This is a genomic window from Corynebacterium hesseae (genome assembly GCF_037850265.1).
Classification (GTDB): Bacteria; Actinomycetota; Actinomycetes; order Mycobacteriales; family Mycobacteriaceae; genus Corynebacterium; species Corynebacterium hesseae.
This window is the reverse complement of sequence record NZ_CP137211.1, coordinates 1,486,443-1,601,785: the sequence shown is the minus strand read 5'-3', so window position 1 is coordinate 1,601,785 and position 115,343 is coordinate 1,486,443. Positions and strand designations below refer to the sequence as shown.

The window sequence follows — 115,343 nt, the reverse complement described above, 5'->3', positions numbered from 1 at the left end:
TTGTCGCGCGGATGTAGCGCAGTTGGTAGCGCATCACCTTGCCAAGGTGAGGGTCGCGAGTTCGAGTCTCGTCATCCGCTCCACGTCGAGTGCCCCTCCACTATGGAGGGGCACTTTTCGTTTTCTTGTTTGCCGGGGTGTATGGCTAGGGGCGGACCAGGGAACTTTTCCACTGCATGCAACGACTACTTGGTAACCTCGCACAATCCGTGCGGGGTAAGGATTGGCTCGAGGATCCCTCCCGGCGATAGGATGAGGGAACCTTCAACCAAAAGTTTCATCAGACCATCAAGGAGTTGTTCTGGACATGCAGCTGCGTCAGGTCACCACAGGGATTGCTGCCGGGGCAGCCTGCCTCGCGGTCGGGCTGTCCGCGCCACTAGCGGCGGCACATGACTCAGTCATAGGCGGCAACGTTGTGAGTGATACGCCGCTGGAGGAATTCCCCCGCGAAATCACGTTGGAATTCTCTGGTATTCCAAAGGACAACTTCAACACCTTTGCCGTGAGCGATAAGACAAGCGGCGACGTTCTCTTTGACGCAACCCCGACCATTGACGGCCGAAACCTCACCGTCGAAGTCCCCCAGGACGTCGAGCCCGGTGATGGTGACTACCAAGTAGGTTTCCGCATTACGTCCTCCGATGGGCACTCCACACTCGGTTCCGTGCCATTTAGCGTGGCCTCCGGGGCTGGGGGAGATAAGACTGCAGATGCTTCTGCCGATGGTGCCAAGGAAAGCGACGATGCAGAAGAGTCTCAGGATCCCCTGAGTTCTTTGCCTACCGCGGCCAAATGGATCATTGGTGTAGGAGCAGTTCTCGTCGTCGGCGCAGCCCTTTTCGCCTTCGGAGCAAAGACCCGCCGTTCTGGCGGAGAAGACCCAGAAGGCTAAGCACCACACGGTTCTGATGATGCGAGAGTCAAACCGCATTTTATTTCACTACTGTTACTGCAGAAAGGCATGTCACATGCTGAATTCCCGTATTTTCCTCCGTGCTTCCGTGGTTGCCGTTGCGGCTGCCGGCCTTACACTGGCAAGCTGCTCGACGAGCGAGGAAGATTCCACCGCAGCCCCATCGAGCGCAGCAGCCAGCGCTGAGAAGGACAAGGAAGCAGCGACCAGTGGTTCGGCTTCTTCCTCCGCTGAGTCCGGTGTGACCTTCGAGGATGCTGTCGTGCGTGCCATGGAGAAGGACTCGGATATGACCGCGATCTTCGGCACACTCCACAACCACACGGACAAGGACATCAACGTGGTTGGCTTTACCTCTTCGGTGAAGGCGGAGCACTACGAGATCCATGAGGTCGTCGATGGCGTCATGCAGGAAAAAGAAGGTGGATTTGATCTGCCCGCTGGCGAATCCGTTGAGCTCGCACCGGGTAGCTTCCACTTCATGCTGATGGGAGTTACAGAGCCCGTTATGGCTGGCGAGACCGCCACACTGACGCTGGAGCTTAGCGATGGCTCAACGGTCGACCTGGGCGACATCCCCGTGCGTTCCATCGGCGCAGGCGACGAGAACTATGGCGATATGGGCGGCATGGATCACGGCGACGATATGGACCATGGCGACATGAAGCATGGTGATCACATGGACCACTCAGAGTCCGCAGACATGTCGGGCATGAAGACGGAAGAGCACGCTCACTAGAAAAGCGTTCTCTGGGCCAAGGTAGGCAAGTTATCGGTTCTCACGAGATAAGGAGACATCAACGATGAGCGGGTTCGAGGAACCTGTCAGCCGGCGTGGATTGCTCGCCGGAAGTGCTGTGGCTGCAAGCGCGGTAGCGCTCGCCGGTTGCGCGAAGGGGGAGGAGTCAGGGCAGTCTTCGGCGGAGTCTGCAGACGCTTCCCAAGCAGCGCAGGCCGGTGATGCCGGAAGCACCGGGCCGGAGCGCCGCGAGGAAACCATGGGTGGCGATATCGTCGCCTTCGATGGCAAGCATCAAGCAGGCATCCAAACCCCGGTCCAGGCGCACGTGGAATTGGTCGGTTTCAACCTGAAGAAGGAGACCACCGCACGCGGCGCGGCCGCACTCATGCGTCTGTGGACGGAGGACGCTCGCCGCCTGTGCACCGGCGAGAACCCGCTGGGTAGCCTCGAGCCTGAATTGTCTACCACCCCGGCAAACCTCACCGTCACGTGCGGTTGGGGAGAAGGATTCTTTGACACGGTGGGCGTCGCCAAGCCCAGCTGGCTGCGAGATATCCAGGACTTTGAACACGATGATTTGCGCCCTGAATGGGGACAGACCGATATCGTCCTACAGATCTGCAGTGATGATGCCTTCACCGCGGCCTATGTACTGCGGCATATGACTCGTGCCGGTAAAGACTACGCCGACGTCGCGTGGATTCAACAGGGGTTTAGCCACGCTTATGGTTCCGCACCGAAGGGAACAACCGCGCGCAACCTTTTTGGGCAAAAAGACGGCACGGTCAACCCGCGAAGCGATGAAGATTTCAATGAGCAAGTGTGGATCGAGGACGGCCCCTTTGCCGGCGGCAGCGCCATGGTGGTTCGCCGCATCCACATGAACCTCGATACGTGGGAGCAACTTGATCGTGCTGCACGTGAAAACGCTACAGGTCGAGCGCTCGATACCGGCGCACCTCTAGGTGGCAAGGACGAGTTCGACGAGGTTGACCTGGACGCGCGAAACGAGTTTGGCCTCAAGGCTATTGATGAAAACTCGCATGTCGCCCGGGCACATCCTCCGGTCGACTCACCTCATCAGAAGCTGCTGCGCCGTCCGTATAACTACAACCTTCCGCCTTCCCCGGAGACCACCAAGCGCGGTGAACTCAGCAACGCTGGATTGATCTTCATTTGCTACCAGAAGGATCCTACGGCCCAGTTCGAGCCCATCCAGGCGCGCCTCGACAAAGCGGATCGCCTCAACGAGTGGATTACCCACATCGGCTCGGCCGTGTACTACATGCCTGCCGGAACTGAGGGCGAAACCTTTTGGGGCGAATCGCTCATCCGCAGTTAAGAGGGGTAGACTAAGCCGCTGTAACTTTCTCGTTGAGCGCTGCTCGGCCAGGTATGTCGAGCGGCGCGTGAGCGCAAAGGAGCGCAACAAGTCATGGCGGAAATGATTCCAGCAGTCCCGGTGAACTACGAGCCGATCACGGTCCCGGCCGGTACTGCCGTGGGAGCAGCGATGCGCGAGCATGAGCTGCCCAACAAGGGCCCCGAAGCAGTAGTCGTCGTCCGCGGCGCCGACGGTACTCTCTACGACCTTTCCCACACGCCGGACACTGACGCCGAGTTCACTCCGGTTGCTGCCTGCGAGGAAGACGGCCGCGCCGTTATTCGCCACTCCTGTGGGCACGTCATGGCCCAGGCCGTGCAGGCGGAGTTCCCCGGCACCAAGCTGGGCATTGGCCCGGCCATCGAGAACGGCTTCTACTTCGACTTCCAGACCGCAGAGCCCTTCACTCCGGAGGACCTCAAGGCCATTGAGAAGCGCATGAAGAAGATCATCAAGGGTGGCCAGCGCTTCGAGCGCCACGTCTACTCCTCCCCGGAGGAAGCGGAGCAGGCGCTTGCTGCCGAGCCGTTTAAGCTCGAGCTGGTCCAGGACAAGGGCAACGTGGACCCTGATTCCGATGAGGCTGCCGAGGTTGGTGCCGGCGATCTGACCCACTATGACAACGTCAACCCGCGCACCGGCGAGGTGGAGTGGTTTGATCTGTGCCGTGGCCCGCACGTTCCGACCACCAAGTACATTCCAGCTTTTGCCCTGACGCGTTCCTCTGCTGCTTACTGGCGCGGTGACCAGTCCAAGGCTGGCCTGCAGCGCATTTATGGCACTGCCTTCGAATCCAAGGAAGCACTTGAGTCCTACAAGACCATGGTGGAAGAGGCAGAAAAGCGCGACCACCGCCGCTTGGGTGCCGAGCTGGACCTGTTCTCCTTCCCGGATGAGATCGGTTCCGGTTTCCCGGTATTCCACCCCAATGGCGCTACCGTGCGCATGGAGATGGAAGAGCACTCCCGCCGCCGCCACATCGCTGATGGCTACTCTTTCGTGTCCACCCCGCACCTGACCAAGGGTGACCTGTTCAAGAAGTCTGGACACTTGGACTTCTACGCGGATGGCATGTTCCCGCCGATGCAGCTCGATGGCGAGTGGGATGAGGACGGCAATTGCACCAAGCAGCCGCAGGACTACTACGCCAAGCCGATGAACTGCCCGATGCACAACCTCATCTTCGCTTCTCGTGGCCGCTCTTACCGCGAGCTGCCGCTGCGCCTCTTCGAGTTCGGTACGGTGTACCGCTATGAAAAGTCCGGCGTTGTTCATGGTCTGACTCGCGCCCGTGGCTTCACCCAGGATGACTCCCACATCTACTGCACCCCTGAGCAGCTCGAAGATGAACTGACCAAGGTTCTGGAGTTCATCATTTCTCTGCTCAAGGACTACGGCTTGGACGACTTCTACCTGGAGCTGTCCACCAAGGATCCGAATAAGTACGTTGGCTCTGATGAGATTTGGGAGCGTTCGACGGCTATTCTGCAGTCCGTGGCGGAGAAGTCCGGTCTTGAGCTGGTTCCGGACCCGGCGGGCGCGGCATTCTACGGCCCGAAGATTTCTGTCCAGGCTCGCGATGCCATTGGCCGTACCTGGCAGATGTCTACCGTGCAGCTGGACTTCAACCTGCCGGAGCGCTTCGAACTGGAGTACACGGCGTCGGATGGCAGCAAGCAGCGCCCGATCATGATTCACCGTGCGCTCTTCGGGTCCATCGAGCGCTTCTTCGGCGTGCTGCTGGAGCACTACGCCGGCGCCTTCCCGGCGTGGCTGGCCCCGCACCAGGTGGTGGGTATCCCGGTGGCGGATACCTTCGCACCGCACCTCGAGAAGGTGTGCGCCGAGCTGCGCTCCCGCGGCCTGCGCGCTGACGTCGATACTTCCGACGACCGCATGCAGAAGAAGATCCGCAACCACACCACCGGCAAGGTGCCATTCATGCTCCTGGCCGGCGAGCGCGACGTCGAGGCAGACGCCGTGTCCTTCCGCTTCCTTGACGGCACGCAAGTTAATGGTGTGCCCGTGGAAGCCGCCATCAACGTCATCGAGGCTTGGGTGCGTGAGCGCAACAACGATCAACCGACCAAGGAAACCATCGCCGAGCGTGTCTAGGTGCAGATGCATCTAGACAGAGCTGAGAAAGGGAGCACACACAGAGTGGGAGAGTACGTCGATACCGGCCTGGGAACCCCCGACCGCTTAGAGCGCCTGTGGGCGCCGTACCGTATGAGCTACATCAAGCGTGAGGGCGGCGCCGGCGACGTTCCAAAGGAAGCCCGTAACCCGTTCGTGGAGATCCCACAGATGTCGGACGAGGACGGGCTCATCGTTGCCCGCGGTGCGCTTGTTTATTGCGTGCTCAACCTTTATCCCTATAACGCCGGCCACATGATGGTCATCCCGTACCGCCAGGAATCTGAGCTGGAAAACCTCACCGAGGAGGAGTCCCGCGAGCTCTTCCAGTTCGCGCAGGCCGCCATCCGGGTCCTGAAGAAGGTGTCCGGCCCCGATGCCGTCAACGCTGGATTCAATCTGGGGCGGGCCTCGGGCGGATCGGTGGGGCAGCACCTGCACATGCACATCGTTCCGCGGTGGAGCGGAGATTCAAACTTCATGACTATTGTGGATGGCGTTAAAGTGCTGCCGCAGCTCCTCAAAGACACCCGTTCCCTTCTTGCTCAGGGATGGGCGGAGCTCGCCGCCGAAGGAATCATCTCAGGAGAAGCGCATGCTTAGTGTTCACGGGCGCAAACCCGCCGCCGTGGTTGTGGTCCCGGTGGCCAAGCTCTTCCTCAAGATGGGCCTGACCCCGAATATCGTCACCATTGTGGGAACGATCGTCACCATTGCCATATCAGTCATCCTCATCCCACTTGATCACCTCTTTGCCGCCGCGCTGTTGTCGGGTCTCTTCGCGGCCTTCGACATGCTCGACGGCACGATGGCGCGCCTGACCACGGGTGGATCCAACTTCGGTGCTACTCTCGACGCCTCCTGCGACCGCATTACCGACGGTGCCTTGTTCGCGGCGATCGCTTACTGGATGGTGTACGTCGATAACGCTCACCCCATCAACTTCGCCGCCTGCATGGTGGTGCTGGTTAGTTCCCAGGTCATCTCTTATGTCAAGGCGCGCGGCGAGGCTTCTGGTTTCAAGATGGTTGGCGGACTCGTCGAGCGCCCAGAGCGCCTCATCCTAGGACTCGGCGGCGTGGGGTTGGAAGGTTTGGGCGTGCCTTATGCGCTGGAAGTCGCCCTGTGGCTGCTGGCGGTGGGGTCTATCTTCACCATTTACCAACGCATGCGCCAAGCGGGGCGTCAGGACACCAAGGCGCGTTTCAAGAAGGAACTGAAGCACCTATAGCTCAACACCCGCTCCCACCGGAAGGTACCGTGCCCCCGGCCCGCACAGAAAGGCTCCTGAACCGTGGCTCTACTGGATCGTGACCGGCTGACCGCCGCCGCCTACATCGCGTGCTGGAAGGTCGTGCGCTTCCTCCCGCAGCCGCTCGCTGCTTGGCTCTTCGAGCGGGGCGCGGACTGGGCTAGCGACAACGGCAAGGGCATGGAGCAGCTGCGCCAGAACTTGAGCCGGGTTGTTGGGCCCGAAAACGTCACGCGGGAGCTGGTGCGGAACTCGATGCGCTCCTACATGCGCTACTGGCTCGAGGCCTTCCGCTTGCCGGCCATCCACTCGGACCCTGAACTGCAGAAGCGGTTGCTGGCTGGCCTGCGTGGCAAGGAGTACTCGGATGAGTCGGTGGCATCTGGGCGCGGGGTGATTTTTGCGCTGCCGCACTCAGGAAACTGGGACATGGCGGGCGTCTTCTGTGTGGGCCACTATGGCGGCTTTACTACGGTGGCTGAGCGCTTAAAGCCGGAGGCGCTTTTCGATGCCTTCGTGGACTACCGCGAGAGCCTCGGATTCACTGTTCTGCCGCTGACAGGAGGCAGCTCTTCGCCTTATCCGCGCCTCAAGGATGCCTTGGAACGGGGCGGGGTTGTGTGTTTGCTGTCCGAGCGTGATCTCACGCGCACCGGCGTGCCCGTAGACTTCATGGGCGAAGAAGCCAACGTTGCCGCCGGCCCCGCCCAACTCGCCATTGAAACAGGGGCGGCTCTCCACGTCGTGCACTCGTGGTTCGACGGCAAGGGCTGGGGGCTTTCCGTCAGCCCCGAGGTTGAGGTCACGACTCTTCAGGAGACGTGCCAGTGCCTCGCGGACGGCTTCGCAGAAAACATCCGGGCGCACCCCGAAGATTGGCACATGTTGCAACCGCACTGGAATGCGGACGTCGAGCGCCGGCGCGCTGCTCGCCACAAGAAGTAGAAAGGCAGAACACACTCCATGCGCATAGGTATTATCTGCCCCTATTCCTTCGACGAACCCGGCGGGGTTCAGGCCCACATCCTTGACCTAGCCACTGTCTTCATTGAGCAGGGGCACCACGTGGAGGTGCTGGGGCCGGCGTCGACAAGCACGCAGGTGCCCAGCTTTGTGCGCAAGGGTGGCTGGGCCGTGCCAATTACCTATAACGGCTCGGTGGCTCGCTTGTCTATCGGACCGCACGTGCGCCGAAACATCAAGCGCTTCATTCGCGAGGGAAACTTCGACATCCTACACATCCACGAGCCGAATTCCCCGAGCTATTCCATGGCTGCGCTGGCAGCGGCACGTGGCCCTATTGTGGCGACGTACCATGCTTCGGCATCAAGCTCCGTGGCGCTGACCCTGGCCAAACCTTTCCTGCGCCCGTACCTGGAAAAGATCCGGGGAGGCATTGCGGTCTCAGAGATGGCTCGCCGCTGGCAGGTAGAGCAGTTGGGTGGTGACCCCGTGCTCATTCCCAATGGGGTAGATACCTCTGTATATGCGCGCGAGCGTGCTTGTGCCGAGCATAAAGAGAATGATTCAGAGATTGAGATCGTGTTCTTGGGGCGTCTCGATGAGCCGCGAAAGGGCCTGGACATTCTTCTTGAGGCCCTCACCCTGCTCCCAGAGAAGGTGCGCGTGACAGTCATGGGCGGCGGTCATCCGCGGAGCGTTCCGGGAGTCGACTTTGTGGGGCGCGTCAGCGATGCCGAGAAAGCGGCCATCTTAGGGCGCGCCGATATCTACGTGGCTCCCAACACCGGCGGCGAGAGCTTCGGCATCGTTCTGGTTGAGGCAATGGCAGCTGGCTGTGCAGTGGTGGCTTCGGATTTAGAGGCCTTCGCTGCAGTGTGCAATGCCGACTCGGAAGAACCTGCTGGTGCCTTGTTCAGAACCGGCGACGCCACGGACTTGGCGCGCGTGCTGCAGGATGTAGTGAACGATACGGACAAGCGACAGGCCTTGATCAAGGCAGGGGTGGAGCGCGCCCGCGACTACGATTGGGATCATGTGGCCGCTGCCGTCATGCGCGTGTACGAGACGGTGGCGGATGGCACGAAAGTGCGGGTGTCTTAAATGCCCATTGAAGTTGTCATTGCTCTTGCCGTCCTCCTCATCCTGGGGATGTGGGCGCTCTATACGGCGCAGCGGCTGAACTCCCTCCATATCCGCACAGACGCGGCCCTGGCTCAGCTTGAGGCCACGCTGGATCGCCGCGCGGCGGTGGTTAGCGCGCTAGCTCCCGAGCTTGAGGGCATTGCGGCGCGCGCAGAGGCGACGGAGCTTGCGCAGGGGAGTTTCGATGAACGGGCCACCCGGGAGCGTGAGCTGTCGGCGGCCATCGCACAGCGCTTTGAAGCGCGTCCGGCCGTGCTTGCCGACGTCGAAGGGCGCATCCACTTAGCTCACCGCTTCTACAACGAGGCGGTCAGCGATACCCGCGCGCTGCGCCTGCGCCCGGCCGTAAAGCTGCTGCGCTTGGGAGGCACGGCGAAGCTGCCGGAGTATTTCGAGCTGAGTCAAATTGAGGTGTGATCCACCTGGGACTGTTGAGCCCGCGCCACGCGGGACTCGAGGGAGTACCAGTACAGAGCAAAAGCGGTCATCGCCAAGATAAGGAGGTTGCGCAACACGAGTGCGTACACCGGGTTGAGGTTTTCGCCCACAAAGAACCAGATGTAGTCATAGCCATAGGGATAGATGACGGTTCCCAGGGCAGCTGTTCCCACGGCGAGTACCGCCATGATGGCGCGCACCCCAGCGATATTAGCGGCCTTGTGCCGCTGAGCAGCAGACTCCACGGGGACGGGGGAGCGGAGAGCCACCGCCAGAATCGGCCCAAGCCACACGATATATTGCGGAGAAAAGACCTTATTCGTCGCCATGAGCAGCAGGATTGCCGCGATGAAGAAAACAAGTGTGGAGCGTGAGCTCCAGCCGCCGCGCAGAAAGCGAACGAGCGCTACTGCAATGATCCAGAGGAGTGCGGCGCCCATCGCGATGGTGCTCACAGTAATCGCCGTATCGACACCAGGCCCGGAGATCTCAAAGCTTTTCGACGCCGCGTATTCCATCCTCCACACTCCAGGCTGGTGATGGGCTTGGTAGACGAACCAGGTGGCGGCCAGAGATTCAATCTGGAGGCCGCGCTGACCTTGATACGTCAGAGGAGAGAGCAACCTATCCACACCGGCTATCGCAGCTACGCCGAGGCAGAGGGCGGCGAGGCTTCCGAAAAAAGCGGCCAGCCGCTGCCAAGTACCACGAGAGGTTGCGCGTCCGACGAGCCCGGCAGCGAGGACCCCGGGCCACAGCTTGGCTGCGGTGGCCCAGGCCAACAAAGCCGAGGCAAGACGCGGGCGGGTGGCCAGAAGTGCGCCCGCACCGGCGACGAGCAAGGCGGGATAGAGGTCTAGCCGCCACGTGAAAACGTGGCCTGCCGCGGTGCCGAAAAACACCCAAAACCATCCGGCGCTATACGCTGCGGGGTTGTCGCGGTGATGGCGCAGGAGGAGGGTGAGGAAGGTGGCGTCGGCAAGCAACACCATGGCTGTAAAGCCGATAGCATAGCGTTCAAAGTCGTAGCCAGTAAGCCACGCGAGCAGGACGCTGGGCCAGGTTCCGACCTGCGGATACTCCGTCATGTCTTGAGGATTATCGCCAAAGACGCCCTCGAGGTAATACCGAACGTCTCCGAGCGGGTCCGTGTCGTTGACGAGCATGTAAACGAGGAGAAGGCGCGCCAGGACCCAGCCTGCCCAAATGCTTGGAGTTTTAGCGATTATTTTCAATGGCGGACTCTACGTCAACGGGTGGTCCCAACATGAGCAGGATACTAAACACTACGGCGACGACGAGTAGCGCGATGAGCGCGCTGCGCACCGGGTGGCGGATGGCCTGTGCCAAAACCGAATCGAAGAAGCCGTGTGGCTGTGCGTCGTCGGCAAAGCGCCACGGCCCATCAACGAGTCCGCGCCGAGATACCCAGACCGCAAAGGGCAGCGCCGCGAAGGGGATGACGGTCACTACCAGGCCCAGGATTCCAACCCCCACAGGCCAGCGGTTGTTGATCCACACCAGGGCCGTCATGAGCAGGAAGCAGAGGAAGCCGAAGCCGTGGATGCCACCTGCAATCGGTGTGAGCGCCTCGGTGGTGCCGGAGTATTTGAGGATCATGGAGAGGATCAGCAGACCCCACGTGATCATTTCTAGGTAGGCGGCCACGCGGTGCACGCTGTGCGGGGTGGTTGAAGTCATGCGGAACATAGTACGCAACTCCCAGGAGCAGATCAGCTCGTGAGTAGGATGGTCGGAGTGAGTGTGGCGGGCGCCATAACGGCGATGGAATTGGAGTAAAGATGGCATCGGTGGCTCAGGCAGTCGATATCGAGAGGATAGGCGAGGACGAATTTCGCGCACCCGCGGTTCCCTCGCTCATCGCTCGCACCTTTGGGGGACAAACCATGGCGCAAGCGCTTCGGGCGGCGCAGCTCACCGTCGACGATAAGTTGGCGCATTCTATGCATTGCTACTTCGTGGGGCCTGGTGACTCCAGTGTGCCCACAACCATCCGCGTGGAGCGGATACGGGATGGCCGCTCTTTTGCACATCGCCACGTGCGCGTCTACCAAAGGGACCGCATGATTTTCATGCTCAGCGCCGGTTTCCACGCGTCAGGCGATGTTGGCCCGGAGCATCAGGCAGACATGCCGCAGGTGCCGCCGCCGGAGAGCATTACAGAATCCCCGTACTCCACCCGGATCATCTTGAAGGAGTGGGAAGACTGGGACGTGAGGCTGGTCCCCGACGCATCCCGCGATGCCGTCGCCGCGGAAACCACGGGCGCTGGGTTTCGAAATATCTGGTTCCGTAATACGGGTGCCCTGCTTGCCGACGCCCCCGATCCGTCCCTCCATCAAGCGGCGCTGCTCTACATGTCCGACATGACGTTGATTCGCTCAGCGCTGCTCCCGCACCAAGGGGAGAGGATCCAACTAGCCAGCTTGGATCATTCATTGTGGTTCTTGCGTCCGGCCCGGGTCGATGAATGGATGTTGTACTCGCAGTCGAGTCCCTCAGCGCAGACCGGGACTGGTCTTGCACAGGGCAAGATCTTCAACCAACGCGGGGAGCTACTCGCGGTGGCCATGCAGGAGGGGCTGACACGGACCATGCATCCTGAAAGTGAAGGCACCAGCGCCAACGGCAATTGGCAAAATGTGTGATGCTACAGCGAACCGACAGTTAGGAATGAGGCTTCCACGCGTACCCCTGTGCGGAGGTACGTGGCGTGAGGCCGTATAATTGCACCAGTTTCTAGCAATTTATTGCACAGCCATATCGAAAGGGATGACATGTCAGGCCACTCCAAATGGGCAACGACTAAGCACAAGAAGGCTGCCAACGATGCCAAGCGCGGCAAGGAATTTGCCAAGCTGATTAAGAATATCGAGGTAGCGGCCCGCACCGGCGGCGGCGACCCGGCGGCGAATCCCACCCTCGATGACATGATTAAGAAGGCCAAGAAGGCCTCCGTTCCGAACGACAACATTGAGCGTGCCCGCAAGCGCGGCTCCGGCGAAGAGGCCGGCGGCGCAGATTGGGAGACCATCATGTACGAGGGCTACGGCCCCAACGGCGTGGCCATGCTCATCGAGTGCCTGACGGATAACCGCAACCGCGCAGCCACCGACGTTCGTACTGCGATGTCCAAGAACGGCGGCAACCTCGGCGAGTCCGGTTCCGTTGCGTACATGTTCTCCCGCACCGGCTTGGTCATGGTGGAGAAGGGTGAGCTTAGCGAAGATGACATCCTGCTCGCTGTGCTGGAAGCTGGTGCCGACGAAGTCAACGACAACGGCGAGAAGTTCGAGATCACCTGTGCACCGGGTGATGTTCCGGCCGTGCGCGAGGCCCTTGTTGCTGCTGACATCGAAGTTGATGACACCGACACCGATTTCCGCGCGTCCGTTGAGGTTCCGCTGCAGGCAAATGATGCCCGCAAGATCTTCCGCCTCATCGATGCGCTTGAGGATTCGGACGATGTCCAGAACGTCTACACCAACATGGACCTCAGCGATGAGGTCCTCGCTGAGCTCGACGAGGACTAAAGGCTTCTAGCTGAGCTTAAGGCCTTCCAGGCCATGTACCGTCACCGTCTCTGATAACGGCGCGCGCCCAGGGGCAGTCTTGAACACAGGGCTGGATTCATCGGCCACGCCGAAGGTGAGGGCGGTGACGAGCTTGTACTCCTCGTCCACCCCGAGGAATTCACGGACCGTGGGCGCGAGGAGTGAAATCATGCCCTGTGGAACATCGTGGTAGCCGTGTGCCTGCAGCGAGAGCAAAAAGTTCTCAGCATAGGTGCCTTGATCGAAGGCAGCGCGAATGCGATCACCCAGCGGTGGAATGAAAAGCAGCGCCGCGTGCGGGGCGCCGAAGAAGCGAAGGTTTTCGCGGATAAACTCCGTGCGCGCCTCTTTATCCTCGCGCGCAATGCCGAGCAGCCCGTACATCTTGGCGGCGAGCTGCTGCGAGCGCTGCGGGTGGACTCCCTGACCATAGTCAATAGTGAAGTCTGGATTAATTCCGTTCCTATCGAACTCCGCGATCAGCGCGGCGCTTAATTCTTTCAAAGCAGCGCCGCCCACGAGGTGTACGTTCCACGGTTGAGTGTTGGAATTGGAAGGTGCGGATTGGGCGTCGATAAGCACCTGCTTGATGACCTCAGTGGGGATGGGATCCGGCAGGAACGCCCGCGGGGAATGACGGGATCGGATAAAGCCTGAATAGTCATTTGGTTGTTGAGACATGCGCGCCACTCTACCCGCGGTGATGAAGAGGAAGCAGATGGGATGGGCCTGACTGGTTTGGCAGGCATCGTTCGCAGGGCGCTGATTGCGCTAGAACACATGTGTGTACACTATGCCCCAGGCAAGTGAGTTCATCAGTAGGGCGAGGAGGCGGCCGTGAATTTGGAAGGGCTGCGCGTCATGGGGATTGATCCTGGATTGACGCGCTGCGGCCTGTCCGTTGTCCAAGCAGGACGTGGGCGCGCGGTTATTCCCATCGCAGTAGGTGTCGTGCGCACCCCCAGTGACAAAGAGTTGGGGGAACGCCTGAAGCGGCTATCTGTGGCGGTGAGGGAATGGATGGATGACTACCAGCCGCATGTCGTGGCGCTCGAGCGCGTATTCGAACGCGGCCAAGTGTCAACCGTCATGCAGACCGCACACGCTGTCGGGGTCTTAGTCCTCGTGGCGGCGGAGCGCGATATTCCTGTGCACATGTACACGCCCTCCGAGGTCAAGAAGGCGATTTCAGGAAATGGGCGCGCTGACAAGAAACAGATGACGGCCATGATTACCCGTATCTTGGGGCTGAGTGAGGCCCCCAAGCCGGCTGATGCGGCGGATGCTTTGGCCCTTGCGGTCTGTCACTGCTGGCGTGCTCCAGCGCTGGCATGGATGAGTGGCGGTGACACGAGCGCCGGCATAGGGGCGGGCGCACGAACAAGCGGGGTACGGGGTTCTTCACCGCGTACCGCGTCTGTCTCTCGCGCGGCAAAGTCAACCTCTTAAGCTAACTGGCATAACCCTTCGAACCAAGGAATTTTTATTTAATGATTGCATCTCTGCGCGGAACAGTACTCGACATCCAGCTTGATTACGCCGTGCTCGAATGTGCCGGCGTGGGCTATAAGGTCCTTGCCACCCCGGCCACGTTGGGGACGCTCCAGCGCGGTGAAGAGGCCAGGGTTATGACTACGCTCGTGGTGAAGGAAGACTCGATGACGCTGTATGGCTTCACGAGCCACGATGACCGCGACATGTTCCACGTGCTCCAGACGGTCTCTGGGCTGGGGCCAAAACTGGCCTTGGCCGCCCTGTCGGTGATGAGCGCCGGCGATTTAGCTCAGGCGATTGCGGGGGAGGAGACAGCACGCCTGCAAAAGATTCCGGGTGTGGGCAAACGAGTTGCACAACGATTGATTCTTGAGCTCAAGGACAAGGTTCAAGCTTTTGCTTCTGTGGATGGCGGAGATTCTTCGGTTGCTGCGCAGACCGCGTCCGGACCGGTTGTTGAGGATGTTGTTGAGGCGCTCGTCGGGTTGGGCTTTACGGACAAGATGGCTCGCCCGGTGGTGGAATCAGTTGTGGCTGAAAAACCTGAGGCGGCGACACCAGTGGTGCTGCGCGCAGCACTCAGCAAGCTGGGGTCCAAGAAATAGGGGAGAGTGGGTGACATGTCAGACGTAGAACGCACAGAATTCTCACTGCCGGACGGGGTGGAGCTTAACTCTCCACTCCAGCGCAACCAGGATATGGATGCCACCGAGCAACAGGGCGAGCACGATATTGAGCGCTCGTTGCGTCCGAAGTCGCTCGGCGAGTTCATTGGCCAGCCTAAGGTGCGCGAGCAGCTATCCCTTGTGCTTAATGGAGCGAAAAATCGCGGCGTAACGCCAGATCACGTGTTGCTATCCGGCCCTCCCGGACTGGGCAAGACGACGATGGCGATGATCATCGCCCAAGAGCTGGGAAGCTCGCTTCGTATGACCTCGGGGCCTGCTCTGGAGCGAGCAGGTGACCTAGCAGCCATGTTGTCGAATTTGATGGAGGGCGATGTGCTCTTCATCGACGAGATTCACCGCATCGCCCGCCCGGCTGAGGAAATGCTCTACATGGCGATGGAGGATTTCCGCATTGATGTCATCGTGGGCAAGGGCCCGGGGGCTACCTCTATCCCGTTGGAAATTCCGCCTTTTACCCTGGTGGGGGCGACTACTCGCGCCGGAATGCTGACCGGGCCGTTGCGTGATCGCTTCGGGTTCACCGCGCAAATGGAGTACTACGATACCGAGGACCTCACCCAGGTCATCACCCGCGCAGCGCGAATCTTGGAGGTTGACATTGACCAAGATGCTGCGGTGGAGATTGGATCTCGGTCGCGCGGAACTCCGCGAATTGCCAACCGCCTCCTGCGCCGCGTCCGTGACTACGCCGAGGTCAATGGGGATGGTCACATCAATGTTGGCGCAGCACAAGCAGCGCTGCGGGTTTTTGATGTGGACGAACGTGGGCTGGACCGCCTTGACCGTGCGGTACTCGAGGCTCTCATTAAAGGGCACGGCGGTGGCCCCGTGGGTGTCAATACTCTGGCCATCGCGGTGGGCGAGGAGCCGTCGACAGTGGAGGAGGTGTGCGAGCCCTACCTCGTGCGCGCGGGGATGATCTCGCGAACGGGCAGAGGCCGTGTTGCGACTGCAGCGGCATGGCACCACCTAGGGCTTGAGGCGCCCGAGGGAACTGTGGGCGGGACGCTCTTCTAATTGGCCCGGAGACGGGGAGGTCTGGCACACTGACCACTTATGAACGGAACCCAGATTCTTCTACTCCTCGTACTCGCAATTCTCGTAATCTTGCCGAGCTTTATGTCAATGCGCGCGCAGCGCAAGCGCCAAGCGCAGATGCAAGAATTGCAGTCCTCCTTGAAGCCTGGCCAAGAGGTGATTACCGCCGGCGGCCTGCACGGCACCGTGGTGGAAGCCGGTAAGCAGCAGGTTGATTTGCGCGTTAAAGACGGCACCGTGATTACCTTCGACACGATGGCTATCGTGCGATCTGCTGAGCAGGCTGGCACGGTCAACGATGCGCCGGCTGAGGCGGAGGGCGACAACGACGAACGCTTCCCGAAGCTCTAATTCGAGTTGCGCTCGTCACACTGCGGGTGCCTCACCTTAAGCCTGTTAAGGAAAACCGCGGTCCATGACGTACCATGTTGGACTGTGCTTTAGTCATGGTGGCGTCATGGCGCTCAATCGCGTCGTGGAGATGGCTACCATGACCTATGATTTTTAGCCCTGTTCCACACAACACAGGAGAACTTTGTGTCCGCTTCGAAACGTGGTGGCGTTAGCAGCCGTCAACGGCAATGGCCTAAGCGCGCGATAGCGCTGTTTGCGCTCATTGTCATCGTGATTTACGCACTGATATTTCTGACCGGTGATAAGTCACCAACCCCAAAGCTCGGCATTGATCTGCAGGGTGGTACTCGCGTAACCCTGGTTCCGCAGGGTGAGGACCCAACCCAGGAGCAGCTGCAGCAGGCGCGCACCATCCTCGAGCAGCGTGTGAACGGCATGGGTGTTTCGGGCTCTGAGGTCGTCATCAGTGGATCCAGCTTGGTGATTACTGTTCCGGGCGAAGATGCGTCCCAGGCGCAGGCAGTGGGTCAAACCTCTCAGCTGCTGTTCCGCCCGGTGGGCGAGCAGCCCATGCCGGATATGGACAAGCTTGAGAAGTCCATGACTGATACGGCTAACCGCTGGGTCAAGTACGGAGTCGTGACGCCAGAGCAGGCCAATAAGGCGCTGGCCTCCATTCACGATGCGCTCAACCAGAACGCAGATGCAGCCGCCCAAGGCGGGGAGAAGAAGGACGAAAAGAAGACCCCGGCTCCTACTGTAAGTGAGAAGCCGCTTCCGGCCCCGGCGAACTCTCTCGAGGAATCTGAGCGCCGCGATAAGGTTACTGAGGTTCTGCTTAAGGACCGTCAGTCTGAGGATCCCACCCAACAAACGGCAGCACTGGGCTTGATGACGTGTGACGCGGAATCCGACCCATTGGCCGGAACCGATGACCCGGCAAAGCCGTTGGTGGCTTGCGATTACTCTAATCAGCAGCCCTACTTGCTCAAGCCAGCTCCGCTTCTGGACGGTATTGAGGATCCGAACGGAACCCGCCTGACTGGTAACGAGATTGATAGCAACGCTCCGATTCAGGGCGGCCTGAATTCCCAGACCGGCCAGATGGAGATCAGCTTCGCCTTCAAGACCGGCGATGGTCCCAATGGCTCGCAGACGTGGTCCACCTTGACCCAGGAGTACCTGCAAAAGCAGGTGGCCATCACCCTGGACTCCGGCGTGATTTCTGCTCCGGTAATCCAGGGCGCGACCCCGGTTGGTGCCGCTACCTCCATCACGGGTGATTTCTCTCAGGAGGAAGCACAGAACCTGGCAAATAACCTGCGTTATGGTGCACTGCCGCTGTCCTTTACCGGCTCCAATGGCGAGCCGGGCGGAACGGTGGAGACCGTGCCGCCGTCACTGGGCAAGGCCGCCCTTGAGGCAGCACTCATCGCCGGCATCGTCGGCCTGATTCTGGTTTCGCTGTACTCCATCTACTATTTCCGCGCTCTGTCTTCGGTGGCGCTGCTGGTTCTCGTCACCACCTGCGTCATGCTGTATGGTGCCCTGGTCCTGCTGGGTCGGTGGATCGGCTACTCGCTTGATCTTTCTGGCATGGCAGGCTTGATCATTGGTATTGGTGCCACGGCCGACTCCTTCGTTGTCTACTACGAACGTATGAAGGATGAGATCCTGGGCGGGCGCACATTCCGGTCTGCCACCCGCACGGGTTGGGAGCGCTCGCGGGCAACGATTGTCACGGGTAAGGCCGTGACGCTTATCGGCTCCGTCGTGGTGTACTTCCTCTCTATTGGCGCCGTCAAGGGCTTTGCCTTCACCATGGGCTTGACCACCATCTTCGACCTCATCGTTTCCTTCCTGATCATGGCGCCGCTGATGCAGCTCCTTGGCAGCCGCCCAGCTTTTGCCAAACCGTCGATGAACGGCCTCGGCGGCATCTACAACCTCGTGGAGGAGCGCCGCGAACGCGGCTTTTATGCCAAACCGGCCAAGAAACCCGTCGCTACTGCTACGGATGAGGAGAAGTAATCATGGCTGTCGAAAATACTAACCGCAAGATTTCCCGCTTTGACCGTCTTTACGTAGACGGCAGTGGATTTGACTTCGTTGGTCGGGCCAAGACCTGGTACACCATCGCCGGTGTGCTGCTCATCGCCTCCATCTTGGCTATTGCACTTCGTGGCTTCAATCTGTCACTGGACTTTGAGGGAGGCACGAAGCTCAACATGCCAGCTGGGGATCTGTCCACCGAACAGGTAGAGGAAACCTTTACAGAGGCCACCGGTGTTACCCCAGAGCTGGTGCAGATCGTGGGCGCGGGTTCCTCGGAGACGCTGGAAATCACGTCCGAGCGTCTGACCCAGGATGAGGTTAATCAGGCCCGCCAAGCCATCTTTGAGAAGTATCAGGTCAAGGATGACAACGGTAAGCCGAGCCCGGATGCGATCGGTTCTTCGACGGTGTCGGAATCGTGGGGCTCGTCGATTACCAAGCGCATGGTCATCGCGATGGCCGTATTCCTCGTCCTGGCCACCATTTACGTGGCGGTCCGCCTGCAGCGGGACATGGCCTTTGCGGCAATTCTTGCCCTCATTTTTGATGGTGTGTTCATTGCCGGAATCTATGCGCTCTTTGGCATCGAGGTGTCCCCGGCAGTCATCATTGGTCTGCTGACGGTGCTGACCTTCTCCCTCTACGACTCCGTCATTGTCTTTGACAAGGTGGACGAGAATACGACGGGATTGGAAGGCCAGCGCAAGAAGACTTATGGGGAGCTTACCAACTTGGCCATTAACCAAACGGTGATGCGTTCGATCTCCACGTCTATTATCTCAGCCCTGCCGATCATCGCTCTGTTCGTTGTCGCCGTATGGCTGATGGGTATCGGCACGCTGCGAGATCTTGCTCTTGTTCAGTTCATTGGCGTTATCGAGGGCGTATTCTCCTCAATTTTCCTCGCTACGACGCTTCTGGTGACTTTGTCGAACCAGCGAAAGAGCGTGAAGAAGCACAACGCCGTGGTTGCCGCCTACCGTGCGGAGGGCGCGCCTACGGAGGCAGGCGAAGGCGATGAGGAACCGAAGGCTACGCGCACCGTCGTTTCCCCATCCGCGGCTTCGCATTCTGAGCCTGAGCCACCTACTGGCGAGTCGGGTGGGGCGTCCTGGCGCCCCGGGCGTTAAGCCGTGCGTACATCTCCAGTCGCGGCACTGCTGGCCCTGGCCCTCACCGTGACAGCGTGCGGCTCTAATGAGGAGGGTGCGGGGGAGGACTCTTCGGCATCACGTTTCGCGGTGCTGAGCGATTCCCCCCTTGCTACTAGTAACGCAGCCTCCGCGTGGGGCGATGCCGTCGGGGCTGCCCAGCTAGCAAGCCGCGTCTATCCTGCGCTGTACGTACCGGGCCCAGCCGGGCAGATGGTGCCCAACTCAGATCTTGCTCACGCGGAGTATTTCGCTCCCGACGGCGATGAGACCGGGGCACACGTGGACTTCACGCTGACGGAGCAGGCTCGCTTCGCCGACGGCGAAGCAGTGACCTGTGATGATTACCTCTTGGCCTACACCGCTGGCCAGCTGAGTGAGACCTTTGGCTCCCACCTTCCGCTGATGGAAGAGGTCAGCGGAGTGGAATGCGCGCCTCACAGCAAGAAATTCACCGTGTGGTTTACGCCCGATGCGGGGTCGCGGTGGCGCTACTTGTTTGGCCCCGGCACGGTTCTCCCAGCGCACGTGATGGCTAAGCGGGCGGGGATGAGCGTCGAAGAGCTTAACGCGGCGCTTCACGCTCAGGACATGGCAACCCTGCAACCAGTGGCGGAGGCTTGGCGCGATGGCTTTTCGACGGAACCGGGGCGTTTTGACCCGGACATGCAGGTTTCCTTCGGGCCATATCAGATTGACCGCGTCGAGGATGATGGCTCAATCGTTCTGACGGCGAATGACAACTACTACGGCGACAAGCCTGTCGTGCGTGAAGTAGTCATGTTGCCCAACAGCGCGGATGCGGCAGCGTTTGTAGCCTCAGACGAGCTTCGCGTTGCAGAGTCGCCCACGGCTTCACCCTCGTGGTTGGACCGCAATGCTGAGGGGAAGCCGGTGGACGTGAAATCCATACCGGGTGGCCTGACCGACACTCTGGTCTTCTCGGAGGCTGGGATTTTTGCTCAGCCGTGGGCACGCGCCGCCTTCGCCGCGTGCGTGGATACGCAGCGCTTGGCACAGGCCTCCTCGAAGGAATCAGGCGTGGATGTTCCTGCCGTCACCGTGCGCACGGTGCGCAACGATGATCCAGTTGCGGCCCAGATGGCCTCGCTAACAACAGTCCCCGTCGACAACGCAGCTGCGTCGGGTCTGTCCGGTTACACCATCGGCGTAGGCTACCTCGCTCCCAACCCTCGCTATAAGGCAATGGTTGAGCAGTTGCGCGCGGCCTGCGAGCCCGCGGGAATCACCGTGGAAGACCGCTCCGGAGACCGTGTTTCCCGCGAGCAATTGTCCGCGGATCCCGCGACTGGCCTGCCGGAGATCGACGTCTACCTTGGGGCAGTAGATCCGATGCGTGAGCATTCCGCTCCCGCCTCCAGCGTGAAGAATGCGTCGGCATTGCGCACGTTGGAGCAGGATTTGTGGGAGGAATTGCCGTCTATTCCCATCTCCGCGCAGCCTCGGACCTTTATCACTGACCGCGCTGTGACAGGCGTGGTGCCCTACACTGGCCCTGCGGGTATCGGGTGGAACCTCGACCGTTGGAGCTATACCCCACAAACAGCAACCGAAACTAAGGAAGAGTCGTGAGCGAGATTTACGTCGCAGCAGCACAAGCCTTGAAGGATAAGGTCCGCCTTGTCCAAGACTTCCCGGAGGAGGGAATCCTGTTTGAGGACCTGACCCCGGTATTGGCAGATGCGGAGTCTTTCGCCGCCGTGGTCGATGGCTTGGCGGAGGCCTGCAAAGAGCTCGGTGCCGATTTGGTCGGTGGCCTCGATGCGCGCGGGTTCCTTCTTGGTTCTGCCGTTGCGTACAAGTTAGGGGTGGGAATCCTCGCCATCCGGAAGAAGGGCAAGCTTCCGCCGCCCGTCTTGACCCAGGAATACGAGCTGGAGTACGGCACGGCAGCGCTGGAGATCCCAAACAGTGGTATTGACATTAAGGGCAAGCGCATCGTGCTTGTCGACGACGTCCTCGCCACCGGCGGTACCCTCCACGGAGCCGCATTGCTGCTGGAATCAGCGGGCGCGGAAGTAGCGGGCAACGTCGTGGTTCTGGAGGTCAATGGACTCCAAGGACGTGAGCGACTACAAGGTTCCCCACTGATTGTGCTCAATCAGATGGGAGCAAAGGACTAAGGTTGTATGCCTAAGCTACTTCGCGGAGGCAGACATGACGACTGAAAAGCAGGACAAGACTGCGTGGCGGCCGGGCGGTGTGCGCGGCATGTCCGCCCGCTTGGCGCGCTCGCTGACGGGCGGTCGCGTAAAGATCAATCCGGCGCTGGACCCGTTGATGTCTATCCACCGGGAGTTTCACCCGAAGGCAGACGCAGAGCTCCTCAACAAGGCCTATGCGACGGCGGAGCGGCTGCACGAGGGCGTGTTCCGCAAGTCCGGCGAGCCTTACATTACGCATCCGCTTGCGGTGGCAACCATCGCGGCGGAAATCGGCATGGACACCACGACCGTTGCGGCGGCCTTGCTGCACGACACAGTGGAAGACACCGATTATTCTCTCGAGGATCTCACCCGTGATTTTGGGCCGGAGGTGGCCCGGCTTGTCGACGGAGTTACGAAACTCGACAAGGTCGCCCTCGGCGCCGCCGCCGAAGCTGAGACGATTCGTAAGATGATCGTGGCTATGGCTACGGACCCGCGCGTGCTCGTCATCAAGGTGTGCGATCGCCTGCACAACATGCGAACCATGCGCTTCCTCCCGCCGGAGAAGCAGGCGAAGAAGGCACGGCAAACCCTTGACGTCATTGCGCCGCTTGCTCACCGATTGGGCATGGCAAGCGTTAAGTGGGAACTCGAGGATCTCGCCTTTGCCATTCTGTATCCGAAGAAGTACGACGAAATCGTGCGTATGGTGGCGGACCGCGCTCCCTCACGCGATAAAGCGCTCAAGGAAATCAAGGCCCAGGTAAGCCAAGCCCTCAAGGCAAACGGCATTCAAGCCGAGGTGATGGGGCGCCCGAAGCACTACTGGTCGATTTATCAGAAGATGATCGTTCGTGGGCGTGACTTTGCGGAGATCTTCGATCTCGTCGGAATCCGCATCCTCGTCGACGACATCAACTCCTGTTACGCCGCCATCGGCGTGGTGCACTCGTTGTACCAGGCTCTTCCGGGGCGATTCAAGGATTACATCTCCTCGCCACGCTTCGGCGTCTATCAGTCGCTGCATACCACCGTTATCGCGGACGGCGGCTCCACCCTTGAGGTGCAGGTGCGCACGCACGAGATGCATTACAACGCCGAGTTTGGCGTTGCGGCGCACTGGCGCTACAAGGAGACCAAGGGCAGGAATTCCGGCCACCAAGAAGAAGTGGATCAGATGGCGTGGATGCGCCAGCTGTTGGATTGGCAGAAGGAAGCCGCTGATCCCAATGAGTTCCTGGACTCTCTGCGTTATGACCTGACCGCCAAGCAAATCTTTGCGTTTACCCCGAAGGGTGACGTGATCAATTTGCCCGCTGGTTCCACCCCCGTGGATTTCGCCTATGCGGTGCATACGGAGGTAGGCCATAGGTGCATTGGTGCCAAGGTCAACGGCAAGCTCGTGGCATTGGAATCGGAGCTGAAATCCGGCGATAAAGTTGAGATTTTCACCTCCAAGGATCCGAATGCGGGTCCCTCGCGGGATTGGCAGGAGTTCTTGGTCTCGCCACGGGCTAAGACGAAGGTGCGGCAGTGGTTTGCCAAGGAGCGCCGTGAAGAGCACCTCGAAGCTGGGCGGGATGCCTTGGCCGCCGAGGTCCAGCGTGGCGGCTTGCCCATGCACCGGCTGTTTACCGCTAGTTCGATGAAGCAGGTAGCCGAGCAGTTGCACTACCCGGATGTGGATGCGCTCTATACCGCCATCGGCGCGGGCCATGTCTCAGCTCAGCATGTTGCCAACCAACTCATGGCGCTCTTCGGAGATAAGGACGATGCAGTCGATGCCTTGGCTTCTCGTACTCCGCTCAGCGAGCTGGAGAATTCCCGCGCTCAGCACACGAAGGATTCCGCATCCGGCACCGGAATTTTGGTGGAGGGCAGCCCGGACGTCATGGCCAAGCTGGCGAAGTGCTGCCAGCCTGTGCCTGGTGACGCCATCTTTGGCTTCGTGACCCGCGGCGGCGGCGTGTCCGTGCACCGAGCTGACTGCACCAATGCTGAAAAGCTCAAGTCGGAACCCGAGCGCATGATGCAGGTGGAGTGGGCTGGCGGGCCGAAGTCTTCCGGTGCCTTCTCCGCAACGCTGCAACTGGAGGCCATTGACCGTCAAGGTCTGCTCTTTGAGCTCACCCGGATTTTTAGCGATCAGAGCCTCAACGTATTGTCGATGACCTCCAATCGCGGCGATGACCACATTGCGACTGTGCGCTTCACCTTCTCGGTTTCTGACACCAAGCAGCTGGGGCAGTTGATGACAACCCTGCGTAACACCGAGGGCGTCTTCGACGTCTATCGCGTCACGGCTTAAGGCATCACCCCTCAACTGGGGGTGTGTGGCTGAACGGGAGGTTGCGCCTGGGTGAAACTAGGGGAGATGTTTGGTGAACGCGCTGGTCGTGACGTCAGCAAGCGCTGCGCAATCGTGATGGATGCGTTATAAACACGTGGACAAGATTTCTCTCATACCCAGGAGATCCACGTGAACTTCCGTCGCTTTGGCCAGCTTCTGGCCGCCACCACCGTCACCGCCGTTGCCGTCTCCGGCGCGCCTGCCTTCGCCGCTGAGGCCGACCAGGTGACCATTTCCGTCACCAACTTCACCGACTTCCACGGCCACCTTGAGCTGGCCGAAAACTTTGACAAGGAATCCGAGGAACTGGTTGGCTACTCCGAGATGGGCGCTGCTCGCATGGCTGCGCTCATCAAGGCCGTCAACAAGGACCAGGAGTACGCCTTGACCTCCTCCGGTGATAACGTTGGTGGTTCCGCTTTTGTGTCTGCGATTTCTGAGGACAAGTACACCAACGAGGCCCTCAATGCTATGAATCTCGATGTCACGGCCGTGGGCAACCACGAGTTCGACAAGGGCACCGATGACCTGATGGGCCGTATCAAGGACCAGTCCAACTTCCCGATCCTGGGCGCCAACGTCACCAAAGATGGCAAGCCCCTGCTCGATGCTTCCTTCGTCAAGGAGGTAGACGGCGTGAAGGTGGGCTTCGTTGGTACCGTCACCGAGAACACCAAGTACAAGGTGTCCGCTGCGTCCATCCCGGGCGTCGAGTTCTCCGACCCGGTCGAGGCCACCAATAAGGAAGCCAGCCGACTGAAGGAATCCGGCAAGGCTGACGTCGTTGTGGCGCTCATGCACGAGGACGCTCAGCAGTACGCGGAGGGCTTCAGCAAGGATGTGGATATCCTCTTTGGCGGTGATACTCACGTTAAGACCCAGGGCGAGGTTGCTCGTGAGGGGGCAATGCCGCTGTACTGGGCACAGGGCTACGAGTACGGCAAGGTGCTTAACGACGCCGACATCACCTTCGACAAAGCCGAGAAGAAAATCACCAAGATTGATCTCAAGCAGTACGACGTGGCCAACGCAGAGGTCTTCGCCCAGCTGCAGGGCCTCGAAGACGACCCCGAGGTGGCTAAGATCGTCGAGGAAGCAAAGAAGGTAGCGGAGATTGAGGGTGCCAAGACTGCTGGTACCACCGAGAAGGCCATGTACCGCGGTTCTGATGAGGGCAAGGACACCGGTACCAACCGCGGTGTGGAGTCGACCCTCAACAACTTTATTGCCGATGGCCAGCGCTTTGCTCTATCTAAGCAGACGGACAAGGACATCGAAATCGGTGTTATGAACGCAGGCGGTGTGCGCGCCGACCTCAAGCAAGGTGATGTTTCCTACCAGGACATCTTTGCCGTTCAGCCATTCGGTAATTACGTGATCACCGCGGAGGTTAGCGGCGCAGACTTCATTACCGCGTTGGAGAACCAGTGGAAGCCTGGCCAGTCCCGCCCGCGCCTGGCTCTGGGCCTGTCCAACAACGTCACCGTTGTCTACGACCAGAAGGCTGAGCAGGGCAAGCGCGTTAAGTCTGTCACCATTAACGGTGAACCGATTGACCCGGAGAAGAACTACAGCATTGCTCTGTCCTCCTTCCTTGCCTCCAGCGAGACGGAGGCCGGCGGCGATGGCTTCTTTGAGCCCGGTTCCATCAAGAACCGCAATGACGTTGGCTACATGGACACCCAGGCGATGATTGACTACATCGCTTCCGGCGAGTCCAAGGTCCGCACCGGCCAGGGCCAGATTGGTGCCCACGTGTCTGGTGACCTGAAGCCGGGGGAGGAGATCACAGTCGAGCTTTCCTCTCTGAACTACTCCAACGCAGAAGAGCCACAGGCTAAGAAGGTCACCGTTGCTCTGGGTGACGCTAAGGCCGAGGCAGACATTGACAACGCAGCACAGCCCGGTGACGAGCAGTTCGGCGAGCGTGGCCGCGCAACCGTCAAGCTCACCATCCCGGAGGGCCTAAAGGGCGAGCAGAAGCTGCTCATTACTACCGATGCTGGCACTGAAGCCGCCCTTCCGATTTCCCTCGACGGTGACGACGACGCGAAGGACCCGAAGGATACTGGTTCCGCCAAGGATGCAGCTTCCTCCATCGGCTTGGGTGTGGGTATCACCGCCGCTATCGCTGCCGCCATTGCCGCTGTGATTGGTGCCATCAACATGCCGGTTGCTGCGCTCCCAGCACCGGTGCAGCAGCTGATTGAGCAGCTGCGCAAGCAGTTCAACATCTAGTCTGTACTGATGCACAAGCCCGCACTATCGTGCGGGCTTTTCTCATGTGGAAGGTATGGTGGAAAGCTGTGGATACACTGAGGCTGTTTGGACGCGAGGCAATGTACCAGCTAGGTATCGAGCCTCACCGAATCCCACTGGTGATGCTCGCGACGCTGGGTATTTATTTGGCCTTTATGGTCTTGGTCAAGCTCTTTGGCAGCCGCGTTTTGACGTCCATCACCGCTTCCGATGCCGTCATCATCATTATGTTCGGCGCGGTTTCAGGCCGCGTGATTGTAGGCAACCCGCCGACCCTCGCCGCCGGCATCATTGGCCTGTTTACCCTCATGCTTTTGGAGGCCGCCTTCGGCACATTCCGCCAATTGGTGACGTGGTCACGGTTTATTGACCGCAAGCCGGTATTGCTGGTCTATAAGGGGCAGCTGCAGGAAGACAATATGAGCTTTGCGCACATCACCGAAAGGGATATCAATTCCGCTGTGCGCAAGGCGGGCCTTGGTCGGCGCACCGACGTGCAGCTAATGATCTTGGAACCAACTGGTCAGATTTCTGTCATTCGCCGTGGCCAGCTTGTTGACGCCTCCGTGTTTAAGGATGTGCTCGGTGCCGAGCGAATTCAGGAAGTGGAGGAAGATTCACAAAGGGATGGCAATTAAGTCTTAGCCCTTTGAAGAGGCGCCACCTAGAAGAGGTGCTGCGAACCGGAAAACGAAAAATCTCCCCTCGTGCATAATACACAAGGGGAGAGTGGCGAGTTTGTGGCTTACTTGCCAGCGAACTGGTCAGCGAGACGCATAGCGTCATCCATCGCATCGATGATGGAGGTGAAGACCTTGATCCACTCGCGGATCTCCTTCGGGCTGATGTTGCCCTCATCGTCAGAAGAGAGAGCGAAGAAAGCCTTGGAGGAGCCGTCATCCTCAACCGGAGCTGCAGAAGCAACTGCGGTGCCGGAGAAGGCGATAGTTGCAGCAGTAGCAGCAGCAACGATGGACTTACGGGAGAAGAACTTCATAGTTGTGTGTCCTAAACTGAATCGAAGGTGATCGGAGATCGTCCGACTTACTTAGCGTTAGGTGCGAAGTACTTGTTGTAGAAAGCGAAAGCGGTGCCCAGAGCGCCAATGACGGCGGTGAAGACGGCGATCCAGTCGCGGATTTCCTTCGGGTCCATGTCGGAGATGGAGGAACCCTCGGAGTCGTCGGAGGAGGAAGAAGAGTCCTCGTCGGTCTTGCTCGGGGTCGTGGTGGTCTCGGCGGCCGGCTTGGTGGTGGACGGAGCTGCCGGGGTGGTGGTAGCCGTAGCGGTGGCGGTGGCCTCCGGAGTGGTGGTCTCAGCGTTAGCAACGGTCACGCCGGACAGGGAAACGGCAGCGGTGGTAGCGGCAGCGACAAGGGCCTTACGGGAGAAGAGCTTCATTCTCGTTCCTTATACATCTCGGGAATTTCAAAGACCTCACAGATGCTACTGAGGCATTGCGGGTTTTGCAAGGGATCTGACAATCAATTGATGAATCTGTGTGGCGGCTGTCCGCGGCATGTGAGCTGGGGTTTGGTCCGGTGCAGGTTGTGGACGTGGGTAATAGTTTGCCAAATGAACAGCTCAAGGCTAAGAAATTCTTAATCCAGGTGGGGAGGGGCGGTTGGAATGGGAAAGGCCCCGCTCGCTGAATGCGAGCGGGGCCGGCCACCGTAAAGGGGGTAAAACTTAGCTCTCGACGGTTGCCTTGGTGATGCGAACTTCCTCAGCGGGAGCGCCGTCGGACTGCCTATCCTTGACGCCCTTGGCAGCGATGGCGTCGATGGTCTTCTGTCCCTTCTCCGTCAGGTCGCCAAAATAGGTGTAGGAGGGCGGAAGCTGCGAGTCCTTATAGTTAATGAAGAACTGGGAACCATTGGTGTCTTCGCCGGCATTAGCCATGGCGATGGAACCCTTCGGGTACAGAGCAGGCTGTGCCTTAGCGGCGTCGTCAGCCTCATCGGTGGGGTACTCATTGGCAAACTGGAAGCCCGGTCCACCAGAACCCTTGCCGGTCGGATCACCGCACTGCAGGACGGAGAGGGTGCCCTCCGTCATGCGGTGGCACACGGTGTCGTCGTAGTACTTCGCGGAAATCATGTCCGTGATTGCGTTGACGGTACACGGAGCAAGTGAGCGATCGAGAGTCATCTCAATATCGCCTTGCTTGGTGGCGAAATTGACGGTCACCTCACCCTTGGCAGGAATGTTCTTTCCTTGCGGAGTAGGGACATCGCGGGAAGCGTCGCCAGTCTCGTTGTACTCGCAGGTGACGGTCTCACCGAGCGGCTTAGCACGCTTGCCGCTCAATGCTTCGGCGGTAGGGGCTTCAGTGGGGGTATCGGCGGCGGAGGTTTCCGAGGCCTGAATCTCTTCTTCCTCCGGCGAGCGCGTGGCCAAGAACCAGATACCGCCGACGAGGGCAACAATAACGACGGCGGCCATCAAAACGACGCCGAGCGGGCGGCTCTTCTGTTTACGGTCGCGGGATTTCAGCTCGCGATCGAGCTGGTTGAGCGCATCATCCAAGCGCTGGCTGTTAGTAGACACCTATGTTTCCTCCACAGTGGTGGTTTAAAAACTTTGACCCACCTATCCTAACCGCACGCTAGTTCACCGTGGCGCGCCGCCCCGCACGTCAGTACGCTTGGGTGCCATGGCTACTACGAATTTTCAGAATGAACCCGTCGAAACCAATGCTGAGCTGCCGAAGGTTGGTGACGCCCTGCCGGACTTCACCCTCGTCGGCACCGACTTGTCTGAGCTAACCAATGCGGACTTCGCTGGTAAGCGCTTGGTGGTGTCCTGCTTCCCGTCCGTGGATACCGGCGTGTGTGCAGCGCAGCTGCGCAAGTTCAATCAAGAGGCGGCTGGTCTGGAGAACACCGTTGTCCTGTCCGTCTCCCGTGACCTGCCTTTCGCACAGGAGCGTTTCTGCGCTGCTGAAGGTATCGACAACGTCGTCAGCGCTTCTGATTTCCGCTCCGATTTCGCCGACAAGCTGGGCCTCGTCCTGGAAGGCTCCCCGCTCAAGGGCCTGTGTGCCCGCGCGGTCATCGTCACCGACGAGAACCACAAGGTGACCTACACCGAGCTGGTTCCTGAGGTTACGACGGAGCCGGACTACGACGCAGCGTTGGCCGCCCTCAAGTAATGAACACACCGGATATCTACGGTTTCGCCGCAGGGCCTTATAAAACCAACACCTATGTTGTGGCTAACGGCTCGCGGGCGTTCATCGTGGACCCAGGGATGCACACACGCGAGCGCCTTGAGCAGCTCGCGCGTGAGAAATCCCTGGAATTTGAGGCCGTCGTGCTGACCCACGGTCACATTGACCACACGCGTGATGCCGCTGAGTTTAACCTGCCGGTCTACATCCACCCGGATGACGCGTTCATGTTGGTGGATGGCTCCGGAGTATCTCCCGAATCGCAGATGCTTTTCGCCGCCGCTTCCATGAAGCAGGTGGCGGACCGGCGTGATCTGCTGGGTGGTGAGACGCTGAGCCTCGTCGGCCTGGAGTTTGAATTACTCCATGCGCCGGGGCATTCACCGGGTTGCGTCATGCTCGTGGCCGAGGATTTTGCGCTGACCGGTGACGTGTTATTCAAGGGCTCGATCGGCCGTACAGACCTTCCGCATTCCGATCCCGCGGCGATGCAGCGCTCGTTGCGCGGTCCGGTGTGGGGCCTTGATGATTCCCTTGCCATCTTGCCGGGCCACGGCCCAACATCGACGATGCGCCGCGAACGCGCGACTAATCCGTTTCTCCGTGCGGCGGGGGATGTACTCTAAAGGGCGTGAGTGATAAGAAGCAGTTCAAAGCCCTGTCCGCGCCCAAGGGTGTGCCGGACTACGTTCCGCCGCAATCGGCCATCTTTGCCAAGGTTCGTGAGACCTTCGTACATCAGGCACATCTGTCCGGCTTCCAACACATCGAACTCCCCGTCTTTGAGGACACGTCGCTGTTCGCCCGCGGCGTGGGGGAGTCCACGGACGTCGTGTCGAAGGAGATGTACACCTTCGCCGATCGCGGCGACCGCTCCGTGACTCTGCGCCCCGAAGGCACCGCGGGTGTTATGCGCTCAGTTATCGAGCACAACCTCGACCGCGGTCAGTTGCCTGTCAAGCTCAATTACTTTGGCCCCTTCTTCCGCTACGAACGCCCGCAGGCTGGCCGCTACCGCCAGCTGCAGCAGGTCGGCGTCGAGGCCATTGGTGTCGATGATCCGGCGCTGGACGCGGAAATCATCGCGCTAGCGGACCGCTCCTACCGCAGCCTGGGGCTTAGCCAGTTCCGTCTGGAGCTGACCAGCCTGGGTGACCACGACTGTCGCCCGGCCTACCGTGAGAAGCTGCAGGAATTCCTGTTCAAGCTGGACCTCGACGAGGAAACCAGGGCCCGCGCGGAGCTGAACCCGTTGCGCGTGCTCGATGACAAGCGCCCGGAGGTCCAGGAGCAGCTTGTCGACGCCCCCCTCATGCTCGACCACCTCAATGCCGAGTGCCGCGAGCACTTTGAGACGGTCACAGGCTTGCTCGATGACATGGGCGTGCCCTACACCATCAACCCGCGCATGGTCCGCGGTCTTGATTACTACACGAAGACCTGTTTCGAATTCGTCCACGATGGACTCGGCGCGCAGTCCGGCATTGGCGGCGGCGGCCGCTACGACGGCCTCATGGCTCAGCTCGGCGGACAGGAATTGTCCGGTATCGGCTACGGCCTCGGCGTGGACCGCACGGTTTTGGCCCTGGAGGCCGAGGGCGTGGAGCTCGAGGGCGTCGAAGAACGCGTGGCCGTTTATGGCGTTGCTTTGGGCGCGGCGGCAAAGAAGAAGATGGTCAGCATCATTAATGATCTCCGCAAAGCCGGTATTTCCGCGGATATGTCCTTCGGTGACCGCGGCCTCAAGGGAGCGATGAAGGGTGCTGATCGCGCCAACGCCCGCTTCGCACTCGTCCTCGGTGACCAAGAGCTAGAGTCTGGCACCGTGGCGCTGAAGGATCTGCGCGCGCACGAGCAGCACGACGTCCCGGTGGGGGACGTCGTCAAGCAGCTTCGCCAGCTCGTTTAGCACTCCACCTGCGAGACGGTGAAGCCCATCGTCTTCGCCAGGCCGCCGAGCGAGGTCTCCTTGTACTTGGAGAGCATGTCGCGTCCGGTTTCGGCCATGGTGCGCACCGCGTTATCGAGGGTAACGTGGTGCGTTCCCTCACCCATGAGAGCAAGGCGCGCGGCGTTGATGGACTTGACTGCGCCGATGGCGTTGCGCTCGATGCAGGGAATCTGCACGAGGCCTCCGACGGGGTCACAGGTCAGGCCGAGGTTGTGCTCAAGGGCAATCTCGGCGGCATTTTCAACCTGTTCCGGTGTTGCTCCGAGTAGTTCTGCCATGCCAGCAGCTGCCATGGAGGACGCTGAGCCAACCTCGCCCTGGCAGCCCACCTCGGCGCCGGAAATCGAGGCATTGGACTTGATGATGATGCCAATGGCACCTGCGGTCAGCAGGTAGCGGCGGGCATCGGAGCGGGTGAAATCAGCCTGGAAGTCACGCGCGTAGTGCAGCACCGCGGGGATGATGCCACACGCGCCGTTAGTGGGGGCGGTGATGACGCGGCCGCCGGCGGCATTCTGTTCGTTGACGGCAAGCGCGTAGAGGTTGACCCATTCCATCGCGGACAAGCCACAGGACTCGTCGTTTTGCTTGGCCAGAAGCTGCTGGTACATGCGTGGCGCGCGGCGGTTCACACGCAGGCCGCCGGGAAGGATTCCCTTGGAGGAAATGCCCTCGGTCACGCACTCGCGCATGATATCCCAGACCAAGTCGAGGTGCTGGTAGACGTAGTCGAGACCGCCTTCTTCGCGGTGCAACACGGCCTCGTTGGCGGCGACGATTTCCCAGATAGCTTTGTCATTGGCCGCACACAGGTGAAGCAGGTGTTCGCCGGACTGGAACTCATAAGGAACGGTGTCCTCAGCGGTGGCCGCGGCGACACCGGCTGGCACACCGGTGTCTGTTTGGAGCTGGGCATCGTATTCCTCGCGGGACAGGATAAAGCCGCCGCCGACGGAGAAATACTCCGATCTATCGGCAAGGACGTTCCCGTCCTTGCCCCAGGCCGTAAAGATGAGGCAGTTCGGGTGTTCCGGCACCGGTTCGTTGTTGAATTCGATGCTGTACTGCACTTCACCTGCGGGGCCAGAAATGGTGCCCTCGGTGGGGATAAAGGCATCGGCGCGTGGCTCTGCGTCGAGTGGCACGGACAGCGGATCCCATCCGGCGAGGCCCAGAATCACGGCGCGATCCGTGGCGTGGCCGCGGCCGGTAGCGGATAGGGAACCGCGCAGTACGGTGTGGACCTTGGCCGGGTGTTGATCAAGCGCCTCGAGGAAGGCCTTAGCCGCGCGCATGGGGCCGACTGTATGGGAGGAGGAGGGGCCGATTCCGATGGAGAAGATATCGGTCACGCTAATTGTCATGTGGGGGTGAAACCTCCTTGGGAGCGTTAGATAAGTGTCGCCTTACGATAGTACCGAGAGCCCTCCGCAACCGCTTAGCTCGGCTGCCCGTCGTGGCGGGAAAGAAGCGCGCGGAATCCTGAAGGGTCTGGATCGACGTCCTGCGATTGCACCCCCTGGGGCGCTTCTTCCGCCTCGCCGAGCGTCCCGGCAAGTCCAGAGACCCGGTCGAGCGGGCGCACCATGAGGTCCGCTAGCTCCTCGGCGGCGCGTTCTATGCGTTTGTTATTGCGCGCGCCTTCTGCAGTGCCAAAGTCTTCCGTGGCCTGGAAGATCCCGGTGGGGACCACTGTGGCATGCAGGTAGTTAAGCAGCGGGCGCAGAGCATAGTCGAGCACAAGCGCGTGCCGGCTTGAACCGCCAGTGGCAGCGATGAGCGTGGGCAGTCCCTCTAGAGAATGCGGCTCCAAAGTGTCGAAGAACATCTTGAACAAACCCGAATAACTGCCCTGGAATACCGGGCTGACGGCGATGAGACCGTCCGCCTTGGTCACGGCAGTCTGCGCGGCATGGAGGTGGGGTGTGGGTGAAACCCAGTTGGTCATGGCTTCTGCCAATTCGCCGGCAAGCTCGCGCAGCTCAACGACGGTCACGTCGACGCCTTCACCTCGGGCACTAACGCGGGCGGTGGTGGCGGCGGAGAGGGCGTCGCCAAGCGCACGCGTCGAGGACGGTGATGAAAGTCCAGCCGTAACGAGTACGAGCGAGCGCAACTATTTCTCCTCTTCAGGGTTGACCTGCGCGTGCGGGGCATAAGCGTCGAGCGTGGCATGGGTGGGCGGGTCAGAAGGTACATGATCTGGGCGGCGTTCCTCAAAGCGGCGGCGCAGCTCGGGCACCACCTGGGTACCAAGGATTTCGATCTGCTCGAGCACCACCTCCTGAGGCAGGCCCGCGTGGTCGATGAGGAAGAGCTGGCGCTGGTAATCACCCACCCAATCTGCGAACTGTAGTGTGCGCTCCACCACCTGCTTTACGGTGCCTACGGTGAGCGGGGTCTGTGCCGTGAACTCCTCCAAGGAGGGGCCATGACCGTACACCGGGGCATTGTCGAAGTAGGGGCGGAAGAAGTCCTTTGCCTGCTGCTCCGTGGGCGCGATGAAGACATGCCCGCCGAGGCCCACGATGGCCTGGTCGGCGCGGCCGTGGCCATAGGACTCGTAGCGATTGCGGTATAGGTTCACCATCTTCGCGGTGTGCTCCTTGTTCCAGAAGATGTTGTTGTGGAAGAAGCCATCGCCGTAAAAAGCCGCCTGTTCCGCAATCTGTGGGGAGCGAATGGAGCCGTGCCAGACAAAGGGTGGGATGCCATCGAGAGGTGCGGGCGTGGAAGTAAAACCCTGCAGCGGGGTGCGGAACTTTCCTTGCCAGGACACGACGGGTTCGCGCCAGAGGCGGCGCAGTAGGTGGTAGTTCTCAACGGCGAGGGGAATGCCTTCACGGATGTCCTTGCCAAACCACGGGTAAACCGGGCCGGTGTTGCCGCGGCCTAGCATGAGGTCGACGCGCCCATCTGCCAGGTGCTGAAGGAATGCGTAGTCCTCCGCGAGGCGAACAGGGTCGTTGGTAGTGATCAGCGTGGTGGCAGTGGAGAGTTGAAGGTTCTTCGTCTGTGCCGCAATGTATGCCAGGTGGGTGGTGGGTGCTGATGGCACAAAGGGCGGGTTGTGGTGCTCGCCGGTGGCGAAGACGTCGAGGCCCACCTCTTCTGCTTTGAGGGCAATCTCCGTGATAGCGCGGATGCGCTCGGCCTCAGTGGGGGTGCGGCCGGTGGTCGGGTCCTGGGTGACATCGCCGATGCTAAAGACTCCAAATTGCATGACATCCTCCTTTCTATGTCATGTCAACAAGGTTAGGGAGGGGAGTTATTCCCATTCGACTGCAGCAACCAATGTTGCGAGGTCGGCAGGTGTTGCAATGGATACAGGAAGTTGGGAAGGCTTGCCGTGCTCGGTGAGAAGGACCGCGCCGGGGTGGGTGCCGTCTGCCGCAGGGTCGGTGAGGGCGTCGATGACCTCTTGCGCGCTGGCGGTGCGGGGCAGGAACTCTGCGCGGTCATTCCGTTCTGCGAATTCCAGGACCGTGTTAATCGACGCCGCGTTAATCACACCGTCGTCACCGAGATCTGCCGCAACCCATCGGGCAATGACGTTGGTGGTGAGAAGCGCCTGGTAAGTCCCGGACTCATAGATTGGGATCTGGGAATAGCCGGTCGTGTCAATAAGCTTCAAGGCCTCCATGATCGGGGTGTCAGGGGCAAGAGTGGTCACGTCACGGCTAGCGAGCAGAGCCTGCGCTGTGGGTGGATCCGTGAGCAGGCGTTGCAGGTTTTCGAGCTGCTTGATGACGTGAGGATGTGGGGTAGCGATGGGCTCACCGCTGAAGTAGCGGCCATGGGCGATGGCGTTGCGAAGGTTGCTAAAGTCCTTCAGCTGTTCTGCTTGGCGCTTGCTTAAAAGGTGTTTGTCGTGGGCGCGATCAACAATCCACCAGAAAGAATCAGAGTTCTTTGCCCCGATAGCTTGGCGGAGGAACTGCTCAATGTCATTAAAAGCGGAAAAGAATTTGGCCAGGGAGTTGTCGCTCATGCCGCCTAAGTGTACGGGTTCTTGGATTTGTGCTTAAGGCTCAAGCGATAAGAAAAATCTCGCCGTGAGCAACCCCGGTGGTTGGGGAAACTCACGGCGAGAATGCGGTATGCGCGATGCGTTGATCTTTAGAAGACGACGCGCAGGATGGACACCGTCGCCGCAGCGATGGCGGCGGCCGCCGGAAGAGTGATGACCCATGCCAAAGCGATGGGCTTCATCAGCTTCCAGTTGGCGGCGTGGTTCACAATGCCGACACCAAGGACGGCACCGATGAGGATGTGGGTAGAGGACACCGGCAGGCCCAAGAGGGAAGCAGCCATGACGACGGCAGCAGCGGCCAGCTCGGCAGCGAAACCGGAGGAGGGGTGCATTTGAGTGAGGCCAGAACCCACGGTCTGGATGACGAAGCGGCCGATGAACCAAAGGCCGGAAACCAAGGCGATGCCCATGGCTACCATGACCGGCAGCGGCACGGAAACTTCATCGGAGATCTGGTTGGTCTGCAAGACATCGAAGACTGCAGCGAAGGGGCCGATGGCGTTGGCGATGTCATTGGAACCGTGCGAGAACGCAAAGGCGGAGGCGGTGAAGACCTGCATCCACGAGAAGAGGAGGAAGGTAGAGCGCTTCAGGGACTTCTTCTTCAGGGAGCGGGCAAAGATGAAGACGGCCATCCAGACTATGGCTCCAACCATGCCCATGACTAGGAAAGTTTCTAGGGCGGTGACATCGATGCCGGTGTGCTTCAGGCCCTTGAAGAGCAACATCGCGGAGATAATCACGGCACCCAGCGCTGCGAGCAGCGGAACCCAGTTCTCGAGCGCGCGGTGTGCATTGACATCCTCGAGATCCTTGTTGAGGTTGTGCAGATCGCGGTAGTAGTCGGACTCGAGTGCCTCTGGGTCGTAGTCCTCTTCGGCGGTAAGGGCGGCGTCGCGAGCCATCGCATTTGTGTAGGAGATCTGCTGTAGCTCGTTCATACGCTCGAAGCGGGTCTTGTGCTCCTTGCGCAGCTCGGCGCGGCGAAGTTTGATGTCACGCAGGCGTTCGTCCGCGGCGTCGTTGTACACCAAGATGGAAGACTTGATCCACTTGAAAAGGAGGTATGCGGCAATACCGCCGAGAACCGGAGAAAGCACCCAGGAGAAAGCGATGGTGCCGATTCCGCCCCATTGCACCATGTCCATGCCGCCCTTGCCGGTGATGAAGCCGACGGTCAGAGCGGCGCCGACGATGCCGCCGACGATGGAGTGGGTGGTAGAAACCGGCCAACCCATGCGGGTGGCTACCAAAAGCCAGATGGCAGCGCCGAGGAGTGACGCCATCATGATGTAGACAAATTCCATCGGGTCGAGGCCATCGATGGCATCGAGGTCCACGATTCCGGAGCGGACCGTATCAGTCACCTCGCCGCCGGCGAGGATGGCTCCGGATACCTCAAAGACCGCCGCGACAGCGAGGGCCTGCTTCATGGAGAGGGTTCCCGCGCCCACGGAGGTACCGAAGGAGTTGGCGACGTCATTGCCGCCAATGTTGAAGGCCATAAAGACAGCGAAGATAATTGCTGTAACAAGGACTACCTTGTTGGTTCCCTCAGCAACTTCTCCGTTGCCCCAAATGATGAAAAAGATCAGGGTGACAGCCGTGATGGCGCCGAAGAACAGGTGCCAAATCCAGTCCTTGTTCTTGCCATTCATCGACTCAAGATCAGGCATCGTCGGCGTGGCGGTGCTCAAAACGTCGTTCCTTTCATGAAGAGAACGCTGCGTGATGAGACAGTGTGAGCAGGCCGCGGGCGGGGTGCATTCGGCGTTGGCGCGGGAAGCGCCATACCTACCGCGGTGCAGGTGATAATGACATCACGCGCAGTTCTTTTATGCTTTTAAAGACAGAGCGGAACCCACCACGAACCGGCGGGAACTTGACTACCTTAAAGCATTAAGGTGTACGGCAGGTAAACACCTGGTGTATGTGAATCTAATCTGGGCTAATGTGGCACATTTGGGGGTGGTGCGACCTTGGGGTGGGCGCTTCTTAAGACCCTAAGACTTGTAAACCCCACGGCCTAAGGTGTCGCACTGCTCCATTTTGCCGGAATTATAACCGGCGAGGAACGACTGCGCACGGTCTTCGGAAGAGCCGTGCGTCCACGTATCGGGGCGTACTTCGCCCCCTGAGCGGCGCTGGATGTTGTCATCGCCCACGGCGCGTGCAGTGTTGACAGCATCAGTCACCTGCTGCTCGGTAATGGTTTCGAGCAGGGCATCGTCACCCTTGTCGGCGTAGTGCGCCCACAGGCCGGCATAGCAATCGGCTTGCAGCTCAATCTTCACCGCGTTGGAATCCTCGCCGGGCTCGTTGTAGTTCGAGAGGCTGAGTGTTCCTTCCAGCTTTTGGATGTGGTGGCCGAATTCGTGGGCCACGATATACATCTGTGCCAATGGGGCATTATCGCCGCCGAAGTTGCGGAGCTGGTCGAAGAAAGCAGTGTCAAAGTATGCAGACTCATCCGCAGGACAGTAGAACGGACCCGTAGCGCCGGAGGCCTGGCCACAGCCCGACATAGTGGTGTTTTTAAAAATGACGCGGCCCGGTTCGACGTAGTCGATGCCAGCCTGGTCTGGTAGCTGCTGCGCCCACACCTTGTCCACGGACTGGGCCGCAAACATGACGCGGCAATCGTCATACTTGTTGCCGTCTTCAGCGGTTTGGCAGTGCGCAAACGCGTCCTCCCCGCTTTCTTCGGGGCCGACCTGGGTCTGGTCGGCCTGGGGATCGCTTCCGGTGATGGCGCCGGGATCGCCGCCGAGAAGGAGATAGAGGCCGATGAGGAGGAGTGAACCAATGCCGCCGCCGGTAGCGATCATGCCGCCGCGGCCTCCACCGCCGGAGCTTGCTCGCTTACCATCAAAATTGGCGCCAGATTTAAAAGTCATGCTCCAGATTTTGCCACAAGCTGGAGGTGGTGTCTGCTCGATAAGTGGACTGCTGTCAAGCGCACGGTGCTCACCCTAGCGCTGAGCAAGTCCGGTGCGGGCGGTAGACTTGGGCCGTTCAAGTACTTGCATCCCTCGGCGCGTGCTGTCTACGCGTGGCGTGAGTGGGTGTGAGCGTCAACGATGAGAAGGGATTGAACGAGAGTGCTGCGTACACATTTGGCAGGCGAACTGCGCAAGGAGTTGGCGGGGGAGACCGTCACCCTGACGGGGTGGGTCGCACGCCGTCGCGACCACGGTGGTGTTATCTTCATTGACCTGCGTGACCGCTCCGGCGTTGCCCAGGTTGTTTTCCGCGAGACCGAGGTAGCTGAGCGCGCCCACGATCTGCGTTCCGAGTACTGCGTCAAGGTCACTGGTGTCGTGGAGCCCCGCCCGGAGGGCTCGGCCAACCCGAACCTGGCCTCCGGCGAGATTGAGGTCAACGTCACGGACCTGGAGGTACTCAACAAGTCCGCAGCGCTGCCGTTCCAGATTGATGATCCATCCTCCTCCGGTGAGGTCGGTGAGGAGACCCGCTTGAAGTACCGCTACCTGGATCTGCGCCGTGAGCGCCAGCATGAGGCACTGCGCCTGCGCTCGGCCGCGAACCGCGCTGCCCGCCAGGTCCTGGACAGCCACGATTTCACTGAGATCGAAACCCCGACCCTGACTCGCTCCACCCCGGAGGGCGCCCGTGACTTCCTCGTGCCGGCACGCCTGAAGCCGGGCAGCTGGTATGCGCTCCCGCAGTCCCCGCAGCTGTTCAAGCAGCTGCTCATGGTCGCCGGAATGGAGCGCTACTACCAGATCGCTCGCTGCTACCGCGATGAGGACTTCCGCGCTGACCGCCAGCCGGAGTTTACGCAGCTCGACGTCGAGATGTCCTTCGTGGACCAGGATGATGTCATTGCTCTGGCGGAAGAGATCGTCTCCGCCCTGTGGAAGCTCATCGGCTACGAAATCAAGACCCCCATCCCGCGCATGACCTATGCCGATGCCATGAAGTACTACGGTTCCGACAAGCCGGACCTGCGCTTCGACATCAAGATCGTGGAGTGCACGGACTTCTTCAAGGACACCACCTTCCGCGTCTTCCAGAACGAATACGTCGGTGCCGTCGTCATGGAAGGCGGAGCCTCCCAGCCGCGCCGCCAGTTCGATGCATGGCAGGAGTGGGCAAAGCAGCGCGGTGCGAAGGGCTTGGCCTACATCACCGTTGCCGAGGATGGCACATTGGGTGGCCCGGTAGCCAAGAACATCACGGATGCCGAGCGCGAGGGTATTGCCGCCCACGTCGGCGCCAAGCCGGGCGATGCCATCTTCTTCGCTGCCGGCGAGACCAAGGCTTCCCGTGCGCTGCTGGGCGCAGCTCGCGGTGAGATTGCGAAGAAGCTCGACCTCATCAAGGACGGCGACTGGGCCTTCACCTGGGTCGTCGACGCACCGCTCTTCGAGCCCTCCGCCGATGCCACCGCCTCGGGTGACGTGGCTTTGGGCCACTCCAAGTGGACTGCAGTCCACCACGCCTTCACTTCGCCGAAGCCGGAGTACCTGGATAACTTTGACCAGAACCCGGGAGAGGCCCTGGCTTATGCCTACGACATTGTCTGCAATGGCAATGAGATTGGCGGCGGTTCCATCCGTATCCACGACCAGGATGTGCAGAAGCGCGTCTTCGACGTCATGGGCATCGGCGAAGAAGAAGCGCAGGAGAAGTTCGGCTTCCTGCTCGACGCCTTCCAGTTCGGTGCTCCGCCACACGGCGGCATCGCTTTCGGCTGGGATCGCATCGTCTCCCTGCTCGGTGGATTCGAGTCCATCCGCGATGTCATCGCCTTCCCGAAGTCCGGTGGCGGCGTCGACCCGCTGACCGACGCCCCCGGCACCATCCCCGCCGCGCAGCGCAAGGAGACCGGTGTGGACTTCAAGCCGGAGAAGGCTGCGAAGGCAGCCCAGGGTGAAAAGGCTGGGAAGGAGTCCTAAAGGCCCCACACCATGGGTGTACCTCATTGGGCCGACAACAAGTGGAAGCAGGCAAGCAAGTGAATCCGACGGGACACGAGTCCATGAATAATTCTGTGGCTGATGCCGTGGTAGCAGAAGCCTCACAGATGATTTCGCGCCGCTATGGCGGGGAGCCTGAGCTGAGTGACGTTGAGCAACTCACCGGCTCGGGCAATGCCGTGGTACTTCGTGCTCGGACGACTCCCAGCGCCTTCTTCCCGCATCGTTCGGTCGTCATCAAGTACAACCCGGTCACCGGGCACACTATTGATGACGCCGCGCTTCTCCGTGAAGTGGTGGCCTATCAGTTCACCACGGCGCTGTCTGAGGAGGTCCGCCCAGGACCTGTGTTGCTCGCACACGACGTGGACAAGCGCATTCTTGTGCTGTCCGACGCCGGCGAAGGCGACACCCTGGCGGACACCCTTGCGCGCAGCGGTGATGAAGACCGCGGCGAGCTGCTCAGGGCTCTGGGCAGCGCGTTGGGCAAAATGCATGCTGGGACTGCCGGGCGCGAAGAAGACTATGACGCCCTGCTCAAGCGCCAGTTACGTCGGCATCCCGAATACGCCGAGCACCAGGCATTGCGCGATGATTCCTTGCAGAGCTCCATTCTGATTGGTGCGGATATCCTCAGCGAGGCAGGACTGGAACCGCCGGAACACGTCCGCACATTGGCCCGTGCCGCCATGCAGAGTCTGAGTTCTGGCCGCAACCGCGCTTTTACTCCCTTCGACCTGTCCCCAGACAACATCATCGTCGGCTCAACGCTGACCTTCTTGGACTATGAGTGGGCCGGTTTCCGCAACGTCGGCTTTGACGTGGCCTGCGTGGTGGCCGGCTTCCCGCAGTTTCTTTTTTCTCGGCCGATCACTGATGCCGAGGCGGGGCTTTTCATCCATGCCTGGCAGCGCCGCATTGTCGATGTCTGGCCGCAGCTCGCCGATGAGAAGACGCTGCACGAGTTGCTCGTCTCCTGCCTCATCGGTTGGGCTCTGTCGAGCGTGACCACGATGTATGCCGGCGGGATCGAAGGGGTCGTCGCGTTGGCGGAAGGCAACGCTGAGATCTACCGTGACCCGCACCGTTCTCTGCTTCGTCGATCCGACCATGGTCCGTTCAGCGAGGATGAAATACTGATTCGGCGCGATCTTTATGAGACCTTCGAAGCGCTGTCGCGGTTTGCCGCGCAATGTAGCAATGACGGGTGCTCCGCGGTCGCCGAGTTTGGGCGAGCCGTGGCCTCTCGACTCCGGGAGCCCTGATGGGGCAGGAGTCACTCTTCGGCGATGACCAGTCAGCGCCAAGCCTGCCGGGTGGCCCCGATATGTTTGCAACCCACCCCGGTTCGCCGCTGGCCGCGCGCATGCGGCCGCAAAACCTCGATGAAGTAGTGGGGCAGAAGCACCTCCTGGAGCCGGGAACCCCGCTGCGTAGGCTGGTGGAAGGCTCAGGCGAGGCCTCCGTCATCCTGTACGGACCGCCGGGAACCGGAAAGACGACGCTGGCCTCACTCATCGCATCTTCCTTGGGAGATAACTTCATTGGGCTTTCCGCCCTAGACTCCGGCGTGAAGCAGGTTCGAGAGGTGATCTCCCATGCCCGCCGTGAGCTGATTCAAGGGCGCCGCACCGTGCTGTTCATCGATGAGGTGCACCGCTTCTCCAAGACTCAGCAGGACGCGCTGCTCGCGGCCGTCGAAAATCGCACCGTGCTGCTCGTGGCCGCCACTACCGAAAACCCTTCCTTTTCCGTCGTGGCGCCGTTGCTTTCGCGTTCCTTGTTGCTGCACTTGGAGCCGCTGGACGACGCCTCCCTGCGCACCCTCGCCGAGCGCGCATTGACCAGCGAGCGGGGATTGGCGGGAAGGATCACCGCAACGGACGATGCTCTAGACCAGCTGGTGCTGCTCGCCGGGGGCGATGCTCGGCGCACACTGACCTATCTTGAGGCGGCGGCCGAGGCAGTGCCCGATGGCGGTGAACTCACCGTTGAGGTTCTCAAAGAAAACGTCAATCACGCGGTGGTGCGCTATGACCGCGACGGCGACCAGCATTATGACGTGGTCTCCGCGTTTATTAAGTCCATCCGCGGTTCCGACGTGGATGCCGCGCTGCATTACCTGGCCCGCATGATTGAGGCAGGCGAAGACCCGCGTTTCATCGCCCGCCGGCTTATCGTGCATGCCTCCGAAGACATCGGAATGGCTGATCCCACCGCGCTGCCCACTGCCGTGGCCGCAGCGGAGGCCGCGGCCCTTATCGGATTACCCGAGGCGCGTATTCCGCTGGCTCAGGCGACAATCCATCTCGCTACGGCACCGAAATCCAATTCCGTTATCAACGCCATCAACGCGGCCCAGGCCGACGTTCGCGCCGGCAAGAGCGGGCATGTGCCCGCGCACCTGCGCGACGGCCATTATGAGGGAGCGAAACGCTTGGGCAATGCAGTGGGCTATCAGTACCCGCATGATGATCCGCGCGGTGTACTGTCCCAGCAGTATTTGCCGGAGACGCTGGCGGATGCCGAGTATTATCACCCCACCGACCATGGCGCGGAGAAGCGTGTGCGCGAGTACCTGGGAAGGCTGCGGGACATCATCCGGGGGCGGCGTCGCTAAGCACAGCACCGGACGGGTAAAGTTGAGCGCTGACTAGAAACCATTCAACAGTGAAGGAATTTTGCTCGTGAAGACTCATGAGATCCGGGAACGCTTTACCCAGCACTTCGTCAAGGCCGGCCACGAGGCCGTCCCCAGCGCGTCGCTGATCCTGGATGACCCGAACCTGCTCTTCGTTAACGCCGGCATGGTTCCCTTCAAGCCCTACTTCCTGGGCCAGCAGAACCCGCCTTTTGCTAATGGCACGGCGACCTCTATCCAGAAGTGCGTGCGCACCTTGGACATCGAGGAAGTGGGCATTACCACCCGTCACAATACCTTCTTCCAGATGGCGGGTAATTTTTCCTTTGGCCAGTACTTTAAGGAAGGCGCAATTACCCACGCCTGGAACCTGCTGACCACCTCCGTCGATGAAGGCGGTTTGGGCCTCGACCCGGAGCGTTTGTGGGTCACGGTCTACCTTGACGATGATGAGGCGGCCGATATTTGGCACAACAAGATCGGCGTGCCTACCGAGCGTATCCAGCGCCTGGGCATGGAAGATAATTACTGGTCCATGGGTATTCCCGGACCGTGTGGTCCGTGCTCCGAGATCTACTATGACCGCGGGCCGGAATATGGCCAGGATGGCGGTCCGATTGCGGACGATAACCGCTACATGGAGATCTGGAACTTGGTCTTCATGCAGAACGAGCGCGGCGAAGGCATCGGCAAGGGCAACTTCGAGATCGTGGGCGAGCTGCCCAAGAAGAACATCGATACCGGCATGGGCATCGAGCGCGTGGCCTGCATCCTGCAGGGCGTGGACAACGTCTACGAGACGGACCTGCTGCGCCCGGTCATCGACGTAGCCGAGGAGCTTACCGGTGCGAAGTACGTTCCGGATGCGCCGAAGGAAGACCTGATCCGTTTCCGCGTGGTGGCGGACCACTCGCGTACCGGCATGATGCTCATTTTGGACGGCGTTACCCCCGGTAACGAGGGCCGTGGCTACATTCTGCGTCGCTTGCTGCGCCGCATTATCCGCTCCGCCAAGCTGCTTGGCGCGAAGGGTGAGACCATGGAGCGATTCATGAACACCATCATGGACACCATGACCCCGTCCTACCCGGAGATCGCCGATAACCGCGAGCGTATCCTGCGCGTTGCCGTGGCGGAGGAGAAGGCCTTCCTGAAGACGCTGGAGTCAGGCACCAAGCTTTTCGACGAAGCCGTGGAGGAACTGAAGAGCACCTCTCGTGCGGCCACCCCGAAGGTCCTCTCCGGCGAGAAGGCTTTTGAGCTGCACGATACCTATGGTTTCCCCATCGACCTGACCTTGGAAATGGCTCAGGAAGCCGGTTTGACCGTAGACATGGAAGGCTTCGACGCCGCCATGGGCGAGCAGCGCCGCCGCGCCAAGGCCGATAATCAGGCTAAGAAGCATGGTCATGCTGACCTGTCGCTCTACCGCGAGTGGGTGGATAACCACCCGACGTTGTTCACGGGCTATGAGACCCTGGAGTCCGAGGCCAAGGTCATCGGTCTTGTGCGCGATGGCGAGAAGGTTACTGAGGTCGAGGCAGGAGACACCGTCGAGGTAATTCTGGACCAGTCGCCGCTCTACGCCGAAGCCGGCGGCCAGACCGCCGACCGGGGCCGCATTATCGCGGGCGAGACCCTCCTTGAGGTCAACGATGTGCAGAAGATTGGCAAGAAGCTGTGGGTGCACAAGGCTACGGTGACCGCCGGTGGGCTTGAGTTGGGCAACGGCGTAACGGCTGCCGTTGATGAACAATGGCGCCACGGTGCCGTGCAGGCGCACTCTGCCACGCACCTCATTCACGCCGCGTTGCGCCAGGTACTGGGTCCCACCGCAGTCCAGGCTGGTTCCTTGAACCGTCCCGGCTACCTGCGCTTTGACTTCAACTACACCGACCAGCTCACCCAGGAGCAGCTCGATGAGATCGCTTTGGTGACGAACCAGGCGGTGGACCAGCACTTCCCGGTCAATACCATCGAGACGTCTTTGGAGAAGGCCAAGGAGATGGGCGCGATGGCCCTCTTTGGTGAGAACTACGGTTCCGAGGTCCGTGTCGTGGAGATGGGCGGCCCGTTCTCCATCGAGCTCTGCGGTGGTACGCACGTGAAGAACACTGCAGAAATCGGCCCGGTCTCTGTCCTCGGTGAATCCTCCGTGGGCTCGGGCGCGCGCCGTATCGAGGCTTATTCGGGCCTGGATGCATTCCGCTACTACTCCAAGGAGACCGCTCTTGTGGAGGGTGTCTCCCGCGAGCTCAAGGTCCAAACTGAGGATCTTCCGGAGCGCATCGCGCAGCTGACGGAGAAGCTCAAGGCCGCTGAGAAGCAGATTGCGGAGCTGCACAAGGCCCAGCTCATGTCGCAGACCGCGGAGATGATTTCTGGTGCGACCACCGTTAATGACTTCACCCTCGTATCGGTCAAACTTCCTAACGGAGTAAACGGCGGTGATCTGCGCACGTTGGCCTCGGATATCAAGAACCGTCTCGGTGATGTCGCCGGTGTGGTTGTCCTGGCATCGGAGAACGAGGGCGGCAAGCTCCCGTTCATCGTTGGCGCCACTAAGCCTGCCGTCGAGCGCGGCGTCAAGGCTGGTGACTTCGTCAAGGTTATTTCTGGCTATGTTGACGGCAAGGGCGGCGGAAAGCCCGATATGGCTCAAGGTTCCGGCGCCAACGCTGAAGGTCTCCAGCAGGCCTTCGACGCCGTCCGTGATGAGCTCGAAGCCCACTAACGAACGCGCCCTAGTTGGCGTGCAGTTGTAGCTGACTCGCAGAACCAGGAGGAGCACGATGGCCGTAGAGCCCGACAAACCAGGCGTGGACGATCCCGGCCCGGGGCGCCGTTTGGGCCTCGACGTCGGTACCGTCCGCATCGGCGTGGCGGTCTCTGACCGGGACGCGCGCTTGGCCATGCCGGTCGAAACCGTCCGGCGTGAGACCGGGTTTAAAGACCGCGACAAGGGTGATATCGACCGCCTGCTTGAGCTGATTTACGAGTATGACGTGGTTGAGGTAGCCGTTGGTTTGCCGCGTGATCTCAAGGGCAATGGTTCATCAAGTGTTAAACATGCCAAGGAAATCGCGTTTCGTATCCGCCGCCGCTTGGCAAAAGATGACAGGATGAAAGAACCTCCGCCCGTGCGTATGGTGGATGAACGCCTTACTACCGTGGTCGCCTCCTCCGCATTGCGGGCCTCTGGCGTATCAGAGAAGCGAGGTCGCTCGGTGATTGACCAAGCAGCCGCGGTGGAAATTTTGCAATCCTGGCTGGATGCGCGCCATTTCGCGTTGAACGGCCACAGCCCTTCAAACGTAGGAGACGAAGTACGTGAGCCGTAAACCTTCACGCATCGGACGCTCGATGGAACCCCAATATGTCAAGCGCCGTCAGCGCGGCATGGCCGTGCTCATTGCGAGCTTGGTCCTGATCATCGGTGGACTTGGCTACATTGGTTTCCGCCTGTTGGGAGGGGGCAGCACCTTGGACTATGAGGGGCAGGGCAATGGAGTAACCCAGCTTGTTCAGGTTCCGGAGGGCTCGTCGATGAGCGAACTGGCACCTGAATTGGCGGAGAAGAACGTGGTGAAGACGCCCGAGGCTTTCTCTTCTGCAGCCAACTCGAATCCGCGCGCGAGCCAAATCAAGCCTGGTTTCTACCGCCTTCAGGAGGAGATGAGCGCGAAGTCAGCCGTCGAAGCGCTGCTTGATGAGGGCAACATGGTTGACCTCCTCGACGTGCAGGGCGGAGCTACGCTTCTCGACGTCAACGTGGTCGGCGGTGATGTCCGCTACGGTATTTACTCGCTGATTTCTCAGGTCTCCTGCAAGGAGGGCGAATGCGTATCCGCCGAGGAGCTGGAGAAGATCGCGGCCACGGTGGATCCTGCTGAACTGGGTGCGCCGGAGTGGGCATTGGAGGAAATTCGTGCCCGCGGAGAGGACCCCAAGCGTATTGAGGGCCTTATCGCTCCGGGCCAGTACGTCCTCGATCCGAACATGGACGCCCAGGAGATCCTAACGGATCTCATCACACGTTCGACGAAGAAGTACAACGACACCAATATCGTTGACCGCGCCCAGGCAATTGGCCTCAAGCCCTACGAGCTTCTTACTGCAGCTTCGCTGGTGGAGCGCGAGTCCCCGGCCGGTGAGTTCGACAAGGTCGCCCGTGTAATCCTCAACCGCCTTGATGAGCCGATGCGCCTCGAGCTGGACTCCACGGTCAACTATGGCCTTGAGGATGTTGAGCTGGCCACTACCGATGAGGATCGCCACCGCGAGACTCCTTGGAATACCTACGCGAAGGATGGTCTCCCAGATTCACCGATTGCTTCTCCTTCGGAGGAAGCCATCGGGGCCATGGAGAACCCCGCGGAGGGCAACTGGCTCTTCTTCGTCACCGTCGACGACAAGGGCACCACGGTGTTTACCGATAATTACGACGAGCACCTCGCCAACGTCGATGACGCTGTTCGCTCCGGCATCCTTGACAGCCAGCGCGAAGGCGCTGGCGAGCCACCGGCCGACGAGCCACCGGCCGAGGAGCAGTAACCTGATGCCCCGCGCCGCAGTTCTGGGCAGCCCTGTCGCTCATTCCTTGTCCCCGGTCCTCCATAACGCAGGCTATGAAGCTGTGAATTTGGAGGATTGGGACTACACCAAGATTGAGGTGACGGACCTAGCTGCCTTCCTCGCCAATGCGGGGGAGGAGTACCGCGGCTTTTCGGTCACCATGCCGCTCAAGTTCGACGCACTCGCCTGCGCGAACATCGTCAGCGAACGCGCCGAGCTCATCGGCTCCGCGAATACCCTGGTGCGCACCGAAGAAGGGTGGCGTGCGGATAACACGGATACCGAGGGAGTTCTGGGCGCGCTCGACGAGCTGCTTGGAAGGTCCCAACCGTCGACGGCACTGCTCATCGGAGCAGGTGGAACCGCACGGCCTGTCCTGTGGGGCCTAGCCCAGCGCGGTGTGCAGGACGTTACGGTGCTCAATCGCTCCGACCGCATCGCCGAGCTGCGCCCGCTGGCTGATGACCTTGGCCTCACCCTCCACGTGGCAACGTTCAGCGATGATCTCGCGGGGCTTGCGCGTTCGGTAGATCTCGTGGTCTCCACCGTTCCCTCCGCCGCCGTGGAAGAGCACCTAACGCAGCTGGCCAAAGCTCCGGTATTTGACGTTATCTATGATCCGTGGCCAACTCCGTTGACCGTTTATGCCGCTGCCGACGGCTACCCGACAGTCGGCGGGCACGTCATGCTGGCCAACCAGGCCTTTTCGCAGTTCGAGCAGTTTACAGGGCACACCGCTCCACGGGCAGAGATGCTGGCTGCATTAAACAAGGCGCTCAAGCTATCCTGATCGGTTCCCCAAACCACCGCGTGCGCCTTGTCTTTCCGCGCGGTAGGCTGCGGGCTATGGGGGATGTGCTTTTCTTGGCGTGGGGGTGCGCCTTAATTGTTTATGACCTGCGTTTTAAGCGCTTGCCTAATTATCTGACGCTGCCGGCCGCGGCTTTATCGTTGTGCTGGTTCAGTTTGGCGGGCCTGCTCTGGCTAGGCCTGTACGTGTTAGTGGCGCGTTTTAGCCGTGCAGGAAGCGTGGGCGGGGGCGACCTCAAGCTGGCTCTGCCTCTGGGAATGGTGACCGCCCACGCAGCGGGCCTACCAGGGGTTGCGTTGGCGATGATCGGGGCGGCTCTCAGCACGGTGTTGTGGGGTATCATCACGCGGGATAAGGTGCCTGCGCATGGTCCTGGGATGCTGTTTGCTGCGGCTCTCGTCGTGTTCTTTAGCCCCAACACGGTGTGATAGTTGGCCTAGTGACCACGAAAGAAGCCCTGGCATGCGATAATAGTCCGCATGCTTCGTTGGACTACCGCAGGTGAATCTCACGGTCAAGCGCTCATTGCACTCATTGAGCACATGCCGGCCGGGGTTCCCGTTTCCCAAGACGACATCGCTCTCCAGCTCTCTCGCCGCCGCCTTGGCTATGGGCGTGGCGCGCGCATGAAGTTTGAGGCTGATGACCTCACCCTGCTCAGCGGCATCCGCCACGGCTTGACCCTGGGCAGTCCTATCGCCATCATGATCGGCAACACTGAGTGGCCAAAGTGGACCACCATCATGTCGCCCGATGCCTTGGATCCGGAGGATCCGGAGTCCGCTAAAGCTATGGCTTCCGGTCGCGGCGCCCCGCTGACCCGCCCGCGCCCCGGCCACGCTGATTTTGCTGGCATGGTGAAGTTTGATCACTCGGAGGCGCGCCCCATCCTGGAGCGCTCTTCCGCGCGTGAGACCGCCGCCCGCGTGGCTGCAGCCACCGTCGCACGCAACTTCCTCCGTGAAACATTGGGCGTCGAAGTGCTCTCCCACGTGATCTCGATTGGCGCCTCCGAGCCCTATGAAGGCCCGTCGCCCAGCTTTGCGGAAATTGAGGCCATCGATGCTTCTCCGGTACGGGCCTGCGATAAGGCCGCAGAGGAATCTATGATCTCAGAGATTGAAATCGCTAAGAAGCAAGGCGATACCCTTGGCGGCATCGTTGAGGTCATCGTGGAGGGCCTGCCAATTGGCTTGGGATCGCACACGTCAGGGGAGGACCGTCTCGACGCACAGCTCGCCGCCGCCTTGATGGGCATTCAGGCCATCAAGGGCGTTGAAGTCGGTGATGGTTTTGCTGAGGCCCGCCGTCGCGGAAGCGAGGCTCATGATGAGATGGTCCGAACCGATCGCGGCGTGGATCGAGAAACTAACCGGGCGGGCGGTCTAGAAGGTGGAATGACCAACGGCCAGACGCTGCGCTTGCGCGCGGCGATGAAGCCGATTTCCACAGTTCCGCGCGCCTTGAAGACGGTGGATATGGCCACAGGTGGAGCGGCGACTGCCATCCATCAGCGCTCCGATGTGTGTGCGGTTCCTGCTGCTGGTGTTGTTGCAGAAGCAATGGTGGCGTTGGTCCTCGCGCGCGCCGTGTTGGAAAAGTTTGGTGGAGATAGCCTCGCTGAGACTAAGCGGAACATCGCCTCCTACCAGGACTATGTGGCAAGCCGCTTGGATTGGGGTGAAGCATGAGCTCCCCACGCGTTGTCTTAGTTGGGCCTCCCGGTTCCGGAAAGACTACGATTGGCCGCCGTTTGTCGCGGGCGCTGAATTGTGACGTTGTTGATTCTGATGATCTGATCGAGGCCCGCTACGGCAAGGCCTGCGGTGAAGTGTTTTCTGAACTGGGTGAGCCGGCATTCCGTGAGGTAGAAGCAGAAGCGGTGCGCGAGGCACTGGCCACCACTGGGGTCGTGAGCCTCGGCGGCGGAGCAGTGCTGACCGAATCCACACGTGCCTTGCTCGATAACCTGACCGTCGTATTCCTCGATGTCACGCCGGAAGAAGGCGTAAGCCGCACGTTGGGTGATGCGAACCGCCCCGTGTTGGAATCTGCAGATCCATTGGCGCACTATACCCAGCTTTTGGAGGCGCGCCGCCCCCTTTACTCGGAGGTAGCTGATTTGAAGGTGCGCACTGGTGTGCGCTCCCCGCAACAGGTAGTGGGCGATATTCTGAGTTTCCTTGAAACCCTCTAAATCGCCGGCTGTTTTGCTTTAACCTCATGATGAAGCCGCACAATCACCGCTAGCCCAGCCAAAGGAGCACTACTCATGCACACTATTCCGGTTAAAGGACCTTCACCTTATGAGGTCACAATTGACACTGGTCTGAGCACAGAAGTGATTGGGCGCGTGGCGGACATTGGAGCGGCTAAGGTGGCGGTCATTCACCAGCCGCCGCTCGCGCAGGCTGCCGGTGACCTCGCCGAGCAAGCCCGTGCACAGGGAATAGAGGCAACTCTGGTCGAGGTACCTGATGCAGAGGCAGCTAAGCAGCTCGATGTACTTGCCCGGCTTTGGGATACCTTCGGGGAGGCTGGTTTCAGCCGCCGTGACGCCGTTATTGGTCTCGGTGGCGGGGCCGTGACCGACTTGGCAGGCTTTGCCGCAGCGACGTGGATGCGTGGTATCCCAGTAATTCAGGCCCCGACCACACTGCTCGCGATGGTGGACGCGGCCGTTGGTGGAAAGACAGGTATTAACACTGCCGCAGGCAAGAACCTTGTTGGGGCTTTCCACGAGCCGGACTCAGTCTTTGTCGATCTGGACCACCTGCGCACCCTACCTGCCGACGAAATCGTCGCCGGTTCTGCGGAGATCATCAAAACTGGCTTCATCCATGATCCGCGCATCATCGAGCATTACCTTGCGGATCCTGCCGCTTGCTTGGACCCCGACGGCCTGCTGCCCGAGCTCATCCAGCGTTCCATTGCGGTCAAGGCACACGTGGTTGGCCAGGACTTAAAAGAATCGGGGCTGCGCGAAACCCTCAATTACGGCCACACCTTCGGCCATGCGGTGGAGCGCCGCGAAAACTACACTTGGCGCCACGGCCGCGCGGTAGCAGTGGGCATGATGTTCATCGCCTACTTGTCCCACGCACGCGGGCTTATCGGCGCCAACCTTGTAGCCACCCACCGCGACATTCTCACCCGAATTGGGTTGCCCACAACCTATGAGCAGGGCCATTTCGAACAGCTGCTGGATGGCATGCGCCATGACAAGAAGAACCGAGGTGGCCACATCCGTTTTGTGGCCCTCACGGGAATCGGGGAAACCACGCGCTTGGAAGATGCTACCGTCGACGAGCTGCGCGCAGCCTATGCGCAGCTCGCGTCATAAAAGCTTAAGGAGTTTGCCATGACCATTCTCGTTCTCAACGGCCCGAACCTCAACCGTCTGGGCAAGCGTCAACCAGAAATCTATGGCAGCGAAACCCTAGAGGATATCGAGCGTCGCGTCCGCGCAGCGGCGGGGGAAGAAGAGATCGTCTTCTTCCAGTCCAACCACGAGGGCGAGCTCATCGAGCATGTGCATCGCGCTGCCGACGAAGGCTGGCCCGTCATCATCAATCCGGGTGGGTTTACGCATACGTCGGTGGCACTGCGCGATGCCCTAGCGGAAGTAGCCGATGGCGCAGGTTTCGTTGAGGTACACCTATCCAACGTGCACGCGCGGGAAGCATTCCGCCAGCACTCCTACCTGAGCCCGATCGCACGCGGTGTCATTGCTGGGCTTGGCTCTTATGGATATGTCGCGGCACTGGGGTACTTCCTCGCAAATTAGCTATCATGGAGTATCGCTTGAAATGAATGGAGTGGTTCTCACATGGCATTAGCCGATACTCGTTATAGCAACCGCCGCCGCAAGCTCATGACCGAGCTATCTGGTCAGCGCGTCGACGCGATCATCGTCACCCATTTGACGCACGTGCGCTACCTCACCGGCTTCTCCGGTTCGAATGGTGGTCTACTGTTGCGCAAGGACCTCTCCGCGCTCATGGCCACGGACGGCCGCTACACCACACAAATTGCGGAAGAGGTCCCGGATATCGAAGCCAGCCTCGGCCGCGATGTGGGCCCGCACCTGCTGGGGCAGGTTTCTGAGGACCTTCGCGTTGGCTATGAAGCCGACTATGTCACCGTTTCACAACTTGAGCGGCTGGAGAAAGCAAAACCGGAGGGCGTTACTCTGGTGCCTGTCACCGGCGTGGTAGAGAAGATTCGCCTCGTCAAGGACAATGTCGAGCTTCAAAAACTCGAAGAAATCGCAGCTTTGGCAAACCAGGCGCTGACCGAACTCGTCGAGGCCGGGGAAGTAGCCGCCGGACGCACGGAGCGCCAGGTAGCTGCCGACCTTGAATACCGGATGCGCATGCTTGGCTCGGAACGCGTGAGCTTCGACACCATCGTGGCCTCCGGCGAGAATTCTGCAAAGCCCCACCATGGTGCGGATGACCGCGAACTGTGCAAGGGCGATTTGGTAACGATTGACTTCGGCGCTCACCTCCGCGGCTTTAACTCAGACTGCACCCGTACCTTCGTCATCGGTGAGGTTTCTGATTTCGCCCGCGAAATCTATGACGTTGTCCTGCGCGCCCAGGAAGCGGGTGTCAAGGCAGCGGTGCCAGGTGCCAAGCTTGTCGACGTCGACGCGGCCTGCCGCGACATTATTGCCGATGCTGGCTATGGTGACTACTTCGTTCACTCTACTGGCCACGGCATTGGTCTCGACGTGCATGAAGGGCCTTATGCGGCCACAACCGGAAAGGGTACGTTGGCTGAGGGCATGACCCTGACCATTGAGCCCGGCATCTACGTCCCAGGCAAGGGAGGAGTGCGCATCGAGGACAGCCTCATTATCACTTCAGGTGCCCCGAAGATCATCACGGCTTACCCGAAGGACCTTCAGGTGCTTTAGCTAGCACCCCTTGGCGCCGTACTTGATGCGCGTACGGTATGCTTAGACACTGTTTTCATAGTTTCGACTACAAGTTATTTGGGAGAGTCATTTCATGGCAGATACCACTGATTTCAAGAACGGCCTCGTTCTGAAGATCGACAACAAGCTGCAGCAGATTGTTGAGTTCCAGCACGTCAAGCCCGGCAAGGGCCCGGCATTCGTGCGCACCAAGCTCAAGGACGTGGTCTCTGGCAAGGTGACCGACAAGACCTTTAACGCTGGTGTCAAGGTGGAGACCGCAAACGTCGACCGCCGCGACATGACCTACCTGTACAACGATGGCCAGAACTACGTGGTCATGGATGATAAGACTTTTGAGCAGTTCGAGCTTCCGTTTGATAAGTTCGGCGACGCTGGCAAGTTCCTGCTGGAGAACATGCGCGTTCAGGTGTCCTTCCATGACGGTGAGGCTTTGTTCGGCGAGCTGCCGATCTCCGTTGACCTGAAGGTGGAGCACACCGAACCGGGCCTGCAGGGTGACCGCTCCAATGGTGGCACCAAGCCGGCAACGCTCGAGACTGGTGCCGAGATTCAGGTTCCGCTGTTCATTGAGATCGGAAACGTTCTCAAGATTGATACCCGTACCGGCGAGTACCTCTCTCGCGTCAACAACTAAGATGACCCAACCAGAGCCAAACTATAAGCGCCACACGGCGCGCTACCGAGCACGTCGCCGCGCCGCGGACATTCTTTTCGAAGCTGAATCGCGCGACGTTGACCCGGTAGCCATCGTTGAGGACCGCGTAGAGCTGGCCCGCGACCCTGAAAACGGCGTGGCGCCGGTCGCGGACTACACCCGCGAAATCGTCAGCGGAGCTGCCGAAGAACTGGATGCCATCGATGATGCGATCGCCCGCTACCTCTCCAGCGAGTGGTCGCTCGAGCGCATCCCGGCTGTCGATCGTGCGATCATGCGCGTAGCGGTATGGGAAATCCTCTTTAACGCGGACGTTCCTAACGCTACCGCGCTCGTCGAAGGTGTGGAGCTTGCCTCGGAATACTCCAATGACAAGGCAGCACCTTATATCCACGCTGTGTTGGATGACGTCATCCAGGCCCAGTCTGCGGATAGCCCAATGGACTCGGCATCTGCCGAGGAATCTGAAGAACCCGCTGAGACTGCGGAAGATGAAGGCGACTCCGAGTAGAGCCCACGTCTTTCCCTGAATCCCGAAACTCCGGCCAGCTATCCTTTGTGAACTGGCCGGAGTTTTGTCTTGGTCGAGTTCAAATAGGAAACTGCCCTAGCTGCCAATGATCCTGAACCTGCCTGCGGCAGGAGCAAAGGAGTTGGCAACTAGGGCAGTTGCGGTAGTGATGCTGCGTGCTAGAGCAGCGAAGAGAGGAAATCCTTAGTGCGCTGGTGCTGCGGATTGTCCAAGACTTGCTCGGGGGTGCCGGTTTCAATGACGCTGCCGCCGTCCATAAAGACGATGTTGTCGGCGACTTCACGTGCAAAGCCCATCTCGTGAGTAACGACGAGCATGGTCATGCCATCGGCGGCAAGCTCCTTCATAACGCGGAGGACCTCGCCGACCAGCTCGGGGTCGAGGGCGGAGGTGGGTTCGTCGAAAAGCATCAGCTTTGGATCCATGGCCACAGAGCGGGCAATGGCGACGCGCTGCTGCTGACCACCGGAAAGCTGCACCGGGTACGCATCTGCCTTGTGTGCGAGGCCCACCTTTTCCAGCAGCTCCATCGCTTTCTTCTTTGCCTGTTCTGGATTCTGCTTTTTCACCTGGACGGGGGCCTCGATGATGTTCTCCAGGACTGTGCGGTGGCTGAACAGATTGAACTGTTGGAACACCATGCCGATGTCTTGGCGCTGAGCGGCGGCTTCCTTTTCGGAGATTTCATAGAGCACGCCGTTGCGTTCACGGAATCCAATGAGCTCGCCGTCGACGTAGAGGCGGCCGGCTGTGACCTTCTCTAGGTGATTGCAGCAGCGAAGGAAGGTTGATTTTCCGGAACCGGAGGGGCCCAGTAGGCAAGTGACCTCGCCGGGCATGACGGTGAGATCGATGCCCTTGAGAACCTCGAGCTGACCGAAGGATTTATACACATTCTGTGCAGAGATCATTGGGGTGGTCATTAGTTCTTTACCTCCGGGATAACAGACACGTTGCGGGGAATGGTTCCTTCGGCATCCGCCAGCGCAGCCAGCTGGCGGCCGGTGAGCTCGCGGGTGGCGCCACGTTCGAAGCGGCGCTCCAAGAAGTACTGGCCCACCATAAGAAGCGAGGTGATGGCCAGGTACCACGTCGCCGCCACCATGAGTAGCGGGATGGGCTCGAAAAGCGCAGCGGAGATATCCGTGGCGCGGCCGAAAATCTCTGCGGTGTAGGGAATTGCCACCACAAGGGAAGACGTCTTCAGCAAGGAAATGAACTCATTACCGGTCGGCGGGATGATGATGCGCATGGCCTGCGGGAGAACCGTGCGGCGCATGGTCATCCACCAGCCCATACCCAGGGCCTTGCTGGCTTCCTTCTGGCCCTCGGGAACCGAAGAGATGCCGGAGCGGACGATTTCCGCCATGTAGGCGGCTTCGTTCAGGCCCAAACCGAGCACGGAGAGCAGGAATGCATTGGTGAGTACCTCCGTGAGAGAAATCTCCGTAAACCCGAGGTTGATGGATTGGTAGAGCGCGGAGAGCAGACCCCAGAAGACGAGCTGCACGTAGATCGGGGTTCCTCGGAATAGCCACAGGAAGAGCCAGGACACACCGCCGAGCACGGGGTTGGGGGACATACGCATCACGGCGAGAGCGGCGCCGCCCACGACGCCGATGATCATCGCCAGAATCGTAATCGCGATGGTATGCAGCGCGGCGGTGGCGATGCGAGTGTCGAAGAGGTACTGGAAGTAAGTGCCCCATCCGAAGGCCTCGTTGCGTGCCGAAGAGAGGACGAACCACACAGCAAGGAGCACGAGGAGGGCGGCGAAGACCCATCGCCACGGGTGGCGAAGTGGCCGGGCTTCGATCTTCGGTGGGGTAGCCGAAGCCGCAGAATCCGATGCTGCCGGGAGAGAGGAATTAGTCATTGATCGGCCTTTCATTAATCATTGCGTGTTCGACGAGCCCCTCGGTAACGCCCCATTTTTCGAGGATTTCTGCGTAGGCCCCGGTGTCAATAAGGTGCTGGAGCGCGGCTGCCACGGCAGGTCCGAGCTCGGAGTCCTTAGGTACGGCAAACCCATAGGGAGCGGCGTCAAACATTTCGCCGACCATGGACATACGCCCGCCCGAGCGGTTGACCGCCCACGCAGAGACTGGTGAGTCCGCCGAAAGCGCGTCCGCGCGGCCCATGAGTACCGCGAGGGCGGCGTTGTCACTCGTGTCATAGGGGAGGATGGTCAGGTCCCCATCGCAGGCTTCTTGCTTCGGACGTAAGTCGTCCGTCTCGGACACGGTGGTGCGTTGCACCGCGACGGTGAGGCCACAGGGATTCGATGGATCAACCTTGTTGGGGCCGTCGGTGAGCTCGGCCCACTGAATGCCGGCGTAGAGGATATCGACGAAATCGAAGTTCTCACGACGCTCATCAGTATCGGTAAACCCAGACCCGCCGAGATCAATCTGCCCGGACTGGACTGCCGGCAGGATCATGGAAAAGTCCTGCTCCACCGGCTGGAATTTGAGGCCCATCACTTGAGCGACTGCATTGGCCAAGTCCATTTCAAGACCGATGAGTGAACCATCGGAATCCTTGAACTCGAAAGGCGCAAACGGTGGGTTTGTGCCTACGGTGAGGACCCCATCTGCGTCCTGGTACATCGCGGCGATCTCGGGTACTTCGTCCACGTTAGGCTCTGACCAGCCTTCTGGCAGCGCCGGCTCCTCGTTGGTGACGCAGCCGGAGAGGGCAACAGAGGCCAGCGCTCCGACGGCGCCCACGACGGCCTTCTTCTTATTCATGCTTTAACTCTCTTGATAACTTGCGGCTTTGCGCCTATCCACGACGATGAAAATGGCGACGATGATGCCGCCGAGCGCGAACATGAGCAGGATAAGCGGTGTGGAAGCATCCTGGTCCACGCCCCACGGCCATAATGCGCGAAGTGAGCCCAGCATAAAGCCGGCCATGGCGGCGAGGGTCGGATCGCGGTGGGTATCGAGTAGGTAATTCAAAATCTTGACGAACGCGGCAAGGCCGCACACCGCGCCGAGGGCGAAGACGCCCACGACGGTCATGTTCCGGTCAGAGACCGCGCCGATGACCGGCTGGTAGAGGCCCATTGTCAGCAAGATGAGTGAGCCCGAAACGCCTGGGAGAACGAGCGCGCAGACGGCCACCATGGCCGCCAAGAACACCACAATCAGGCTGGGGTCTTCGACGGGAGTTGAAGTAAAGCCGGTAACGAAGAAGATCGCGACGGTGGCGATGATGAATGCAGCGATGGACGCGGGCGTAAACCGCGACATCATGCTAATTGGAACGATGATGGACACGGCGACCATGCCGAGGAACAATGCGCGGGACAAGGACACTTGCCCTTCCACAAAGTTGTGGAGCAGCGTGGAAAAACCGAAGACGGCAAGGAACATGCCGGCGGCGACTGAGACGAGGAAGCCCCATTCAACCTTTTTGAAACGGCCGGAAATGAGATCATTGGCGTTGTGCAAAGCGCGTTCATAGATGCCTACGATGAGCGCGACGGTGCCTCCGGAAATTCCGGGGACCAGCTCGGCCATGCCAATGAGGGCGCCGCGAATGGCGTTAAGAATATAGTGCATAAACCGAAAGTAACGTTGACAGTCTCCTCGGTGGGGATGCCGTGCCGAGGGAGAGGAATGAGCAGATGACTCCTTATTCTCTCATTGTGCGACGCGCTTATGCAAACTATTCAGCCCATAGAAGGTTATACGTTGACTACATCGGCAAGCGCTTGGCCACTTCGCCATAGATTGAGCCCAAGATGGCGAAGGCAGCGAGTCCTACGAGACCGTCGAGAAGCACGGTGTAGAAGGTATTCAACTGCGGGTCATCGGAGGAGGCTGCGGACTTGCGCAGCTCCTGGTAATAAGAGGAGCCTTCCACCTTGGAAGAAACTTCCTTGTCGGTGCTGGATTCAGCAGCGGTAGCAACAGTAGTACCGCCCAGGGTAAGGGCGGCTGCGGTGCTCAAAGCGATGATCGTGCGACGCATGATGACGGGTTCCTTTCGGTTGAAAACACTAATACCCCACAACATTCTCTGTCGCGGGGTGGAATTGTGCCCCTGGTGAGACTCGAACTCACACTACACGGGTTTTGAATCCGTTGCCTCTGCCAATTGGGCTACAGGGGCGCACAAGCAACGATACTAGCGCAGCTAACCAATGGGAACCTAATTGCCTGCCTAAGGGCAGCGTCGGTGCTGATTGGCGCAACACGTTAGGATGGGCCGGGTGACTACTTCTCAGCCCCGACTCTTGCTCATCGACGGCCACTCCATGGCCTTCCGCGCATTTTATGCACTGCCCGCGGAGAACTTTTCTACCTCGGGCGGGCAGCATACGAATGCGGTCTACGGATTCCTTTCCATGCTGGCGAATATCTTGGCGGAGGAGAGGCCGGACTTCGTCGCGGTAGCCTTCGACGTGGGCCGCAAGACCTTCCGCACGGAGATGTTCCCCGACTACAAGGCACAGCGCGAAGCCGCGCCGGAAGAGTTCCGGGGGCAGGTTGAGCTCATCCGTGAGGTTTTGGAGACGTTGGGAATCACCACGCTGTCGCGCGAGAACTTCGAGGCCGATGACATCGTGGCTACGTTGTCCACGCAGGCGGGCGCGGACTATGAGACCTTCCTGGTCACCGGTGACCGCGACTATTTGCAGCTTGTCGACGACTCCACGACCGTCCTCTATCCCATGCGCGGGGTATCCAAGCTGCATCGCTTTACCCCGGAGGCCGTGGAGGAGAAGTACGGCCTGAGCCCGCAGCAATATCCGGACTTTGCTGCCCTGCGCGGAGATCCTTCCGATAACTTGCCCTCCGTTCCAAAGGTGGGGGAGAAGACCGCCACGAAATGGATTACCCAGTATGGCTCCCTCGACGGGCTCATCGAGCATGCCGAGGAGATCAAGGGAGTGGCGGGCCAGAACTTCCGCGACCGCATCGAACAGGTCAAGCTCAACCGACAGCTCACCCAAATGGTGACGGATATGGACCTGGAGGTGGGCCCTGCGGATCTGGAGTTTAAGGGAGCGATCGCTAGCGAGGTCGCGGCTCGCTTCGACGAGTTGGAATTCGGCACCAACCTGCGCGAGCGGGTTCTCAACGCCGTCCCACACGACGCCGCCGCCGAAGCCGCTGCGGCAGAGGAAACGCCGGAGGTATCGGTGACTGTGGTGGACACGCCGCTGGCTGAGTGGCTCGAGGGTAAGGAAGACATAGCAGTCTTCGTACAAGGTGATGGGACCCCGGGCGCGGGTGATGCTGCAGCACTGGCACTGGTCGATTCCTCCTTTGAGGGCCGCCAGATTGAGTTAGCAGATCTCGATGCTGAGGACGACGCCGCGCTGGCCGCGTGGTTGTCATCAGACTCGCCGAAATACCTACACGAGGCGAAGGCCGCCTGGCACATGCTTGCCGGCCGGGGGATTGAGTTGCGCGGAATTGCCCACGACACCGCCCTTGCCGCCTACCTCTTGCGTCCGGGGCAGCGCACGTATGCGTTGACGGACGTGTACCAGCGCCACCTACAGAAGTCCCTCGGCGCGGCCACGGAGCAGCTCTCCATCCTTGATGAGAACCCTCTGGTGGATCAGGCTGCTGCCATTATGGAGTTAGCGGCAGAACTAACGCGTCAACTCCAGGAGATTGACTCCTTCGAGCTCTATACCGACCTGGAGTTGCCGCTGGTCAACATCCTTGCCCGCATGGAGGCCGCCGGTATTGCAGTCGACAGGGATGTCTTAGAAACTCAGCGCGATGCCTTCATTGAGCAGGTCAATGAACAGGAACGCGCCGCCCGCGAGCTGGCCGGTGATGATTCTCTCAACCTGAATTCCCCGAAGCAGCTGCAGTCGGTGCTCTTCGATACTTTTGACATGCCGAAGACGAAGAAGACCAAGACCGGCTATTCCACCGCGGCTAAGGAAATTGAGCAGCTTGCTGCTACCCATCCGCACCCCTTCCTCGATCACCTGCTGGCCCACCGCGAGTATCAGAAGATGAAGACAACGCTGGAAGGTCTCATTAAGACCATTCAGCCGGATGGCCGCATCCACACCACGTTTAACCAAACGGTGACTTCGACGGGCCGTCTGTCTTCGACGGAACCGAACCTGCAGAATATTCCGGTGCGCACTGAGGCAGGACGCCAGATCCGTTCGGCTTTTGTGGTCGGCGAAGGCTTTGAGTCCTTGATTACGGCCGACTACTCCCAGATTGAGATGCGTGTCATGGCGCATCTCTCCGCAGACCCCGGGCTCATCGAGGCCTACCGCGAAGGCGAGGACCTGCATAACTACGTCGGATCCAAGGTTTTCGATGTACCGGTGGATGAGGTCACCTCGGAGCTGCGCCGCCGAGTCAAGGCTATGTCCTATGGCTTGGTCTATGGACTTTCCGCTTTTGGCCTATCGCAGCAGCTGGGTATCCCAGCGCGCGAGGCTAAGGAGATTATGGAGAGCTACTTTGAGCGTTTCGGCGGCGTGAAGCGCTACCTCGACGAGGTAGTGGTGCAGGCCCGAAAGGACGGTTATACCTCCACGGTCTTTGGGCGCCGCCGCTACCTGCCGGAGCTAAACTCCGATAACCGCGTGGCCCGTGAGAACGCTGAGCGCGCTGCCTTGAACGCGCCCATCCAGGGAACTGCTGCGGATATCATCAAGGTTGCCATGATCCGTGTGGATAAGGCCCTTGAAGGCATGGCCTCGCGCGTGCTGCTCCAGGTTCACGATGAGCTTGTCGTGGAGGTGGCTCCCGGAGAGGCAGAAGACGTACAGCGCATCCTAGAACGCGAAATGGACAAGGCTATCGAGTTGACTGTTCCGCTCGAGGTGTCCGTTGGCGTGGGCAAGAACTGGGATGCCGCAGCGCACTAGAGGTTAGGTCAAGCCCACCGCGCGCTCGTCCTCGGTGGGCGTGCGGCGCTCGACCAAACACCCGGCGAGGAGATCGAAGGGGGTTTGGCCCAGCACAAGGACGCTGAGGCCAAGGATGGCCAAGATGGTTGCTTCAACATAGGGGAGTCCTGTCAGCGCAACAAGAGTAAGGAGTAGCCAGCTGTTGCGAATTGCTGCGCTGGCGATTCCGGGATGCTCAGCGATGACTTCTAGCTTCAACGACCACTTGCCCAGAGAAGTCTGCTTCGTTGCCTCCGCCCACACCCGGTAGACGTAGAAGACGAGGGCGAGCGCGATGATGTCGTAGATAGCTCCTGCTCTGCCGCTCAATACTCCGTCGGTGCTGAGGTTGATTGCCCATTTGATTACCACGATGACAGCGGCGGCGAGGAAGGCGTCAATCCACCAGGCCACCGTGCGGCGCAGAAAAATCCCGAGGCGTTCTAAAAGCATGGCTGCCAGCTTAGTTCGCTGCGGGCGGCACACTCCGCACCAGGGTGGGCAGGGGTCCGGGCTATCGTGCTTCGCACACGAAGATGGCAGTGCCAGGGAAAATTTCACCTCGTTCTGGAGACCACTGGCCCCACGTGATGTCGAGGCCCTCTGGCCACTCGGGTTCGATGAGGTTGCGAATTTCGAAGGAGCCACGAACCTGTAGTGCTCGCACCCAATCACCCATCGTGCGGTGAAACTCGGCATAGCTAAGCTCACCGTTGGCATCCTGCTCGAGGTAGGCGCGCTCAAAATAGGACAGCTCTGCTGTGAGGTTCTGGGGATCGTCGGGGAAGACCCAGCGCATTGGGTGCGGCACAGAAAAGACAAAGCGTCCACGTGGGCGGAGGACACGGTGGACCTCGCGCAGCGCCGCGTCCAGGTCTCCTACGAAGGGCAAGGCTCCGAAGGCGGAGAAGACGACGTCAAAGGATTCGTCGCGATAGGGAAGCGCTAGGGCATCAGCTTGGACTAGTGGTAGCTCGGGTGCGGCATGGGAGAGCATTCCTGACGAGAGGTCAAAACCCGTCGCAAAGCGCGTGCGTCCTTGCAGCCATTGCGTGCACGGCGCAGAGCCGCAGCCGAGCTCGAGAACGGTGGCGGAGGAGACGTCACCAAGCAGCTGCGCCTCAGCCTCATGCAGCATTTCCGGGCACCAGTAGAAAGAGGATAGGTATTCGGGGTGTTCCGCGTGGTAGGAATCGGCGTCACTATCCCAAAAGTTGCGGTTGGCAGAGGATGCCGAAAACGCTGCTGCAGACATTCTTCCTTTCCCAATTCTTTTTCCATGGTGCATTTGCCGTTTTAGCTGCGAGGATGTAGGGTTGTACGGGCGTGTCTATGACTCGGGACGCGCTGGGCTACTGTAGGAGAGCTCGGCACGGCTGCGAGTCGGGATTGAAATCCATCTTAAGCCTTGCGCATTCGCGCTGCTTAATGACGCTTTTCAAGAGACGCGTAACTGTCCAATTACGATCTCCTACGTTTATTCGGAGCATAACTACATGCCAACTTCTAACACCCCTCAGGTTGCGATCAACGACATCGGAACCGCAGAGGACTTCCTCGCAGCTGTCGACGCCACCATCAAGTACTTCAACGATGGTGACATCGTCGAGGGCACCGTGGTCAAGGTTGACCACGACGAGGTCCTGCTCGACATCGGTTACAAGACCGAGGGCGTCATCCCGTCCCGCGAGCTCTCCATCAAGCACGACGTCAACCCGGATGAGGTTGTCGAGGTCGGCGACGAGATCGACGCACTTGTTCTCACCAAGGAGGACAAGGAAGGCCGTCTGATCCTGTCCAAGAAGCGCGCACAGTACGAGCGTGCTTGGGGCGCCGTCGAAGAGCTGCACGCCAAGGAAGAGCCGGTCACCGGTACCGTCATCGAGGTTGTCAAGGGTGGTCTCATCCTGGACATCGGCCTCCGTGGCTTCCTTCCGGCATCCCTCGTTGAGATGCGCCGCGTCCGCGACCTGGAGCCGTACATCGGCCAGGAGCTCGAGGCCAAGATCATCGAGCTGGACAAGCAGCGCAACAACGTTGTCCTGTCCCGCCGTGCATACCTCGAGCAGACCCAGTCCGAGGTCCGCTCCGAGTTCCTACACCAGCTGCAGAAGGGCCAGGTCCGCAAGGGCGTTGTCTCCTCCATCGTCAACTTCGGTGCCTTCGTCGATCTCGGCGGTGTCGACGGCCTGGTTCACGTTTCCGAGCTGTCCTGGAAGCACATCGACCACCCGTCTGAGGTTGTCACCGTGGGCGACGAGGTCACCGTCGAGGTTCTCGACGTCGACCTGGACCGCGAGCGCGTGTCCCTGTCCCTGAAGGCAACCCAGGAAGATCCGTGGCGCGTCTTCGCCCGCACCCACGCTGTGGGCCAGATCGTTCCGGGCAAGGTCACCAAGCTCGTTCCGTTCGGCGCCTTCGTTCGCGTCGAGGAGGGCATCGAGGGCCTCGTCCACATCTCCGAGCTGGCTCAGCGCCACGTGGAGGTTCCGGACCAGGTTGTCAACGTTGGCCAGGAAGTCATGGTCAAGGTCATCGACATCGACCTCGAGCGTCGCCGCATCTCCCTGTCCGTTAAGCAGGCAGACGAGGACTACACCGACGAGTTCGATCCGTCCAAGTACGGCATGGCTGACTCCTACGACGAGCAGGGCAACTACGTGTTCCCGGAGGGCTTCGACCCGGAGACCAACGAGTGGCTCGAGGGCTACGACGAGCAGCGCCAGGCTTGGGAGGCTCGCTACGCCGAGTCCGAGCGTCGCTTCAACCTGCACACCGCTCAGATCGAGCGCAACCGTGCTGCAGCCGCTGAGGCCGCCGAGTCCGCTGCCAACTCCAACTACTCTTCCGAGTCTCAGGATGCAGCTCCGGCATCCGATTCTCAGGCAGAGGTTGGCGGCTCCCTCGCTTCCGACGAGCAGCTTGCTGCTCTGCGCGACAAGCTCGCTGGCAACTAAAAACTAAGTCCTCTCGGATAGGCTCCGCCGTTTAGTCCGAGACGATCTAGTTCTTGCAGAAAGGCCGCTTCTCCCCGCTGTGGGAGGGGCGGCCTTTCGCGTATCCTAAGCCGGTATGAAACTCATTGGACTCACTGGCGGAATCGGCAGCGGAAAATCGACTGTAGCGCAGCTTCTCGTGCGCCACGGCTGGGAATTAGTGGATGCCGATCAGATAGCCCGGGACATTGTTGAACCGGGTCAACCAGCGCTCACAGAACTGGCGCAGGCTTTCGGGGAAGACATTCTCCAAGAAGACGGGAGCCTGGACCGGGGGTTGCTAGCTTCCCGTGCCTTCTCTAGTCGCGAGAAGACCGCTGTGCTCAACTCGATTACGCACCCGCGCATTAACGAGGAAACCCAAGCCCGCTTCGACGAAGCGCGGCAAGCTGGTGCGGATTTCGTGGTCTATGACATGCCACTCCTCGTGGACAAAGGACTCCACAAGGATATGGACGCCACCATTGTTGTTGACGTTGACGCAGAGGAGCGTGTGCACCGCCTGGTGGCATACCGCGGGCTGGATGAGGAGGACGCACGCCGCAGGATCGCGGCGCAGATTCCGGACGATGTGCGGCGTGCTGCCGCTGATTTCATCATTGACAACAACGGCCCCCGCGAAGCACTGGATGAGCAGGTCGAGGGGGTCGTCGCCAAGCTCCGCGCCCGCCTAGGTTAGGCACGCAACTTCCTAGCAACAGTTTTCTGGCAGAAGCTCCTAGCGCGTTGCTACGACGTCAGAGACTGCGATGTGGTCGTTGTTTTCCATGTCCTCGCCCACGAAATCAAGGTCAGTGCGCATCAGCATGGTGTTGTAATCGTGCCACGATGTCAGCGTGTAATACAGGTGCTGGTCATCCTGGTCTGGCAGCACGAAGGGCGCGTACGTGTCGTTGAGTGGCTCGCCGCTGACAACCTCGGTGGTCTTCGCGCCCACAAGCATGCGGCGCGGCGACCACGGTCCTTCGGGGCTATCTGCGGTGCGCATGACGATGCCCTCTCCCTCCACTCCATACATGGTGACGTACTTGCCCAAGTAGTGGTTGTAGGCCACGGAAAGCTCGGAGACCTTGCCATCGAGCACCTCGGTGGCCCGCGCGGGATCCTTCACCCATGAGCCATCTGAGTAGTAGCTGAAGGCATCTTCGTTGGGGAATTCAGATTTCAACGCGCGGGATAAATATGCCGGGCCACGGCGGCCGTTTCCGGTGGAGTAACGGTAGATATAGTCGTCGTGCTCGATGAAGGCCGATTGCTGCAGCTTTTCGAACCCTGGGCGGTAGTTTGCGCCGCCGGGAATGGGAGCGTTCGTCCCGTGGCTAGCGTTAGTGCGTGTGGCCTCCGGTACCGCGCGCCACGTGACTCCGCCGTCGGTCGACTTCACGGTCCCACCAAAGTTGGTTGACCAGCCGGTTTTCGGGTCGTGCCAAGAGCGCACGGACATGTAGTCGATGTAGTGCACGCCGTCGACCACGATGCCCGCCGTGGGGATGGTGGTGCGCTCGCCGTTGGTATCTTGATCTCCCACCTTTTGGGAGGGGATGAACTCCTTTGCGCGGCCATTGGCGGACCATCCGGAGTTAGTCAGCGCCTCCTCCAGACGTAGGCCATCACCGTAGTCGTGGTCGCTCGTGCGCAAGAGGAGGTTGGAACGCCACCCATCACCGTCGCTCGAACAATCCATGGAATCGCCGAAGACGTAGTAGGAGCGGCCCGCGTTGTCAGAGTAGGCAATGCCGAGGTCGGTTCCGGAAATGTCGAATTTTTGGTCGGTGCGGTTCGGGGAACCGGAACCGGTGATGAGCTGCATGATTTGGGTCGGTCCGCCGGTGATTTGGCGCTGGTTATAGTTGCTGCGCTGTGGTGCTGCGGAGTCACCTGAACTGCTCGAACGGGAGGAGCTCCCCAGCAGCGCGTCGAGCCCTCCTAGCGAAGAGCCGCCTCCCGGCCCGGAGGCCTCGGGCTTCGACGTGAAGCTACCGGACTTCGAATAGGCCGTACACGGAGAAGCTTGGGCGGTGGGCGTGTGGGACACGATAGCGACGGGCACGAGACCGGCGATGGTCACTGCGCTGGCGAGGGAACGAAACTTCATGCCAGCCGATTCTAAAGGAGAGCGGCAACTTTTAAAGCATATGGTGGCTAAAATTTACCTTGTGCTCGCGCCCCGTTCATCTTGAGTGCTTAATCTGCCCCTCCATGGGAACCTGGGACGTTGGGCCTTTTGATAATCACGCCGCGTGCGAAGTGCTCGCGGAAATTCGTGATGGCTCTTTCGACCTCGACACGTTTAAGAAGAGCTGCGTGGATTCTCCCATCGATGTCGACGACGCCGAGGCCGTCATCGCCTTAGGCGCACTGGCGACGTCCCCGGCGGACAAACTTCCCGCTGGAGTCAGTGTCGACTCCGTTAAAGCGCTGCGCACACCGCAGACTCGGGCCTGGCTGCGCAAGAAAATTAACACAGCGATGGAGCCCAATAATTCCCCGATCTATGCACTGTGGGAAACCACGGGTGAGTTAGATCTGTGGCTGCGCACGACGCGTGCTGTATTGCCCTAAACTGTTCTCTCTTGCCTCACACAGTGGCTGGGTTGTTGAGCTGCCGGAACCTAGCAGGTTTAGGCTTCGGCGCGTTAGACTGGTCGGCATGGCTTTTGCTGCTGAACACCCTATCCTGCCGGTCTCGGAACACCGCCCCGTCGGTGAAATCGAACGGCGCTCGGCCGATTTTCGTGTTGAATCAGAGTACCAGCCCGCAGGCGACCAACCCGCCGCCATCGCGGAACTGGATGAGCGGCTGAGCCGCGGCGAGCGCGACGTCGTCCTCATGGGTGCCACGGGTACCGGTAAGTCCGCTACTGCCGCGTGGCTCATCGAAAAGCAGCAGCGCCCGACACTCGTGATGGCGCCGAATAAGACGCTGGCGGCCCAGTTGGCAAATGAGCTGCGTCAGCTCCTCCCGCACAACGCCGTTGAGTACTTCGTTTCTTACTACGACTACTACCAGCCGGAAGCCTATATCGCGCAGACGGATACCTATATTGAGAAGGACTCCTCCATTAATGAGGACGTGGAACGCCTGCGCCACTCCGCCACCTCGGCGCTTCTTTCTCGCCGCGACGTTGTCGTGGTGTCCTCTGTGTCCTGCATCTATGGCTTGGGCACGCCGCAGTCCTACCTCGACCGCTCGGTCGTGCTGGAGGAAGGGGAGGAGATCGACCGCGATCGCTTCCTGCGCCTGCTCGTCGATATTCAATATGAGCGCAATGACGTAGGTTTTACGCGCGGAACCTTCCGCGTCAAGGGCGATACCGTGGATATCATCCCCGCCTATGAGGAGCGTGCGGTGCGCATCGAATTCTTCGGCGATGACGTGGATGAGCTCTACTACATCCACCCGTTGACGGGCGATGTTCTCGAGCGAGTCGACGAGGTGCGAATCTTCCCCGCGACGCATTACGTGGCGGGTCCAGAGCGCATGGCGCGGGCCATCGAGGACATCAAGGAAGAACTTGCGGAACGCCTCGCCGAGCTGGAGAACCGCGGCAAGTTGCTCGAAGCGCAGCGCCTGCGAATGCGCACCGAATACGACCTCGAGATGATCGAGCAGGTGGGCTTTTGCTCCGGCATTGAGAACTATTCGCGCCACGTCGACGGGCGCCCTGCCGGTTCGGCGCCGGCGACGCTCTTGGATTATTTCCCGGAGGACTTCCTTACCATCATCGATGAGTCCCACGTGACCGTCCCGCAGATCGGTGGCATGTTTGAGGGTGATATGGCCCGTAAGCGCAACCTCGTGGAGTTTGGCTTCCGTTTGCCGTCTGCCGTAGACAACCGGCCACTCACCTTTGATGAGTTTGAGGAGCGCGTGGGGCAAACCGTCTACATGTCGGCCACGCCTGGTGATTTTGAAATGACGGCCTCCGGCGGCGAGTTCGTCGAACAGGTCATTCGCCCCACCGGCCTGGTGGATCCCAAGGTGACGGTCAAACCCACCAAGGGCCAGATCGATGACCTTATCGATGAGGTCCGCGCCCGCACCGCTAAGCAGGAGCGTGTATTGGTCACCACCTTGACTAAGCGCATGGCAGAAGACCTCACTGATTACCTTCTGGAGCATGGCATCAAGGTGCGCTACCTCCACTCGGATATCGATACGCTGCAGCGCGTGGAGCTACTGCGGCAGCTGCGCTTGGGTGAATTCGATGTGCTCGTAGGTATTAACCTGCTGCGCGAGGGCCTCGACCTTCCCGAAGTCTCACTCGTCGCCATTTTGGACGCAGACAAGGAAGGCTTCCTGCGTTCCACCACCTCGCTCATCCAGACAATCGGCCGCGCCGCCCGAAATGTGTCCGGTGAGGTCATCATGTACGCGGACAAGATTACGGACTCGATGCAGGAAGCCATCGAGGAGACCGAGCGCCGCCGTGAAAAGCAGATTGCCTATAACAAGGAACACGGTATCGACCCGCAGCCATTGCGCAAGAAGATCGCTGACATTTTGGACCAGGTTTACGACAACGCCGATGAGCAGGAGCAGGGGGCGGATCCCACGGCAATCGTCGACAAGCCCGATGTGTCCTCCATGGCTGCCGATGAGGTGCAGGCGCTTATCGACGACCTGACGACCCAAATGCGCGAAGCCGCCCGAGAGCTTAAATTCGAGCTGGCGGGGCGCTTGCGCGATGAGATCGCGGACCTGAAGAAGGAGCAACGTGGACTCAAAGAGGCCGGGATTTAACAGTCTGGGCCGGCGTACTGAAACCTCGTTAGTGCACTGGGCGGGTAACACCACACTCAGTGCGGGTAGCCGTGCCATACTGTTAGGGATTAACCACTAGTTATAAGGAGAATCATGCTGAGCTACAACGTCATCGCCGTGGGAACCGATGGATCACCGACATCCCTGCGTGCCGTCCGTTCTGCCGCATCTATGGCGCGTGCTTATGATGCGACGTTGATCATCGTCTCTGCTTTCTACAACCACTCCGGTTCGATGCTCGGCGCACCGAACGCAGAGGACGCCCGCGTGCCCGTCGTCAGCGAGGAAATGTCGGAGAATTTCCTCAACAATGCCGCGGAGATCGCGCACGGCGAGGGTGCGAAGAGCATCGAGATCATCGCTAAGTCTGGCGATCCCGTGAATTCCCTCATCGAGGTGGGCAAGGACTATGACGTCGACTTGTTCGTGGTGGGTAACAAGGGAATCCATTCAGTCCGCGGCCGGGTATTCGGTTCCGTTGCGACGGAGCTGACCCGTAAGGCCCACGCGGATGTTGTGGTGGTCAACACCACTGAGTAAGCGCCGGGACCCAGTCGGGCGCACAGCACACGCGCTGATCGACGCGAACACGCCAGCGTTGTTAGACTAGCGGGTGCGCAAAAGCTTTTAGAATTTTGTTTAGCGGTGGCCTCAAGGTTGGGGCCCAGCGAAGAAAGGTCATCATGAGCGATTACAACAAGATCGTGGTCGGTACCGACGGTTCCAAGTCCTCCCTGCTCGCAGTGGAGCGCGCCGCCAAGATCGCCGCAGCCTTCGATGCCACCCTCATCATCGGTTGCGCCTACTACGAGAACCAGGAGCAAGCCTCCAAGACACTGCGCCAGGATTCAGTGACGATTCTCGGTGATGAGAAGGCTCAGGCCAACCTCGCCTCCGGCAAGGAACACGCAGAGAAGTTCGGCGTGACGAAGGTGGAGACCGCTGTGCGTCCGGGCACCCCGGTTCAGGCTCTGATGTCCATCGTCAACGACAACAAGGCTGACCTGCTCATCGTTGGTAACCGCGGAATTAATTCCTTGACCGGCCGTCTGCTCGGTTCGGTTCCGGCGGATGTCGCGCGTCAGTCTGATTGTGACGTCATGATCGTCCACACCGTCAACTAAGCCTTCTCGGGCTACGGTACGCACACGCCCCAGAAACTTCTTCGTCGGAAGTCTCTGGGGCGTGTTTGTGCGTTGTGGTGCTTTTCTAAGAGCCGAACCGAAGCTTGCGATAGGCGCGGGCGAGGGCGTTACCGTCGGCGCCTTGAATAAGCGGGATATCGAAAGAAGACTCTTTGTTGACCTTGACCAAGGGAGCAAGCGAGCCATGGGAGAGCAGCTGCTCTTGTGGCGTGAGGTTGCGTATTGCTAGCGCTGCCACACGGTTGGGATGCTCCGCCGCGGCGTCGGCATAAGTCAGAGGATCGTGCTGCCCATCATCACCGATGAGAAGCCAGCGCAATTTGGGGAAAGCAATGAACAAGTTGCGCAGTTGGACGCGCTTGTGTTCTTGGCCATTGCGGAAAAGACCGGTGGGCGTTGGGCCCCAGTCGGTGAGCAACAGTGGGCCACGTGGGAAGCCGTTCTCCGCCATGAAATTGACCAAGGTGTCATAGGTATTCCACGCACCGGTGGAGAGGTAGACGAAGGGAACCTCTGGGTGCTGTTGAGAGATCTCCCGGTAGAAACTGGCCATGCCTTCGACGGGGGTTCGCGTATTGGTGCGCTTTACCCAGGAATTCCACGCTGCAATCATGGCTCGCGGCAGCCAGGTCACCATGATGGTGTCATCGATATCGCTGACCACACCGAATGTCGTGTCTTTGTCCACGATGAGGACTTCCGCGCGCACCTCGTCCGCGCCTTTGGCGCGGATGGTGACGTCGTGCCAGCCAGGTTCTAGCCCGTGATCATGGACGAGGACATCGATATAGCCGTTGTCGTTCGTGGTGCCCGACACCGTCTTACCGCCAACAGTTACTTCGACCTCGTGATGCGTGACCTGGATGGTGAAGAATTGGCGGTATCCGCGTTGGGTCCACGTATCGCGTTCCTCAGCCTTGGGATCGTGCATGAGCACGCGGCCAAGCACGTGGACAAAGTCCTCGTTGCCGTAGCCGGCATAGCCAGTAATGCTGGGCTGCCAGCCTTTGCGTGCGGAGTGCTTGAGTGAGAATGCATTCGCGGTGGATTCGACTTTGCGGGCGATATCGGAAAGTGCCATGCGCACCAGACTAACCGAAAACCTCCGCGTAACGGCCGGCGATGGTCAAGGACTGCGTCGCGCGCGTGAGGGCCACGTAGAGGTTGTGCAAACCTTGCGGTGATGCTGCCACGATGTCATCCGGGTTGACTACGGTGACGTGGTCAAACTCCAGCCCCTTGGTGTGCTCAACGTTGGCCGCAGTGATCACAGCGCGCAGGCGCCCTTCATCATCCTGGAAGGTAGCTGGCTCAAGGTCGTCCGAATCCTCGCGCCAGATGACGTCCACGCCGTCGCGGACAGCGATACCTGGCGTCGCTTCGGGGTTGATGGATTCCAAGAGTTGATTGGCCAATTCGGTAATTGGGCGCGGGGTGCGGTAGTTGACACTTAACCCGTGAAGCCGAAAGCGCTGGCCGACGAACGGCTCGAGCGTGTCCGCCCAATCATCGACGCCGGCAGGGGCACCGGTCTGGGACGTGTCGCCCACGAGAGTCATCCACCGCGAGGGGCTACGGCGAAAAATCATGCGCCATTCCATCGGGGAGAGTTCTTGGGCCTCGTCGACGATGACGTGCCCGTAGGCCCATGTGTAGTCCTCACGCGCGCGCTGGGCGGTGGTGCGGGAGTCCCGAACCTCGTGGCGTCGAGCGAGGTGCTCGGCATCGATGACGTCGTGGGCAGAGAGAATCTCCGCTTCGAACATGTCGTCATCATTGTCGGTGGAATCGGAAGAGCTCAGGATATCGAGTGCGTCTTCTGCCTCTGCGACCTGCTCACGCCATTCTTTTTTTTCGGCGACACGTTCTGCTTCGGGGTCGGGCATGCCGATGAGAACTGCAAGTTCGTCGAGAAGCGCGGCGTCGGAAGACGCCCAAGCTCGGCCGTCCTCACGGTAGAGCGCACTGCGGGTTTCATCATCATATTCGCCGGCCGCCGAATCGATGCGTTCAGTGCTGCTGAGGAGATCGGCGAGGACATCGGTGGGTGTCAGGTGGGGCCAGAACTCGTCGATGAGCTCCAGCACCTGGGGTTCTTCCGCGAGGTCGTCGTGGAGCTGATCCACATCCGCGCGGGAGAGCAGGTTGTTGCCGCCGAGAGGGTCAGCGCCAATGCGTTCAGCCATCTGCTGGGCCAGTGACTCGGTGAGGTGTTCCGCAAACGCTGCCTGGGCATCGTTGTGTGGTTTGCGCGAGCGCCGTGCACGCGTCCGTGCTGCCTTGACCATCTGTGGGTCCACGGTGAGCTCGAGCCGATCGATCTCGAGCGTGCGCGATTGTTCCGGCAGGCGCTGATAATCCTTCACCGCGTTGCCGAGGATCTCCACCATGGCCTCCGAACCCTTGATTTCGCGCGCAAGCAGCGACTCAGGGTGAGTAGCCTCAATGCCGGGGAAGAGGGATGAGATGGTGGAAAGCACAACGCCGGTTTCGCCGAGCTCCGGAAGCACCCGGGAGATGTACTCCAGGAAGGTGGAGTTGGGACCCACGATGAGCACACCCGTGGCGGCCAGTTGTTCGCGGTAGGTGTAGAGCAAATAGGCCACACGGTGCAGTGCCACCGCCGTCTTGCCGGTTCCTGGCCCGCCTTCGACTACCATGACGCCGCGCGTGCTGTCTCGGATGATTTCGTCCTGCTCCCTTTGAATGGTTTCCACAATGGAAGGCATGTGCCCAGTGCGGGCCTGTTGCATGACGTGGTGGAGGGCGGACTCACTGGCAACGTCGCTGCTGTCGGTGTGTGACTCGCCTTCGAGGACTTCGTCGCTGATTCCGGTTACCGTGCGCCCAGTAGTCCTGATGTGCCGGCGGACGTGGACTCCCTCGGGGTGCGCGGTGGTGGCAAGGTAGAAAGGCCGAGCCATCGGGGCGCGCCAATCCAGAAGGAGCGTGCGGTAATCCTCCTCGCGGGCATCGAGCCCCATGCGGCCGATATAGCGGCGGTCTAGTCCCTCCGGGGTGGGGTTATCACCGGGTGCATCAATGTCGATGCGCCCAAAAACTAGGCCGAGTTGGGCGATGTTTAGACGGTCCAGCTTGGCCTGCAACCCGTGGTACTCGGTTTCGCGGCGCACCAGAGCATCGGCATCCGGGGTATGCGGATCGACGGCAGCCTGTACCTCATTGAGGCGCTCATTTGCGGCGTGGACCTCATTATCGAGACGCGCAAAAAGGCCATCGACATAGGCTTGTTCACTGGCAATCTCGGTGTGCGGATCGTTTGCTTGAGCACCAGGGTTTGCGGTGCGAGGCACGGATGAAGATTCAGACACAAGGCTCCTTGGGCGCGTTTGAAGGCTTCTCCTGGGTAGAAAAGAACAACGGCCCAGCATACTAGCTGAGCCGTTGTTGTCTCCACCGCTTCCATGTATCACGGTGCGTTGCGGGGCTATCCGCAACTTTAGGCGACGTGCTTAGAGGCGGTCACCGAACTTCTTGAATGCCTTATCGAGCTTCTTGGATGCTTCCTTCTGCAGCTTTTCCGCGCGCTTGCGAGCCTTCTTCTGGGCGCGCTTGCTATCAAGCGAATCGGCCTTGGCCAGGGCCGCGTCAGCGCGGTCCTGCGCCTTGCCGGCCGCCTTGACGAGGCCCTTGCGAGCGGTAGCGGAGTTATCACGGGCTGCGTCGAGCCAGTCATCCTTGTTGTCCTCAATGAACTCGCGCGCGGTCTCGGCGGTGTCTTCCACGAAGGTGCGTGCGGACTCGAGGAAATCGCGTCCGGTGGACTCCCAGTCATCGCGGTTGTCCTCGACGTAGTCCTTGGCGGTCTCGAGCCAGTCATTGGCCTTGGCCGTGACATCAGAAGAAATCTCATTGGCGCGGGTGGAGAAGTCCTCCGCAAACTTCTGCTGCTCGGACTTGCCCGGCAGCGCCTGCTGGATCTTCTTGTTCGCGCGCTCGGAAGCCTTGGCAGCGCGCCAACGCACAGATGGCTTACCTTCGGTGTCCTGGGTGACGATGGCCAGGGCGCCGAGCAGAGCGGTGTTGGTAATGAAGCCGTTGCGCTGTGCTTCCTTTTCTTCCTTGGAATCTGCGGTCCAGAAAGCATTTCCAACCAAGTTGGGGACGTGAGTCAGCGCCAGCACAGCAGCGGAGGTGCGCGGTGCCTTGCCCAGCGCCAAGCTGGTGCCCGCGGCGGTCTTTGCGCCGCCGAGCGCGCGGGTAACCAGCTCGGGGTCGTTAGGGATGTAGCCTGCGTACTCGCGCGGCAGCACCTTGCGCAGGCGCTTGAGCACGGACTCGGTGTCCGCGACGTGCTCCGAGGTGTTGCGGAGCGTATCCACACCATCCCAGATGAACACGGAGGCCAGCATAGGACGGGCAAACTTACGAATCATGACGTGCTCCATTCGATAGATCTGTAAAGACGTTCGTCACACCATAGTACGCGGGTTAAACAACTGCTGCTGTGAGGGCAGCAGTTAACACGTCGTTACCAACGGCGCTCCCACCACTCGTCCAGATGCGGGCGCTCTGTGCCAAGCGTTGTGGGCGCTCCGTGTCCAGGGCGGACGATCGCTTCGTCGGGGTAAACATCAAAGAGCCGCTGCGTGACATCCTTGTACAGGCGCACGAAGTCACCTTCCGAGGTGGTTTTCCCCACGCCGCCGGGGAAGAGGGAATCGCCGACGAAGAGGTTGGTGACACCGTCAATCTCCGCTGCAACCGCTGCACCGCCTGGAGTGTGTCCGCGCAAAATGATGACGGGTAGATCGACGCCGGCAAAAGGCAGGGTATCGCCCTGCTCGAGCTCCACGTCGACGGGCGCGGGCAGGGCAGGGGAGTCGAGGAAAGAGGCATAGTGCACGGCGCCGGTTGCGTCCAAGACTTCTTTCAGTGCACGCACGTGGTCCCAGTGGCGGTGGGTGGTAAGCACGGAGGTGATCTTTACTCCGTGATCGGCGGCGAGAGAAAGAAGCGCGGGGGCGTCAGCGGAGGCGTCGACAAGCAGCGCTTCTTCGCCCGCACACAGTAGGTAGCAATTGTTGTCCATGTCAGACACGGAAATTTTATGAAGCTCAAGCGCGTTGTTCATAAGTCCAACCATACGGGTACATTCTGATTGAGAACTCTCTGAACACACATACATTTGTGTAGGAAGGCAGCAACTAGTGGCTGATCGTTTGGTCGTACGAGGTGCGCGTGAGCACAACCTCAAGGGCGTGGATATCGATATTCCGCGCGACAAATTGGTGGTGTTTACCGGCCTATCTGGCTCGGGCAAGTCCTCGCTTGCTTTCGACACCATCTTTGCCGAGGGCCAGCGGCGCTACGTTGAGTCCTTGAGCTCCTATGCGCGCATGTTCCTTGGCCAGATGGATAAGCCGGACGTTGAGTTCATTGATGGGCTTTCTCCGGCGGTGTCCATTGACCAAAAGTCCACCAACCACAACCCGCGCTCAACAGTGGGAACCATCACCGAGATCTATGATTACCTGCGTCTGCTCTTCTCCCGCGCGGGCACGGCGCACTGCCCTCAGTGCGATGCCGTCATTGAGCGTCAAACCCCACAGCAAATCGTGGATGAGGTTTTAAGCCACGAGGAGAAGCTTAAGTTTCAGGTCCTCGCACCGGTTGTGCGCCGCCGTAAAGGCGAGTTCGTTGACCTCTTCGCGGACCTCGCGGCGCAGGGATATTCCCGCGTCCGGGTGGATGGTGAGCTCTACCAACTCAGTGATCCGCCCAAGCTGAAGAAGCAGATTAAGCATGACATCGACGTCGTCGTGGATCGCTTGCAGGTCAAGGCTTCCCAAAAGCAGAGGCTGACGGATTCCGTGGAGACTGCTCTGCGCTTGGCTGATGGCCTGGTAACCCTGGATTTCGTCGACCGGGAAGAGCTCACTCACACCTACTCGGAGAAGGCCGCCTGCCCCAACGGCCACACGCTGACCATTGAGGAATATGAGCCGCGCGCCTTCTCCTTCAACGCACCTTTCGGTTCCTGCCCGGTGTGTGACGGTTTGGGCACCCGCCTTGAGGTCGACGTTGATCTGCTGATCCCAGACCCGGATGCTCCGGCTGTGGAGGCCATCCAACCGTGGACGTCGAGTCCCAATGCGAGGTACTTCGTCAAGCTTGTCGAAGGCCTAGCCAAGACCCTCGACTTCGATCCCCGCACACCGGTTTCTGAGTTGACCGAGGAGCAGCGCCACGCCTTGATTTATGGCACTGACGTGGAAGTCAGCGTGCGCTACAAGAACCGCTATGGCCGCCAACGCAATTGGTCCGCACCTTTTGAAGGTGCCATCGGATTCCTGGAGCGCAAGCTTGATCAGGCTGATTCCGAATCGCAGAAGGACCGCCTGCTTCAGTACACCCGTCGCGTTCCTTGTAATGCCTGCGACGGCACGCGCCTCAAGCCCGAAATCCTGGCGGTGCGCTTAGCCTCGACCGCTCACGGTGAGCAGTCCATCGCGGGCCTGACGGCACTGTCCATCGAGGAGGCAGCAGAATTCCTCGACTCGCTTGTTCTGGGCCACCGCGAGGAGATCATCGCTGGTGCTGTACTGAAGGAAATCCAGGCGCGCTTGCGCTTTCTTCTCGACGTCGGCCTGAACTACCTCACCCTCGACCGCGGCGCCTCCACGCTGTCCGGTGGTGAAGCGCAGCGCATCCGCCTCGCCACCCAGATTGGTTCCGGCCTGGCGGGAGTTCTCTACGTGCTCGATGAGCCCTCCATCGGCCTACACCAGCGCGATAACCAGCGCCTCATCGCCACGTTGAAGCGCCTGCGCGATATCGGAAACACCTTGATCGTGGTGGAGCACGATGAAGACACCATTCGGGAGGCGGACTGGCTTGTCGACGTAGGACCGCGCGCCGGCGAGTACGGCGGAACGGTGGTCTATCAGGGTGAACCCGCCGGTATCGAAGCCGTGGAGGAATCGCTCACTGGGCAATACCTCTCGGGCAAGAAGAAGCTCGCTGTCCCCGATACGCGCCGCGCGATCGAACCTGAGCGCATGCTCAAGGTGGTCGGCGCCCGCGAGAATAACCTCAAGGGCATTGACGTGGAGATCCCCCTGGGCGTCCTCGTCTGCGTTACAGGCGTGTCCGGTTCCGGAAAGTCCACCGTGGTCAACCAAATTCTGGCCAAGACCCTGGCCAATAAGCTCAACCGCGCCCGCCAGGTGCCGGGGCGAGCCAAACGCGTCGAGGGCGTGGAGCACCTTGACAAACTCGTGCAGGTGGACCAGAGCCCCATCGGGCGCACCCCGCGCTCGAATCCGGCGACGTACACAGGGGTCTTCGACAAAATCCGCAACCTCTTCGCGGAAACCCAGGAAGCCAAGGTTCGCGGCTACAAGCCGGGCCGGTTCTCCTTCAATGTCAAGGGCGGACGCTGCGAAGCGTGCCAAGGTGACGGCACCATCAAGATTGAGATGAACTTCCTGCCCGATGTCTACGTGCCCTGTGAAGTATGCGAGGGCGCACGCTATAACCGCGAGACCCTGGAGGTTCTCTATAAGGGTAAGAACATTGCTGAGGTTCTCAACATGCCGATTTCAGAGGCCGCAGAGTTCTTTGAGCCCATCACCTCCATTCACCGCTACCTCAATACCTTGGTGGAGGTGGGCCTTGGATACGTCCGCCTGGGTCAAGCTGCTACAACACTTTCCGGCGGTGAAGCACAGCGCGTGAAGCTGGCATCTGAGCTACAAAAGCGCACGAATGGGCGCACGGTCTACATCTTGGATGAGCCGACGACGGGCCTGCACTTTGAGGACATCCGCAAGCTCATGCTCGTCATCCAGGGCCTGGTGGATAAAGGCAACTCCGTTATCATCATTGAACACAATCTGGACGTCATTAAGGCTGCGGATTGGATCGTTGACATGGGCCCCGAGGGCGGCTCCGGCGGCGGTACCGTCGTGGCTCAGGGCACACCAGAAGATGTGGCACAGGTGGAAGGCTCCTATACGGGAGGGTTCCTCAAGGAGATGGTCTGATGGTAGGGCAGAAGCTCACGCACGCGGCCGCGGTGGCTCTCGGTCTTGCCGCGGCTACAACTGCGGCGGGCTGTTCTGCCCCGGATAGGGACGCAGTGCAGGTAGCTCCCGAAACATCTAGTGAGGGGGTTAAGGACAGCTACGACCTCGATGCGGAGCTGCGCGCCGTCGTCGCAGACGTCGAAAGCGAGTATGACGTTCAAGCCGGAGTGTCAGTGGCGGATCAACAGGGAACATTCAACGCTGGACTAAGGGGTGAAGAGCCTGCATGGTCAACCGTAAAGGTGCCGATCGCCATCGCGGCTTTGCGCGACGTGGCTAGCCCTGAGCTTGTGGACCTCGCCATTAAGGAATCGGACAATGATGCCGCCTACGCACTGTGGTCCCACGTTCGTTGGACCGAGGGGGACGCGGGAAGCGCAGTCAAGGCTCTCTTGAAGGAATATGACTCATCCGGCGAATTTGAGGAACCATTTGGATATTCCACGTGGTTGCTCGAAGAACAGGCCAAGTTTGGCGCACACTTGCCGTGTATCCCCGAAGCCGCGCAGGTTTATGACGCGATGGATGACATCGTGGAATGGCAAGACAATGGACTCGACCGCCTCCCGCATACCCGGGCCAAAGGCGGCTGGGGGCTTTCCGAGGAGGACAACGGGTATACCCACCGCCAGATTGGGGTCCGGGAAACCGAGGGGGTCGGTAAGGATGCCGATGGCACGGTGGGATTGGCCATTGAGGTCACCATGCCCGGCGACTACGCCGAGGAGGCTATACCCGCTCTTAACTTGCTTGCTGCAGGCCTAGACCGTGTTGTCGCCGAGGCTCTGGGGGAGGGCGCGCTAAAGCCCTTGGTTGGTTGTGCGTCGCCTGGCGCAGCGCCGAGGGCTGGGGAGGCGTCGGCAAGCGCAGCGTCGAAGAGGCAAGGTGCGTCGGCCGAACCAACAACTAACTCACCTGCACGCCGATTTGGTGATTGATGCATGTGGTGTTAGAGTAGTGCGCACTACCGCCCGTAGCGCCTCCTCCAGGAGGTACTTGGGCCGCAAGCGGAGTTTCTCCCACCTGAGGCCGCGTAGGAATCACCATTCCAGCGCAGGATAAAGGTTAAGAGTAGGCGCCACATGGTGGTGCGTGCTTGAAAAAGAAACTCCCGGATGCCACTGGCGCCGGGATTTATTCGTTTGTGGCCTCGGTAGGCACACTACTAGCCCCACAATCGAGGAGAACCACAATCAGCGCTGAAGCTCGCATTAATGAGCGCATCCGAGTACCCGAGGTCCGTCTTGTTGGCCCCGGTGGTGAACAGGTGGGCATCGTCCGTACTGACGATGCTCGCAAGCTCGCGTACGAAGCAGATCTTGACTTGGTCGAGGTTGCACCGAACGCGAAGCCGCCCGTAGCCAAGATCATGGATTACGGCAAGTTTAAGTACGAGCAGGCCCAGAAGGCCCGCGAGTCCCGTAAGAATCAGCAGCAAACTGTGGTGAAGGAACAGAAGTTCCGTCCGAAGATTGATGATCACGATTACGAGACGAAAAAGGGCAACGTGGTGCGCTTCCTGGAGAAGGGTTCCAAGGTAAAGGTGACCATCATGTTCCGTGGCCGCGAGCAGTCGCGTCCGGAGCTGGGTTTCCGCCTGTTGGAGCGTTTGGCTGACGACGTCGCAGAGGTCGGCGTTGTGGAGTCGCGTCCCAAGCAGGATGGTCGCAACATGACCATGGTTCTTGGACCCGTCCGCAAAGGCAAGAAGTAGACCACGCTCCACTTAGGATTTAAGGATTTAATTCTCATGAAGCAGAAGACTCACAAGGGCACCGCCAAGCGCATCAAGGTGACTGGCTCCGGCAAGCTGCGCCGCGAGCAGGCTAACCGCCGCCACCTCCTGGAGGGCAAGCCGTCCAAGCGCACCCGTCGTCTGAAGGGCACCGAGGACGTCGCCAAGGCAGACACCAAGCGCGTCAAGCGCCTTCTCGGCCGCGCATAGTCAGCGCCGAAACTCCCATCCCCACACACTCACAATCAAGATAAGGAAGTATTACTGTGGCACGAGTAAAGCGCTCAGTTAACGCCAAGAAGAAGCGTCGCGCAATCCTGAAGTCCGCTAAGGGCTACCGCGGCCAGCGCTCCCGCCTTTACCGCAAGGCCAAGGAGCAGTGGCTGCACTCCATGACTTACGCTTACCGCGATCGTCGCGCCCGCAAGTCCGAGTTCCGCAAGCTGTGGATCCAGCGCATCAACGCTGCTGCTCGTATGAACGACATCACCTACAACCGCCTCATCCACGGCCTGCGCCTGGCTGAGATCGAGGTTGACCGCAAGATCCTCGCCGAGCTTGCAGTTAATGACTTCGAGGCTTTCTCCGCACTGTGCGAGGCTGCTAAGGCTGCACTTCCGGAGGACGTCAACGCTCCGAAGGCTGCCTAAGCACCGCGCGTAGACGCCAGATGAACCCACCGCCCCTGATGAAGGGACGGTGGGTTTTGTCGTTGCGGGAGTAATGCCCGCAAGAACCCTTAAGCGCTGCTTCTCCCGAGGGATTGTGTTACATTGCACAGTACTGTCATGAAAGCCGCCTACCCTTAGTCCTTGGGGCTGGCCAGCGATACATGGTGTGAAGGAGAGAAGAGAAATGACCAACCCGAACAACGCTTATCAGCCCAATGGCGACGCTTTTGACGGCGCTTCTAATGGAGGACAGCCGCAACAGGCAAACCCCTTCGGGTCTTCGAGCGACCAGTACGGTTATAGCGCGGCCCCGTATGGTGGTTCGCAGCCGGCTCAGAATGTTCCAGCGCAGCAGGACGCTTACCAGTCACACTACGGCCAGCAGCCACAGGCTGGTGGAGAGCAAAAGTCATGGGTAGTAGCACTGCTCTTGTGCTTCTTCTTGGGTGAATTGGGAGTTCATAACTTCTACCTCGGCCGCACGAAGCGCGGTATGTGGCAGCTGGCTCTTGCCGTCGTCGGCCTTATTACTTCCTTTATCATCATTGGTATTTTCCTCGTCGCTGGATTGGTGATCTGGAAGTGGGTCGAGCTCGTGTTCATCGCCGGTGGTTTCTCCAATTACGATAAGGACGCAAACGGCGTACCGCTGAAGAAGTAACCGTCTGCAGAGAATCGCGGAGAACTCTTATCCCGCTTGCCCGCCCGAACGTGGTGGGCAAGCGGGACTTTTCAATGTGAAGCTCGGTCGGTACCGTCACATACATGGATCTGGATTTCTCCTCTGCTTTTACCGAACGCACGCCGCGCGTAGTCAATGCGGCCAAGCTGCACCGCGCGGCCAACCGTCGTAAGGCGGAGCGCTTCATCATCGAGGGCGAAAACGCTGTGGACGCGGCGGTGTCCACGGGGGCGGCGACTGACGTCTTCGTGACGGAACGAGCCGCCGAGCGCTTCGCCCACATCGTGCAAGCCTGCGGGTATATGGACGTCTATGTTCACCCCATCACGGATAAGGCGGCCAAGCACCTGTCTGATACCGCGACGAGCACCGGGCTCTTCGCCGTGTGCCGACCCGTCCTGTGGAGCGCCGGCAAGATTCTGGCGGGCAAACCACAGCTGGTCTCAGTCCCAGTGCTGACGTCTGAGCCTGGCAACGCAGGTACCCTGATTAGGACTTCGGACGCCATGGGGGCGGACGGCGTCATCTTCGCCGGTGAGACGGTCGACCCTTTGGGCTGCAAGGTCGCGCGCGCGTCGGCGGGGTCGCTGTTCCATGTACCCGTTGCTCGCGACCCCAACATCAAGGACGTCCTGGGCAAGCTGCGCTCTTCTGGGATGCAGGTGCTAGCCACGGCTGCTGATGGTGAAGTAGATCTAGCTGAGGCAGATCTGAGCCAACCCACCGCCTGGTTATTCGGTAACGAAGCACATGGACTGGGCGAGCTCTTGGACGAAGCTGACATGCGTGTGCGCATTCCGATTCTTGGGCGTGCAGAGTCACTCAACCTGGCTACGGCCGCCAGCATTTGTCTTTATGAATCAGCCAAGCAACAGAACAGCTAGCCCTGCTCTGTGACTAGGGCTGGTGGCCACAGTAGTCGTTAAGCACGGTAAGATAGCTCGCGTTAGTTTTTGTGCGAGAAGAAGGTAATCAAGGCACGTGTCCGATACACCTCAGATCGAATTGACCGAAGAGGCCCTGGGGGCCGCCGCGGAGAAGGCCATTGCCGCCTTCGAGGCTGCATCCGACCTCGACGAGCTCACCTCCGCCCGCCGCGAACACCTTGGTGACGGTGGCTATATTCCGCAGGCCCGCCAGTCGCTGGGCCAGTTGCCCAAGGATCAGCGCAAGGACGCCGGTCGTGCGGTAAACATGGCCCGCGGCAAGGTGGAAAAGCGCTTTGCGCAGATTCGTGAAGTGCTGGAGCAGGAGGCTCGCGCCGCTCAGCTGAAGGCGGAGAAAGTCGATGTCACCGTCCCCACCACGCGGGCGCAGACTGGTGCTTTGCACCCTATTACTGCGTTGTCGGAGCGCATCGCCGACATCTTCGTGGGCATGGGCTGGGAGATTGCCGATGGCCCGGAGGTTGAGGCCGAGTACTTTAACTTTGATGCGCTGAACTTCAAGCCCGATCACCCTGCGCGTACGTTGCAGGACACTTTCCATGTGGGCAAGGAAGGCTCCAAGCAGGTCTTGCGTACGCATACCTCGCCGGTGCAGGTACGCACGATGCTTGAGCGTGATGTACCGCTGTACATTGCTTGCCCGGGTCGTGTTTTCCGCACCGACGAACTCGATGCCACCCATACTCCGGTCTTCCACCAGGTGGAGGGCCTAGCAGTGGACAAGGGGCTGACCATGGCCCACCTTCGCGGCACCCTAGAGCACCTAGCCAAGGTTCTTTTTGGTCCTGAGACCACCACCCGCATGCGCGTGAACTACTTCCCGTTCACCGAGCCCTCGGCCGAGGTCGATGTGTGGTTCCCGAATAAGAAGGGCGGCGCCGGCTGGATCGAGTGGGGCGGCTGCGGCATGGTCAACCCCAACGTTCTGCGTGCCGTGGGCATCGACCCCGAGGAGTACACAGGTTTCGCCTTCGGCATGGGCCTTGAGCGCACCTTGCAGTTCCGCAATGGTCTGACCGATATGCGTGACATGGTTGAAGGCGATGTTCGCTTCACCTTGCCCTTCGGCGTGCAGGCATAGGAACCCAGAGAAAGGATAGAGAGAAAACAATGCTTATTTCCCAAGACTGGGTTACCCGCATCCTGGGCACCGCGAATTCCGGCTGGAGCGTACCTTCCGAAGAGTTGGACTCCGGCTTTGTCCGTGTTGGTTTTGAAACTGAGGGATTTGAGGCCCTCCCAGAGACGACCGGCCCGCTGGTTATTGGCCAGGTCGTCGAGATTGAAGAGCTCACGCAGTTCAAGAAGCCAATCCGTTATTGCCAGGTCAACGTTGGCCACGCAAATGGCACCGGCGAGCTGCAGGGCATCATCTGTGGCGCCCGCAATTTCCGTCTCAATGACTATGTCGTGGTCTCCCTCCCAGGTGCTGAGCTGCCCGGCGGCTTCAAGATTGCTGCCCGCGAGACCTATGACCACATCTCCAACGGCATGATGTGCTCCGCCGCTGAGCTCGGCTTCGGCGACAAGGCCAACGGCATTATCGTTCTAGGGGACGAGGTGGCGGACAAGGTTGGCGAGGACGCCCGCCCCATCATCGGTCTGGCTGATACCGTCTTCGACGTCAACATCACCCCGGATCGCGGCTACGCTCTCTCCGCGCGCGGTTTGACCCGCGAGGTGGCTTCGGCGTTTGACCTCACCTTCCCGGACGTGGCTCAGGACCCGAGCGCGGCAGGTGTGGATATCTCGGCTGTTCCTCAGGCACAGGGCGCGCTTATCGACGTTGACCTGCGCGAGGAAACCAAAGCCCAGCGCTTCGGTCTGCGCAAGGTCACCGGTATTGACCCCGCTGCCCGAACTCCATTTTGGATGGAGCGCGAGCTCATGTTGTCCGGCCAGCGCAGCGTCAACGTGGCCACCGACGTCACGAACTACGTCATGCTGTTGCTGGGTGCCCCGATGCACGCCTTCGATGCCAATGTGGTCAGCGGCAACCTCGTCGTGCGCAATGCCGCAGAAGGGGAGAAGTTCGAGACCCTAGATCACGTCAAGCGTGAGCTGTCGGCTGGTGACGTGGTCATCTGCGATGACAACGGCATTCAGTCCCTCGCCGGCGTCATGGGCGGTACGACCTCAGAGATTTCCGATGAGACCACGGATGTCTACTTCGAGTCTGCCATCTGGGATCCGATCACCGTGGCCCGGACCTCTCGCCGCCACAAGCTCTCCTCTGAGGCGTCCCGCCGCTTCGAGCGCGGCGTCGACCCGGACATTGTTGAGGTCGCCCTCGACGTCGCCTGCGCGCTGCTGCAGCAGATTGCTGGCGGCACCATCGAGGCTGGCAGGACGCTCGTGGGAGACGTCGCCAAGCGAGAGCCCATCACCCTGCGCACCGTCAAGCCCAGCGAATACGCCGGCGTGGAGTACTCCCGCGACACCATTATCCAGCGCCTGCGCGAGGTGGGCTGCGACGTCACCGACAACGGTGATGAGCTGCAAGTTACCCCGGCGACGTGGCGCACGGATATCTCCATGGACGTCGACCTCATTGAGGAAGTCCTGCGCCTAGAAGGGCTAGAGGACATTCCCACTGTGCTGCCGACCCCGGCAGGCGGTCGCGGTCTGACGCCGGCCCAGAAGCGCCGCCGCGCTATTGGCCACGCTTTGGCCTATGCCGGTTATGCCGAGGTCTTGCCGGCGCCGTTTATCCCGAACGACACCTTCGATACATGGGGCTTGGACAAGGAGGATCCGCGACGTCAGACGGTGGCCGTGCAGAATCCTCTCGAGTCCGACAAGGCCATTCTGTCCACGACGTTGCTCCCGAACCTTCTTGAGGCCATCGCGCGCAACGTGGCCCGTGGCCGAAGCGACCTTGCCCTTTTCGGTCTCCAGCAGGTGGCTTTCAAGCGCGCTGATGCGTCGCCGATGCCTTCGGTGGAGTCCCGCCCGGAGGAGTCCGTCGTGGCTGAGCTTTTGGAGTCCCTGCCTCTGCAGCCGCTGCACGTGGCTACGGTTGCTACCGGCAACATTGAGCACGAAGGTCCGTGGGGGACCGGCCGCGCGTATAGCTACGCAGATGCGATCGAGTCTGCGCGCCAGGTGGCTCGTTCCGCTGGTGTTGACGTTGCAGTTAAGGCAGCCGAACAGCTTCCGTGGCACCCGGGTCGCTGTGCCGCAATTGTCCTCGCCGATGATGAAGAGCAGGTCGTTGGCTATGCGGGTGAGCTGCACCCGCAGGTTCTTGAAGCTTTGGAGCTTCCTGCACGCACGTGTGCAATGGAGCTCGATGTTTCAGCACTGCCGTTGGAGGAGAAGTTCCCGGCACCTGTTCTGTCCTCCTTCCCGGCCCTGCACCAAGACATCGCGTTGGTCGTCGATGATGCCACCCCGGCTGAAGAGGTTCGTAAGGTCGTTGAGGAGGGCGCCGGTGAGCTGCTGGAGTCCGTGGAGCTTTTCGACGTCTTCCGCGGCGAGCAGCTTGGTGAGGACAAGAAATCCCTTGCCTTCCAGCTTCTTTTCCGCGCTGATGACCGCACACTGACTGATGACGAGGCGAACCAGCATCGTCTGGCCGCTGCGGAGCTGGCTCAGCAGCGTCTCGGCGCACAGATGCGGGCTTAGCCTATCGACATCTCTTAATCCATCAACCCGGTTCACCCCGCAGGTGGGCCGGGTTTCCCTTTGCGCAAGCGTGCGAAGGCGTGGGGAAAGATCCCCCAGCGCTGGTAGGTGTGTGGTTTAGCTCATAGCCTCAGAGGGGCAGCGTTTCCAACCCCGAAAGGATTGTCTACACCATGCGTCTGTTGTCCCGCCTTACCGCCACTGCCGCCGTTGTCGGTGCACTCACGATTGCCCCACATGCCTCCGCCGACCTATCACAAGGCTTCTCCAATGCCGACGGCACCGTCAACTGTGAAAGCGCGAATATCGAAGGAACCTACGTAGCATGTCTGTCCGAAGGCGCACGAGCTACCAGCCCGCAGTGCAACCCGCCGGGCCAACTGGCCCCGCGTTTTATTTACCATGCAGGCCGCTCTAAGGCTGATTGCTTCAACCAAGGGCTTACGACCACGAACTTCAAGCGCCTCCAGCCAGGCCAAGTTCACCAGTTCAATGAAGTCACCGCTATCGCTGATGCGCAGGGCGGCATCCACTTCGTCGGCCCACAGGGCTACCTAGGCTACGCAGGAAAGAAGGCCGTATCTGGTTCGGAGGGACTGGGGGACGTCTCCTCCCGCGTCATGTAGCCCAAATGCAGCCCTCGTTTCATAAAAAGGCCCGGAGTTAGCCGGCCCCGCGTCACCCCTATTTCCTCATCCACAGCTCGGATTCTCGCACTGTACCGCGAGAATCCGAGCTTTGCCGTTTATGGAATGAAGAAATACGGCGGCTGTTTTTCTTGAATAACATACGGCGTACTGCATTATTTGCTAGGGTGGCGGCATGAGTATTTCAGTAGCAATCGCCGGCGCCACAGGTTATGCAGGGAGCGAAATTCTACGCCTCTTGTTGTCGCACCCAGCGTACCTTTCAGGTGATCTGCGCATTGGCGCGCTCACGGGGCACTCCAATGCTGGCCAGCGAGTCTCCGAACTCATGCCGCATCTGCCGCAGTTGGCAGACCGTGTTATCGAGGACACCACCCCAGAAGTCCTCGCCGGCCATGACATCGTATTCCTCGGTTTGCCGCACGGGCATTCGGCGGAGATTGGCCGTCAGCTGGGGGAGTCCGTCACCGTCATCGATTGTGCCGCCGATTTCCGCCTCCGCAACAAAGAAGATTGGGATGCATTCTATGGCGGTGAGTATGCCGGCGCGTGGCCCTACGGGATCCCGGAAGTTCCCGGCAACCGCGAGAAGCTCAAGGGCAGCAACCGCGTGGCTGTTCCAGGGTGTTTTCCCACCACGATTACCCTGGGGGCCCTTCCTGCCGTGGCGCAAGGGCTAATTGAGCCAGACCTGTCCGTCATCGCGATTACCGGCGTATCCGGAGCCGGTAAGAAGGCCTCCGTGGCTCAGTTGGGCGCGGAGACAATGGGCAACCTCAAGGCCTACAAGCCGGGTGGCACCCACCGCCACACCCCGGAAGTCCTGCAGAACCTGCAACCCTTTACCCAGGAGCCGGTGTCCGTGAGTTTTACTCCGGTGCTTGCCCCTCTGCCGCGCGGCATTTTGGCCACGATTACGGCGCCGCTGAAGGGGGGCGTCGATAAGCGCAGCGTTGCCCAGGCTTTCCGTGAGTTCTACGCCGACGAGCCATTTTGCCTTGTGCTTCCGGAAGGTCAGCAACCGCAAACCCAGAACGTGGTGGGCAGCAACATGGTTCATATTCAGGCACACGTGGATGAGCGCGCTAACCGTCTTGTCATCACTGCGGCTTTAGACAACCTATGCAAGGGCACCGCCGGCGCAGCCGTTCAGTGTATGAACCTCACCTTGGGCTGGGAGGAAACTCTGGGCCTGCCGCAGGCAGCCGTCGCCCCCTAGATAACCCAATACTCGCCCGCGCGTTCCTCGCGCTACGCAATCCCGCTGGAACTGTAGTTCCGCTTAGACAAGGAGAAGACAGAAATGATTACCGCACCCGCCGGCTTCCTCGCTGGCGCCACGACGGCTGGGATTAAGCCCTCCGGAAAGCCGGATATGGCCCTCGTGGTCAATCAAGGTCCCAACTTTGATGCAGCCGCAGTGTTTACCCGTAACCGCGTGGTGGCTGCTCCCGTGAAGCTTTCCCGTGCAGCGGTAGCGGACGGTGTCATCCAAGCAGTCATTTATAACTCAGGCAACGCGAATGCCTGCAACGGCGTGCAAGGGGACAAGGATGCGGCGGCGATGGTAGCCGCTGTCTCCGAGCACACGGATATCCCCGCAGCCAACATCGCGGCGTGCTCGACGGGTCTTATCGGAGAGCTGCTTCCCATGGAGAAGGCATTGGCCGGTATCGAAGCGGTTGCCGGGGATCTCGGTTCTGATGAATCGCACGGTCAGGCCGCCGCGGAGGCAATCATGACCACCGATACCGTGGTCAAAGAATCGCTCTTTAAGGCCGAGGGTTGGAGCATGGGCGCCATGGGCAAGGGTGTGGGCATGATGGCTCCCTCTCTGGCCACCATGTTGGTATGCGTGACGACGGATGCCGTGGCCTCCCCACAAGCCTTGCGTTCGGCCCTGCAGATTGCTAGTGATCAGACCTTCAACACGCTTGACGTTGACGGCTCGACCTCCACCAATGACACGGTCATCATCCTGGCTTCTGGCGCTTCCGGTGTAGAGCCTAGCCAGGAAGAGCTGGATACTGCTGTTCTGGCGGTGTGTTCCGATATCGCGGATCAGCTCCAGGCAGATGCCGAGGGGGTGACCAAGCGCGTGAAGATCACGGTCGAAGGAACCTCCACCGATGAACAGGCGCTGAACGCCGCGCGCACCTTGGGGCGCGACAACCTTTTCAAGTGTGCGATGTTCGGCTCGGATCCCAACTGGGGTCGCGTGCTCGCCGCAGTGGGCATGGCGGATGCTGATATGGATCCGGAGAACATCTCGGTGTTCTTCAATGACCAGGCTGTGTGCGTTGGCTCCACCGGCGCGCCCGGCGCGCGTGATGTTGACCTTTCCGGGGCTGACATTGACGTACGCGTTGACCTAGGTACTGGTGGAAGCGGTACCGCTTTCGTGCGCACCACCGACTTGTCCCACGACTACGTGGAGATCAACTCCGCGTACAGCTCCTAAGAGAAGCAGGGAGGAAAGATGATTCAGGGACTCAGCAATGTAGACCGCGCCACTGTGCTCGCGGAAGCCTTGCCGTGGCTGCAGCACTACCGCGACAAGATCGTCGTCGTGAAGTACGGCGGCAACGCGATGGTGGATGACTCGCTCAAGGCCGCCTTCGCCGCTGACATGGTTTTCCTGCGCACCGTGGGCGCTAAGCCCGTGGTGGTGCACGGCGGGGGCCCGCAGATCAATGAGATGCTGGGCAAGCTGGGCATTGAAGGAGAATTCAAGGGCGGTTTCCGCGTGACCACCCCGGAAATCATGGACGTGGTCCGCATGGTTCTTTTCGGCCAGGTGGGTCGCGGTCTGGTGAATCTCATCAACTCCCACGGTCCCTACGCCGTGGGAACCTCCGGTGAGGACGCGGGTCTGTTTAAAGCCCGCAAGCGGCTTGTCGACGTCGACGGCGAGCCCACCGATATCGGCATGGTGGGAGACATCGTCAGCGTCGATCCCTCCGCCGTCATGGACATCATCGAGGCTGGGCGCATTCCGGTGGTCTCGACCATCGCTCCCGGAAATGACGGCGAGGTCTACAACATCAACGCGGATATCGCCGCCGGTGCATTGGCACGAGCACTGGGTGCTGAGCGCCTTGTCATCCTCACCAATGTGGAGGGCCTGTACACCGACTGGCCCAATCGCGATTCACTGGTGTCGAAAATTGAGGTCGACAAACTCAAAGCCCTGCTCCCAGGCCTGGATTCGGGCATGATTCCGAAGATGGAGTCCTGCCTTATGGCTGTCGAGGGAGATGTGAGCGCCGCCCACGTCATCGACGGGCGTATCGCCCACGCCGTGCTATTGGAGCTGCTTACTACGGGCGGCATCGGCACGATGGTGCTGCCCAATGATTACAACCGTGAGGACTACCCAGAAGGAACAGTCTTCAGGAAGGACGATAAGAAATGACCGCGCAGACCACATTGACGCAACGCTGGGGGCAAGTGCTCAGCAACACCTACGGCACCCCACCCGTGGCCATCGTGTCCGGCAAGGGCGCCACGGTGACCGATGAAGACGGTAAAGAATACATCGATATGCTCGCCGGCATTGCGGTGAACTCGCTGGGCTATGCCCACCCGGCCATCGTCGAGGCGGTCAGCGCCCAGGTGGCGACCGTTGGCCATGTCTCCAACCTCTTTGCCAGCAAACCCGTCGTCGAGGCTGCCGGCAAACTTCTGGAGAAAGTGGGGGATAGCGAGGCCCGTGTCTTTTTCTCAAACTCCGGGGCGGAAGCCAATGAGGCTGCCTTTAAGCTGGCACGCTTGACCGGCCGCTGCCGCATCCTCGCCGCGCACCACGGTTTCCATGGCAGGACGATGGGCTCTCTCGCCATGACCGGGCAACCTGCCAAGCGCAAGGCTTTCGAACCTTTCCCGGGTGGGGTGGAGTTCTATACCTACGGTGACATTGACTACTTGACCACCTTGGTGGAACAGAACCCGGAGGATACCGCCGCCATCATCTTGGAGCCCATTCAGGGGGAGACGGGGGTGATACCCGCGCCCGATGGATTCCTGCGCGCCGTGCGGGAGCTCTGTACCAAGCACGGCATCCTCATGATTGTCGATGAGGTGCAAACTGGTGTGGGCCGCACCGGCGATTTCTTCGCGTTCCAACATGAGGGCGTTCTTCCAGACGTCATCACCATGGCTAAAGGCCTGGGCGCGGGTATGCCGATCGGCGCCACCATTGCCCGTGGACAGGCTAAGGATCTCTTCACCCCGGGTTCCCACGGCACGACGTTTGGCGGAAATCCCGTCTCCTGTGCGGCGGCCGCAACGGTGCTGGAGCTTGTCGACGCCCCCTTCCTCGCCGACGTCGCCCGAAAGGGGGAGTGGCTGCGCAGTGAGGTGGCCAAAATCCCGGCGGTGCAGTCTGTGCGGGGCCGAGGGCTTATGCTAGGTGTTGTATTAAATAAATCGGTGGCTAAGGACGTTGTGGCTGCAGGCTTGGACCACGGTCTCATCCTCAATGCCCCAAGCAGCGAGGTCTTGCGCTTGACCCCGCCGTTGGTGATCACCGATGAGGAACTCACGCAAGCAATCGATCGCCTGCATAAGGTACTGGAGGAAATAGGATGAGCGTGCGCCATTTCTTGGCAGATGACGACCTCACACCGGAGGAACAAGCAGAGGTCTTGGACCTTGCCTTGAAGCTGAAGAAGGACCCCTTCTCCGAGCGTCCGCTGGAAGGCCCGAAGTCGGTCGCGGTTCTTTTCGACAAGACGTCGACGCGCACGCGATTCTCCTTCGAGGCGGGAATTGCTCACCTGGGCGGGCACGCCATCGTCACGGAGACAAAGTCCACGCAGATGGGCAAAGGCGAGACGTACCAGGACACCGCTGCTGTTCTCTCCCGGTTTGTCGAGGCAATTGTCTGGCGCACCTACGCACACCAAAACCTGCTAGAGATGGCTGAAATCGCGACGGTACCCATCGTCAACGCTCTGTCCGATGACCTGCACCCGTGCCAGATCCTGGCGGATTTGGTGACCTGCCGCGAGAATTTTGGCGAGCTGACCGGCCTTAAGGCCGTCTACCTCGGCGATGGCAATAACAACATGGCCAACTCCTACATGCTGGGTTTTGCAACCGCGGGCATGGAGATGACGATTGTTGCGCCGGAAGGTTTCCAGCCGCAGCCGGAGTTTGTGGAACGCGCACGCAAGCGTGGCACGGTGACCGTGACCGATTCCCTCGACGGCGTCGACGGCGCCGATGTTGTCATCACCGATACGTGGGTGTCGATGGGCCAGGAAGATGATGGCAAGGACCGCCGGACCCCGTTCCTGCCCTACCAGGTCACCTCGGAAGTCATGGCACGCGCCAAGGAAGGGGCGATCTTCCTGCACTGCTTGCCTGCTTACCGCGGCAATGAAGTAACTGCAGAGGTCATTGACGGACCACAATCCCGCGTTTTCGACGAGGCGGAGAACCGCCTCCACGCACAGAAGGCGCTACTCGTGTGGCTTCTTGCAGCTCAGGAGGAGAAGTAGACGAATGACGACGACCCCAACTACGCGCAATGCCCGCCAGGCCAAGATTCTGGAGATACTCGACCGCACTCGGGTCACGAGCCAAGTTCAGCTCTCTGAGCTTTTGCTTGATGAGGGAATTGACATCACGCAAGCTACGTTGTCGCGTGATCTCGACGAGCTGGGCGCTAAAAAGGTAAAACGCGATGGTGGCCGTTCCTTCTACGTTGTGGGCGGCGAGCTGGAGCAGTTCGAAGACCAACTCAACGGTCCGCGTGAAAAGCTACGCCGCATGCTCGATGAGCTCGTGGTGTCGCATGACTACTCCGGCAATATTGCGATGTTGCGCACCCCCGCGGGTGCCGCGCAGTATTTGGCATCTTTCATCGACCGCGTGGGCTTGCCGGATGTCGTCGGTTGCATCGCGGGCGATGACACCATCTTCGTCCTCGCTCGTGAGGGATTAGGGGGCCGGGAGCTGGCGGAGAAGCTCACCAACCGCAGCATTTAACATTTATACGCAAGTCTGTATAATATAAATCAGTTCGATTTTTAGCACCTGTTTGTCTTAAAGGAGCAAATACTATGACTGCACGCGTTGTGCTTGCCTACTCTGGCGGTCTGGATACATCTGTCGCCATTCCCTACCTGGCCAAGATGACCGGTGGCGAGGTTATCGCCGTGTCCCTTGACCTGGGCCAGGGCGGCGAGGATATGGACTCCGTGCGTCAGCGCGCTCTCGACTGCGGTGCTGTCGAGTCCATCGTTGTCGACGCAAAGGATGAGTTCGCAGAAGAGTACTGCTTGCCCACCATCAAGGCGAACGGCATGTACATGAAGCAGTACCCGCTGGTGTCTGCTATCTCGCGCCCGCTCATCGTCAAGCACCTCGTAGAGGCCGCTCAGGCCCACGGTGGTACCCATGTTTCGCACGGCTGCACCGGCAAGGGTAACGACCAGGTGCGTTTCGAGGTTTCCTTCCGCGCGCTGGATCCCACCCTGGAAATCATTGCTCCCGCGCGTGACTATGCCTGGACTCGCGACAAGGCCATCGCCTTTGCCGAGGAAATCAACCTTCCCATCGAGCAGTCCGCTGCCTCCCCGTTCTCCATTGACCAGAATGTCTGGGGCCGTGCGGTCGAGACCGGCTTCCTGGAAGATCTGTGGAACCCGCCGACAAAGGACCTCTACGCTTATACCGAGCAGCCGGACTTGGGCAATGCCCCGGACGAGGTGACCATCACCTTTGATAAGGGTGTTCCCACCGCTATCGATGGCAAGCCGGTGACCGTCCTTCAGGCTATCGAGGAGCTCAACCGCCGCGCCGGTGCGCAGGGTATTGGCCGTCTCGATATGGTGGAGGACCGCCTGGTGGGCATCAAGTCCCGCGAGGTCTACGAGGCCCCTGGCGCCATGGTTCTCATCAAGGCCCACGAGGCATTGGAAGATGTCACCGTGGAACGCGAGCTGGCCCGCTACAAGCGCCTCACGGACGCCCGCTGGTCCGAGGAGGTCTACGACGGCCTCTGGTTCTCTCCGCTGAAGCGCTCGTTGGATGCCTTCACCGAGTCCACCCAGGAGAACGTCACCGGCGATATCCGCATGGTTCTGCATGCTGGTACCGCCACCGTAAATGGCCGCCGTTCGGGTCAGTCCCTGTACTCCTTCGACCTGGCCACTTATGACACCGGCGATACGTTCGACCAGACCGCTGCCAAGGGCTTTGTCCAGCTGCACGGCCTGTCGACGCAAATCTCTAACCAGCGTGACCGCGACGGCGGTTTCCCCACGGGCAAGTAGAACAACTAAGCCAAGGTAAGGAATCGATGCACAAGACCAATGAAGGTGCGCTGTGGGGCGGCCGCTTTTCGGGCGGCCCCTCCGAGGCGATGTTTGCCCTGTCCGTATCTACCCACTTCGACTGGGTGCTGGCGCCCTATGACGTGCTAGCCTCCAAGGCTCATGCCAAGGTACTGCACAAGGCGGGCCTGCTTTCCGACGCCGACTTGGACACCATGCTCTCTGGGCTCAGTGAGCTGGGGGAGAAGGTTGCCTCCGGCGAGTTTGGGCCGCTGCCGACCGACGAGGACGTGCACGGGGCCATGGAACGCGGGCTTATCGACATCGTTGGCCCCGAGGTAGGCGGGCGCTTGCGTGCCGGCCGCTCCCGTAACGACCAGGTAGCCACCCTGTTCCGGATGTGGATTCGTGACGCCATTCGCGATATCGCACTCCAGGTCACTGACTTGGTGGAGGCCTTGGCTGGTCAAGCCGAAGCTCACCCGGATGCGATCATGCCGGGTAAGACCCACTCCCAGGCAGCGCAGCCGGTCTTGTTGGCACACGAACTGCTCGCTCACGCGCAGCCGTTGCTGCGTGATATTGAGCGCCTTCAGGATCTGGATAAGCGCCTAGCTGTGTCACCTTATGGCTCGGGTGCGCTCGCCGGCTCTTCGCTGCACTTGGACCCAGAAGCCATTGCTGAGGAGCTCGGCTTTGATTCCTCCGCAGAGAACTCTCTGGATGGCACGGCAGCGCGTGACTTTGCTTCTGAAACGGCCTTCGTCCTTACTCAGATTGCCGTCGATATGTCCCGTCTTTCCGAGGAGATCATCTACTGGTGTACTCCAGAGTATGGCTACGTCACTCTGGACGATGCCTGGTCTACTGGCTCTTCGATCATGCCGCAAAAGAAGAATCCGGACGTTCCGGAGCTGACCCGTGGCAAGACAGGTCGTCTCATCGGCAACCTCACAGGATTGCTCTCCACGTTGAAGGCGCAGCCTCTGGCTTACAACCGTGACCTACAGGAAGATAAGGAACCCATCGTGGATTCGGTGGCACAGCTCAACCTGCTGCTACCGGCTATGACCGGCCTTATTGAGACCCTGACCTTCCACGAAGATCGCATGCGTGAGCTCGCCCCCCGCGGCTTCACTTTGGCTACTGATTTGGCCGAGTGGATGGTGCGCCAGGGCGTTCCATTCCGCGAAGCGCACGAGGCTTCCGGTGCTTGCGTGCAAATCGCGGAAGCTCGGGGTGTTGACCTGGTGGACCTCACGGATGAGGAGCTGGCGGGCGTCGATAAGCGCCTGCTCCCCGAAGTCCGTGAAGTTCTCACCATCGATGGGGCAGTGGCCTCACGTTCTACCAAGGGCGGCACCGCCGGTGTGCGCGTGGTGGAGCAGCGCGAAAAGGTTCGTGAGTGCGCTGCTGCTGCGCGGAAGTGGGCAGAAACTCCACTGCGCTAGTCTCAACGAGCTCTGTCACCGCATGGTCTCTTTCGACCATGCGGTTCTTTTTGCGCGCGGGGGTAGGGGAGGCCGCTCGTTTTGGCTGCGTGTGTATATGCTGTGGAGCACTGTAGGGGGTGGATAGTGATGGGGGTCTCATTAGGTTGCTATAACGTTTCATTAGGGAATGTGAAGCAAAGACACGTTCTTAACGCGGAAAGGACTATCTCCCTGATGACTGAACTACTTCGGCCACCGAATACGGAGTCGCACGAAAAAGAGAAAGCGGTCTATGCCTCGGAAGATCACGGACTGCAGAAGGGGATGAGTAACCGTCAGCTTCAGATGATCGCCATCGGCTCAGCTATCGGCACCGGGCTCTTGCTCGGCACCGGTGGCCGGTTGCAAACGGCGGGGCCCTTCCTCGCTGTTTTGTATTTGGTGTGCGGATTCTTTGGCTATATCATCCTGCGCTCGCTCGGCGAACTCATCGTGTACCGCCCAAGTTCTGGCTCTTTCGTTTCTTATGCCCGTGAGTTCTACGGCGAGAAGACCGCTTTTGTCACCGGCTGGCTCTACTGGGGAAACTGGGCTGCCACCTTGGTCGCAGATGGCACGGCCGTGGCCATCTATATCAAATGGTTTGGGCAGTACACCTCGTGGTTGGACGCCGTCCCGCAGTGGGTGCTAGCCCTTGGCGTTGTGTGCAGCATCCTCTTGTTCAACATGCTCTCGGTAAAGATCTTTGGCGAGCTGGAGTATTGGTTCTCCATGATCAAGATCATTGCCCTCCTGGTCTTCATGGTGGTGGCCGTTGGGGTGGTCATTCTGGACCACCCCAACGGTGGCCCCACCGGATTTAGTCTTATCGCTGATGCCGGTGGTTGGCTTCCTAATGGCCTGTTGCCTGCAGTAATTGTCATCCAGGGCGTTGTCTTTGCCTATGCAGGCATCGAGTTGGTAGGTACCACGTCGGGTGAGACAAAGGACGTCGAAAAGCATATTCCGCGTGCGGTGAATAGTGTTCTATTCCGTATCGTGGTCTTTTATTTCGGCAGCGTGCTGCTGCTGACCCTGGTATTGCCCTATACCACCTACGTCACAGAAGTATCGCCATTCGTGACCTTTTTTGAGTCACTTGGCGCAGGCTATGCTGCGCCTATCTTCCAGCTGGTGGTAATCACCGCTGCGATTTCCTCATTGAATGCCGGTCTGTATTCGACGGGCCGCATCATGTACAACATGTCTACTGCTGGCTCCGGGCCCAAATTCGGTGCTCGCATGTCCAAATCTGGCGTTCCTTATGGAGGCATCGTGATGGCCGCCTTCGTCGGTCTCGCTGGTGTGTTTCTTAACTATGTGGTGCCCGAGATGGCATTCGAAATCGTGTTGAACTTGGCCGCGCTGGGCACGTTGGCGTCGTGGGCCGCCGTGGCCATGTCGCACATCAAATTTGTGCACCTGGCAAAGAAGGGGCGCTATACCCGTCCAAATTATCGCTCGCCCTTCGGCCAAGCAGGTGATTGGTCTGTGCTTGCCTTCATCGCGGTGGTCATTATCCTTATGGCTTTTGACTACCCAATCGGAACCTTCGCTCTGGCCTCTACGCTGCTTCTCATTCCGGTGTTCGCTGCCATGTGGTTTGCCTGGCGTGAGCGTATCTACACCATCGCGGCGGAGAGGAAGGCCAAGCACCTTCCCACCTCACGCTTCCCAGCCGCGCCGCAGACGGACCTTCACCCGAAGAATTAACACAAGGATCAAGATCGGAGATTGCAATGAACCATGCTGTCAAATTCGTAGATGTAGAGAATATGGCGCGCTGGATACAGCGTGAGGGAGTAGAAAACATCATTATCGGAATGGTGGACTACCTTGAGGCGGACTACCGCGAATGGGAGCGATTCGACAAAATCGCACGCGTGGCTTCTCACACCCCGTTCGGCGTCATCGAACTCATGCCTACCTCCAATGGCAAGGAGTACTCCTTCAAGTACGTCAACGGTCATCCTTCGAACCCCGCACGTGGCTTTCAGACGGTAACTGCTTTTGGCGTGCTTGCTGACGTCGACAACGGTTACCCCACGTTCGAGGCCGAAATGACTTTGCTTACGGCACTGCGCACGGCGGCCACCTCCGCCATGGTGGCAAAGCACCTAGCCAGAAAAGACTCCAAGCGTATGGCCATGGTGGGGGCTGGCTCGCAGTCAGAGTTCCAGGCCCTTGCATTCCGCGGTGTAATGGGGATCGATGACATCGCTATTTATGACATTGACCTGAAGGCAGTAGAAAAGTTCCAGCGAAACTTGGAGCCATTGGGATTCAACATCACAGCCTGCTCGAGTGTTGATGAAGCCGTACAGGGCGCCGACATCATCACCACCTGCACGGCAGATAAGGCCCAGAACCAAATCTTGGCCGAGCATCACGTCGCGCCTGGCGTGCACCTCAATGCGGTCGGTGGTGACTGCCCGGGCAAGACCGAACTCGAGAGCTCTATCTTGGACAAGTCCAAGGTCTTTGTTGAGTTCCCAGAACAGACGCGCATCGAGGGCGAGATTCAGCAGAAGCCGGCAGACTTTCCAGTGGTCGAGTTCTACCAGGTACTTACTGGGCAGGCGACGGGCCGCGAAAGCGATGACCAGATCACGCTTTTCGACGATGTCGGATTCGCCATCAATGACTTTTCTGCCCTTCGCTACCTTCGTGATTCTGTAAGGGGTACTGATTTAGAGTCAGAGATCGATATCATTGCCAACCCGGAGGACCCTAAGGACCTCTTCTCTTTGGTCGCGAACGTCCCCTCGCTTCTTTAGCCCAATGGTCGGGACAGAGTCGCCGCCCTTTTCTCTGTCCCGCTGTGGCCGCATTGATCTCTGCAGTTCTTATTAAGGCAACCGCTTTCGGATAGCAGCAGCGGGGGACTGCATCGGGGGTGCGCGATCGGTAAGTCGAGCACCATGGCGGAGTGCCTTTTATGATTTAGGTCATGAGTAGCGCACAGCCGGGTGGACGAAAGAAGTCAGTTATCGCAGCCCTCGCCTTCCTGGTTGTCGCTATCGTCTCTGTGGTCGTGGGGCGTGGCTGGATTTCGATGCCCAGCTTTAGCTTTCCCAGTTCGCCCTCCTCGCATCGCGACCTCCTCCACGTGAAGGGTGCCATCAGTCCGGAAGATGAGGAGTTTTTTAAAGCCGCGGAGCAGCAACAAGTATTTGCAGAGGTTGGCATCTCGGTGACGTATGACGTTTTCTCGCCCCAGGACTTGGTAGAGATTGCTAGCAGGCCCGACCCTGACTATGACTTCGTCATGCCCGTCGTGGATGGCGCGGCACGTGTTGCTGAGACGAAGGATAAATCCACGACCATCACTGGGGCCGACCCCGGCTCGGTGGTTGCATTCTCTACGCCACTCATCGCACTGGTCTATACGGATTTGGTGGGTGATATGGAATCTCAAGGCTTGGTGGTTGACAACGGCGGTAACAAGTCCCTCGATCTTGCAAAACTGAACGAGATGTCAAAGGAAGGCACACGCTGGCGCGATATTAGCCCGTCTTTTGGATCTCCTCGCGTTGTCGATGTTGCGGTTCCCAGCCTCCGCGAATCCAATGCAGCGTTGCAGTATGCTGCCCTGATTCGTTCCGTCGGGGAAAGAGCAGGCGGTGATGATGCCATGCAGCGACTACTCGTCGGTCAAGGACACGGAGAGGCTAGCACGCAGGGAATTTTTGATACCTACCTGCGTCTTGGGAAGGGCGAGATGCCCATGGTGTTGGCCACCGAAGCCGAGTACGTAGCCGAACTTTTAAAGCAATCAGATTCTGAGGGCAGTACGAAGCTCAAGGACTACACTCCTTTAGCTCTCGTCCCAGGGGCAATGCTGACCTCCACCGTCGTCCCGCAAACGGAGGAAGGTGATGCTTTCGCCGCCGCCGTGAGTGACCGTTCAATTCAAGGTGTTGCCGCGATGCAGGGATACCGCACGGAGCCGACCAGCATCTTCGACAAGCTGGTCGCCGACGTGGAGTACAGCCCTCTCCCTCTGCCAACTCAACAACGTCCCACGTCTTGGCAAGACATTGAAGCCATTCAGCAAGAGCTGGGATTAATCACGGGAAACGAACTCCCGGAAAGGATGATGTGAATGTTGCGATCCCTGAAGGCATTCGTCGCCGTGTCGTGCATGATGACTCTTGCTGCTTGTTCCGCTGTCAGTGGAAACAGTTGGCTCGACGACTCAACCTCAAGCGAGCAAGAGCAAGACGGTGACCTGAAGATTGTCGCCGCAACGGAGCTTGCACCGCTGGAGCCGGTCCTGGAACAGGCCTCCGAGGAGCTCGGCTTTGATATCACCATGACCACGGAGTCAGGCACGTTGGAGAACTCCCGTTCGCTGCAACAAGGAACCTTTGATCGTCACTATGACGCCACGTGGTTCGCCACCAACCGCTACGCCCGCATCATTGGTGCCGATAGCAAGTTGGGAAAGGAATTCAGCGTCGCGCGCTCACCTGTGGCGTTGGGCGTGCATAAGGATATCGCACGCAAGCACGGATGGGACACCACGCAGCCGACCTGGCAGGAGATTTCAGATTCAGGTATCACCTTTGGGATGACCGACCCATCAACGTCGAACTCGGGTTTCTCCGCCTTGTCTGCGGCCACCACCGCTTTCGCGGACACTGGCCGAGCGCTAACGGAGGAGGATATCTACAAGGCTTCGGACAAGGTCCAAGACCTGTTTGGTAATCAGACGCTCACCTCTGGCTCCTCGGGATGGTTGGCGGATCGCTTCCGCGAGCATCCGGAGCAAGCGGACGCGATTATTAACTACGAATCCGTGCTCTATCAGCTCCAGGACGAAGGCGCAGACCTACAAGTGGTCATTCCTTCCGATGGTGTCATTTCCGCGGATTATCCACTCACGGCCCTTCATAGCTCCCCAGACGATGACGCAGAAGCTAAGGTGCAGGCGTTGGCTGACTGGTTGCGTGATTCTCCCCAGCTGCTGAAGAGCTACCACCTGCGCGTGGACAATTCCGATCTGCCCGGCACCATGTTCGAGCTTCCTTATCCAGCTAACGAGAAGACTGCACAGGCGCTGGAGGCCGCATTCGCCCACGAGCTGCGCAAACCGGGCAACACGTCTCTTGTGCTGGATACCTCGGGTTCTATGCAAGGTGAGCGTATCGAGCTTCTCAAGAGCAGCTTGCGCCCGCTTATCGACGGCTCTGCGGACGGCAATACCGCGGAACAAGGCCAGGTTGCCTTCCGTAACCGCGAGCAAATCAAGCTCATGCCGTACTCGTCCGAACCTCAGCCAGTGACCCGCGCGGTGATGGATACCGAAAACATGGGCTCGGTCAAAGAACTGGCGGATCGAGTAGAGGACCTGCAGGCCGACGGAGAAACCGCCACGTTCGATTCAGTGCTTAAAGCCTTTGATGAGCTGAGCACTGGCGACGGCGATATTGGCACCGTGGTGCTCATGACCGACGGTGAGGTCACTCGCGGCCGAACCTTTGCTCAGTTTAAGGAGGCGTATGAACAGCTCCCACCGGACAAGAAGGATATCCCGGTGTTCGTCATCTTGTACGGTGAAGCCAATGTTCAAGAGATGGAGGAGCTAGCCCAACTCACCGGCGGTAAAACCTTCAACGCCATCGACGGTGATCTGGCCGGGGCCTTCGAAGAAATTCGCGCTTATCAGTAAAACACCATTCTCCATTGTCAAGGAAGGCAGGCATCCATGGACTACGTAACCCCTCGCAAGGTAATTGCCGCAGTTGTAGTGACGGTGCTCGTCGCTGCCTTGCACTTCCTCACTGGCGGCGGCCTGGGATTCCTTTGGCCTATCGTGGCGGCCAGCTGCGGCGCGGCAGCCGGATTCCTCATCCCGCCGGAGAATCGACACAGGGAACTGCCTGCACCACCGGTGTCTGAGGCGGGACGGCTGACCACAAGCCTGAACAGCACTCGCTGCAGCCTGCACCACCGAGACATTCCGGCGCCCGTAGATCGCGCGTGGACGGAGTTCGACGCCTCGGCAACGTGGGTGCTCAACAACTGGGACAGGCTCGATGATGCCCCAAGTCAGCAGTCCCTTGTCCGCGACATGATTGAGGAGCACTCGAGCAGTTTGGTGAAGTCCTATTTGGAGGTAACGGAACTCAACGAGCCCGCAGCGGTCAAAGAGGTGACTGAGGCGCTGGGGATACTCAATCGAGAGATGACGGAGATTCGTGACGCCATTGCCCAGAACTCGGTCCGTGGCCTGCAGGATCACTCCATGGCGCTGAAGCTGCAATTTGGTGGGACCACTCCTTCTGCAGATTCCAAGGAGGTGTAGGGTTGGCGGGTATGAGTCTTGATCCGAAGCTGCTCGACATTTTGGTGTGTCCGCAGGACAAAGGCCCGCTGAACTACCTGGAAGAAGAACAGGTACTGGTCAATGACCGGCTAGGGGTGGCCTATCCCATTGAAAACGGTATTCCTGTCATGCTGGCCGATCACGCAACACCGTGGCCGCCAACTGACGACGATGCCTAAGACGCATCCCGCGAATTTAGTGGTCTTTGCGAACACTTATCCCGTCCAGCCGGAATCGAAGTAAAAGGAGCCTCCATGAACATCATTGATGAGCTGCAGTGGCGCGGCCTCATTAACCAGTCCACAGATCTCGACGCCCTCCGCGCGGCTTGCGAGGAACCCATCACTCTATATTGCGGTTTCGACCCCACGGGTGACTCCTTGCACGCGGGCCACTTGGTGCCGATGATTATGCTGCGCCGTTTTCAAAAGGCCGGGCATCACCCAATCGCCCTCGCTGGTGGCGCTACGGGGCAAATCGGCGACCCGCGGGATGTGGGGGAGCGCTCCATGCTTTCGCAGGAGACCATCAACGAGAATATGGTGGCTATCAAGAAGCAGCTGCGCCAGTTCATTGACTTCGAGGGTGAGAACGCGGCGACCATGGTCAATAACGCGGACTGGACTTCTCAGATGTCTGTCATTGACTTCCTGCGCGACGTGGGAAAGAACTTTTCTTTGAATACGATGCTGGACCGTGACACGGTCAAGCGTCGCTTGGAGTCCGACGGAATTTCGTACACTGAGTTCTCCTACATGCTGCTCCAGTCCAACGACTACGTGCACCTGCACAACGAGCTGAATTGTGTCCTGCAGATCGGCGGTGGCGACCAGTGGGGTAACATCGTATCTGGCGTGGATCTCAACCGACGTGTCAACGGTGCGAAGGTTCACGGCCTTACCGTTCCGTTGGTTACGGACGCCCAGGGCCAGAAGCTCGGTAAATCCACCGGTGGCGGAAAGCTGTGGTTGGATCCGGAGAAAACGTCCCCGTACGCGTGGTACCAGTACTTCCTAAACGCTGGCGACTCTGTGGTCATCGATTACCTGCGTTGGTTCACCTTCCTTGATCAGGAAGAGATTGCTTCCTACGAACAGAAGGTCGCGGACGAGCCATTCCGTCGTGAAGCGCAGCGCCGGTTGGCCCAGGAGATGACCACATTGGTGCACGGTGAAGAGGCTACGAAGGCTGTGGAGCTAGCAGCGCAGGCACTGTTCGGCAAAGCTGAGCTCACTGATTTGGACGAAAATACCCTGGCTGGTGCCTTGTCTGAGACCACTGTGGCAGAGATTTCCGCAGGGGAGCCGCGAACCATTGTTGATTTGTTGGTTGCCGCTGGCTTGGCCGATTCGAAGGGCGCTGCCCGACGCACCATCAAGGAAGGTGGCGCGTACGTCAACAACAAGCGCATTGAGTCTGATGAGTGGGAGCCGGACGCTACGGATCTGCTTCACGGTTCGTGGCTTGTTCTGCGACGAGGAAAGAAGAACTTCGCCGGTGCCAAGCTCAGCTAACAACCGGTCTTCTTAGTCGGAGCAGACTATGCCTATCCCGCCGCCTTGTGCGGCGGGATTCGTCGTTTTCTGTACATGCGATTCACAACCGGGATAAGAACTGCTCGAAAAAGCATGAATACCTGGGGATTTGTTGTTTGTTTGGGGTGTGCGTATATTTATCGAAGTCGCCGCGAGACGCTGGTGACACGGAGATTAACTCCCAGTTGACAAGGTTTAAACTTGTTTACTAGAGTGTGAACTCCAGCCGCTCAAGACGGTGAATGATAAACATTCATTGCGCTGAGTGTGCGGATGATGTTTGAGAACTCAATAGTGTGCCAATGTACTTTTTGTGTTGGTTGATTTTATTCATTGTGGCTGTGATACGCCGTATGCGTATCACGGTTGGTGTATGCCGGATGGCGCTTTTCCTTTAGCGGCGTCATTGTAAATAACATAAGTTGTTTGGGCGTAAATGATTTAAAATCTTCTGACTTAGGCCAGCTCCCTGTTTATCCCCGTCGGGTTGGGGGTTGGTTGGATTTTTTCTTTATGTAATTTTTGGATAGCCAGTTCAGGTGGCACTGCTTTTTGTGGTGTTGTTTGTTGTGGTTTGTCTTTTTGACTAGGTTTGGGCTTTTCACGGCCTTTTTTGTGGAGAGTTTGATCCTGGCTCAGGACGAACGCTGGCGGCGTGCTTAACACATGCAAGTCGAACGGAAAGGCCCCTGCTTGCAGGGGTACTCGAGTGGCGAACGGGTGAGTAACACGTGGGTGATCTGCCTTGCACTCTGGGATAAGCTTGGGAAACTGGGTCTAATACCGGATATGAACTGCCTTTAGTGTGGTGGTTGGAAAGTTTTTTCGGTGCAAGATGAGCTCGCGGCCTATCAGCTTGTTGGTGGGGTAATGGCCTACCAAGGCGTCGACGGGTAGCCGGCCTGAGAGGGTGTACGGCCACATTGGGACTGAGATACGGCCCAGACTCCTACGGGAGGCAGCAGTGGGGAATATTGCACAATGGGCGGAAGCCTGATGCAGCGACGCCGCGTGGGGGATGACGGCCTTCGGGTTGTAAACTCCTTTCGACAGGGACGAAGCTTTTTGTGACGGTACCTGTATAAGAAGCACCGGCTAACTACGTGCCAGCAGCCGCGGTAATACGTAGGGTGCGAGCGTTGTCCGGAATTACTGGGCGTAAAGAGCTCGTAGGTGGTTTGTCGCGTCGTCTGTGAAATTCCGGGGCTTAACTTCGGGCGTGCAGGCGATACGGGCATAACTTGAGTGCTGTAGGGGAGACTGGAATTCCTGGTGTAGCGGTGAAATGCGCAGATATCAGGAGGAACACCGATGGCGAAGGCAGGTCTCTGGGCAGTTACTGACGCTGAGGAGCGAAAGCATGGGTAGCAAACAGGATTAGATACCCTGGTAGTCCATGCCGTAAACGGTGGGCGCTAGGTGTAGGGGGCTTCCACGTCTTCTGTGCCGTAGCTAACGCATTAAGCGCCCCGCCTGGGGAGTACGGCCGCAAGGCTAAAACTCAAAGGAATTGACGGGGGCCCGCACAAGCGGCGGAGCATGTGGATTAATTCGATGCAACGCGAAGAACCTTACCTGGGCTTGACATACACCAGATTGCTGCAGAGATGTAGTGTCCCTTGTGGTTGGTGTACAGGTGGTGCATGGTTGTCGTCAGCTCGTGTCGTGAGATGTTGGGTTAAGTCCCGCAACGAGCGCAACCCTTGTCTTATGTTGCCAGCATTTGGTTGGGGACTCATGAGAGACTGCCGGGGTTAACTCGGAGGAAGGTGGGGATGACGTCAAATCATCATGCCCCTTATGTCCAGGGCTTCACACATGCTACAATGGTCGGTACAACGCGCAGCGACACTGTGAGGTGGAGCGAATCGCTGAAAGCCGGTCTTAGTTCGGATTGGGGTCTGCAACTCGACCCCATGAAGTCGGAGTCGCTAGTAATCGCAGATCAGCAACGCTGCGGTGAATACGTTCCCGGGCCTTGTACACACCGCCCGTCACGTCATGAAAGTTGGTAACACCCGAAGCCAGTGGCCTAAACTTGTTAGGGAGCTGTCGAAGGTGGGATCGGCGATTGGGACGAAGTCGTAACAAGGTACCCGTACCGGAAGGTGCGGGTGGATCACCTCCTTTCTAAGGAGCATTTATTTTGAGCACCAGTTGGTGCTGTATAGCGTGTGAGTGTTTATTCTTACTCGCTTGGTGGTTTATGTAGACGATTGTTTTACTGCCACTGATTGATAATCGGGTGGAGATACATCTTAACCAGAATGATGATTCAACTAACGCGTTGAAAAGTGCTTGGTGCATTGTTGGGTGTCTGGGGCATTGTTCCCTGGTTGTAACCCATGTAAGTTTCAATAACTACTTTTTTGGTGTGGTTGTTGTCTTGTGTGGGGTGTTGTGTGAGAACTGTATAGTGGACGCGAGCATTCAACCATGTGCTTTCCATCTTCTTTGTGTTGGTGGTGGGTCATGGTTTGTGTGATTTCTTTGTTCTTTTGTGTTTTGTGTGTTCACACCAGCATGATGACTGTTGCTTTTGTGGTGGTTGTTGTGTTGGTTGTGTGTTCGTTATTTAGGGCGCATGGTGGATGCCTTGGCATGCTGGGCCGATGAAGGACGTGTAAGGCTGCGTTAAGCCTCGGGGAGTTGTCAATAGAGCGTTGATCCGAGGATGTCCGAATGGGGAAACCTGGCACCTGTTATGGGGTGTTACCCTTCAGTGAATTCATAGCTGTTGTGGGGGTTTACGCGGGGAAGTGAAACATCTCAGTACCCGTAGGAGAAGAAAATAAAATATGATTCTGCTAGTAGTGGCGAACGAACGTGGATGAGGCTAAACCGTGTGCATGTGATACTTGGTAGAGGTTGTGTGTGCGGTGTTGTGGGCCCCAATGTGAATCAGCTACCACTGGTTTGCTTGTGTGTTGTTGTTAGGTGAAGTGGTGTGGAAACGCCGACCGTAGAGGGTGATAGTCCCGTAGTTGAAGGCTTCAATGCATGGGTTGTTGGGTTGCCCGAGTAGCAGCGGGCTCGTGGAATCTGCTGTGAATCTGCCGGGACCACCCGGTAAGCCTAAATACTCAGTGTGACCGATAGTGTATGAGTACCGTGAGGGAATGGTGAAAAGTACCCCGGGAGGGGAGTGAAATAGTTCCTGAAACCATGTGCTTACAATCCGTCAGAGCACCTGTATGTGTGTGATGGCGTGCCTTTTGAAGAATGAGCCTGCGAGTCAGCGGCATGTCGCGAGGTTAACCCGTGTGGGGTAGCCGTAGGGAAACCGAATCCTCATGGGGTGTTTAGTGGCATGTCCTGGACCCGAAGCGGGGTGATCTACCCATGGCCAGTGTGAAGCAGTAGTAAGATGCTGTGGAGGCGCGAACCCACGTAGGTTGAAAACTGCGGGGATGAGCTGTGGGTAGGGGTGAAAGGCCAATCAAACTCCGTGATAGCTGGTTCTCCCCGAAATGCATTTAGGTGCAGCGTCGCATTAGCTTGGTGGAGGTAGAGCTACTGGTTGGTTGAGCGGGACTACAATCTTAGCAATGTCAGCCAAACTCCGAATGCCACTAATTGTGTTGTGCGGCAGTGAGACTGTGGGGGATAAGCTTCATAGTCGAGAGGGAAACAGCCCAGATCGCCGGTTAAGGCCCCTAAGGGTGTGCTAAGTGGAAAAGGATGTGGGATCGCGAAGACAGCCAGGAGGTTGGCTTAGAAGCAGCCATCCTTGAAAGAGTGCGTAATAGCTCACTGGTCGAGTGGTCCTGCGCCGACAATGTAGTGGGGCTCAAGCACACCGCCGAAGCCGCGGCAATACTTTGTATTGGGTAGGGGAGCGTCGTGCATGTGTTGAAGCGTTACCGTAAGGCGGCGTGGAGTGTGTGCGAGTGAGAATGCAGGCATGAGTAACGAATTGGAAGGTGAGAATCCTTCCCGCCGGATGACTAAGGGTTCCTGGGTCAAGTTCGTCTTCCCAGGGTGAGTCGGGACCTAAGGCGAGGCCGACAGGCGTAGTCGATGGATAACCAGTTGATATTCTGGTACCCGTATATCCGCGCCCATGATAAAGCACTGATACTAACCACCGCGGATACGATCGTCGTGTTCTTTGAACACGGTGGTTGTTGATGTCGTGGGGCCTGATGTGTGGTTCAAGTGATGGGGTGACACAGTGTAGTAGCCATGCCGCTTAGTGGATTGTTGGTGTAAGCGTGTGAGGTGGTGTGTAGGCAAATCCGCACACCGTTTAACCTGAGGCGTGATGCGTAGCCCAAATGTGGGTGAAGTTGGTGATCTAGTACTGTCGAGAAAAGCCTCTAGCGATGTGGATGTATGGCCCGTACCCTAAACCGACACAGGTGGTCAGGTTGAAAATACTAAGGCGTTCGGGTGAACTGTGGTTAAGGAACTCGGCAAAATGCCCCCGTAACTTCGGGAGAAGGGGGACCACACGACTTTGACACTTCTTGCAAGTGTTGTGGGTTGTGGGGTCGCAGAGAATAGAGGGAAGCGACTGTTTATCAAAAACACAGGTCCATGCGAAGACGTTAAGTTGATGTATATGGACTGACGCCTGCCCGGTGCTGGAAGGTTAAGAGGACCGGTTAGTAGTCTTTGACTGCGAAGCTGAGAATTTAAGCCCCAGTAAACGGCGGTGGTAACTATAACCATCCTAAGGTAGCGAAATTCCTTGTCGGGTAAGTTCCGACCTGCACGAATGGCGTAACGACTTCTCTGCTGTCTCAACCACAGGCCCGGTGAAATTGCACTACGAGTAAAGATGCTCGTTACGCGCGGCAGGACGAAAAGACCCCGGGACCTTCACTATAGCTTGGTATTGGTGTTCGGTTCGGTTTGTGTAGGATAGGTGGGAGACTATGAGACGTGTGCGCCAGCACGCGTGGAGTCGTTGTTGAAATACCACTCTGATCGGATTGGATACCTTAACCTTGGCCCATGATCTGGGTTGGGGACAGTGCCTGGTGGGTAGTTTAACTGGGGCGGTTGCCTCCCAAAATGTAACGGAGGCGCCCAAAGGTTCCCTCAGCCTGGTTGGCAATCAGGTAGCGAGTGTAAGTGCACAAGGGAGCTTGACTGTGAGACAGACATGTCGAACAGGGACGAAAGTCGGGACTAGTGATCCGGCACCTACTTGTGGATGTGGTGTCGCTCAACGGATAAAAGGTACCCCGGGGATAACAGGCTGATCTTCCCCAAGAGTCCATATCGACGGGATGGTTTGGCACCTCGATGTCGGCTCGTCGCATCCTGGGGCTGGAGTAGGTCCCAAGGGTTGGGCTGTTCGCCCATTAAAGCGGCACGCGAGCTGGGTTCAGAACGTCGTGAGACAGTTCGGTCTCTATCCGCCGCGCGCGTTGAAACTTGAAGAAGGCTGTCCCTAGTACGAGAGGACCGGGACGGACGTACCTCTAGTGTGCCAGTTGTTCCGCCAGGAGCATCGCTGGTTGGCTACGTACGGAAGGGATAACCGCTGAAAGCATCTAAGCGGGAAGCCTGTTTTAAGATGAGGTTTCATTTGAGGTCCCCCAAAGACGATGGGGTTGATAGGCCAGACCTGGACGCACCGCAAGGTGTGAAGGCTACTGGTACTAATAGACCAAAACAAACACACACACCCATTCTTTAGGGTGTGTCAACAACAAACACAACAGTTAATCAATCACACTGCCGTGTTCGCGTCCACTACACAGTATCTGACACAACACCAGCAACCAGACGTTGCCCTAAGTGTTTGTCGGTGGCCTATAGCAGCAGGGAAACGCCCGGTACCCATTCCGAACCCGGAAGCTAAGCCTGCTAACGCTGATGGTACTGCAACCGGGAGGTTGTGGGAGAGTAAGAAACCGCCGACACCAAACAACAACAAACAACTCAATACAACAAGCCCGCCACCAAGAGCAACAACTCAACGGTGACGGGCTTCCTCGTCGTTTTCGCATACAACCTACAAGTACAAACCTGAAAATACAGACCTGCAGGTAGGCGTCGTCAAGTGCCAAGGAACCAGGATCGGCGACTGCGTGCTGTCAAGGGGTGAATGCACTTCCCGGTCTGCACTAATGGCCACACACAAACACGCCAGCCCAGCTTCAAGATTCCGGAGCATATATCCATTCAGATGGAGGAGTGAGACGTTCGACCAAAGGCTCATGCAGTAGAGAAGGTGCTTCTTGCACCGCGCCTTGAGCGTATCGGCTTATTAGAATCATTCATATCAGTGCCTTGGCGGGAAAGTAAGGAGTACGCGATGCGGTTCACCCAAACGTCAGCTACGTTCTCTCATTCCTACAACGCGGCCTTCCTCAAGGACCTGAAGTCCGTGCGCTTCAGCACACAGAATGGCAATCCTTCCTCTTTCAGGTTTCTCGATGCATTTTTGTCGAAGAGGCCTATACCGCAGGTACGTGATGGGCTGGGCGGTTTACTGTTCTTAGTCATTATGGTCGTGGCCTCAGCCAGTGTTTTCCTCTTCGCTCTGCTGCTAAATGGCTTTGAAATCTCGTGGCTGTTCGCGTTGCTTCTTGGTGCGTTGTTGTGTTGTCACTTATGTGTTGTCGCGCGTCATTGGGTGTTTGCGCGTCGAATTCGCCTCGCCTGGAACAATGGTTGGATTGACTTCTACCCTGTGCTCTTGGGCAGTTTCTTCTGTAGTGAAGGGCACCCCCGAACGGGAAAGAAGCACTACCTGTATGCGACGAAGGGTCTTGTTCTCGCGCCAAATGCAGATTCCCGTTGCATTGAAGTGCGCGTCGAAGGAGTTAGCCCAAACCGGATGGGTATGCAGGGCGTAGCCATGACCCGGGATGCCGAAAGGATTCGTCTTAACGCCATGTGCAACAACGGTTGGACCTTTTGGGCAGTCGTCCGTGGTATGCCATTGGAGCACGGAAGCGTAGAGCATGGACTTAGCTCTTCGCAGGTGGCTGCGGGATTAGAGTGCGTGCGTGATGAGTGGCGTTTGGATGAGGTTGCCTGGCCGCCGAATAGTGTGTAGTCGCCAAACTGGGGCCGTAGGTTGTGGGGCACTTCACTAGCAGATGGTTCGTATTGCCGTTTCTGGGGCCGTGACCTGTAGACTGGTTCGGTACATACGGACACGTCTACCGCAGAAAGTGCATGGCTTTAATGTCTGAATCCAACTCCCGTAACCACGGCCGTCGCCGCGATGGTTCCGCAGAAGGCAACCGTGGGCACTACGGCTCTGGGGGCCGCAAGTTTGAGAAGCACGGCGGCGCAGCGGGGCGTCGAGAAGAGCGTCGCGGTGATCGCCGAGACGAACGCCGAGGTGGCCGCGCAGGCGCTAAACCTCGCCGCAACGACCGCAATGGCCATGGCGGCGGCAAAAACAAGGTCTCGCACCCTCAGCGTTCAGGCTACCGTGAGGAGCGCATCAATCGTCGTATGACAGATCCAGACCTGCCATCTGATATCGACATTACGGATCTTGATCCTTCGGTACTTCAGGATCTTTCGTCGCTCTCTAAGGAAAACTCCGAAGCCGTTGCTAAACACCTCATCATGGCGGCAACGTGGCTTGAGGACGATCCCCAACTGTCGCTACGCCATGCACGTGCTGCCAAAGACCGTGCCGGACGTGTATCAGTCGTCCGTGAAATGAACGGAATCGCTGCATATAGGGCTGGAGAGTGGAAGGAAGCCCTTGCGGAGCTGCGTGCAGCGCGCCGCATTTCCGGTGGCCCTGGGCTGCTCGCCGTCATGGCTGATTGCGAGCGAGGCCTCGGGCGCCCAGAAAAGGCTGTTGATTTGTGGCGCGGCGAGGAGGCCAAGGAACTCGCGGCGGAGGATGCGATCGAGTTGGCTATCGTTGCTGCAGGGGCGCGATTGGACATGGGGCAGGCAGATTCCGCCGTAGTTACCATCCAACGCGCAAAGCCTTCTAAGGATTCCACGGGATTCTCGGCATGCCGCCTTTCCTACGCCTACGCCAATGCCTTGTTGGAGGCTGGCCGCAAGGAAGAGGCCCGGGAGTGGTTCCAGCACGCGATTGACATCGATGAAGGAGACTGGACCGACGCTGCAGAGCGTCTGGCCGAGTGCAAATAATGAGTATTCTCAAAACCCATGATTCATTGCTCCTCGATCTCGACGGAACAGTATGGGAGGGCGGACAGGCTCTTCAGTGCGTCGTCGACGTGGTCAATTCCTGCGGTATTCCTGCAGTTTATGTCACGAACAATGCATCCCGAAGCCCCCAAACCGTAGCCGGTATGCTCGGCGAGATCGGCTTGGAGACGGATGCGAAACACGTTGTTACCTCTGCGCAAGCGGTAGTCAAGATCGCTCGTGAGGAACTTCCGGCAGGCGCGAAAGTCCTCGTCATCGGCGCGGACTCATTTCGTTCACTGGCGCGTGAGGCGGGCTTCGATGTTGTACACAGTGCCGACGATAAGCCCGCCGCGGTCCTGCAAGGTATGGACAAGTCGGTGGGCTGGGAGCAGCTCTCCGAAGGCGCGTTGGCAATTAATCACGGCGCAAAGTTCTTTGCCTCCAACCTGGATACGTCTCTTCCGACGGAGCGCGGAATGGCTGTGGGCAACGGCTCGCTAGTCGCAGCTATCGTTTCAACTACCGGCGTAGAACCCATTTCGGCAGGTAAGCCGGAACCCGCTATGTTCACTCAAGCAGCTAAGCTCGTGGGGTCGACGAAGCCTCTAGCTGTAGGGGACCGCCTTGACACGGACATTGTTGGTGGCAACAACGCTGCAATGGATACCTTCCACGTCCTTACAGGTGTGTCCCGGGAGCTTGCTCTCATTGAAGCTACTGCGGAGGAACGCCCTGATTTCATTGGTGCAGGATTCCACGAGCTCTCCTTATCGGCCGCACAGGCGCGACCAGGTTCCCAGGGAGGCTTCCGGGCACGGTTTGACGGCTACGACATTGTTCTTCAAGGCGGGAATGAGAAGTCGACGTCGATCGAGGCGTTGCGTACCGTCCTCGAAGTTGCCTGGGCCGGTAATGAGCCGCCTCGCTACATTCAGCCACGGAGTGAAGCCGCGGAGAGGGTTGTGTCCACATGGCGGTAAAGCCTCATGACCCGCGCGCGGTTTTGGCTCCCGAGAAGTTGGATGCGTCGCTCGCGGAGATTCTCAATGAACCAGCTGAAAGCCTTGAACAAGAACTTGCTCAGCTGGATCGCGCTCATACTGTGCTGCGGGATGCGCTCCAAGACAATTAGCGCTGACCGTCGAGGATTATAAGGGAAGAGGAGCTTTTCATGCCACCGCAACGCCGCCGTCTCGACGCGGAGCTAGTGCGCAGAAAAATTGCGCGCTCACGGGAACAAGCCGTTGAGATGATCAAGGCCGGCCGCGTGACCGTCGGGGGCTTCAAAGCGATGAAGCCCGCGACGGTGGTTGAGCCCGAGGTGTCTATCAAGGTTGAGGCCAGCGAGGGGGATGATTGGGCTTCGCGTGGCGCGCACAAGCTCCTTGGCGCTCTCGAGGCTTTCGACGTCGACCTTAGGGGAAAGCGAGTGTTGGATGCGGGGGCGTCGACTGGCGGCTTTACCGATGTGTGCCTGCGCCGCGGTGCCGCGGAGGTGCTATCTGTCGATGTGGGCTACGGGCAGTTGTTGTGGCGTTTGCAGAATGACGAACGGGTTACGGTGCTCGACCGCACTAACATTCGCCACCTGACACTTGAGCACACGAATGGTCCCTGCGACGCCATGGTTGGTGACCTATCGTTTATTTCCCTGAAGCTTGTACTGCCAGCGATTGCATCGTGCATGGCTGACGGCGCGTGGCTATTGCCCATGGTCAAGCCACAGTTTGAGGTGGGCAAAGACCGGATAGGGTCCGGTGGTGTGGTGCGCTCTCCTGAGCTACGGGCGGAAGTAACCAAGGATGTCGCTATCTTCGCTCAGGGGCTCGGGCTCGGCGTGAAAGGCGTGGCGGCATCGCCGTTACCTGGACCAAGCGGCAATGTTGAGTATTTCCTCTGGTTGGTCAAGGATGGATTGTCCACCCCGGAAGATAGGCTTGATGCAATGATCGAGACGGCTATCAAGGAAGGACCCCAGTGAGCAGCAGTGTCGCCGCGGAGGGCATCAACCGCCGCGAAATTCTTCTTGTTCCGCACGCGAGCCGTGCGGATAATCTTGCCGCTACGCATCGCGCGGCGGAGCTGCTCCAGGAGGCAGGCATCAAGGTGCGCGTGTGCGCAGCGGATACCGTCCTTCCGGGCCTGCAGCATGTTCGGCATACGCCAGCTGCTGCCGAAGGTTGTGAATTGGTGCTGGTTCTCGGTGGCGATGGCACATTTTTGCGCGCGGCAGATATGGCGCGCGCCGTCGATGTTCCCGTGCTTGGAATAAACCTGGGCCACGTCGGCTTCCTGGCCGAGTGGGAAGCGGAGTCGCTCGACCGCGCGTTGGTGCGAGTTATCGAGCAATCCTATGAGGTCGAAGATCGGCTTACTATCGACGTCACCGTGTTTGATGCTGACGGGAAACTGCGTGAGCGTAGCTGGGCGCTCAATGAGGCGTCGATTGAGAATCTCAACCGCTCGGGGGTGCTGGATGCCATCCTCGAGGTGGATGGGCGCCCGGTATCTGCTTTTGGTTGCGATGGCGTGCTCATCTCCACTCCGACTGGATCCACGGCCTATGCCTTCTCCGCCGGAGGGCCAGTTCTGTGGCCTTCTCTTGATGCCATCCTGGTTGTGCCAAACAACGCGCATGCCTTGTTTACCAAACCGCTCGTGGTGTCTCCGGATTCGCAAGTCGCGGTGGAATCGGCGTCGGCGACGACTCCGGCCGTGGTCATCCTTGACGGATTCCGGGAAGTCTCGATGCCTCCAGGTTCGCGCGCGGAGGTCGTTCGTGGTGAAAGGCCGGTGCGCTGGGTACGTCTAGATCAGCAGCCATTCACTGATCGTCTGGTGTCCAAGCTGCGCCTCCCCGTGGAAGGTTGGCGCGGGCCGCGTCACTAGGTTGTTTGGCGCGTATTTAGGAAGGAAGATAGCTCACCGTGCTCGTTGATATCAGCATCTCTGACCTCGGCGTGATTGAAAGCTCCGCAGCGGAACTATCGCCAGGACTCACCGTGCTCACCGGCGAAACCGGCGCTGGTAAGACCATGGTGGTAACTGGACTGCGCCTTCTCGCCGGCGGTCGCGCGGATGCATCACGTGTGCGCGATGGCGCCGCGAAAGCAGCCGTAGAAGGGCACTTTTCCTCCAGTTCTCTTGCCGTAGCGAAGGTAGTCGAAGAATCAGGCGGTGAGCCAGATGAAAACGGCGAATTCATTGCCTCCCGCACGGTGTCGGCGGCGGGACGCTCACGCGCCTACTTGGGTGGGCGTTCAGTGCCGGCGGCGACATTGGGGGAGTTCGCCTCCCACCTGATTACTGTGCACGGTCAGAACGACCAGCTGCGTTTGCTATCTGCCGATCAACAATTGGCAGCGATCGATCGCTTTGAACCTGCGATTGACAAGGTTCGCACCGCATATACCGATGCGTTTAGCCACTGGCGCGCGTTGGCTAAGGACTATCAGCGTCGTACGGAATCACGGCGCGAGATGGCGCAGGAAGTTGACAGGTTGCAGTTCGCTATTAAGGAGATCTCCGAGCTCGATCCGCAACCAGGCGAAGATGCCGAACTCGTGACCCTTATTAAGCGCTTGCAAGATGTTGATGCTTTGCGTGAGGGCGCAGCCACCGCTCTCAGTGCTCTGGATGGGGGCGAAGGATTTGGGGATGAGGACACCGCCGTCAATCTTGTCGGCGCCGCCGAATCAGCACTCGCTGGGGCAAGTGATACCGAGCTCGCTCGCCTAGGGGAGCGCGTTAGCGAAGTCACCGCGCAGCTGACCGACATCGCTGCCGACCTCACGACGTATTTGAGCGATCTACCCGCCGATCCCAACCTCCTCGAGGAATCCCTACAGCGCCAACAGGAGCTCAAGCGGCTTACCCGCAAATATGCTGCTGATATCGATGGAGTCCTGGCCTGGCGGGATGCCGCTGAGGCCAAACTCGCTACGTTGGATACCTCTACCGAGGCCCTTGAGGCCTTAAAGAAAGAGGTAATGGAGGCCGAAAAGACGATGGTGTCCAAAGCCGAAAAGCTCACTGCCGCCCGTACCAAGGCCGCGAAGAAGCTCGGGGCTCAGGTCACCGAAGAAATTCATGGCCTGGCCATGCCGAACTCCAC

Annotated in this window: 102 protein-coding genes, 2 tRNA genes and 3 rRNA genes (1 of these 107 only partly in view); 82 read left to right on the top strand and 25 right to left on the bottom strand. The window is 59.4% G+C overall.

Annotated features, from left to right (window positions below):
• Positions 1-7: 7 nt before the first annotated feature.
• The 10 genes from R3O64_RS07460 to R3O64_RS07415 all read left to right on the top strand — a co-directional run bounded on the left by R3O64_RS07460 (position 8) and on the right by R3O64_RS07415 (position 8,953).
• Positions 8-83 (top strand) — tRNA-Gly (locus R3O64_RS07460).
• A 224-nt stretch (positions 84-307) separates the two neighbouring features.
• A complete protein-coding gene (locus R3O64_RS07455) occupies positions 308-895 on the top strand; it encodes a copper resistance CopC family protein (protein WP_070562965.1) in 588 nt (195 codons plus the stop codon).
• A 76-nt stretch (positions 896-971) separates the two neighbouring features.
• Positions 972-1,655 (top strand): copper chaperone PCu(A)C, encoded by a 684-nt coding sequence (locus R3O64_RS07450; RefSeq protein ID WP_070562967.1) that lies wholly within the window; start codon positions 972-974, stop codon positions 1,653-1,655.
• 64 nt (positions 1,656-1,719) lie between these two features.
• Positions 1,720-3,000 carry a Dyp-type peroxidase gene (locus R3O64_RS07445; RefSeq protein WP_070529961.1) on the top strand — a complete coding sequence of 427 codons (1,281 nt, stop codon included), beginning with the start codon at positions 1,720-1,722 and terminating at the stop codon, positions 2,998-3,000.
• A 93-nt stretch (positions 3,001-3,093) separates the two neighbouring features.
• Positions 3,094-5,157 carry a threonine--tRNA ligase gene (gene thrS, locus R3O64_RS07440; protein ID WP_070529963.1) on the top strand — a complete coding sequence of 688 codons (2,064 nt, stop codon included), beginning with the start codon at positions 3,094-3,096 and terminating at the stop codon, positions 5,155-5,157.
• A 6-nt stretch (positions 5,158-5,163) separates the two neighbouring features.
• Complete coding sequence (locus tag R3O64_RS07435) at positions 5,164-5,781, top strand: HIT family protein (protein ID WP_269948107.1); 618 nt, start codon at positions 5,164-5,166, stop codon at positions 5,779-5,781.
• Entirely contained in the window at positions 5,774-6,409 is a 636-nt protein-coding gene (gene pgsA / locus R3O64_RS07430) for a phosphatidylinositol phosphate synthase (protein ID WP_070529965.1), read from the top strand. The genes R3O64_RS07435 and pgsA overlap by 8 nt, the downstream gene beginning before the upstream one ends.
• Positions 6,410-6,472: 63 nt before the next feature.
• Positions 6,473-7,375 carry a phosphatidylinositol mannoside acyltransferase gene (locus R3O64_RS07425; RefSeq protein WP_269948108.1) on the top strand — a complete coding sequence of 301 codons (903 nt, stop codon included), beginning with the start codon at positions 6,473-6,475 and terminating at the stop codon, positions 7,373-7,375.
• An 18-nt stretch (positions 7,376-7,393) separates the two neighbouring features.
• Positions 7,394-8,494 (top strand): glycosyltransferase family 4 protein, encoded by a 1,101-nt coding sequence (locus R3O64_RS07420; RefSeq protein WP_070562976.1) that lies wholly within the window; start codon positions 7,394-7,396, stop codon positions 8,492-8,494.
• Entirely contained in the window at positions 8,495-8,953 is a 459-nt protein-coding gene (locus tag R3O64_RS07415) for a hypothetical protein (RefSeq protein WP_070562979.1), read from the top strand. It abuts the gene before it with no gap.
• Here R3O64_RS07415 and R3O64_RS07410 read toward each other — a convergent pair.
• Complete coding sequence (locus tag R3O64_RS07410) at positions 8,938-10,140, bottom strand: DUF2029 domain-containing protein (RefSeq protein WP_269948109.1); 1,203 nt, start codon at positions 10,138-10,140, stop codon at positions 8,938-8,940. The genes R3O64_RS07415 and R3O64_RS07410 overlap by 16 nt on opposite strands.
• A 52-nt stretch (positions 10,141-10,192) precedes the next feature.
• The gene (locus R3O64_RS07405) at positions 10,193-10,675 is read right to left on the bottom strand and encodes a DUF3817 domain-containing protein (RefSeq protein WP_143334850.1); all 483 of its coding nucleotides are present in this window, start codon (positions 10,673-10,675) and stop codon (positions 10,193-10,195) included.
• A gap of 101 nt (positions 10,676-10,776) precedes the next feature.
• Between R3O64_RS07405 and R3O64_RS07400 the strand changes: the two genes are divergently transcribed.
• Complete coding sequence (locus R3O64_RS07400) at positions 10,777-11,643, top strand: acyl-CoA thioesterase (protein WP_070529976.1); 867 nt, start codon at positions 10,777-10,779, stop codon at positions 11,641-11,643.
• 129 nt (positions 11,644-11,772) lie between these two features.
• Entirely contained in the window at positions 11,773-12,528 is a 756-nt protein-coding gene (locus R3O64_RS07395) for a YebC/PmpR family DNA-binding transcriptional regulator (protein WP_269948110.1), read from the top strand.
• A gap of 6 nt (positions 12,529-12,534) precedes the next feature.
• Here R3O64_RS07395 and R3O64_RS07390 read toward each other — a convergent pair whose 3' ends face one another.
• On the bottom strand, positions 12,535-13,230 hold the full coding sequence (locus tag R3O64_RS07390) for a nitroreductase (protein ID WP_339016437.1): 696 nt from the start codon (positions 13,228-13,230) through the stop codon (positions 12,535-12,537).
• 156 nt (positions 13,231-13,386) lie between these two features.
• Here R3O64_RS07390 and ruvC point away from each other — a divergent pair, with 156 nt between their 5' ends.
• The 11 genes from ruvC to R3O64_RS07335 all read left to right on the top strand — a co-directional run bounded on the left by ruvC (position 13,387) and on the right by R3O64_RS07335 (position 26,745).
• Positions 13,387-13,998, top strand: coding sequence for a crossover junction endodeoxyribonuclease RuvC (gene ruvC / locus R3O64_RS07385; protein ID WP_339016436.1), 612 nt, complete (start codon positions 13,387-13,389; stop codon positions 13,996-13,998).
• Between the two features lie 41 nt (positions 13,999-14,039).
• A complete protein-coding gene (gene ruvA / locus R3O64_RS07380) occupies positions 14,040-14,648 on the top strand; it encodes a Holliday junction branch migration protein RuvA (protein ID WP_250224688.1) in 609 nt (202 codons plus the stop codon).
• A gap of 15 nt (positions 14,649-14,663) precedes the next feature.
• The gene (ruvB, locus tag R3O64_RS07375) at positions 14,664-15,749 is read left to right on the top strand and encodes a Holliday junction branch migration DNA helicase RuvB (protein ID WP_070522109.1); all 1,086 of its coding nucleotides are present in this window, start codon (positions 14,664-14,666) and stop codon (positions 15,747-15,749) included.
• Positions 15,750-15,788: 39 nt separating this feature from the next.
• Complete coding sequence (gene yajC, locus R3O64_RS07370; RefSeq protein WP_070522112.1) at positions 15,789-16,121, top strand: preprotein translocase subunit YajC; 333 nt, start codon at positions 15,789-15,791, stop codon at positions 16,119-16,121.
• Positions 16,122-16,307: 186 nt separating this feature from the next.
• Positions 16,308-18,155: a protein translocase subunit SecD gene (secD, locus tag R3O64_RS07365; RefSeq protein WP_101735688.1), complete on the top strand. Its 1,848-nt coding sequence runs from the start codon at positions 16,308-16,310 to the stop codon at positions 18,153-18,155.
• Between the two features lie 2 nt (positions 18,156-18,157).
• Positions 18,158-19,309 (top strand): protein translocase subunit SecF, encoded by a 1,152-nt coding sequence (gene secF / locus R3O64_RS07360; protein WP_250224689.1) that lies wholly within the window; start codon positions 18,158-18,160, stop codon positions 19,307-19,309.
• A 3-nt stretch (positions 19,310-19,312) separates the two neighbouring features.
• Positions 19,313-20,923, top strand: a complete 1,611-nt coding sequence (locus tag R3O64_RS07355) for an ABC transporter substrate-binding protein (RefSeq protein WP_083306818.1) — start codon at positions 19,313-19,315, stop codon at positions 20,921-20,923.
• Complete coding sequence (locus R3O64_RS07350) at positions 20,920-21,474, top strand: adenine phosphoribosyltransferase (protein WP_070522126.1); 555 nt, start codon at positions 20,920-20,922, stop codon at positions 21,472-21,474. Before R3O64_RS07355 ends, R3O64_RS07350 begins: the two co-directional genes overlap by 4 nt.
• A 34-nt stretch (positions 21,475-21,508) precedes the next feature.
• A complete protein-coding gene (locus R3O64_RS07345; protein ID WP_339016432.1) occupies positions 21,509-23,806 on the top strand; it encodes a bifunctional (p)ppGpp synthetase/guanosine-3',5'-bis(diphosphate) 3'-pyrophosphohydrolase in 2,298 nt (765 codons plus the stop codon).
• 171 nt (positions 23,807-23,977) lie between these two features.
• Positions 23,978-26,086, top strand: a complete 2,109-nt coding sequence (locus R3O64_RS07340) for a 5'-nucleotidase C-terminal domain-containing protein (RefSeq protein ID WP_144675073.1) — start codon at positions 23,978-23,980, stop codon at positions 26,084-26,086.
• 68 nt (positions 26,087-26,154) lie between these two features.
• On the top strand, positions 26,155-26,745 hold the full coding sequence (locus tag R3O64_RS07335; RefSeq protein ID WP_425248904.1) for a DUF421 domain-containing protein: 591 nt from the start codon (positions 26,155-26,157) through the stop codon (positions 26,743-26,745).
• 107 nt (positions 26,746-26,852) lie between these two features.
• On the opposite strand, the gene R3O64_RS07330 is transcribed toward R3O64_RS07335, so the two are convergent.
• The 3 genes from R3O64_RS07330 to R3O64_RS07320 all read right to left on the bottom strand — a co-directional run bounded on the left by R3O64_RS07330 (position 26,853) and on the right by R3O64_RS07320 (position 28,657).
• Positions 26,853-27,104 (bottom strand): hypothetical protein, encoded by a 252-nt coding sequence (locus tag R3O64_RS07330; RefSeq protein ID WP_070708014.1) that lies wholly within the window; start codon positions 27,102-27,104, stop codon positions 26,853-26,855.
• A 47-nt stretch (positions 27,105-27,151) separates the two neighbouring features.
• On the bottom strand, positions 27,152-27,508 hold the full coding sequence (locus R3O64_RS07325; protein ID WP_070708016.1) for a hypothetical protein: 357 nt from the start codon (positions 27,506-27,508) through the stop codon (positions 27,152-27,154).
• 288 nt (positions 27,509-27,796) lie between these two features.
• A complete protein-coding gene (locus R3O64_RS07320; RefSeq protein ID WP_339016429.1) occupies positions 27,797-28,657 on the bottom strand; it encodes a peptidylprolyl isomerase in 861 nt (286 codons plus the stop codon).
• A gap of 106 nt (positions 28,658-28,763) precedes the next feature.
• Between R3O64_RS07320 and tpx the strand changes: the two genes are divergently transcribed.
• The 3 genes from tpx to hisS are packed head-to-tail and all read left to right on the top strand — an operon-like array spanning position 28,764 to position 31,188.
• Positions 28,764-29,261 (top strand): thiol peroxidase, encoded by a 498-nt coding sequence (gene tpx / locus R3O64_RS07315; protein WP_070522146.1) that lies wholly within the window; start codon positions 28,764-28,766, stop codon positions 29,259-29,261.
• Positions 29,261-29,905, top strand: a complete 645-nt coding sequence (locus R3O64_RS07310) for an MBL fold metallo-hydrolase (protein WP_070522149.1) — start codon at positions 29,261-29,263, stop codon at positions 29,903-29,905. The genes tpx and R3O64_RS07310 overlap by 1 nt, the downstream gene beginning before the upstream one ends.
• Positions 29,906-29,910: 5 nt before the next feature.
• Positions 29,911-31,188 carry a histidine--tRNA ligase gene (gene hisS, locus R3O64_RS07305; protein ID WP_070522152.1) on the top strand — a complete coding sequence of 426 codons (1,278 nt, stop codon included), beginning with the start codon at positions 29,911-29,913 and terminating at the stop codon, positions 31,186-31,188.
• Here hisS and R3O64_RS07300 read toward each other — a convergent pair.
• The 6 genes from R3O64_RS07300 to ypfJ form a co-directional block, all read right to left on the bottom strand.
• Positions 31,185-32,594, bottom strand: a complete 1,410-nt coding sequence (locus tag R3O64_RS07300; protein ID WP_070522155.1) for an L-serine ammonia-lyase — start codon at positions 32,592-32,594, stop codon at positions 31,185-31,187. The genes hisS and R3O64_RS07300 overlap by 4 nt on opposite strands.
• A gap of 74 nt (positions 32,595-32,668) precedes the next feature.
• The gene (locus tag R3O64_RS07295; RefSeq protein WP_339016428.1) at positions 32,669-33,346 is read right to left on the bottom strand and encodes an FMN reductase; all 678 of its coding nucleotides are present in this window, start codon (positions 33,344-33,346) and stop codon (positions 32,669-32,671) included.
• Complete coding sequence (locus R3O64_RS07290) at positions 33,347-34,453, bottom strand: LLM class flavin-dependent oxidoreductase (protein WP_339016427.1); 1,107 nt, start codon at positions 34,451-34,453, stop codon at positions 33,347-33,349.
• 45 nt (positions 34,454-34,498) lie between these two features.
• Entirely contained in the window at positions 34,499-35,221 is a 723-nt protein-coding gene (locus tag R3O64_RS07285) for a CBS domain-containing protein (protein ID WP_339016426.1), read from the bottom strand.
• Between the two features lie 128 nt (positions 35,222-35,349).
• On the bottom strand, positions 35,350-36,939 hold the full coding sequence (locus R3O64_RS07280) for an inorganic phosphate transporter (protein ID WP_198530273.1): 1,590 nt from the start codon (positions 36,937-36,939) through the stop codon (positions 35,350-35,352).
• A 327-nt stretch (positions 36,940-37,266) separates the two neighbouring features.
• The gene (gene ypfJ / locus R3O64_RS07275; protein ID WP_070522171.1) at positions 37,267-38,160 is read right to left on the bottom strand and encodes a KPN_02809 family neutral zinc metallopeptidase; all 894 of its coding nucleotides are present in this window, start codon (positions 38,158-38,160) and stop codon (positions 37,267-37,269) included.
• 204 nt (positions 38,161-38,364) lie between these two features.
• On the opposite strand from ypfJ, the gene aspS reads away from it, so the two are divergent.
• From aspS to nusB, 15 genes are all read left to right on the top strand, one after another.
• On the top strand, positions 38,365-40,185 hold the full coding sequence (aspS, locus tag R3O64_RS07270; RefSeq protein ID WP_070563035.1) for an aspartate--tRNA ligase: 1,821 nt from the start codon (positions 38,365-38,367) through the stop codon (positions 40,183-40,185).
• A gap of 83 nt (positions 40,186-40,268) precedes the next feature.
• Complete coding sequence (locus tag R3O64_RS07265) at positions 40,269-41,471, top strand: phosphotransferase family protein (protein ID WP_070522248.1); 1,203 nt, start codon at positions 40,269-40,271, stop codon at positions 41,469-41,471.
• Positions 41,471-42,826 (top strand): replication-associated recombination protein A, encoded by a 1,356-nt coding sequence (locus tag R3O64_RS07260; RefSeq protein WP_070522177.1) that lies wholly within the window; start codon positions 41,471-41,473, stop codon positions 42,824-42,826. The genes R3O64_RS07265 and R3O64_RS07260 overlap by 1 nt, the downstream gene beginning before the upstream one ends.
• 67 nt (positions 42,827-42,893) lie before the next feature.
• The gene (gene alaS / locus R3O64_RS07255; protein ID WP_339016424.1) at positions 42,894-45,581 is read left to right on the top strand and encodes an alanine--tRNA ligase; all 2,688 of its coding nucleotides are present in this window, start codon (positions 42,894-42,896) and stop codon (positions 45,579-45,581) included.
• A gap of 58 nt (positions 45,582-45,639) precedes the next feature.
• On the top strand, positions 45,640-46,188 hold the full coding sequence (gene ruvX / locus R3O64_RS07250) for a Holliday junction resolvase RuvX (RefSeq protein ID WP_070529855.1): 549 nt from the start codon (positions 45,640-45,642) through the stop codon (positions 46,186-46,188).
• A 22-nt stretch (positions 46,189-46,210) separates the two neighbouring features.
• Positions 46,211-47,401 carry an endolytic transglycosylase MltG gene (gene mltG / locus R3O64_RS07245; protein WP_154762360.1) on the top strand — a complete coding sequence of 397 codons (1,191 nt, stop codon included), beginning with the start codon at positions 46,211-46,213 and terminating at the stop codon, positions 47,399-47,401.
• Positions 47,402-47,405: 4 nt separating this feature from the next.
• Positions 47,406-48,212: a shikimate dehydrogenase gene (locus tag R3O64_RS07240; protein ID WP_070529860.1), complete on the top strand. Its 807-nt coding sequence runs from the start codon at positions 47,406-47,408 to the stop codon at positions 48,210-48,212.
• 56 nt (positions 48,213-48,268) lie between these two features.
• A complete protein-coding gene (locus R3O64_RS07235; RefSeq protein ID WP_070529861.1) occupies positions 48,269-48,661 on the top strand; it encodes a prepilin peptidase in 393 nt (130 codons plus the stop codon).
• Between the two features lie 51 nt (positions 48,662-48,712).
• Positions 48,713-49,924, top strand: a complete 1,212-nt coding sequence (gene aroC / locus R3O64_RS07230) for a chorismate synthase (protein WP_339016423.1) — start codon at positions 48,713-48,715, stop codon at positions 49,922-49,924.
• Entirely contained in the window at positions 49,921-50,430 is a 510-nt protein-coding gene (locus R3O64_RS07225) for a shikimate kinase (protein ID WP_070522199.1), read from the top strand. The genes aroC and R3O64_RS07225 overlap by 4 nt, the downstream gene beginning before the upstream one ends.
• 75 nt (positions 50,431-50,505) lie before the next feature.
• Positions 50,506-51,576 (top strand): 3-dehydroquinate synthase, encoded by a 1,071-nt coding sequence (aroB, locus tag R3O64_RS07220; RefSeq protein WP_339016420.1) that lies wholly within the window; start codon positions 50,506-50,508, stop codon positions 51,574-51,576.
• Positions 51,577-51,594: 18 nt separating this feature from the next.
• Entirely contained in the window at positions 51,595-52,020 is a 426-nt protein-coding gene (aroQ, locus tag R3O64_RS07215) for a type II 3-dehydroquinate dehydratase (RefSeq protein ID WP_101735698.1), read from the top strand.
• A 42-nt stretch (positions 52,021-52,062) separates the two neighbouring features.
• Complete coding sequence (locus R3O64_RS07210; protein ID WP_339016416.1) at positions 52,063-53,154, top strand: aminopeptidase P family protein; 1,092 nt, start codon at positions 52,063-52,065, stop codon at positions 53,152-53,154.
• 94 nt (positions 53,155-53,248) lie between these two features.
• Positions 53,249-53,812 carry an elongation factor P gene (gene efp, locus R3O64_RS07205; protein ID WP_070522210.1) on the top strand — a complete coding sequence of 188 codons (564 nt, stop codon included), beginning with the start codon at positions 53,249-53,251 and terminating at the stop codon, positions 53,810-53,812.
• 1 nt (position 53,813) lies between these two features.
• Positions 53,814-54,344, top strand: coding sequence for a transcription antitermination factor NusB (gene nusB, locus R3O64_RS07200; RefSeq protein WP_070686304.1), 531 nt, complete (start codon positions 53,814-53,816; stop codon positions 54,342-54,344).
• Between the two features lie 179 nt (positions 54,345-54,523).
• On the opposite strand, the gene R3O64_RS07195 is transcribed toward nusB, so the two are convergent.
• The 6 genes from R3O64_RS07195 to R3O64_RS07170 form a co-directional block, all read right to left on the bottom strand.
• Entirely contained in the window at positions 54,524-55,288 is a 765-nt protein-coding gene (locus R3O64_RS07195) for an amino acid ABC transporter ATP-binding protein (protein ID WP_070522216.1), read from the bottom strand.
• Positions 55,288-56,241, bottom strand: coding sequence for an amino acid ABC transporter permease (locus tag R3O64_RS07190; protein ID WP_070529883.1), 954 nt, complete (start codon positions 56,239-56,241; stop codon positions 55,288-55,290). The genes R3O64_RS07195 and R3O64_RS07190 overlap by 1 nt, the downstream gene beginning before the upstream one ends.
• Positions 56,234-57,115 carry an ABC transporter substrate-binding protein gene (locus R3O64_RS07185; RefSeq protein WP_070529885.1) on the bottom strand — a complete coding sequence of 294 codons (882 nt, stop codon included), beginning with the start codon at positions 57,113-57,115 and terminating at the stop codon, positions 56,234-56,236. The genes R3O64_RS07190 and R3O64_RS07185 overlap by 8 nt, the downstream gene beginning before the upstream one ends.
• Before the next feature lie 3 nt (positions 57,116-57,118).
• A complete protein-coding gene (locus R3O64_RS07180; RefSeq protein WP_070529887.1) occupies positions 57,119-57,934 on the bottom strand; it encodes a DUF368 domain-containing protein in 816 nt (271 codons plus the stop codon).
• Between the two features lie 136 nt (positions 57,935-58,070).
• Positions 58,071-58,346 (bottom strand): hypothetical protein, encoded by a 276-nt coding sequence (locus R3O64_RS07175; RefSeq protein WP_070529889.1) that lies wholly within the window; start codon positions 58,344-58,346, stop codon positions 58,071-58,073.
• A gap of 67 nt (positions 58,347-58,413) precedes the next feature.
• Positions 58,414-58,487: transfer RNA gene (locus R3O64_RS07170), tRNA-Leu, on the bottom strand.
• A 91-nt stretch (positions 58,488-58,578) separates the two neighbouring features.
• On the opposite strand from R3O64_RS07170, the gene polA reads away from it, so the two are divergent.
• Positions 58,579-61,230: a DNA polymerase I gene (gene polA, locus R3O64_RS07165; RefSeq protein WP_070529891.1), complete on the top strand. Its 2,652-nt coding sequence runs from the start codon at positions 58,579-58,581 to the stop codon at positions 61,228-61,230.
• Between the two features lie 3 nt (positions 61,231-61,233).
• On the opposite strand, the gene R3O64_RS07160 is transcribed toward polA, so the two are convergent.
• Positions 61,234-61,704, bottom strand: a complete 471-nt coding sequence (locus tag R3O64_RS07160) for an RDD family protein (RefSeq protein ID WP_070529893.1) — start codon at positions 61,702-61,704, stop codon at positions 61,234-61,236.
• Positions 61,705-61,765: 61 nt separating this feature from the next.
• On the bottom strand, positions 61,766-62,506 hold the full coding sequence (locus R3O64_RS07155) for a class I SAM-dependent methyltransferase (protein ID WP_101735705.1): 741 nt from the start codon (positions 62,504-62,506) through the stop codon (positions 61,766-61,768).
• Positions 62,507-62,747: 241 nt separating this feature from the next.
• On the opposite strand from R3O64_RS07155, the gene rpsA reads away from it, so the two are divergent.
• Complete coding sequence (rpsA, locus tag R3O64_RS07150; RefSeq protein ID WP_010190105.1) at positions 62,748-64,208, top strand: 30S ribosomal protein S1; 1,461 nt, start codon at positions 62,748-62,750, stop codon at positions 64,206-64,208.
• A gap of 115 nt (positions 64,209-64,323) precedes the next feature.
• Positions 64,324-64,926 (top strand): dephospho-CoA kinase, encoded by a 603-nt coding sequence (coaE, locus tag R3O64_RS07145; protein ID WP_070563081.1) that lies wholly within the window; start codon positions 64,324-64,326, stop codon positions 64,924-64,926.
• 39 nt (positions 64,927-64,965) lie between these two features.
• Here coaE and R3O64_RS07140 read toward each other — a convergent pair whose 3' ends face one another.
• A complete protein-coding gene (locus tag R3O64_RS07140; protein WP_193629405.1) occupies positions 64,966-66,342 on the bottom strand; it encodes a DUF4185 domain-containing protein in 1,377 nt (458 codons plus the stop codon).
• A gap of 104 nt (positions 66,343-66,446) precedes the next feature.
• On the opposite strand from R3O64_RS07140, the gene R3O64_RS07135 reads away from it, so the two are divergent.
• The 4 genes from R3O64_RS07135 (at position 66,447) to R3O64_RS07120 (ending at position 70,136) form a co-directional block, all read left to right on the top strand.
• Positions 66,447-66,809: a DUF4259 domain-containing protein gene (locus R3O64_RS07135; RefSeq protein ID WP_154762340.1), complete on the top strand. Its 363-nt coding sequence runs from the start codon at positions 66,447-66,449 to the stop codon at positions 66,807-66,809.
• Between the two features lie 88 nt (positions 66,810-66,897).
• On the top strand, positions 66,898-68,991 hold the full coding sequence (uvrB, locus tag R3O64_RS07130) for an excinuclease ABC subunit UvrB (protein WP_154762339.1): 2,094 nt from the start codon (positions 66,898-66,900) through the stop codon (positions 68,989-68,991).
• A gap of 114 nt (positions 68,992-69,105) precedes the next feature.
• Entirely contained in the window at positions 69,106-69,552 is a 447-nt protein-coding gene (locus R3O64_RS07125) for a universal stress protein (RefSeq protein ID WP_339016403.1), read from the top strand.
• Between the two features lie 143 nt (positions 69,553-69,695).
• A complete protein-coding gene (locus R3O64_RS07120; protein ID WP_010190091.1) occupies positions 69,696-70,136 on the top strand; it encodes a universal stress protein in 441 nt (146 codons plus the stop codon).
• A gap of 85 nt (positions 70,137-70,221) precedes the next feature.
• On the opposite strand, the gene R3O64_RS07115 is transcribed toward R3O64_RS07120, so the two are convergent.
• The 4 genes from R3O64_RS07115 to R3O64_RS07100 all read right to left on the bottom strand — a co-directional run bounded on the left by R3O64_RS07115 (position 70,222) and on the right by R3O64_RS07100 (position 75,252).
• Entirely contained in the window at positions 70,222-71,238 is a 1,017-nt protein-coding gene (locus R3O64_RS07115; RefSeq protein ID WP_070529905.1) for an App1 family protein, read from the bottom strand.
• A gap of 10 nt (positions 71,239-71,248) precedes the next feature.
• A complete protein-coding gene (locus R3O64_RS07110) occupies positions 71,249-73,489 on the bottom strand; it encodes a HelD family protein (protein ID WP_425248903.1) in 2,241 nt (746 codons plus the stop codon).
• A 141-nt stretch (positions 73,490-73,630) separates the two neighbouring features.
• Positions 73,631-74,554, bottom strand: a complete 924-nt coding sequence (locus R3O64_RS07105) for a DoxX family protein (RefSeq protein WP_070529908.1) — start codon at positions 74,552-74,554, stop codon at positions 73,631-73,633.
• A 95-nt stretch (positions 74,555-74,649) separates the two neighbouring features.
• Positions 74,650-75,252, bottom strand: a complete 603-nt coding sequence (locus R3O64_RS07100; RefSeq protein ID WP_143334874.1) for an MBL fold metallo-hydrolase — start codon at positions 75,250-75,252, stop codon at positions 74,650-74,652.
• A gap of 76 nt (positions 75,253-75,328) precedes the next feature.
• Between R3O64_RS07100 and uvrA the strand changes: the two genes are divergently transcribed.
• The 34 genes from uvrA to recN form a co-directional block, all read left to right on the top strand.
• Positions 75,329-78,166, top strand: coding sequence for an excinuclease ABC subunit UvrA (gene uvrA / locus R3O64_RS07095; protein ID WP_339016393.1), 2,838 nt, complete (start codon positions 75,329-75,331; stop codon positions 78,164-78,166).
• The gene (locus tag R3O64_RS07090; protein ID WP_339016391.1) at positions 78,166-79,146 is read left to right on the top strand and encodes an S-adenosylmethionine synthetase; all 981 of its coding nucleotides are present in this window, start codon (positions 78,166-78,168) and stop codon (positions 79,144-79,146) included. The genes uvrA and R3O64_RS07090 overlap by 1 nt, the downstream gene beginning before the upstream one ends.
• Before the next feature lie 206 nt (positions 79,147-79,352).
• Positions 79,353-79,922: a translation initiation factor IF-3 gene (gene infC, locus R3O64_RS07085; protein ID WP_083299163.1), complete on the top strand. Its 570-nt coding sequence runs from the start codon at positions 79,353-79,355 to the stop codon at positions 79,920-79,922.
• Positions 79,923-79,958: 36 nt separating this feature from the next.
• Positions 79,959-80,153 (top strand): 50S ribosomal protein L35, encoded by a 195-nt coding sequence (rpmI, locus tag R3O64_RS07080; RefSeq protein WP_010190075.1) that lies wholly within the window; start codon positions 79,959-79,961, stop codon positions 80,151-80,153.
• Between the two features lie 56 nt (positions 80,154-80,209).
• Positions 80,210-80,593, top strand: coding sequence for a 50S ribosomal protein L20 (gene rplT / locus R3O64_RS07075; protein ID WP_005323264.1), 384 nt, complete (start codon positions 80,210-80,212; stop codon positions 80,591-80,593).
• 205 nt (positions 80,594-80,798) lie between these two features.
• The gene (locus R3O64_RS07070; RefSeq protein WP_101735716.1) at positions 80,799-81,275 is read left to right on the top strand and encodes a TM2 domain-containing protein; all 477 of its coding nucleotides are present in this window, start codon (positions 80,799-80,801) and stop codon (positions 81,273-81,275) included.
• A gap of 104 nt (positions 81,276-81,379) precedes the next feature.
• Positions 81,380-82,180, top strand: coding sequence for a TrmH family RNA methyltransferase (locus R3O64_RS07065; RefSeq protein WP_070624029.1), 801 nt, complete (start codon positions 81,380-81,382; stop codon positions 82,178-82,180).
• 97 nt (positions 82,181-82,277) lie between these two features.
• Positions 82,278-83,324: a phenylalanine--tRNA ligase subunit alpha gene (pheS, locus tag R3O64_RS07060; RefSeq protein WP_070523173.1), complete on the top strand. Its 1,047-nt coding sequence runs from the start codon at positions 82,278-82,280 to the stop codon at positions 83,322-83,324.
• Positions 83,325-83,353: 29 nt separating this feature from the next.
• Positions 83,354-85,870 (top strand): phenylalanine--tRNA ligase subunit beta, encoded by a 2,517-nt coding sequence (gene pheT / locus R3O64_RS07055; protein ID WP_154762336.1) that lies wholly within the window; start codon positions 83,354-83,356, stop codon positions 85,868-85,870.
• Positions 85,871-86,043: 173 nt separating this feature from the next.
• On the top strand, positions 86,044-86,496 hold the full coding sequence (locus tag R3O64_RS07050) for a hypothetical protein (protein ID WP_070529922.1): 453 nt from the start codon (positions 86,044-86,046) through the stop codon (positions 86,494-86,496).
• 196 nt (positions 86,497-86,692) lie between these two features.
• Positions 86,693-87,736 (top strand): N-acetyl-gamma-glutamyl-phosphate reductase, encoded by a 1,044-nt coding sequence (argC, locus tag R3O64_RS07045; RefSeq protein WP_070529924.1) that lies wholly within the window; start codon positions 86,693-86,695, stop codon positions 87,734-87,736.
• Between the two features lie 84 nt (positions 87,737-87,820).
• Positions 87,821-88,978: a bifunctional glutamate N-acetyltransferase/amino-acid acetyltransferase ArgJ gene (gene argJ, locus R3O64_RS07040; RefSeq protein ID WP_070529926.1), complete on the top strand. Its 1,158-nt coding sequence runs from the start codon at positions 87,821-87,823 to the stop codon at positions 88,976-88,978.
• Positions 88,979-88,996: 18 nt separating this feature from the next.
• Positions 88,997-89,932 (top strand): acetylglutamate kinase, encoded by a 936-nt coding sequence (gene argB / locus R3O64_RS07035; protein ID WP_070529928.1) that lies wholly within the window; start codon positions 88,997-88,999, stop codon positions 89,930-89,932.
• Entirely contained in the window at positions 89,929-91,107 is a 1,179-nt protein-coding gene (locus R3O64_RS07030; protein ID WP_339016354.1) for an acetylornithine transaminase, read from the top strand. The genes argB and R3O64_RS07030 overlap by 4 nt, the downstream gene beginning before the upstream one ends.
• A complete protein-coding gene (gene argF / locus R3O64_RS07025) occupies positions 91,104-92,021 on the top strand; it encodes an ornithine carbamoyltransferase (RefSeq protein WP_339016352.1) in 918 nt (305 codons plus the stop codon). The genes R3O64_RS07030 and argF overlap by 4 nt, the downstream gene beginning before the upstream one ends.
• A gap of 4 nt (positions 92,022-92,025) precedes the next feature.
• The gene (locus tag R3O64_RS07020; RefSeq protein ID WP_070529935.1) at positions 92,026-92,511 is read left to right on the top strand and encodes an arginine repressor; all 486 of its coding nucleotides are present in this window, start codon (positions 92,026-92,028) and stop codon (positions 92,509-92,511) included.
• 74 nt (positions 92,512-92,585) lie between these two features.
• A complete protein-coding gene (locus tag R3O64_RS07015) occupies positions 92,586-93,800 on the top strand; it encodes an argininosuccinate synthase (RefSeq protein WP_070529937.1) in 1,215 nt (404 codons plus the stop codon).
• Positions 93,801-93,826: 26 nt separating this feature from the next.
• A complete protein-coding gene (gene argH, locus R3O64_RS07010) occupies positions 93,827-95,251 on the top strand; it encodes an argininosuccinate lyase (protein WP_070529939.1) in 1,425 nt (474 codons plus the stop codon).
• 216 nt (positions 95,252-95,467) lie between these two features.
• Positions 95,468-96,985, top strand: a complete 1,518-nt coding sequence (locus R3O64_RS07005; RefSeq protein WP_339016346.1) for an amino acid permease — start codon at positions 95,468-95,470, stop codon at positions 96,983-96,985.
• A gap of 26 nt (positions 96,986-97,011) precedes the next feature.
• Complete coding sequence (locus tag R3O64_RS07000) at positions 97,012-98,049, top strand: ornithine cyclodeaminase (RefSeq protein WP_339016344.1); 1,038 nt, start codon at positions 97,012-97,014, stop codon at positions 98,047-98,049.
• A gap of 173 nt (positions 98,050-98,222) precedes the next feature.
• Positions 98,223-99,377, top strand: a complete 1,155-nt coding sequence (locus tag R3O64_RS06995; protein WP_144675035.1) for a hypothetical protein — start codon at positions 98,223-98,225, stop codon at positions 99,375-99,377.
• Positions 99,378-100,946, top strand: coding sequence for a vWA domain-containing protein (locus R3O64_RS06990; protein WP_070529947.1), 1,569 nt, complete (start codon positions 99,378-99,380; stop codon positions 100,944-100,946). It begins immediately after the preceding gene.
• A 36-nt stretch (positions 100,947-100,982) separates the two neighbouring features.
• Positions 100,983-101,582: a hypothetical protein gene (locus R3O64_RS06985; RefSeq protein ID WP_144014970.1), complete on the top strand. Its 600-nt coding sequence runs from the start codon at positions 100,983-100,985 to the stop codon at positions 101,580-101,582.
• Between the two features lie 11 nt (positions 101,583-101,593).
• Positions 101,594-101,782, top strand: a complete 189-nt coding sequence (locus R3O64_RS06980; protein WP_070523125.1) for a Trm112 family protein — start codon at positions 101,594-101,596, stop codon at positions 101,780-101,782.
• A 75-nt stretch (positions 101,783-101,857) separates the two neighbouring features.
• A complete protein-coding gene (gene tyrS, locus R3O64_RS06975) occupies positions 101,858-103,117 on the top strand; it encodes a tyrosine--tRNA ligase (RefSeq protein ID WP_339016326.1) in 1,260 nt (419 codons plus the stop codon).
• A 633-nt stretch (positions 103,118-103,750) separates the two neighbouring features.
• Positions 103,751-105,268, top strand: a 16S ribosomal RNA gene (locus tag R3O64_RS06970).
• A 434-nt stretch (positions 105,269-105,702) separates the two neighbouring features.
• Positions 105,703-108,773 (top strand): 23S ribosomal RNA (locus tag R3O64_RS06965).
• Between the two features lie 122 nt (positions 108,774-108,895).
• Positions 108,896-109,014: ribosomal RNA gene (gene rrf, locus R3O64_RS06960) — 5S ribosomal RNA — on the top strand.
• The 16S, 23S and 5S rRNA genes sit together here, the layout of an rRNA operon.
• Before the next feature lie 395 nt (positions 109,015-109,409).
• Complete coding sequence (locus R3O64_RS06955; RefSeq protein WP_339016325.1) at positions 109,410-110,156, top strand: hypothetical protein; 747 nt, start codon at positions 109,410-109,412, stop codon at positions 110,154-110,156.
• Between the two features lie 131 nt (positions 110,157-110,287).
• Positions 110,288-111,226 (top strand): tetratricopeptide repeat protein, encoded by a 939-nt coding sequence (locus R3O64_RS06950; protein WP_339016324.1) that lies wholly within the window; start codon positions 110,288-110,290, stop codon positions 111,224-111,226.
• Entirely contained in the window at positions 111,226-112,209 is a 984-nt protein-coding gene (locus R3O64_RS06945) for an HAD-IIA family hydrolase (protein WP_339016322.1), read from the top strand. Before R3O64_RS06950 ends, R3O64_RS06945 begins: the two co-directional genes overlap by 1 nt.
• Positions 112,210-112,400: 191 nt before the next feature.
• On the top strand, positions 112,401-113,210 hold the full coding sequence (locus R3O64_RS06940; RefSeq protein WP_339016320.1) for a TlyA family RNA methyltransferase: 810 nt from the start codon (positions 112,401-112,403) through the stop codon (positions 113,208-113,210).
• The gene (locus R3O64_RS06935; RefSeq protein WP_339016318.1) at positions 113,207-114,118 is read left to right on the top strand and encodes an NAD kinase; all 912 of its coding nucleotides are present in this window, start codon (positions 113,207-113,209) and stop codon (positions 114,116-114,118) included. Before R3O64_RS06940 ends, R3O64_RS06935 begins: the two co-directional genes overlap by 4 nt.
• Before the next feature lie 38 nt (positions 114,119-114,156).
• Positions 114,157-115,343, top strand: the 5' portion of a protein-coding gene (recN, locus tag R3O64_RS06930; protein WP_070532560.1) for a DNA repair protein RecN. 490 nt of this gene lie beyond the right edge of the window; 1,187 of the gene's 1,677 nt are visible here — the first part of the coding sequence; it begins with the start codon at positions 114,157-114,159; the stop codon falls past the right edge of the window.

Bases quoted from the DNA above. Each gene is read 5' to 3' on its own strand.
- R3O64_RS07325 (WP_070708016.1), bottom strand. From the start codon at position 27,508: ATGAAGCTCTTCTCCCGTAAGGCCCTTGTCGCTGCCGCTACCACCGCT.
- R3O64_RS07030 (WP_339016354.1), top strand. From the start codon at position 89,929: ATGACCGCGCAGACCACATTGACGCAACGCTGGGGGCAAGTGCTCAGC.
- R3O64_RS07100 (WP_143334874.1), bottom strand. From the start codon at position 75,252: ATGAACAACGCGCTTGAGCTTCATAAAATTTCCGTGTCTGACATGGAC.
- argC (WP_070529924.1), top strand. From the start codon at position 86,693: ATGAGTATTTCAGTAGCAATCGCCGGCGCCACAGGTTATGCAGGGAGC.
- R3O64_RS07120 (WP_010190091.1), top strand. From the start codon at position 69,696: ATGAGCGATTACAACAAGATCGTGGTCGGTACCGACGGTTCCAAGTCC.
- R3O64_RS07300 (WP_070522155.1), bottom strand. From the start codon at position 32,594: ATGACAATTAGCGTGACCGATATCTTCTCCATCGGAATCGGCCCCTCC.
- argJ (WP_070529926.1), top strand. From the start codon at position 87,821: ATGATTACCGCACCCGCCGGCTTCCTCGCTGGCGCCACGACGGCTGGG.
- R3O64_RS06990 (WP_070529947.1), top strand. From the start codon at position 99,378: ATGTTGCGATCCCTGAAGGCATTCGTCGCCGTGTCGTGCATGATGACT.
- argB (WP_070529928.1), top strand. From the start codon at position 88,997: ATGATTCAGGGACTCAGCAATGTAGACCGCGCCACTGTGCTCGCGGAA.
- yajC (WP_070522112.1), top strand. From the start codon at position 15,789: ATGAACGGAACCCAGATTCTTCTACTCCTCGTACTCGCAATTCTCGTA.
- ruvX (WP_070529855.1), top strand. From the start codon at position 45,640: ATGGCCGTAGAGCCCGACAAACCAGGCGTGGACGATCCCGGCCCGGGG.
- R3O64_RS07175 (WP_070529889.1), bottom strand. From the start codon at position 58,346: ATGCGTCGCACGATCATCGCTTTGAGCACCGCAGCCGCCCTTACCCTG.
- rpsA (WP_010190105.1), top strand. From the start codon at position 62,748: ATGCCAACTTCTAACACCCCTCAGGTTGCGATCAACGACATCGGAACC.
- R3O64_RS07070 (WP_101735716.1), top strand. From the start codon at position 80,799: ATGACCAACCCGAACAACGCTTATCAGCCCAATGGCGACGCTTTTGAC.
- R3O64_RS07125 (WP_339016403.1), top strand. From the start codon at position 69,106: ATGCTGAGCTACAACGTCATCGCCGTGGGAACCGATGGATCACCGACA.
- argH (WP_070529939.1), top strand. From the start codon at position 93,827: ATGCACAAGACCAATGAAGGTGCGCTGTGGGGCGGCCGCTTTTCGGGC.
- mltG (WP_154762360.1), top strand. From the start codon at position 46,211: ATGGAACCCCAATATGTCAAGCGCCGTCAGCGCGGCATGGCCGTGCTC.
- nusB (WP_070686304.1), top strand. From the start codon at position 53,814: ATGACCCAACCAGAGCCAAACTATAAGCGCCACACGGCGCGCTACCGA.
- R3O64_RS07185 (WP_070529885.1), bottom strand. From the start codon at position 57,115: ATGAATAAGAAGAAGGCCGTCGTGGGCGCCGTCGGAGCGCTGGCCTCT.
- ruvA (WP_250224688.1), top strand. From the start codon at position 14,040: ATGATTGCATCTCTGCGCGGAACAGTACTCGACATCCAGCTTGATTAC.
- R3O64_RS07225 (WP_070522199.1), top strand. From the start codon at position 49,921: ATGAGCTCCCCACGCGTTGTCTTAGTTGGGCCTCCCGGTTCCGGAAAG.
- pheT (WP_154762336.1), top strand. From the start codon at position 83,354: ATGCTTATTTCCCAAGACTGGGTTACCCGCATCCTGGGCACCGCGAAT.
- R3O64_RS07280 (WP_198530273.1), bottom strand. From the start codon at position 36,939: ATGCCTGATCTTGAGTCGATGAATGGCAAGAACAAGGACTGGATTTGG.
- aroB (WP_339016420.1), top strand. From the start codon at position 50,506: ATGCACACTATTCCGGTTAAAGGACCTTCACCTTATGAGGTCACAATT.
- R3O64_RS07345 (WP_339016432.1), top strand. From the start codon at position 21,509: ATGACGACTGAAAAGCAGGACAAGACTGCGTGGCGGCCGGGCGGTGTG.
- efp (WP_070522210.1), top strand. From the start codon at position 53,249: ATGGCAGATACCACTGATTTCAAGAACGGCCTCGTTCTGAAGATCGAC.
- R3O64_RS07000 (WP_339016344.1), top strand. From the start codon at position 97,012: ATGAACCATGCTGTCAAATTCGTAGATGTAGAGAATATGGCGCGCTGG.
- R3O64_RS07330 (WP_070708014.1), bottom strand. From the start codon at position 27,104: ATGAAGTTCTTCTCCCGTAAGTCCATCGTTGCTGCTGCTACTGCTGCA.
- rpmI (WP_010190075.1), top strand. From the start codon at position 79,959: ATGAAGCAGAAGACTCACAAGGGCACCGCCAAGCGCATCAAGGTGACT.
- R3O64_RS07415 (WP_070562979.1), top strand. From the start codon at position 8,495: ATGCCCATTGAAGTTGTCATTGCTCTTGCCGTCCTCCTCATCCTGGGG.
- R3O64_RS07020 (WP_070529935.1), top strand. From the start codon at position 92,026: ATGACGACGACCCCAACTACGCGCAATGCCCGCCAGGCCAAGATTCTG.
- R3O64_RS07420 (WP_070562976.1), top strand. From the start codon at position 7,394: ATGCGCATAGGTATTATCTGCCCCTATTCCTTCGACGAACCCGGCGGG.
- aroC (WP_339016423.1), top strand. From the start codon at position 48,713: ATGCTTCGTTGGACTACCGCAGGTGAATCTCACGGTCAAGCGCTCATT.
- R3O64_RS07090 (WP_339016391.1), top strand. From the start codon at position 78,166: ATGGTAGGGCAGAAGCTCACGCACGCGGCCGCGGTGGCTCTCGGTCTT.
- R3O64_RS07190 (WP_070529883.1), bottom strand. From the start codon at position 56,241: ATGACTAATTCCTCTCTCCCGGCAGCATCGGATTCTGCGGCTTCGGCT.
- ypfJ (WP_070522171.1), bottom strand. From the start codon at position 38,160: ATGACTTTTAAATCTGGCGCCAATTTTGATGGTAAGCGAGCAAGCTCC.
- R3O64_RS07265 (WP_070522248.1), top strand. From the start codon at position 40,269: ATGAATAATTCTGTGGCTGATGCCGTGGTAGCAGAAGCCTCACAGATG.
- aroQ (WP_101735698.1), top strand. From the start codon at position 51,595: ATGACCATTCTCGTTCTCAACGGCCCGAACCTCAACCGTCTGGGCAAG.
- coaE (WP_070563081.1), top strand. From the start codon at position 64,324: ATGAAACTCATTGGACTCACTGGCGGAATCGGCAGCGGAAAATCGACT.
- pgsA (WP_070529965.1), top strand. From the start codon at position 5,774: ATGCTTAGTGTTCACGGGCGCAAACCCGCCGCCGTGGTTGTGGTCCCG.
- R3O64_RS07050 (WP_070529922.1), top strand. From the start codon at position 86,044: ATGCGTCTGTTGTCCCGCCTTACCGCCACTGCCGCCGTTGTCGGTGCA.
- R3O64_RS07240 (WP_070529860.1), top strand. From the start codon at position 47,406: ATGCCCCGCGCCGCAGTTCTGGGCAGCCCTGTCGCTCATTCCTTGTCC.
- tpx (WP_070522146.1), top strand. From the start codon at position 28,764: ATGGCTACTACGAATTTTCAGAATGAACCCGTCGAAACCAATGCTGAG.
- R3O64_RS07260 (WP_070522177.1), top strand. From the start codon at position 41,471: ATGGGGCAGGAGTCACTCTTCGGCGATGACCAGTCAGCGCCAAGCCTG.
- R3O64_RS07155 (WP_101735705.1), bottom strand. From the start codon at position 62,506: ATGTCTGCAGCAGCGTTTTCGGCATCCTCTGCCAACCGCAACTTTTGG.
- R3O64_RS07210 (WP_339016416.1), top strand. From the start codon at position 52,063: ATGGCATTAGCCGATACTCGTTATAGCAACCGCCGCCGCAAGCTCATG.
- R3O64_RS06945 (WP_339016322.1), top strand. From the start codon at position 111,226: ATGAGTATTCTCAAAACCCATGATTCATTGCTCCTCGATCTCGACGGA.
- R3O64_RS06950 (WP_339016324.1), top strand. From the start codon at position 110,288: ATGTCTGAATCCAACTCCCGTAACCACGGCCGTCGCCGCGATGGTTCC.
- thrS (WP_070529963.1), top strand. From the start codon at position 3,094: ATGGCGGAAATGATTCCAGCAGTCCCGGTGAACTACGAGCCGATCACG.
- R3O64_RS07180 (WP_070529887.1), bottom strand. From the start codon at position 57,934: ATGCACTATATTCTTAACGCCATTCGCGGCGCCCTCATTGGCATGGCC.
- R3O64_RS07390 (WP_339016437.1), bottom strand. From the start codon at position 13,230: ATGTCTCAACAACCAAATGACTATTCAGGCTTTATCCGATCCCGTCAT.
- secF (WP_250224689.1), top strand. From the start codon at position 18,158: ATGGCTGTCGAAAATACTAACCGCAAGATTTCCCGCTTTGACCGTCTT.
- R3O64_RS07445 (WP_070529961.1), top strand. From the start codon at position 1,720: ATGAGCGGGTTCGAGGAACCTGTCAGCCGGCGTGGATTGCTCGCCGGA.
- R3O64_RS07285 (WP_339016426.1), bottom strand. From the start codon at position 35,221: ATGAGCGACAACTCCCTGGCCAAATTCTTTTCCGCTTTTAATGACATT.
- R3O64_RS07195 (WP_070522216.1), bottom strand. From the start codon at position 55,288: ATGACCACCCCAATGATCTCTGCACAGAATGTGTATAAATCCTTCGGT.
- tyrS (WP_339016326.1), top strand. From the start codon at position 101,858: ATGAACATCATTGATGAGCTGCAGTGGCGCGGCCTCATTAACCAGTCC.
- R3O64_RS07290 (WP_339016427.1), bottom strand. From the start codon at position 34,453: ATGCAATTTGGAGTCTTTAGCATCGGCGATGTCACCCAGGACCCGACC.
- argF (WP_339016352.1), top strand. From the start codon at position 91,104: ATGAGCGTGCGCCATTTCTTGGCAGATGACGACCTCACACCGGAGGAA.
- R3O64_RS07005 (WP_339016346.1), top strand. From the start codon at position 95,468: ATGACTGAACTACTTCGGCCACCGAATACGGAGTCGCACGAAAAAGAG.
- R3O64_RS07015 (WP_070529937.1), top strand. From the start codon at position 92,586: ATGACTGCACGCGTTGTGCTTGCCTACTCTGGCGGTCTGGATACATCT.
- R3O64_RS07450 (WP_070562967.1), top strand. From the start codon at position 972: ATGCTGAATTCCCGTATTTTCCTCCGTGCTTCCGTGGTTGCCGTTGCG.
- R3O64_RS07235 (WP_070529861.1), top strand. From the start codon at position 48,269: ATGGGGGATGTGCTTTTCTTGGCGTGGGGGTGCGCCTTAATTGTTTAT.
- R3O64_RS07105 (WP_070529908.1), bottom strand. From the start codon at position 74,554: ATGATTCGTAAGTTTGCCCGTCCTATGCTGGCCTCCGTGTTCATCTGG.
- R3O64_RS07115 (WP_070529905.1), bottom strand. From the start codon at position 71,238: ATGGCACTTTCCGATATCGCCCGCAAAGTCGAATCCACCGCGAATGCA.
- ruvB (WP_070522109.1), top strand. From the start codon at position 14,664: ATGTCAGACGTAGAACGCACAGAATTCTCACTGCCGGACGGGGTGGAG.
- R3O64_RS07455 (WP_070562965.1), top strand. From the start codon at position 308: ATGCAGCTGCGTCAGGTCACCACAGGGATTGCTGCCGGGGCAGCCTGC.
- polA (WP_070529891.1), top strand. From the start codon at position 58,579: ATGGGCCGGGTGACTACTTCTCAGCCCCGACTCTTGCTCATCGACGGC.
- R3O64_RS07140 (WP_193629405.1), bottom strand. From the start codon at position 66,342: ATGAAGTTTCGTTCCCTCGCCAGCGCAGTGACCATCGCCGGTCTCGTG.
- R3O64_RS07435 (WP_269948107.1), top strand. From the start codon at position 5,164: ATGCATCTAGACAGAGCTGAGAAAGGGAGCACACACAGAGTGGGAGAG.
- R3O64_RS07405 (WP_143334850.1), bottom strand. From the start codon at position 10,675: ATGACTTCAACCACCCCGCACAGCGTGCACCGCGTGGCCGCCTACCTA.
- R3O64_RS07160 (WP_070529893.1), bottom strand. From the start codon at position 61,704: ATGCTTTTAGAACGCCTCGGGATTTTTCTGCGCCGCACGGTGGCCTGG.
- R3O64_RS06980 (WP_070523125.1), top strand. From the start codon at position 101,594: ATGAGTCTTGATCCGAAGCTGCTCGACATTTTGGTGTGTCCGCAGGAC.
- uvrB (WP_154762339.1), top strand. From the start codon at position 66,898: ATGGCTTTTGCTGCTGAACACCCTATCCTGCCGGTCTCGGAACACCGC.
- R3O64_RS07065 (WP_070624029.1), top strand. From the start codon at position 81,380: ATGGATCTGGATTTCTCCTCTGCTTTTACCGAACGCACGCCGCGCGTA.
- R3O64_RS07400 (WP_070529976.1), top strand. From the start codon at position 10,777: ATGGCATCGGTGGCTCAGGCAGTCGATATCGAGAGGATAGGCGAGGAC.
- R3O64_RS06995 (WP_144675035.1), top strand. From the start codon at position 98,223: ATGAGTAGCGCACAGCCGGGTGGACGAAAGAAGTCAGTTATCGCAGCC.
- R3O64_RS06955 (WP_339016325.1), top strand. From the start codon at position 109,410: ATGCGGTTCACCCAAACGTCAGCTACGTTCTCTCATTCCTACAACGCG.
- R3O64_RS07395 (WP_269948110.1), top strand. From the start codon at position 11,773: ATGTCAGGCCACTCCAAATGGGCAACGACTAAGCACAAGAAGGCTGCC.
- R3O64_RS07310 (WP_070522149.1), top strand. From the start codon at position 29,261: ATGAACACACCGGATATCTACGGTTTCGCCGCAGGGCCTTATAAAACC.
- R3O64_RS07410 (WP_269948109.1), bottom strand. From the start codon at position 10,140: ATGCTCGTCAACGACACGGACCCGCTCGGAGACGTTCGGTATTACCTC.
- R3O64_RS06940 (WP_339016320.1), top strand. From the start codon at position 112,401: ATGCCACCGCAACGCCGCCGTCTCGACGCGGAGCTAGTGCGCAGAAAA.
- R3O64_RS07135 (WP_154762340.1), top strand. From the start codon at position 66,447: ATGGGAACCTGGGACGTTGGGCCTTTTGATAATCACGCCGCGTGCGAA.
- R3O64_RS06985 (WP_144014970.1), top strand. From the start codon at position 100,983: ATGGACTACGTAACCCCTCGCAAGGTAATTGCCGCAGTTGTAGTGACG.